Origin of the sequence: Gordonia aichiensis NBRC 108223 (assembly GCF_000332975.1) — a bacterium.
Lineage (GTDB): Bacteria > Actinomycetota > Actinomycetes > Mycobacteriales > Mycobacteriaceae > Gordonia > Gordonia aichiensis.
This window is the reverse complement of record NZ_BANR01000003.1, coordinates 115,343-230,685: the sequence shown is the minus strand read 5'-3', so window position 1 is coordinate 230,685 and position 115,343 is coordinate 115,343. Positions and strand designations below refer to the sequence as shown.

The window sequence follows — 115,343 nt, the reverse complement described above, 5'->3', positions numbered from 1 at the left end:
GTGCTGCGCGGCGCCGCGAGAGACCCCTGCCCGCTGGGCAACGGCTGCCACCGTCGCCGATGCCCATCCCTCGTGCGCCAGGACCTGTATGGCCGAGCGCAGCAGACGCTCACGTGTCTGTCGTGAACGTTCCTGCTGCGGCTCGCGATTGGCCGCCGCGCGCGAGGTGGTCATGCGTCGCGCGCCGCTGTCAGGTCCCACGGCGGACGGGTCTTGGACAGGAATGCAGCCATTCCGGCTTGCGCATCCGGCCCGGCGAACAGTGCTGCGGACTCCTGCGCTCGGCGTTGCGCAACACGATCGAACTCCTCGCGAATCCCCGCTGTGGTCAGTTCTTTCGATGCAGCAAGACCCACCGGTGACGCACGCCGGACACCGTCGAGTATGCCGTCGAGCGCCTTGCCCAGCTCGTCGGAATCGGCTGCCGCCTCGGTGATCACACCGATCGACGCGGCCACCGGCGCGTCGAAGGTCTCGCCGGAGACGAAATACCGACCGGCACTTCGCGCGGTCATCTTGGGCAGCAGGACCAGGGAGATCATCGACGGCGCCAGCCCGAGTCGCGATTCGGTCAACGCAAATGTGCTGTGGGGTCCCGCCAGTGCGATGTCGGCGGCTCCGATGAGTCCGAATCCTCCGGCCCTGACGTTGCCGTCGACCACGGCAATCACCGGCTTGGGCAGTTCGAGGATCGTGCGCATCAGGTCGAGCATCGACGCCGTCGCCTCGGCGGATGCCTCATCCGGTGAGGCACCGCGCTTGAGCGCCTCTCCGAGATCGGCACCCGCGCAGAAGGTTGTACCGGCGTGCGTCAACACCACCGCGCGTATACCGTCGTCTGCCGCGGCCTGCTGCAGACCCGACGTCAGTTGGCCGACGAGCGCCCTGCTGAGTGCGTTGCGGTTCCGGGGAGAATCGAGCGTCAGGGTCATCACGCCCGCGTCCACGGCAGAGTGGACGACCTCGGTGTCAGCAGGTGTACTCATCGAAGAATCTCCTTGCGGTGTCGCAGTGTTCGTCGAACGGATGGCATCGGGTGTTCGCTCAGTACGACTTCGGCAGACCAAGACTGGTCTGGGCGACGAAGTTGAGCACCATCTCGCGGCTCACCGGCGCGACGCGCGCGATCCGCGAAAGCGCCAGTAGCGGAGCCACGCCGTATTCGGTGGTCAGACCGTTGCCGCCGAGCGACTGGACTGCCTGATCGACGATCTTCACGCACGCCTCTGCCGCCGCATACTTGGCCATGTTGGCAGGCTCGGCAGCGCCCCAGTCGTCCCCCGCGTCGTAAAGGGTCGCGGCCTTCTGCATCATGAGTTTGGCCATCTCGAGTTCGATCTTGCCTTGCGCCAACGGATGCGCGATGGCCTGATGTGCACCGATCGGCGTCTTCCAGACCGTGCGCTCCTTCACGTAGTCGACGGCCTTGCCGAGTGCGAAACGTCCCATTCCCACCGCAGACGCCGCGGCCATGATGCGCTCGGGGTTGAGTCCAGCGAAGAGTTGGCTCAGCGCGGCGTCGGGCGAACCGACCAGAGCATCTGCGGGCAGGCGAACGTCGTCGAGGTAGAGTTGGAACTGCTTCTCCGGGTTGACCAGTTCCATCTCGATCATCTTGTACTCGAAGCCGGGTGTATCCGTGGGGACGATGAACAACGCCGGGCGCAACTTGCCGGTCTTCGCGTCCTCGGTACGTCCGACGATGAGCACGGCGTCGGCCTGGTCGACGCCGGAGATGTAGACCTTGCGGCCGTTGAGAACCCAGTCCGAGCCATCGCGCGCGGCCGTCGTCGTGATCTGGTGCGAGTTCGATCCGGCGTCGGGTTCGGTGATGCCGAAGGCCATGGTGATCGACCCGTCGGCCAGGCCCGGCAGCCAGCGATTCTTCTGCTCGTCGGTGCCGAACCGTGCGATGACGTTGCCACAGATGGCAGGCGAGACCACCAGCATCAGCAGCCCGGTACCGGCGGCGGCGATCTCCTCCATCACTATCGCGAGCTCGTACATGCCCGCTCCCCCGCCGCCGTACTCCTCGGGCAGGTTGACTCCGATGAATCCGAGTTTTCCTGCCTCGGTCCACAATTGGTCGGTCTTGCGGCCCTCTCGTGCGCATTCGCGGAAGTAGTCCTGCCCGTACTTCTCGGCGAGTGCGGCCACCGACGCGCGCAGGTCGGCCCGTTCGGCTGTTTCGACGAAGCTCATGCTGATGCCTCCTGAGGAGTTGCGGTATCGGTGTGTGCGTCGGATACGGCTGCGTCGTCCTCGGCGATGACGGCGAGTACGTCGCCGACGGCGAGTTGCTGTCCCGGTTCGACGGCCAGCATGCTCACCACGCCGTCGGCCGGGGCCGACACGGTGTGTTCCATCTTCATCGCTTCGAGCCAGATCAACGGTTGTCCGGCGGACACGCTGTCACCCTCGTTGACCGCCACGCGGATGACCGAGCCGGGCATCGGTGCGAGCAGCGAACCCGGTCTGGCGACAGCGCTGGGGTCGACGAAACGCGGTGGACGACGGAAGTGCACCGAAGCTCCGGCCGTGTCGACGTAGACGTCGTCGCCGTATCGAGCGACGTCGAACGTGCGTCGGATTTTTCTGTGGGCCAGCACAACGCACCCGGTACTCGCCGAGATCACCTCGGTGTCGGCGACATCGGGCAGCTCGACGCTTCCACTGCGGCCACACAGATACCGCACGACATGCTCCGTGTCATCGTCGGTCAGGAACGTCTTCTGCGCGTACTGAGAGGCCATGTTTCGCCACCCAGCGGGCAGGGTCCGCTGCACCCGGGCGCCGTCGCGGTTGACGGCCACCTCGGCCATCGTTGCGGCCACCGCCGCGAGCGTCACCGTCGCATCGTCGGCCAGAGGCGCCGACAACACGTCGAGACCGACCTGGTCGAGATAGCCGGTGTCGGTGTGTCCACTGCGGAATGTCTTCTCGCGCAGCGTGTTCACCAGCATGTCACGATTGGTGACGGGTCCGTGCAGCGCAGCATCGGCCAACGTCCTGGCGAGCATGGCTGCGGCACGCTCCCGCGTGGGCGCCCAGCTGATCACCTTCGCGAGCATCGGGTCGTAGAACGTCGAGATCTGCGAACCGGACTCGATGCCTGCGTCCACACGGACCCCGGGACGCTCGAGCGGCCCGAAGTGCGTCGCTGCGTCGACGTCGATGCGGTGCATGGTCCCCGACTGAGGCTGCCAGCCCGCAGCCGGATTCTCGGCGTAGAGCCGCACCTCGATGGAGTGTCCGGACGTCGACGGTTCGGCCACGTCGAGGTGTTCGCCCATGGCCACGCGCAATTGCCACGCGACGAGGTCGGTGCCGGTGGTCAGCTCGGTGACCGGATGCTCCACCTGCAGCCGCGTGTTGGTCTCGAGGAAGTAGAACCGGCCGGACTCGTCGGCGAGGAACTCGACGGTGCCCGCGCCGGTGTAGTCGATCGCCGACACCGCACGACGTGCGGCGTCGTACAGGCGCTCACGAAGGTCACCGCCGATGCGTTCGACGAGCGGCGCAGGCGCCTCCTCGATCACCTTCTGGTGACGGCGCTGGATGGAGCACTCGCGTTCTCCCACAGCCCACACCGCGCCGTGCTGGTCGGCCATCACCTGTACCTCGATGTGATGGCCGCGTTCGACATACGGCTCGCAGAACACCGTCGGATCGCCGAATGCCGATGCGGCCTCGCGTTCGGCCGCGGCGACCTGGTCGGCGAGTTCGTCGAGCGACCTGACGATCCGCATGCCGCGCCCGCCACCGCCTGCCGACGCTTTGATCAGCAGTGGAAGGTCGGTCTGGGTGACCGCTGCGGGGTCGATGTCGCCGAGCACCGGCACCCCGGCGTCGGCCATGAGCTTCTTGGCGTTGACCTTCGAGCCCATCGCATCGATGGCGGCGGGTGGCGGTCCGATCCAGGTGAGTCCGGCGTCGATGACCGCGCGCGCGAACTCCGCGTTCTCCGAGAGGAATCCGTAGCCGGGATGGATGGCGTCGGCGCCCGAACGCTGGGCCGCCGCGATGATGGCATCGCCGCGGAGATAGGTCTCCGCCGACGTCGAACCCGGCAGCGCTACCGCGACATCGGCTGCTGCAACGTGGGGCGCGTCGGCATCCGGGTCGGAGTACACGGCGACGGTCGCAAGACCCATGTCCCGACAGGTCGCGAACACGCGTCGGGCGATCTCACCGCGATTGGCGACGAGCACCGACGTGATCGCCTGTGTAGGGGTTTCGGTCATCTCACACCTCACATCCGGAAGACGCCGAAGCTCGACGTCCCCTCGACCGGTCCGTTATGAATCGCCGACAAGCAGAGCCCCAGAATGGTTCTCGTGTCCCGCGGGTCGATCACACCGTCGTCGTAGAGCATGCCCGACAGGAACGCCGGGACCGACTCGGCTTCGATCTGTGCTTCGATCATCTGCCGCATCCCGGCATCTGCCGCCTCGTCGACCGTTCCGCCGCGCGCCTCGGTGGCCGCACGCGACACGATCGAGATGACTCCCGCGAGCTGGGCCGCACCCATCACCGCCGACTTGGCGCTCGGCCACGCGAACAGGAAGCGGGGGTCGTAGGCGCGCCCGCACATGCCGTAGTGTCCGGCACCGTAACTGGCGCCGACGAGCACCGACAGGTGGGGCACCTTCGAGTTCGACACCGCATTGATCATCATCGCGCCGTGTTTGATGATGCCCTTCTGCTCGTACTCCTTACCGACCATGTAGCCGGTGGTGTTGTGCAGGAACAACAGTGGAGTATTCGATCGGTTGGCGAGTTCGATGAACTGTGTCGCCTTCTGCGCTTCCTGGCTGAAGAGCACGCCCTGCGCGTTGGCGAGGATACCGATCGGGTACCCGTGGATCTCGGCCCAGCCCGTGCACAGCGAGTTGCCGTACTCCGGTTTGAACTCGTCGAAGTCACTGTCGTCGACGACCCGCGCGATCACATCACGGGGGTTGAACGGGATCTTGAGGTCGGAGGGAACAATACCGAGCAGTTCTTCGGGGTCGTAGCGTGGTTCGCGCACCTGCGCGCGGGGCGCCCCGCCCTCCTTGCGCCAGTTCAACCGCGACACGATGCGCCGTCCGATACGGATGGCGTCCTGCTCGTCGGCGGCGTAGTAGTCAGCGAGACCCGATGTGCGCGCGTGCATCTGGGCTCCGCCGAGCGACTCGTCGTCACTCTCCTCGCCCGTGGCCATCTTCACCAGCGGCGGACCGCCGAGGAACACCTTGGAGCGTCCGTCGATCATGACCACGTGGTCGCTCATGCCGGGGATGTAGGCACCACCGGCAGTCGAGTTGCCGAATACCAGCGCGATGGTGGGAATGCCTGCTGCAGACAGTCGCGTCAGGTCACGGAACATGCGTCCGCCGGGTACGAACACCTCCTTCTGCGTGGGCAGGTCGGCACCGCCCGACTCGACGAGCGAGATCACCGGAAGTCGATTCTGCAGCGCGATGTCGTTGGCGCGCAGCGTCTTGCGCAACGTCCAGGGATTCGACGTCCCGCCCTTGACCGTGGGGTCACTCGCGACGACAAGGCACTCGACACCTTCGACCACACCGATGCCGACGACGACCGACGCCCCGACATGGAAGTCCGAGCCGTACGCTGCGAGCGGACACAGCTCGAGAAAGTCCGAATCCTCGTCGAGCAGCAGTTCGATGCGCTCGCGTGCGGTCATCTTGCCGCGCTTGCGGTGACGCTCGACGTACTTCTCGCCTCCGCCCGCGAGCGCCTTGTCGAGCTCGCCCTGCAGGTGGTCGAGCTTCTCCATCATCGAGTCGCGTGCTGCGGTGAACTCCTCGCTCGTCGGATCGATCGTCGATCGCAATGCCGTCATCGTGTGCTCCCCTGTGCGATGTAGCCGAGTCGTTTCGCCGCGAGACCGCTCAGGATCTCGGTGGTACCGCCACCGATCCCCAGGATGCGCATGTCGCGGTACTGTCGCTCGACCTCGGTGCCGGTCATGTAGCCGAGTCCGCCGAAGAGTTGAACAGCCTTGTCGGCCACCCACTCCCCGGTCTCGACGGCCGTGTTCTTGGCGAAGCACACCTCGGCGATGAGGTCGTCTCCGGAACTGACCTTCCTGGTGACGACGCCCCGCGCATAGGTCCGTGCCACGTCGATACGACGAGCCATGTCGGTCAGCGTGTCCTGCACCGATTGCCGGGCGGCCAACGGCTTGCCGAAGGTCTCTCGGTCGCGCGTCCAGGCGAGGGTGAGGTCGAGGCAGCGTTGCGCGCTGGCGTACGCCTGCACGGCCAGCCCGGATCGTTCCGTCACGAAAGCCGCTGCGATCTGGGCGAACCCTGAATTCTCGGCGCCCACGATGTTGCTCGCCGGTACTCGTACGTCGACGAACGACAGTTCAGCGGTGTCCGAGCTGCGCCACCCCATCTTGTCGAGCTTGCGTGCGACGGTGAATCCCGGTGTGTCCTTCTCGATCACGAGCAGCGAGACGCCCGACGCGCCCGGCCCGCCGGTACGCACGGCGGTGACCACGAAGTCGGCGCGCACCGCCGAGGTGATGTAGGTCTTGGCCCCGTTGACGACATACTCGTCGCCGTCACGCTCGGCGCGCGTCGTCAGATGTCCGACGTCACTGCCACCGCCGGGCTCGGTAATGGCGAGGCTGCCGATCTTCTCCCCGGCCAGGGTCGGCCGCACCCAGCGGTCGATCTGGTCTGGGTCGCCGGCGGCGATCAGGTGGGGCAGCGCGATCCCATGGGTGAACAGCGAGGCGAACACGCCTCCGGCACCGCCTGTGTAGTGGAACTCCTCGCCGAGGATCGACACGTCGATGAGGTCGCCTCCGCTACCACCGACCGCTTCGTCGACACCGAGCCCGAACAGGCCGAGTTTTGCTGCCTCACGGTGCAATTCGCGCGGGATGAGTCCTTCGCGTTCCCACTCGTCCTGGTAGGGCAGGACATGCCGTTCGACGAATCCACGGACGGTGTCACGCAGCGCACGACGCTCCGGGGTCTCCCATTGCGGGTCTACCAGCGGCACAGTTCAGTTCCTCTCTGACGAGTCGGTTGATCGGTCCGTCGCGGACCCGGACGACTGCTCGGCGACGAAGCTCACCGGGATGGGTATCGGCCGCGATCGCAGCCACTCCCCCATGCCCTTGGCCTGCGGATCGAAGCGCACATTGTCGGCCACACCACGACCGAGTACGCCCTCGATCACGAAGTTCAGCGCCGACAGGTTGGGGAGCCGGTACCGCTTGACCTCGAGGTCGGCGATCTCGGGAAGCAGCTTCTTGATCAGATCGACGTCGAGAGTCGCGTCGAGCCAGTCGAAGTGCTCCGGATTGCGCACCCACACACCGATGTTGGCGCTGCCGCCCTTGTCGCCGCTGCGTGCGCCGGCCACCAGGCCGAGCGGTGCCGAAGCGGTCGGACCGGGATCGGAGCTCTCGACGACACTGCGTTGTTCGGGTTGATCCGGCGTCACCGCGGCGCGAAGCGGACTCGGCTCGATGCGCTCGGTGACCCCGTCGGCGAAGGAGACGCGATGCTCTACGCGGGAGGCGTCGACGTAGCCGGGTTCGAAAACGCCGTAGGGCGAGCCGTTTCCGGGCGGCGCGAGCATGTGGAAGCCGGGGAACGTCGCCAATGCGAGTTCGACCGCGGTGTTGCTGAATGCGCGTCCGACCTTCTTCGGATCGGGATCGCGCGCCACGCACCGCAGCAGTGCCGTCGCCTGCTCTTCGGTCTCGGCGTCGACGCGCTCCATGCGCGAGAGTTCCCAGGTCATCTCCTGAGGTGTGGTGCGCAATTCGGCACGGAACTGTTCGCGGAAGAGTTCGGCCTTCTCCTCGATGTCGAGACCCGTGAGCGCGACCGTGATCTCGTTGCGGGTACCCGCGAGGTGGTTGAGCGAGACCTTCACGGTCTCGGGCGGAGCCTCGCCCTTGACACCGCTGATGGACACCCGGTCGTCGCCGTCGGCGCGCAGCGTGATGGTGTCCAGACGCGTGGTCACGTCTGGTCCGAGGTAGCGAGGACCGCCGACCTCGTAGAGCAGTTGTGCGGTCACCGTGCCGACCGTCACCGCTCCACCGGTGCCGGGGTGCTTGGTGATCACCGACGTGCCGTCGGATGCGACCTCGGCGATCGGGAATCCGAGGTGGCCCATGCGGGGCAGATCGGTGAAGAAGGCGTAGTTTCCGCCGGTTGCCTGGGCTCCGCATTCGATCACGTGGCCCGCGACGACCGCGCCCGCGAGAGCATCGAGATCGGTGTAGCCCCAATCGAATGCGCTCGCGGCGGGACCCACGGTCAGCGAGGCGTCGGTGATTCGTCCGGTCACGACGACGTCGGCACCGGAGTCGAGAGCCGACTTGATCCCGAAGGCACCGAGGTAGGCGTTCGCCGTCAGGGGTGTGCCGAGTCCGAGTTCGTCCGCCCGGTCGACGAGATCGTCACCGTCGACGAAGGCGACGGATGCGTCGATTCCGAGCTTGTCGGCGAGCTCTCGAAGCGCGACCGCGAGGCCGTGCGGGTTGAGTCCGCCCGCATTGCTGACGATGCGCACACCCTTGTCGATGGCGAGTCCGAGACAGTCCTCCATCTGGCGCAGGAAGGTCTTGGCGTAGCCGAGCGCCGGATCCTTCAGCCGGTCCCTGCCGAGGATGAGCATGGTGAGCTCGGCGAGGTAATCGCCGGTGAGGTAGTCGAGTTCACCCCCCTCGAGCATCTCCCGCATAGCGCTGAAGCGGTCACCGTAGAAGCCGGATGCGTTGCCGATGCGGACGGGTCGATCCGAACGTGCGGGTGTGGTGGGTGTCATCGCTGCTCCGATGGTCGGCGGTGGAAGGTGATCGCGTTCGCGCACACAGTCACAGGGCGCGGGTGCCCGTGCTTCTGGGCGCTCGCCCCGAGCCGGGTGGGCCGGCGAAACACTGTGCGATCGAGGCCCATTCGCGCACCGACTCGCCGTCGAGTTCGAGGTCGAGGTCGGCGAGGGCCCGACGCTGGGTGACAAGTCGGCAGAAGTCGACGGCCGAGCCGCGCACGGTTCCGTAGACCGCCTCCGGATCGTCGGGACCCCACGTCCACGTCGTCCCGGAGGGAGCGGTGAGCTCGATGCGGAAGGGGCGTTGCGGCGGAGTCATCCCGTTGACCACGTAGGCGAAGTCGCGCGTGCGCACGCCGATGTGGGCGACGTGCCGGATACGGTCGGTCGGCGTGACCTCGACGCCGAGCGCGTCCGCGATGTCGAGGCCGTGCGCCCAGGTCTCCATCATTCTTGCTGTGGCCATCGACGCCGCCGACATCGGCGGTCCGAACCACGGGAGCTTCGTCCCGTCGGGCACGTCGACCAACGCTGCGGCGAGTGCGGCACGCGCTGCGCGCCAGTCGGCGAGCAGCTCGTCCTTCGGACGTGCTGCCCCTTCTTCCGCCGTCACGTCGGTGAACCCGTCGATGTTGCGCATGGCCTCCGCGACGACCTCGGCGAATGCCTCGGGGTCGGTCGCGGAGAGGAGCGCAACCTTGTCCGTCCAGTACAGGTGGGCGATCTGGTGAGCGACGCTCCACCCCGCGGCGGGCGTTGCGGCGCGCCATCCACCCTCGTCGAGTGGGGCGACCAGCGCGTCGAGCTCTTCACCTTCGGCGGCCAGATCGGCCACGAGATCCGTCACGATCGACATGTCAGTAGCGTCACACACCGACGGATAAAAAGCAATCACGCTTGCTTGTTTTACCGTTCTGATGCAGACCGATCTCGTCGTGGCGTGCGCGTAGGCTCTCGGGCGATGACTATTCGCGCGCCCCGGATCAGCCCCATGCCGAAGTCCCCGCTTGATCCCTTCGACGCCGGATCGATTGCCGCGGGCGACGCGGTCGAATCGGCACTCATCGCCGACGCGGACCTGTCCGGCACCGATTTCGGCGACGTCTCCCTCACCGGATGCGAGCTGGTGCGTAGTTCCCTCGACGACGCCGACCTCAGCGGACTACGTGCCGTCGACACCCGCCTCGACGCCGTCAGCAGCGCGCGTGTGTTCGCCCCGCGGTCGACTCTGCACAACGTCCGTATCGAGAACAGCAGGATCGGCGCGCTCGACCTGTTCGGTGGACGCATGCGGTCGGTGGTCATCGAGAACTGCAAGCTCGGACTCGTCAATCTCAGCGGGAACGAGGCGCGCGACATGATCTTTCGATCGTGTGTCATCGACGAACTCGATGTCTCCGAGGCTCGTCTGACCCGGATATCGTTCGAGGAGAGTTCGGTGAAGGCCCTCGACGTCCACCGGGCGAACCTCACCGACGTGGACCTCCGTGATCTGCGGGTCAACGTGGTGCGCAACCTCGGCGGACTGTCGGGCGCAACCATCACCGCTGAACAGGCAGTCGCGCTGGCCGACCAGTTCGCCGCACACCTCGGCATTTCGGTCGCCTAGCGAGCTCTCATCGCCCTGGTTGGTGCACGTCAGCCGAAGTGGATGTCGGCCGCACCTTCGGCGAGCAGTGTTCCCTCGGCTCCGGTCATGCGTGCAGAGAACGAAGCGATTCGACGCCCCACCTTCACCGCCTCGACGTCGACGCTCACGCGGCTGCCGTCAACCGGCGGTGAGCGGAAGAACGCCACCGACAGGTCGCCGACGCGATAGTCCTGACCCGCCTGCGCTTGTCGCTGCCCGGCGAACGAGCACGCCACACCCACGATCGTGGCGATCACTCCGCCGTGCATCGTCCCGAACATGTTGCCCATCCAGGCCTGCGTGTCGACGACGAGGCGCAGTCGGGTTGTCGAGGCGCCCGCGGGGTCGATCCGAGCGTTGAGCAGGTCTGCGAGCGGCCCGCGTTCACGCTGTCCGCTCACGATCTGCGCGATGATCGTCTCGCCGTCGAGGTCGGAGGGAATCGCTTGTGCCAGCGGCACATCGAGCGTTTCGGCGGCCGGGATCTCATGGGCGAGCTCGGCGTCGTCGAAATCATCCGGTATCGCACGGCCGACAGCGACGTTGCGTGCAGTGCCGACGCAGTAGTCGGCGGTGCCATCACCGATGCGGATCTCCGTGACGCCGACCCTGGCGTCGTGCATCAGCAGTTGCGCTCTGCCGACGAGCCGTTCGGTCAGCGTCGGCCGCCCGACCGTCGAGAAGTTCAAGCGGGCCTGCATACTCGGCGACCGGGTTTCGCGGTGATATGGAATCCCACCGATGTGGTCGAGGAGAACTGCGTACGCGGGAAGGTCGATGAGGCCACGATGGTCTGCAAAGCGCGGTCCGAGTTGCTGCTCGGCGACGACGACGTCGTCCTCGAGTCGCAGGGCTCCCACACCGAACGCCTCGAGGGGATCGCGCAGTTCGGCAGCTGTCGACGCCGTCGTCGTGTCATCGCGGTTGTCGTCGTTCATACCTTCACTTCATCACCCCACGTCCCGGGGCGCGTGTCCGGCCCCGGAACGTAGCGAGTCCGATCACACTCAGATGACGCCGAGGGTCCGCAGTCCGCGCGCGTAGTTGGCGATCACCGGCGCGGTGATGTGCGGGACCTCGGAGTAGCAGGCAGTCGCTGTCCGCACCGTCGCCGAACGCACCGCCTCAAAGAAGCGAGGTGCGTTCACCACACCGTCGTTCACCGGCGGAATCGGCTGGGTGTAGTTGTGCAGCAACGGGATCAACGAATATCGCCGCTGCTTGTCGGGCAGATCGGCAAGCGAGTCGGAGAACATCCGGTACCACTTGTCGTAGTCGTCCACGGTGGCGATCTCCTCCCCGGAGTCGGCGAGCCATCCGACGAACGTGTCGAGATCGATGCCGTCGGAGTGCGGATTGACCGCGTTGTAGGTGACGTGACCGTCGGCGATGGCGAGCGTCGAGATCGCCGAGGCGAGGAAATCGACCGGCAGGGCGTCGTAGTGCGCGGGGGCGCGTCGGCGGTCGTCGTCGAGCTCGTAGAATGAGTGCGGTGCAAGCCCCGTCGCCAGGACACTCATGAGCAGACGGGTGAACATGTCGGGGAGATTGAGCTGACCCAGATCTGAGTCGTCGGCCACGATCATGTCGCACCGGAAGACGCTGACGGGCAGGCCGAAGCGTTCGTGCGCGTCTGCCAGGAGCACCTCACCGGCCCACTTGCTGTTCCCGTAGCCGTTGGCATACCCGTCGTGCACCTCACGCACGGGGCTGACCTGGCGAATGTCGGCGTCCTCGACGAGTTCCGCCGAACCCACCTGATCGGCGACTCCGACCGTCGAGATGTAGACGTAGGGTTTGCGCGTCGTAGTCAGCGCCAGTCGGATCAGCTCACCTGTGCCGGAGACGTTGGGCCCGAACAACTCCCGGTACGGCAACAGGTGGTTGACCAGCGCCGCCGGGTCGACGATGAGGTCGATGTCGGCTGCGAGCCCTCTCCACACATCGTCGTCGAGTCCCAGACCCGGCGAGTCCTTGTCACCGGCGAGCACCGTCAGATGGTCCGGGGCCAGCCGCAGGTAGTCGGCGCGCAGGGGGCCGTCGCCGACATCGAAGACCGCGTCGAGACGTCGGCGGGCGGTCGCGTCGTCGGAGGCACGCACCACACAGGTCACGCGGCCGTCGACGGCAGCAACTCGACGGAGCCATTCGACGGTGAGGTAGCGACCGAGGAATCCGGTCGCCCCGGTGACCAGCACCTGCCGAACTGTCGTGTCGGCTGGTCGTAACGACGTTGCGCCCGCCAGGGTCTCGGCGTCGACGAATGCGTCGACGGTGAGTTCGTCGGCGCGCAGGCGCCGCTGGTCGGCGTGCACGGATTCAGCCGTCGGACGTCCGTCTCCCGCCCGCCCGTCGATGTAGTCGGCGATCGCTGCGAGATCCGACGACGGGCTGGTGAGCACACCGACCGGAACCTGGGAGTCGAACACGTCGCGCAGCGTGTTGCCGAGTGTGACGGCAGTCAGCGAGTCACCCCCGAGGTCGGTGAACCTCGACTGTGGTGTCACCTCGTTCTCGGCGAGATCGAGAGTGGCCGAGACGATGTCGATCACGACGTCGAGCGTCGGTCGATCCGATGCCGATGCCCGCGCCTCGCGCAGGCGGTCGGCGCGTGCGCTCGCGAGTCGCTGATACAGCTCTTCGAGGGCGGGACCGTACTGGTCCTTGAGGCGGGGCCGCGCGAGTTTGCGAATCCCCGTCAGCAAGCCGTTCGCCTCCGAGAACGCGCTGCGTTCGACGACGACGTCGCGCGGAATCTCCACCGGCGCAAGCCCGCTGCGCTCACCGATGTCGCGCACGGCGCTGAGCATCGTCGCGTGCAGTTCCTCGTCGTCTGCCGCGGCCGCGATGGCCTCGTCGGTGGGAACGACCACCGCCAACAGGTACGGCCGGGAGCTGTTGCCGTACACGTAGATCTGGCTAATCGGCGGAGATGTCAGCGCGCTCTCCACTCGTGCCACAGTCACGAACTCACCCTGCGACAGCTTGAGCACGTTGTTGCGGCGGTCGACGTAGACGAGCTGGTCCGGTCCGGTCTCTGCCATGATGTCACCGGTCCGGTAGAAACCGTGGTCGTCGAACATCTCGGCGGTGAGTTCAGGCCGTCGATAGTAGCCTGCGAATATATCGGCCGTCTTGACCAGCAGTTCGCCTCGAGGGTGCGGCGTATCGGTTGTGCGATAACCGAGTTCGGGAACATCGACGAGCTTGTAGTCGATGATCGGGGGCCGGATCACCTTGCCGTCACGAATCACCCCGCCGGCCTCCGCCGACCCGTACCCCTCGATGAGCGGGGCGTCGAGCATGCTTTCGACGAAGTCGACGACCTCGGGCGAGATGGGCGCCGAACCGGTGAGTGCGAGTTGTGCGCGGCTGAAGTAGCGGCGTCGCATCTCGGCGAGCAGGTCGCGATGCGCCTCGCGGTCGACCTTGTCCGCGTCGGCCAGATACTGCTGATGCAACATCTCCCAGATGCGCGGCGCGAAATGGAGTTCGGTCGGGGCGACGGCGGCGAGGTCGTCGAGGAGTTCGGACAGGTCGGGTCGCGCGGTGAAGTAGGCGGTCCCGCCGTTGCCCAGCGTGCGGAAGAGCGTCGCCCTGCCCATCACGTGACTCATCGGAAGGAAGTTCAACGTGACCCAGGCGTGGTGTTCGACTGCGGCGGAATCGCTTTCGAGGCCGAATCCCTGCCGGATCAGTCGCAACACCGCCTCTTGGGTGTACATGGCACCCTTGGGCGCGCCGGTGCTGCCCGAGGTGTAGATCAGCAAAGCCAGATCGTCGGACGATCCCGGCGCCACCTGGGAGTCGACGCCATGACCGTCGTGCGTGGTGTCCAACTCGGCGTCGAATGTGAGTGTGTGCAGCCTGATTCCGCGTTCTTCCAGCGTGGTGCGGGCTTGCGTGACCGCAGCGCGCGAATCCTCGACGACGTCGAACACGACGATATGCTCGAGACTCGTGTCGTCCGCGACGAGCGCCAGCGCCTGAGGCAGCGACGATGCCGACACGGCAAGAACTTTCGCTTCGGTCTCGTCGAGGATGTCGGCGACCACGGACTCCGCTGCGCCCGACTGCAGCGGAACCTCCACCGCGCGCAGGTCTCCGAGCACCGCAAGACTCAGCGCGGTGTAGTCGGCGCTGGTGAAGCCCAGCGTCGCGACCCTATCGCCCGGCTGGACGCCTGCATCGTCACGCAGAACCGATACGATATGGGCGACATGGTCCTGCAATTCTGCGAAACTCCATGTGTTCCATCCCGATTCACTGTCGCGAAAGCCTAGGGCCTGCCGGTCCGGGTACCCCTCGTAGAGGACGCGCAAACCCTCCTGCACCGTCGACGCATCGCGGAGATGTGCGGCGACGTCGAGATCAGGAGCTAGCGCGGCCACTGCTGCGGCCGGGTCGGCGGATAGATGGGTGGACATCAACAACCTCCGAGCAATTGGATGTATTTAGGTATGCGAAGTAATACAGTTCCAGTGTTGTCTGCTGCATCGACGCTTCGCCAGGATCGGTGAGCCAACTCACGCGCAGATACGGCGAATCCGACACTTTTATTCCGCGTGAGCGTGATATTCCGCCGTCAGATGCTCCGAGTGCGCGATGCCCCGAGTGCGCGATGACCCGACGTGCGGACGACGCGCCGGCATTCTGCGCGAACCGCAGCAGCCCGCGCGAATGCAGATCCGGCCACCGGCCGCGGCACGGCGAGTGGGCAGGGGCGGCCCAGACTGCGGCGACGTCTGGAGCGCGATCCGACGTCGAACGCACGCTTCCCCTGGATTCGCCCGCGCCGCGCACCCTTCCCCCACTTTCACCGCTCGCCGCGCACTCTTCCCCCCACTTCCCGACACTTCCCCGCGAAGTTTCCGCGGAAACGCCCAGAACCCGCGGAAACGTCCCTTCCCCCACTTTCTGCCGTCAGCACCGAACACCGCCGCACAGCAGCGCACCCCCAACCCGCACCCGCGCCGCGCACCCTTCCCCCACTTCCCGACACTTCCCCGCGAAGTTTCCCGCCGAAACGCCCAGAACCCGCGGAAACGTCCCTTCCCCCACTTTCTGCCGCGCGCCCGCCGACGAAGCCACCGCAGGCCCGACCGCACCCCGACCCCCATGTCCAGCCCTGCCACGAACGTCCGCACGCTGGTACCGTTGTCTACAACTGTGACAGAAGGGGCTGGTGATACCAGTGGGACGAAAGCTCTATCGCGCCTTGACCGCGGCAGCAGTCGCCGGAGGGGCAACCGCGTCGACACTCCTGACCGCAGGCGGTGCAGCGCACGCTGCCCCCGCTCCCGACCCGAAGATCCCGGCGGCGTCGATCTCCCAGACCCCGAACGCAGGCGTCGCGACCAGCGGTGACATCCCGTTCGCGGCATACGTCGCCCCGATCGCCGCGGCGTCGCCCGACCCGGACACGCTTCGCGTGTGGCTGGAGCCGATGCCCGGCGACGCGTGCAGCAAGGCTCTCCGCGCGGCGGTCGTCGGCGTCGAGTGGCGTAACACCGTCACCAGGAAGTCCGGAACCGCCACGTTCCCGGCGTGCAAGCAGGGCAAGCCTGCCCTGAGCCCGCCGCTTCGAACCGGTCCGGGGCCGATCTCATTCACGACCAGTGTCGTCGGACGTGGCGGCGCAACGTTCACGCTGAGCCCGGGAAGCGGCACCATCTCGCGCTGAACGGCCACGTCGGGGCACGTAGGCGCACACGGTAGACAATTTCACGAATCTGTACACTCAAGCGTAGAACAGGTTCTAGATTTGGCTGCATGGCGCAGACCGTGACCGAACTCCTCCTCGATCGTGACGGCGACGACTCTCTCGCGATCCTGTACGAAAACGACCGTTGGACGTGGCGCCAGTACCTCGATGATGCGCGGCGGACCGCATCCGTCGTGCTCGGCCGCGCCGATCCGCGACGGCCGATGCATATCGGGGCACTACTCGACAACAGCCCTGCAATGCTGATCGCGCTTGCCGCAGGCGCGCTCGGCGGCTATGTGACGGTGGGCATCAACAACACTCGACGCGGGCCCGCCCTGGCCGACGACATCGCGCGGGGCGACTGTCAGATCCTCCTCACCGACACCGAGCACCTCCCCCTGCTAGAAGGGCTCGATCTGCCGGGTGTCGAGGTCATCAACGTGTCGTCGCCGGAATGGCAGCAGCTGCTCGCCGACGCAGGCGAACTCACTCCCTATTCGGTACCCACCGCGACCGACCCGTTCATGCTCATCTTCACCTCGGGCACAAGCGGTAATCCGAAGCCGGTGCAGTTGGCGCACATGCTCGTTCCGTTCGCCGGCCCTCCCCTGGCCGAGCGTTTCGGGATCACCTCCGAGGACATCTGCTATCTCTCGATGCCTCTCTTCCACTCGGCCGCGCTCCTCGGCGGTTACTGTGTCGCGGCGGTATCCGGTGCGGCGATGGTGCCCGCGCGATTCTCCGCGTCGCGATTCCTCGACGACATCCGACGCTACGGCGCCACCTACATGAACTACGTAGGCAAGCCGCTCGCCTACATCCTCGCAACTCCCGAGCGACCAGACGATGCCGACAATCCGCTGCGGGCGGCTTTCGGCAACGAGGCCACCGACCGCGACATCGACGATTTCGCACGACGTTTCGACTGCCAGGTCTGGGACGGCTTCGGCTCCACCGAGCTGGCGATCATCATCACGCGCGAGCCGGGTACACCGCACGGCTCGGTCGGCAAGGGCTTTCCCGGTGTCGCCGTCTACGATCCGGCAACCGGACTCGAGTGCCCCACAGCAGAATTCGACGACACCGGTGCACTCGTGAACGCCGACGCAGCGATCGGCGAGATCGTCAACACCTCGGGTGCAGGCATGTTCACCGGCTACTACAACGATCCCGCGACGACGTCGGAACGCCTTCGCGACGGCATGTACTGGTCGGGAGACCTGGCGTACAAGGACGCCGATGGGTGGCTCTACCTCGCAGGCCGAACCGGCGACTGGATGCGTGTCGACGGTGAGAACATGACGGCGGGTCCCATCGAGCGAATCCTGCTCCGCCTACCCGACATCAGTCAGGTCGCCGTCTACGCGGTACCCGATGACCAGGTGGGCGATGCGGTGATGGCAGCGGTCATCCTCACCGACGACAGTTCGCTGACCCCCGACCAGTTCTCGCAGTTCCTCTCAGCACAACCCGACCTGTCGCCCAAGGCGTGGCCCCGATACGTGCGAATCGCAGATGACCTGCCCACAACCGCAACCAACAAGATCGTGAAGCGACAGCTCAAACAACAGGGGATCAGCGCGGGCGACGATGCGCTGTGGGTACGCGAACCCCGCACAACCGAGTACCGATCGATCTCGCCCGCGGGCGTCTGAGCGATACAGGCCGTCGTCGACCATGCTCTGCGAACTCGGTTACTACGCACTCTCGCGACATCCGGTCGACCCCGGGCACCTCGTCGAGGAAGCGGCGGTCGCCGAGAGAATCGGTCTCGGCGCGGCGTTCGTCTCCGAGCGATTCAACATCAAGGATGCCGCCGTGCTCAGCGGTGCGCTCGGCGCTGCGACCTCCCGCATGGGAATCGCCACTGCAGCAACCAATCACAACACTCGCCACCCGATCGTCACGGCCACGATGGCCGCAACCCTTGCCGAACTGACACAGGACAGGTTTGCGCTGGGTCTCGGCAGGGGTATCACCGCACAGTGGCAGATCCTCGGAATCGAGGACGTCACGAGCGCGCAGTTGGCAGACGTGTCCGATGTTCTCCGACGCCTGTGGCGCGGCGAGATGATCGTCGGTCATGAGGGTCCCGCGGGATCGTATCCGCTGTTGAATCTCGGCGTTGTCGTGCCACGAGTACCCATTCTGCTCGTGACCATGAGCCGAAAGACACTGGAGTTGGCCGGACGCATAGCCGATGGCGTCGTCCTCCACACTTTTCTCGACGACGACGCGACGTCGAACGCGGTAGCCACCGTGCGTGACTCGGCAGAGCGCGCAGGCCGCGATCCCGAGGCGATCCGGATCTGGTCGGTGCTGGCAACGGTGGGCGACGAACTGACAGAAGAGGATCGTCTACGCAGGCTCTACGGCCGCCTCGCCACATACCTGCAGGGTTACCCCGATGCACTCATGCGAGCAAACCGTTGGGACACTGCTGATCTCGATCGCATCCGCGCAACCAGCGCGTTCACCGAGGCAACCGGTCCGATCGATGCCACCGCAACATACCGACAACTCGTTGAACTGGCACACGTCGTTCCACGCCACTGGGTTGCCGACAGCGCAGTCGGATCACCGACGACCTGTGCCTCTGCGCTCGCCACGCAGTTCGACCTCGGCGTCGACTCGGTCATCCTGCATGGTGCGACACCGTCCGAACTCGAGCCGGTGGTGACCGCATATCGCTCTGTGCGCTCGCCGACACGAGCAGAACTACCCGTGAACCCTGGGCTGATGACACCGATCGGAGTCGACCAGTGACCATACCCCTACCCGCCGAGATTCCCACCAATGCAGACGATCTCACACCGGAGTGGCTCTCCGGCCTGCTGCGCGCACACGGGTATGACGACGCCCGGGTCGTCGACGTCGGCGCCACTCCCGTCGGCACCGGTCAGATGGCGAGTTCCTACCGTCTCTCGCTTCGCTACGCATCGCCGTGCGGCCTGCCGGACACCATGGTGGCCAAGCTCGCGACCGGCCCTGTCGAGCAGCGGGAGTTCGCCTCCGGGGCATTCCGGAACGAGGTCCGCTTCTACCGTGGATTGGTCTCGACGTTCGACGTCCCGACTCCCGCAGTCTTCGCCACGGCCTGTTCCGAGTCTGGCAGCGAGTTCGTCCTTCTCCTCGAAGACATCGGCAACGGACATCAGGGCGACCAGATCGCAGCGTGCAGTCCCGACCAGGTCCGTGCCGTCGCGGTCGCCGCAGCGGGTTTACACGGACCACGCCTCGACGACGCGACACTGCTCGACGAGTTCCCGCTCCCCACCCCCGACGACTGCGCTGTCATGGACTCGTTGCTCGAACCGATGGCCGCGGTCTTTCGCGGGCGCTTCGACCTCACCGACCGTCAATCGGCCACGGTCGACTGGCTGGTACGCGATGCGGGGCACTGGTTGCGTACTCCGCCCGACCACGCTGCTCTCATCCACGGCGACCTGCGCGTCGACAATGTGATGTTCCGCGACGACGGTTCGCTGTCGATTCTCGACTGGCAGACCATCACCACCGGACATCCGCTGCGCGACGTGGCCTTTCTCCTCGCCACGAGCCTGCGTCCCGACGACCGCCGCACACACGAGCGCAGCATCGTCGCCGACTATCACCGGGCGTTACGTCAGTGGGGCGCGCAATCGCAGGCGGCAGCGGGCCTTCGGGAGTACACGCTCGAAGACTGCTGGCATGACTACATCGACAACCTCATCCAGGCCCCGCTGATCATCGTGTTCGGCACAGCAGCAGCTCAACCGACTGCGAGAGGCGATGCCATGTTCGCCGCCATGCTCGAACGTGCCGCCGACGCCGTGGCGGACCTGGCCCCGGAACGTCTGGAATGACCAGCCTGGTGATCGGGGCGAGTGGATTTCTGGGTTCGACGCTGACCCGCCGACTCGTCTCGTCGGGAGAAGACGTACGTATCCTCGTCCGATCCACCAGCGACACCCGCGCCATCGACGATCTCGACGTCGAGCGGCACGTCGGGTCGCTGGCTCATTCCGACGTCGTCGCCGACGCCATGGCGGGTTGCACCGACGTCTACCACTGCGCTGTCGACACCCGGGCCTGGCTACTGGATCCCGCCCCACTTTACGAGACCAACGTCGAGCTTCTCCGCTCCGTCCTGGAGGTCGCCGCACGTATTCGACTGCGCCGCTTTGTCTTCACCAGCACGATGGCGACGATCGGAGTGCCGAGCACGGGTCTGGCCGACGAAACAACCGAATTCAACTGGGAGAGGCGGGCAACCGATTACGTGCGGTCTCGGGTTGCAGCAGAACGACTCGCGCTCGGCTATGCCCACGACCACCACGTCCCGGTTGTCGCGATGTGCGTGTCGAACACCTACGGCGCAGGCGACGTGGTACCGACTCCGCATGGGGCGTTCGTCGCTGGTGCCGCATTGGGCACACTTCCCTTCGGCGTGCGCGGGATGCGTTGTGAATCGGTGGGAATCGAGGATGCCGCGGACGCACTCATCCTGGCCGCCGAGCACGGACGCAACGGTGAACGCTATATCGTCTCGAAACGGTCGATCGATCTCGGCGAGGTCATTCGCATCGCCGCCGCAACCGCTGGCCGGAAACCTCCGCGGCCGATACTCGGGCGCGCCGCACTGTACGCTGCGGGTGCGGTGGGTTCGGCGAGCTCGACGCTCACCAGACGCCCGGGCCGACTACGTATCGGGACAGTACGTCTCATGCATTGCATTCCGGAGATGAGCCACGACAAGGCGGTACGCGAGCTCGATTGGCACCCCCGACCCGTCGCCGAGGCGATCGCCGACGGCGCCCGGTACTGGGCGGGTCGCGCAGCGCGACGTCGCGCGCGTCGAGATCCCGCCCAGTGATCCGGTGTGCAGTTCGCAGGAGACCGGCCACGTCACATGCCTCGTGCGCAGCATTGCCGACCGACGCGGCCTCCGAGTGGCCGATCGCTCAGCTCAGCAGCAGAGCAGCCAATTCGGCCAAACTGTAGGGCTCGCAGTCCCTATGGTCGCGGTAGGCGACGAACGTCGGTTGGTGCGGATCGTATCGTCCGATGAAACCGCCTGCGGCAGTGAATATCTGACCAGTGATACCGGCAGCGGCGTCGCTGGCCAGGAACGTGTAGAGCACGGCGACATACTCCGGTGGTGCGGGATCGAGCGCGGCATCGCGCGTGAACTCGTCGAGGATTCCGCGCTCATGCAGGCTTTCGATGTGCCTGACATAGTCGGCGCCGGACGACAATCTCGACTTCGCGCCGGGCATCACGACGTTGACGCGCACACCGGAACCCCGCAGATCGCCCGCCGCCGCAAGAGCAAGTGCGTTGACCCCACCTTTCGCGGCCGGATAGCCACTGCCGCCGAAGGTGCCCAAGGACGCGGCTGACCCGGTCAACACGATCGAGCCCGACTGCTGCTCGACGAAAACCCGTGCAGCCGCGCGAGTCAGGAAGAACGCACTCATGAGATGCGCGTCGATCTGAGCACGGAACTCGGCGGTACTGATGGTCAGGATCGTCGACCCGGGCGGTTCGGCAATGCCCGCACAGTTGATTGCGACATCGAGTGCACCGAACTCGTCGAGCGCGGTCGTGACCATCTGCTCGGCGACGTTCTCGTCCCCTGCCGAACCGCAGACACCCACTGCGTAACCGCCGCCGCCCCTGATCTCGGCGACCGTGGCGTCGACAGCACTCGCCTCACGTCCGTTGACCACCAGCGAAACACCTCGTCCTGCAAGGGCGTACGCGACCTGCAGACCTATCCCACGCGTCGAGCCCGCGATGATCGCAACTCGGCCGGACAGGTGGGCGTCGATCGGGGCGTCGGCAGGCATCAGGTTCTGCGATCGGATCGGCACGTGAGCGACCACGACGTCGCATCGGACGGCATCAGACGGTGCTCCCGATGGGCGTGATCGGGAGCGACCGGCCCCTGTCGACGAACTCCCAGGCTGCGCCGGAACTGAACCGCGCGATGGCGACCTCACCGGACTCCGCATGCTCGTTGTCGGTGAGAGCGAACGTGACCTCGAGATCGTCGCCGGTGGAGGCGACGGTGTCGATGCTCCAGTACGGGCCGACGCCGGTCGCGATCGCCTGCAGCGGTTCGGTGTGGTCGACGTCGAACAGCGTGATCCACCCACCGTCGCGTCGTGCATCGGAGTCATGAGGGATGCGGAGCACGACGCCCTCTCCGACCACCTGCACACTCACCCCGGTGTACTGCACCGGGCCGAGGACCGGTATCAGCGAGAAGACGGTGGCCAACCCCTCAGCGTCTGCGGTGAGATCCAACGCGTTCCGCAGCCGGTCTGCCGCCAGGCCGGCTATGCCGGTCAACTGCTTACGATAGATCTCGTCGACCTGCTCCTGACTTTGCGCATACCGTCGCAACGACACGAGAAAACCGAGTGCGAGCAATTGGTGTTGCAGCGCCACCTCTTCCGCGATGCGTACGAGCGCCGTATGCGACCACTCCCGAAACTGGAGGTCATCGCACAGGTCTCCCCGGTAGTCGACGCGTCCGTCCGTCGCGCAGGGATCGATGGCGCTCAACTCGACCGAGGCCGCCCGGCGGGTGAACATCTCCTCCGCGTCCGGCGGCAGCGGCAACTCGTCGCGGTCGGGTTCGATCGTCACCCTCCACGCACAGTGCGGATGCTGGTCGGCGGGCCTGCGCGGTGGGCGGTGTATCGGCCGGATCCGCGCCCGACGATTGGTTGCGATGGCGGTCGCGTCGAACGTCGGGTCCTCGATGTCGTGACACATCGCGGTGACGTAATCATCGCCGAGGGGCTCGACATCCATCAGAGCACCACAGTGATCCAGCACGAAGGAGCCGTGGTACTCGTCGTCGATCTCGTAGCGGAAGTCCATGAACTGCGGCGGCGCCCCGATGTCGAGCTGCAGACACTTGAACATGTCGGCCACGCCGTCGCCGTCGACGCCCAACGCTTCACGCATACGATGCGTGTACACCGGGCTGGCGGCCATCCACTCCTCGATGGCGATCCGAGCCATGGTCTCTCGGCCGAAAGCACCGATGAGATGCGCCATTCCGCTGCGATCGATCAGCTGGCCCGACAGCAGAAGCTCCGGCACGATCGTCGCGAGTTGACGGCTGGTGAGATCCGAGTACGTCCGGACTGTGAGCGTCATGTCGTGACTCACCAGAACTCGACGGGCGCCTTGCCGAACGGGTACCAGCCCGGTTGGTCCCCGGTTGCCTTCTCGATCCGCTTGAGCATCCCGTCGCTCATCGCGTTGTCCTTGATCAACTCGATGAACAGTGCCGAGACGTTTCCGTAGTCGAAGAAGTCGCGCTGCCAACGGAATTGGAAGTTGCCGGCATACTTGAACCAACTCCCCTGGATACCTTCGAGAGCATACGGCGTCCCGTCCTCACGCGTGCGGTCGTAGACCTGCTTCCACAAGCCGATCATCGATCCGGTCCGGTCGTCGATCACCCATTCCTGATATGGATAGGTCCATCCCTCGAGTCCTTCCATCTCCTGGCCGAGTGCGATCTCGCGGATCTCGTCACGTCCGACTGCCATGAAGTCCTTGTCCGGACCGTAGTTCCACCCGTAGGTGGCGTCCTCGGTGTAGAAGTCGGCGAGCGGCCTCCAGTCTCCTGCGCGCTCGGCGACGATGTTCGCCTCGAGCCACCGTTCCTTCATCTCTTCGAGTTCTGCACGGTCGAATGCCATGACGTCACCTCTCGTTGCTGTCGTCTCACGCATCGTCGTCGACGATCCGTAGTGCCTGGGTAGGGCAGTACTGCACGGCGGCCTCCACCTCGGCCCGCTTGCTCTCGTCGGGTCGGGGATCGAGGATGTCGACGTGATCGACCTCGGCCTCGAACACGTCGGGCGCCTCCATCTGACACATACCGTGGCCCTGGCATATGTCGAGATCAACCTCGATACGCATGGTCACCGCCCCTACTTCTGCCGCCTGCGATAGCGCACGGTGCACGGCTGTTGGAGTTGTACGACCATCTTCGAGTGGTCGTTGCGATACGACTCAGACGGCTGCGACATCTCGAACTCATAGTTCTGGAACAGCACCGAGAAAATGGCCTTGAGTTGCATGATCGCGAACTGTGCTCCCACACAACGGTGTCGGCCCGCCCCGAAGGGGATCCACGTCCACCGGTTGGCGAGATCCTCCTGACGCGGCTTCACGTAGCGGTCCGGATCGAAGGCATCGGGTTCGGGGAAGTCGTCGGGCAATCGATTCGACACCGCAGGGGAGACCGCGATCGTCTGTCCTGCACGCACGTCGAAGTCCTCGATCTGGAAATCCTGCTGCACCAGGCGCATCAGAATGATCAGCGGTGGATGCAGGCGAAGTGCCTCCTTCAGCGCGTTCTCCAGCTGCGGCATCTGTCGGGTGTGGGCGAATGTGTACTCCGGTCGTTCGCCATCGGGTGTGTCACCGTAGATCTCGTCGAGTTCGGCGTACACCCGCTGCATGTAGTCGGGATTGCGCAGCAACTCGATCAACGTCCACGCGGCGGTGCCCTGCGTGGTGTGGTGGCCCGCGAACATCATCGAGATGAACATCCCCGTGATCGTGTTCGCATCGAACCCGACCCCGATGAGCACGTCCATGAGATCACGGTCGTCCTTGTTGTCATCCGGATGCGCTATGCGCTCGTTCATGATGCCCTGGATGAAGTCGACGAGTTCTGCCCGCGCGGAATCGCGTTTGCGGAAGCTCTCGATGTCGGCATACATGTCGACATAGGCGATCGGGTCGGTGCCCTTCTCGAGGTCGTGGAACAACTCCGAGACTCGCTTGTCGAGTTGCTCGCGGAATTTGCGACCGATCAGGCAGGCCGACGACGTGTACAGCGTCAGTTCACCGAAGAACTCCAGCAGGTCGATCTCACCCTCGTCGCCCCACCGGGCGATGATGCGCTCGACCTCGTTGGGAATCGTCACCGCGTGCTGCTTCATGTGCGGGCCCTTGAGCGCGGCGTTGTGGATCGCCTTGGAACGCTCCTCGGGGCTGGCGTCGAAGACGACTCCCTCGCCGAAGACCGGGGTCATGAAGGGATACGCGGCAGCCTGGTCGAGATCCTCCTCCGGCGCACGGAAGAAGTCCTCACTCGCCGCGGCGCCTGAGACCAGCACCACCTCACGGTCGGCGAGCTGGAACTGGCCGACGTCTCCGCATTCTTCGCGGACCCGCCAGAACAGACCGATCGGATCGGCCGCGAGCTCATCGAGATGGCCGTGCTCCCCGTCGCCCCCTGACACCCGTGTGGGCGTTGTCAGCGTGGTCATTTCGTCTCTCCTTCGCTGCTCTTGTCACGTGGGATGGCGCCCTCCGCCTCTACCTCGACGACGCGCATGTGCGCACCGCGCGGCATCCCGACGATGGCTGAGATCGCTTGCGCGATATGTTCTGGCGCAAGGAAATTGCCATGTCTGGCAAGACCGTGCGTGATCCACGAGTTGAGCATCTTCTCCATCACCTCGGGCGCGAGGTTGAATCCCATCCCCGTGATGGTCTGGCCGGGACGGATGATGCTCGCCCGCACGCCGGTCCCCTCGAGTTCGAGTTGTGCGGTCGCCACGAGCCCGTCGACTCCGGTTTTGGCCGCGACGTAGGCCGACGACCACGGGCGCGGCCGAACCGCGACATCCGAACCGATGAACACGAAATCCCCACGGCCACGCTCGATCATGCCGGGGACGATGCTGCGATAGATCCGGTGGGCGCCGACGAGGTGGATATCGATCTGCGACGCGAAGTCTGCTTCGCTCATCTCGTAGGACAGACCGACGTCGAGGTCGCCCGCCCCCGCGACCGCGATCTCGACGGGGCCGAGTGCCGCTTGCGCCTTGGCCACGCAGTCGCGTACCGACGCCTCGTCGGTGACGTCGAGCGGCACAGCGACCGCCTCGCCGCCGGCGGCGGCGATCTGATCGGCCAGTTCCTGGAGCTTCTCCACACGCCTGGCCGCCAGGGCGACGGGATAGCCTGCGGCAGCGAGATACTCGGCTGTTGCGGCTCCGATGCCCGACGACGCGCCGGCGACCAGTACCGGCCGCCGTTCCGGATGAGGGATGTAGGCCATCAGCGCACCGCCACCTTCACCGGGAGGGATGCGAACCCGCGGACGTTCACCGAGTGCACCCGCTCGGCATTCTCGATGTCGATGTCGACCCCGCGGATCGAACGGATGACCTCGGCGAGACCGATGTTGGCCTCGAGCCGCGCGAGATGCGCACCGAGACAGAAGTGCGCGCCCATACCGAAGCTCATCAGCGCCTGGCTGCAGTCGCGACCGATCTGATACGACGACGCGTCGTCGAAGACGGTCTCGTCACGGTTGGCCGAGCCGACGAGGAGTAACACGCGATGCCCCTCGGGGATCACGTGGTCACCGTAGGAGACGTCAGCGGCCACCTTGCGCAGCACCATCTGGGTCGAATTGTCGTAGCGCAGTGTCTCTTCGGTCCACTGCGGAGTCGCCTCGGGATCAGCGATCACCTTGGCGAGCTCATCCGGGTTGCGCCACCCCCAATACAGCGCATTGGCAAGCAATTTGGTGGTCGTCTCGTTGCCCGCAACCACCATCAACACCATGAATCCAACGATCTCGTCCTCGGTGAGGGTGGTCTTCTCCCCGGTCTCGTCGTCGTCGATCTCGGCGGTGATCAGCGCCGAGACGAGGTCGTCGCCGAGGTTGGTGCGCCGTTCGGCGATCAATGCCGAGTAGTACTTGTGCAACTCGAGATAGGCGTAGACAGCCGCTTCCGGGATGTCGAGAACGCCCTCCTCCCGGTGGAGCAGCAGATCCGACTGGGTTCGCAGGAACGCACGGTCGGATTCGGGTACGCCCAGCATCTCCGACACGACATCCATCGGGAGCAGCCCGGCGAAGTCGGCGACGTAGTCGAACTCCCCCTTGTCCAGACACGCGCTCCAGTGATGGTGTGTCAGTGCGCTGATCCGGCCGGCGAGGTCGTTGACCCGGCGCGGGGTGAACCCTTTCGAGACGAGCTTGCGGATGCGCATGTGCTTGGGGTCGTCCATCGCGAGAAACGACATGGACTTGTGGGCGTCGGGACCATACGACGACGGATCCATCGAGACGCCCCACGCGTTGGACAGATTCACACTGTCCCGGAAGGCATTTCGCACGTCACCGTGCGCGGCGAGTGCCCAGAAATCGAGATCCGAGTTGTAATACACCGGGGCCTGGGCACGCAGCCGCGCGTAGGTCGGATAAGGGTCCTCGTGAAACCCGTAGGCGTAGGGGTCGAAAGGAATCTGCTGCTGCATCCCCGCGACCGTTGCGGTCTCGGTCATCGATGAACCTCCGTTGACGGTTTGTGCATGTCGTGTACGTTCCGGGCCGCACGACGATCCCGGTTCGCGGCTAGGACTGCGCGCCGAGGATCAGGCGCGCAGCGGCGACGAGCCGCTCAGAAGTCTGCTCGTAGGTCAGATGCCCCATGCCCGCGTGAACCAGGCCACCCGCGTAGAGCATCTCGAGTGCATCGACCACCGGACCGGGATGCTCGACGTCGACCTCGAGCGCCTGCGCGAGCCGCGCCCGGATGAAGCCGCCGATCCGCAGTCGCAGATGTTCGACGTCGGGGTCGGTGCCGAGCAGCGCCACGGTGACCGCGCCGCCGAGTTGCCCCTCTCCTGCGACCACCAGCGACACGTTGCGCAGGATCTCGGCCACCCTGTCCTCACGGGACAAGGAGCTGTCGGCTTCGGGTACACCGTCTGCGAGCCGACGCCAGAAAACCTCTGCCACAAGGTGACTCTTCGACGAGAAGTAGGTGTACGCCGTCGCCGGGGCCACCCCCGCACGCTTGGCCACGACCCTGACGGTCAGGCCGTCGAAACCGTCCGCATTGAGCACGTCGACCGCGGCGTCGGTGAGCCGCGCGACCGTCTCGGCCTGCTGCGCCGTCAATCGACGACGGGTGGATTCCTGCGACACGGGGCTGGACATGTGACCGACGCTACACTAGGTTTGAACGCGAGTCCAGACACCTGTCCAGATAGCCTTCCAGTCAGTCATCGGAGTTCCGGTTCATGTCTCTTCGTCCAGCATCAGCGTCGGATCTACTCATCGACGGCAAGCTCACCCCCGGCACAGGCGGCGTCTTCGACGTCGTCAACCCTGCGACCGAGGAGGTCATCGGCCGGGCGGCAGACGCAACCCCCGACGACATGGACGCCGCGATCGCCGCGGCACGCCACGCCTTCGACACAACAACGTGGTCGCGCGACGCCGCCTTTCGCGCACAGTGCCTACGTCAACTGCGCGACGCACTGCTCGCCCACACCGACGAACTGCGCGAATCGACCGTCGCCGAGGTCGGCTGCCCGGTCTTCCTCACCCACGGCCCCCAGTTGGAGGGACCGATCAACGATCTCGGGTACTTCGCCGATCTAGCCGAGAGTTACGCGTGGAGCCGAGACCTCGGCGAGGCAAAACCCATGGGAATCAAGAACACACGCGAGATCCGCAAGGAGGCCGTCGGCGTCGTCGGCGCGATCACGCCGTGGAACTTCCCGCATCAGATCAACTTCGCCAAGATCGGGCCCGCGCTTGCGGCGGGCTGCACCGTGGTGCTCAAGCCCGCTCCCGACACTCCCTGGTGCGCTGCGCTCGTCGGCAAGGTGATCGCCGAGGAGACCGACTTCCCGCCCGGAGTTGTCAACATCGTGACGTCGAGTGATCACGCGCTCGGCGCACAACTCTCGACCGACCCGCGTGTCGACCTCGTCTCGTTCACCGGCTCCACAGCCACCGGAAAGAAGGTCATGGCCTCGGCCGCGGAGTCGCTCAAAAGAGTCTTCCTCGAGCTCGGGGGAAAATCGGCGTTCCTCGTGCTCGACGACGCCGACCTCGCATCTGCGGTCTCCATGGCGGCATTCGCCGTGGTGACCCATGCCGGCCAGGGCTGTGCGATCACCACCAGGCTCGTCGTCCCGCGCGAGAAGCTGGCGGAGGCAACAGCACTGGCACGCGACTCGATGGCCGGTTTCGCAGCAGCCGACCCCACAGATCCCGGGACGATCTGCGGACCGGTGATCTCCGCGAAGCAACGCGAACGCGTCGAGTCATACATCGAACTCGCACGCACCGAGGGCGGGACGATCGAGATCGGCGGCGATCGCCCCGCCGACAGAGACAAGGGCTTCTTCGTCTCGCCGACGCTGATCTCCGGACTCGACAATTCGTCGCGCACCGCACAGGAGGAGATCTTCGGGCCGGTTCTGGTGATACTGCCCCATGATGGCGACGACGATGCGATCCGGATCGCCAACGACTCCCCCTACGGACTGTCGGGCGCCGTATGGGGCACCGATCGCGAGCGCATCAACAAGGTGGTCGACGGTGTGCGCACCGGGACCATGTCGGTCAACGGCGGTATCTGGTATTCGGCCGACGTCCCATTCGGCGGCTACAAGCACTCGGGCATCGGGCGCGAGATGGGGGTCGCCGGATTCGAGGAGTACCTCGAGACCAAGGCCATCGCCGAACCCGTGTGATTCTCGACGATCCCGCGCGGCGCAAACAGCGCCGCGCGAACACCACACAGCATAACGAGACAGGAAGCAGCACAATGACATCCGAACGAAGTTCCGCACGATTCACCGACCGCACCTACATCGTCACCGGAGCGGCAGGCGGCATCGGCGAGGCGTACGCGCGTGGTCTGGCCGCCGAGGGCGCGAACGTCGTGATCGCCGACCTCAACGACGAGGCGGGCGAGAAGGTGGCTGCCGACATCGGTGGCCGGTACGTCCACACCGATGTCTCCGACCCCGACTCCGCGCAGGCCCTCGCCACCGCCACGGTCGACGCATACGGGAACATCGACGGACTCGTCAACAACGCCGCCATCTATGGCGGAATGAAGCTCGACTTCCTCATCACGGTCCCCTGGGATTATTACAAGAAGTTCATGAGCGTCAATCTCGACGGCGCACTCAACGTCACCCGCGCGGTCTACGGACAGATGCGCAACGGCGGCGCCATCGTCAACCAATCCTCCACCGCTGCATGGCTCTACAGCGGCTTCTACGGTCTGGCCAAGGTCGGGATCAACGGTCTCACGCAACAGTTGGCAACCGAGCTCGGCGGACAGAACATCCGGGTGAACGCCATCGCGCCGGGTCCGATCGATACCGAGGCGACCAGGGAGACCACCCCGAGGGAGATGGTTGCCGACATCGTGAACCGCTTGCCGCTCAAACGATTCGGTCAGCCCGAAGACCTGGTGGGCATGTGCCTGTTCCTGTTGTCCGACGAGGCCGGCTGGGTCACCGGACAGATCTTCAACGTCGACGGCGGGCAGGTCATCCGCTCATGAGTACGGACGCGTCATACGACGGGGCTGATCGTCTCGGTTACGTCGGGCTCGGCAACATCGGCGGGCCGATGGCGGGGCGACTTGCGAAATGGTCCGGCGGACTGACGGTGTTCGATCTCGAGCCCGAGGCTGTGGCAGCGGTTGTCGACCAGGGCGCGCACGCGGCGGCGTCCCTCACAGAGCTCGCCTCGTCGTCGGACATCATCGGCATCTGCGTGCGTGACGACGACCAGGTCCGCACGGTGGTGTCGGAGCTGCTCGACGGCGCGGCGGACGGGACGGTCCTCGCGGTCCATTCGACGATCAGTCCGCAGACCGCAGCCGACCTGTCCACCGTCTGCACCCAACACGGGGTGACACTTCTCGACGCCCCCATCTCCGGCGGGGCGCCAGGCGCCGAACAGGGCCGACTCGCCGTGATGGTCGGCGGTCCGCGAGAAGCCTACGTACGGCTGAAGGAGCCGTACGCGCTCACGGCGGACATGCTCGTGCACGCCGGTGACGACGTGGGAGCGGGAACCAAGATGAAACTCGCGCGCAATCTGCTGCACTTCATCTCCTTCGCCGCGACCGCCGAGGCATCGAGGCTGGCGGAGGCGGCAGGCATCGACATCGCAAAACTGGGCAAGGTGGTCCGCCACACCGACGCCATCACCGGCGGTGCGGGAGCAATCATGTTGCGCGACACCACTGCACCCGTCGAGCCTGACGACTTCTGGTACGGGGTATTCACACACGTTCGCGCGCTCGGAGAGAAAGATCTGTCCCTGGCGCTCGCGCTCGCGGACACGCTCGACGTCGAACTGCCTCTGGGAAGGCGATCGCTGGGCGACCTGGCCGCGGCTCTCGGCGTGCCACACGACGAGGGAGAGAAATGACCGACACCGATTCCACACGCGCCGCCGATACACCGCCGACCGAGCAGCGCCGACGAGGCCTGGATCTGATGTCGCAGGTCTACGGGTGGGAGATGTCGGACGGCCCCGGGCTGCACTTCGCCCATACCGCCGATCAGCTCTTCGCGGAGGTCTGGTCGCGACCCGCGCTGAGCATCCGTGACCGACGGCTCATCCTGCTCGGCGCACTGGCCGCGACCGGCCAGGTCGACGTGGCGGAAATCCAGGCGGGTGCCGCCCTCGGCAACGACGAACTGACGCCGGAGCAGCTCGAGGAGATCGCGCTGTTCCTCTGCTACTACGTGGGCTGGCCGTTGGGCACGAAGATGAACATGATGTTCGGCCAGGTGATCGGCAAGTACCGCACGTCACAGGGCTAGCCTCGAGGGATGACTGCGACGATCGCCTTTCGCGAGCTGACCGGCGGGGCGGGACGGACCAGCGTCATGTCCGCCACCGCCGGCCCCGACCTCGATCAGTACGGATACTCCGAACGCGAGTATGCGGCTAGCGGCATCGCGCATCGCTTTGTCGAGACGCCGGATGGCGGTCTCGACGGCGTCGACGCCGCGCAGTTCGCGACACGCATTCTCGTCCGCCGCCCAGCCGATACGCGGTTCAATGGCCACGTCGTCGTCGAGTGGTTCAACGTGAGCAGCGGCGCCGACTCCGCTCCCGAATACACCTACTTGGCTCAGGAACTGGTCCGATCGGGAACCGCCTACGTCGGGATCTCGGCGCAGTACACCGGCATCGCCGGTGGCCGTGACTCCGTCGATCTCGAGACGACCGGGGCGGGAACCGCAGGAGTCCAGGGCGATTCGTTGGCAGCCAAGGACCCGCAACGGTATCAAGGGCTGCATCATCCTGGCGACGGTTACAGCTATGACATCTTCGGTTCGATAGCGAAGGCGTTGCGCGACAGCGACTCCGAAGCGCATCCCCTGGCCGGTCTCGACGTGCGCAGGACCATCGCGGCTGGTGAGTCCCAATCGGCGATGGCACTGACGACCTACGTGAATCGGATTGCGCCGATGCACGATGCGATCGATGGAGCACTGATCCATTCGCGACCGCTCGGGCAGCTACCCCTGGGCGAGCCCGGAGCGCCGATCGACATCTCTCCCGCTTATCTACCTCCTGCCCGGACGATCCACCCTGGGACGAGGATCCCTGTGTTCGTCGTACAGACAGAAACGGATGTGCTCACGGATTTCCGTTACGCCGAAGCACGACAACCGGATTCGGATACCTTTCGGTCATGGGAGGTCGCGGGGACCTCGCACGCCGATCTCGTCCAGATCGGCGAGTTCGAGGAACTCCTCGGCTGCCCGCAACCGGTCAATCGGGGCCAGCAGGTATTCGTGCTGCGCTCGGCGCTCGCGCACCTGCGGGCGTGGGTCGGGGACGGGACCCCTCCACCCGCCAACGAGCCACTCGCCGTCGACTTCAGCTGTACACCGCCCCGATACGTCCTCGACGACGACGGCAACGTGGTGGGCGGTGTCCGTACGCCGTGCGTCGACGCGCCCACCGAGGTGCTCAGCGGGGTCGTGACCGGTGATGTACCGCGCATCTGCGTGCTTTTCGGCTCCACGACGCCATTGCCCGCCGATGTACTCACCACGCGCTACCCCACCCCCGCCGAGTACCTGCGCGCATACGAGGAGGCGACCGACGACGCCATCGCGCGGGGTGTGATCAGCCCGGCCGACCGTGACGAGGTTCTGGCCGACGCACGGCCAGGGCCGCTCTCGTCCTGATCCCCTGACCGTCCGCTGCAGACAAGGAGACCCGACCGTGGACTTCACTCTCGAAGACATCTCCGACGACGAGATGGCGCGGCGTCGAGCAGTTTTCGAGCCGTTGGTGGCGTCGGTGCGCGAACTCGTCGACGCCGTCATCCGTACCGAGGTCGGCGACGAGGTGATCGCCGAGGCGCAGCGGACGGTCGCCGGCGTCGTCGACTCGCTGCGCGCACACCAGATGGACGGCGCATACGGGGTGCGCTACACCAGCCGCATGGTCGGGATGGCCTGGGGCAATGCGGCAATGGGCATGCGCAACGCGCTCGCGCCGCCCGTGTATTCCGAACGCGAGGGTAACGCCGTGCGCGCCGAGTTCACGCTCGGTGCAGCCTACGAGGGTCCTCCTGGTCACGTCCATGGCGGAGTCTGCGCGTTGGTCCTCGACCAGGTTCTCGGTGAGGCCGCTGCCGCCGATACCGAGGCGAGCTACACCGGGACGATCGAGTTCCGTTACCGTCGGCCGACCCCGTTGGGGCAGCTGGTGGCCCGGGCCGAGATCGTCGAACGTAACGGCCGCAAGAAGACGGTGCGCGGCACATTGTCGGATGCCGGTGGCGTCACCGTGGAGGCGCAGGGACTGTTCATCGTGCCCAAAAGTCCACCGGCACTGTAGCGCCGAGAACATCGGGTGGGGGCGTACGGTGATTCTGTGACCGATCCAGCACAGTCGAACGCAGCTCACGACCACGACAGCTCTCCGGCACCGTTCACCGCCGCCGAAGCCGCTGCGGTGCGGCAGTTCTGGCTCGAGTTGGGTCTACCCGGCATCATCGACGTGCACACTCACTTCATGCCGCGTCGCGTGATGGACAAGGTGTGGGCCTACTTCGATTCTGTCGGGCCACTACTCGGGCGCGAATGGCCCATCACCTACCGCGCGGACGAGGATGTGCGCGTCTCGGCGCTACAGGCATTCGGGGTGCGCGCCTACTCGTCGATGATCTACCCGCACAAGCCCGATATGGCCGAGTGGCTCAACGGCTGGGCCACCGACTTTGCCGCGCACCATCCGGACTGCCTGCACACCTCGACGTTCTACCCGGAGCCCGACGCGGCGTCGTACGTCTCGACCGCGATCGAGCGCGGCACGCGAGTCTTCAAGTCGCACATCCAGGTCGGCGACTACTCGCCGCTTGATCCGAGTCTGACGAGCGTGTGGGCGCAGATCGCAGAGTCTGGCGTGCCCGTGGTGATCCACTGCGGTTCCGGCCCGACGCCGGGCCGGTTCACCGGGCCGGAGCCGGTCGCTGCCCTGTTGCGTCAATTCCCCTCGCTACCGCTGATCGTCGCGCACATGGGAACTCCCGAATACGGGGCGTTTCTCGATCTTGCGGACGCATACGAGAACGTCCGGCTCGACACGACGATGTCGTTCACCGGCTTCTCCGAACAGGACGCCCCGTTCCCGGCCGACCTGCGGCCCCGTCTGCTCGACCTCGGCGGCAAGATCCTGTTCGGCAGCGACTACCCCAACATCCCGTATCCCTACACCGAGGCACTCGACGCGCTGGTTCGACTCGATCTCGGCGACGACTGGCTACGCGCGGTGTTCTACGAGAACGCAGCCGCACTTTTCGGGGTCGGCACGCACGAGTGACCTGCCGCAACCACTCAGGGTGACGCAGACGCCTCGATGCGGGCCCTGACCTCTGGCCGCCGCAGCGGCGGTACCGTCCTGGGCGGTTGTCGACGTTGCGGAAGCGCGTCGAGCAGGGTCTCGGTGGCCGCCGTGACGGCGGCGACCGCGGCTTCGAATGCCTGTGAGTTCGCTGCAGACGGCTGCCGGATTCCGCTGACCTTGCGGATGTACTGCCGCGCCGCGGCCTCGATCTCCTCGTCGGTCGCAGGAGGCTCGAGTCCGCGCAGCTCGGTGATGTTGCGGCACATGGCGCATTCCTTCTCGAGTTGGTCTCGCTCGTCAGGCGGTCCCTGACGTCAAAGGGTCGTGACGTCTAAGGGTCGTGAACGTCAGTTGGTCTCTGACATCAGAGCGTCCCGGACCGGCAGGCGCAGTGCGACCATCGCGAGCAGCTCAGTCGGCGACGTGCACGACCGCCTTCCCCAGGATCCGCCCCTGGGCCAGATCCGTCAACGCCTGCGGAAGGTCGGCGAGCGCATACCGGACGCTCACCGGTGGTCGCATGCCCGCTCCGATCATCTCGGTGAGCTCGTCATGCAGCAGCGCAGGCACGTCGGGGTGGGTACGTACGTACTCTCCCCAGGCGGCGCCGACGACGGCGATGTTGCGGAACAGCACGCGGTTGAGCTTGACGGTGGGGATGCCGCCCGCGGCGAAGCCGATCACCACGTACCGGCCGTCAGGGGCCACCTGGCGCAGCGCTTCGTCGAACACGTCCCCGCCGACGGGATCGATCATCACGTCGACGCCGCCGGGCGCGAACTCCTTGAGCCTGTCTCCCCAGCCGTCGGACAATTGCACGACGTGGTCGGCACCCAGTTCACGCAGCATCTGCTCGGCCCCGGTGCGGTGCACGATCGCGACGACGGTGGCGCCCATGGCCTTCGCGACGAGGATCGAGGCGACACCGACGCCTCCCGCGGCCCCCAGCACCCCGACAACCTCGCCGGGAGCGGTCTGCGCGCGCAGCTTCAACGCGAACAGCGCGGTCTGGAAGTTGATACCCATGGCCGCGCCCTCGTCGAACGAGAGTTGGTCGGGCATCCGCAGCAGTTGCTCGGGCGCCGCGGTGACCTGCTCGGCGAAACCCCCGACGATCGATGCGACGAGTACCCGGTCCCCCGGGGTGAAACCGGAATCCGCCGGTGCCTCGCGGACCACACCTGCGACCTCGGTACCGGGCGTGAACGGCACGGGCATCCGCAACTGATACTTGCCCTGACTCATCAGCAGGTCGGGAAAACACACGCCACACGACTTGATGTCGACGAGTACCTGCCCGTCACCGGGTGTCGGATCGTCGACCTCGGTCAACTGCAAACCATCTGGGCCGGACTCTGCGGTGAGCATCTGTGCCTTCATGGTCCCAACCCTACGCGGAGCGAACGCTCGCACGGTTAGGATCTCAGACATGAGTGCACCATCGGCGTCTCAACCGACGTCAGCCCCCTCCGACGCACGACGCGCAGTCGCGCACGAGACACCCGGCTTCATGCCACTCGACGAAGCGCAGACGCTCTTCGAGATAGCCGGAGAGTATCTCGCCCAACCGGATTCGACGAAGCTCGGTATCGAGATCGGCACGTACTGCGGAAAGTCGACGGTGTTCTTGGGGGCCGCGGCCGAACCGCTCGGCGCAACCATCGTCACCGTCGACCACCATCGCGGTTCCGAAGAACACCAGCCCGGCTGGGAGTACCACGACCCCACCCTGGTCGATCCGCATACCGGCGCTCTCGACACCTCGGCGCGCTTCCGCCGCACCATGTTCGACGCCGACCTGGAGAAGACCGTGATCGGCGTGCTCGCACCGTCGACCGTCGCGTCACGCATCTGGGGTTCGCCCGCCGACTTCGTGTTCATCGACGGCGGTCACTCCATGGAGGCCGCACAGAACGATCTCGATGGTTGGGCGCCCTGGGTGCGGATCGGTGGTGCACTGCTGATCCACGATGTGTTCCCCGACCCCGCCGATGGCGGGAGGCCTCCCTACGAGATCTATTGTCAGGCCCTGGCCACGGGCGAGTTCACCGAGGTAGGCGCCGAGGGGTCGCTTCGGGTCCTGCGCCGTGATCGCGGCGACGTCGGAAAACCCCTCCCGCACTGATGCACATCGCTCCCCACACGCCGGTGGTCGTCGGCGTAGGTCAATCCTGCGACCGGATCGACACCCCCGAATACCAGGCGTCGTCGAGTATCGATCTCGGTGCGGCAGCCACGCGCGCCGCCCTCGCCGACACGGCTGCGGCAGGTGCGGTTCGCGACGCGGTCGACGTGATCGCGGCTGTTCGCGAGATGGAGAACATGCCGCACGTGCCCAGCCCACTCGGCCGGTCGAACAACTACCCTCGATCGGTCGCCCGCCGCGTCGGACTCACCCCTGGACACGTGCTCGTGGAGATTGTCGGCGGACAATCGCCGCAATCACTGCTCACCGAGCACGCGGAGATGATCGCGGCGGGCAGAGCCGATTGCGCACTCATCGTCGGAGCCGAAGCAACATCCACAGCAAGGTATTTCGCCGACCGCGATGACCGACCCGACTTCAGCGAAGAGATCGATGGGCAACTCGACGACCGGGGGCCGCACTTCGAGGACTTCATCGACATGACGATGGTCCGGCATCGACTCACGTCGATGCCGGTGGCGTATGCGCTCGCCGAGAACGCACGCCGACACAGGCTCGGTACGAGTGTGGACGACCATCGTCGGGCGATGGGCAGACTGTTCGCGCCGTTCACACAGGTGGCCGCGGCCAACCGGTTCGCAGCGTCGCCGGTGATCCGCAGCGTGGACGAACTCGCGACGGTCACCGACGCCAACCGCGTCATCGCGCAGCCGTATCCGCGCCAGGTGGTGGCGCGCGACATGGTGAACGTGGGTTCGGCGATCATCCTCACCTCGGTGGCGAACGCCGAGAGGATGGGGGTGCCGCGCGACAAGTGGGTCTTTCTGCACGGCCACACCGATCTGCACGAGCAGGCACTGTTGGCTCGCGCAGACATCGGACGTAGCCCCGCCGCGGCGCTCGCGACGACGGGTGCACTGGACATGGCCGGGGTTGGCGTCGCCGATCTCTCGACCGTCGATCTGTACAGCTGTTTTCCCATCCCCGTCTTCAATGTGTGCGACGCGCTGGGACTGGATGCCGACGCGTCGACCGGCCTCACTGTCACCGGTGGGCTACCGTTCTTCGGCGGCCCCGGCCACAACTATTCGAGTCACGCGATCGTCGAGACGGTCGAGCGGTTGCGGCGCCTGCCCGGCGCATACGGCCTGGTGGTGGCAAACGGCGGCATCATGAGCAAGACGTCGGTCGGCGTGTACTCGACGAATCCGGTCGAATACACGCCTCGCTCGGACCGCGCACTGCAGGCGCGTCTCGACGCTGCGCCGACCCGCCCTGTTGCCGAGTTCTTCAGCGGCTCAGCGACTCTCGACACCTTCACAGTCGATCACGGCAGGCACGGTCCGATGGGTGTGGTTGTCGCCACCGCCGACGACGGCCAGACCAGGGTCGCTGCGCTCACCTCCGACGACGCCCTCCTCGCAGCGCTCGACGCGGGCGAACCCTTCGGTGCCGAGCTGGTGATCGAGGCGACAGAGGGTGCCAACAGTGCGCGTCTGGCCTGACCGCTCACACCTCCTGGCGCGCCGCTGGTTCGACGTCGGCAGCGCGTGAGCATGATTCGGTCGCCAGATGCCGTGCGAGAAAGGCGATCTGGTGGTCGACGACGCGATCGAAGATCACCGGGTCGACCTCGGCGAAGATATCGAAGTGATCGCACGGGTAATGCCGCACCTCTGCCCGCGCCTTGAACGCGGTCCTGGCCGCCGCGTGCGGAGGGGCCCCGCGGTCGAAGTCGGCGATCTGCACGAGCGTCGGCGCGTGGATCCGATCGACTGATTTGTCGGCGCGGTACGAACCCAGTTCCAACGTGACCGACGCGTCGACCTCGTTGACCCAGGACGGACCCGCCACCGCCTTGTAGCTCTCGTAGAAGCCTGCGCTGGTCAACGCCGCCTGCTGGCCCGGACGGCCCACGATCGGCAGCATGCGTGGAGCACCACCGATTTTCGACGACGCCGTGCTGACGATGCCGTCGACGCTGCGTCGCAGCATCGGCAGCACGCCGACCTGCGGAAGATGATGACGCCCCGCGGCCGGCCCACTGACCATCGGCACCGCCGAGATCACCGCTGCCACATCGTGTCGTTCGCCGGCGACGTGCAGAACGTGACCGCCCGATTGCGACAGACCCCACAGCACCACCCGGTCGGCGTCGACGCCCGCCTGCCGACAGGCGGCCTCGACGGCGGCGTGATAGTCGGCGATCTGTCCCGCCATCGACACCCGCTGGCGAGGTGAGCCGCCGGACAGGCCGAAGCCGCGGTAGTCGAAGGCGAACACGGCCAGACCAGCGTCGGCCAGTCGTCGCGCGAACGGCTCGAGACCGGAGTCCTTGGTCCCGCCGAAACCGTGTGCCATCACGACGACGGGAACCCCCGCAGCTGTCTCGAACGCGGAAGGTTGTGCGGGTGGGAAGAACCAGGCGTGGCAGTCGGTTCCGTTGCTGTCGAAGGTGACGTCTTGTCGTCCGTGTCGGCTCATCGTGCTCCCCCGTCGAGTGCGGACGCCAGTTCCGTTGCGCCCTGATGCGTAGCGTTCTCGCCGAGTCCGACCCACCTCGGTGCGCCGACCTCGGCGGCGCGGCGTCGACCTGCAGGCAGTTCTCTTGTCCGCATGTCGTGTTCGTACAGGAAGTAGTCGAGTTGCTGGGTGTGGCGCGCACTGTGCAGCATGTGCCCGGTATAGAACTCCTGATCTTGGGCGATGACCCGTCGCATCTCGTCGATGGCGGGCGGCCGATACTCACCGACCGCGTACGCGCCGACCAACCGGGCCTGGCATTCCACGAACGGGAAGAGCGTTGGCGTCGCCTGAGCGAAGCCGACGAACAACAGGTCATCGATCCCCGGATAGATCATGCGCTTGTAGAGATCGATCTGATTGCCTGGGGCACTGATGAAGTCGGGGTCGAAGAACGGGAACGAGATGTTGTATCCGGTGGCATAGATGATCACGTCGAAGTCGGCCGACGAGCCATCGACGAAGTGGACGGTGTCGCCGTCGAGACGCTCGATGTCGCCCTTCGCGGTGACGTCGCCCGCGCCGAGACGGAATGGCAGTTCGACCGACTGCGTGGGATGTGCCTCGAAGAACTTGTGATTGGGCCTGGGTAGTCCGTAGCTCTCCGGACGTCCCGCGGTGAGGGGCTGGAAGATCTGCGCCACCTTGCGCTGCCACGCGAACGGAATGTACGGCGACGTCCGGTAGTACTTGTCGGCGGGCTTGCCCCCGAGGTACTTCGGGACGATCCACGCACTCGATCTCGTCGAGATGGTCACCGTCGTCTCGAGCGCGCGTGAGGACAACTCGACCGCGATGTCGGCGGCGCTGTTGCCCAGACCGACGACGAGGATGCGCGTGCCGTGGAAATCGAGGGGCGTGCGCGGATCGATGTAGGAGTGCGCGTGCATCTCGACGCCCGCGAACTCGCCGGGGAAATCGGGGAATCGTGGGTCCCAATGATGTCCGTTGGCGACGACCAGGAGGTCGGCATGGCGGGTTTCGCCCCGTTGCGTGGACAGTTCCCACCCGCCGCCGTCGAGTCGCTGCGCATGGGTGATCCCGTTGCCGAACTCGATCTTCTCGCGGATGCCGAAGGCATCGGCGTAGTCGTCGAGATACTGCTTGATCAGTGTGTGATGCGGGAAGTCCGGGTAGTCGTCGGGCATCGGGAAATCGCGAAACGACAACTGATGTTTCGACGTATCGATGTGCAGCGACCGGTACGCGCTGCTGTGGCCGTTCGGGTTGCCGAACGCCCAGTTGCCCCCGACGCGATCGGACGACTCGAACGTGGCGAACGGAACGCCGTAGTCGGCAAGCATCTTGCTTGCGGTCAGACCGCTGATGCCCGCACCGATCACAGCCGTCTGCGGTGGACGTGCGCTCATGTGTGCCTCTCGGTAGTGGTGCTGCGGCGACGGTGCCGATGACACGCTCGCGGCAGATGGTGCACTGTGGCTGCCAGACCGTGGTCCCGGACGATGAGGTCGGGTCTCAGTTGACAGATTCACAATTGTGTCTACTCCTTGCCGCGACCTCCGGTGAACACTTTCCGAAAAATGTCTACTTCCGCTGTTAGAGTTGGCCGCATACCGGTGCGCTTCGGCTCCATCACCGGCACCGATGTCGCGGTTTTCTGCGGCGCTGCCGCCGTGGCCGCAGCCAGTGGACGAGACGTAGGAGGCGCCGTGCAGACCGACACCACCGGGGCAATCCGGGTCGCCGCGGTCGCGTCTGCCACCGACAGGATGCTCGACGCCGCCGAAAGCCTGCTGGCGGACAAGGGAATACGTGCCACGACGATGCAGCAGGTAGCCGACATCGCAGGCGTGTCCCGCGCATGGCTGTATCGACACTTTCCCGACAAACAGACCATGGTGGGCGCGACGATCGTCCGACTCAACGAAGCGTTCTGGACCAATGCCCGCAGCGAACTCGACACCGTCGACGGTTTCGCAGAACAGCTCATCGCGGGCGTGCGCATCGGCAGGGGCGCCTACGACGATCCCGGAGCACTGCTCCTGCGACTGCGGACCACAGAACCCGACGAGTTCGCGGCATGCGCAGGAGTCGGCGTCGCGGGACTCGTCCCGGATCTCGCTGCCTTCTGGCGCCCCTACGTCGAGGCAGCGGTCGACCGCGGGGAGGTCGACGCCGGACACGACGTCGACACGACGTCGGAGTGGATCGCGCGGATCCTCATCAGCCTCGGCACCGTCGCGGGCGCGACCATCGACCCCGATGACCCGCGATCGGTCGCCGTCTACATCCACAACTTCGTGATGCCTGGTCTTCGCGCATCCCCCCGCGTGTGATTGTGTGATTGTGGGGCCGATACCGGTCACCGAGAAGTTGTGAGGAGCGTGTTCATGAGCAGCGGATCGTATTTCCCGGACGCAGAGGTCACCGAGTTGTCGCCGCAACTGCAGAAGTTATTCGGGAAGGCATCCGAACAGCTCGGCTTCGTGCCCAACGTGTTCAGCGCGTACGCCCACCGACCTGAGCGATTCTCCGCGTGGTTCAACCACTTTCGGCAAGTCACGGAACCCACGGAGACACTGTCGGGCGCCGACCGGGAAATGATCGCGGTGGTTGCCTCCGGAATCAATCGATGCACGTACTGCCTGGTCTCGCACGGACAGGCGCTACGGCACGAGATGCACGACGAAGCCAACGCCGACCGGATCACGTTCAACTGGCGTCACGCGGATCTCAGCAATCGGCAGCGCGCCATCTGCGCCTTCGTCGAAAAACTCACGAGTGCGCCCTCGACCGTCGAGCGCTCCGACGTCGACGCGCTCGCGGAAGCGGGTCTGGGCGCCGACGACATCTGGGACGTCGTCGAGTTGACCGCGATGTACAACTTCACCAACCGGATCTCCTCGGCGCTCGGGATCGTGCCGAATGCCGAGTACCACTCGCTCGACGGAGCACCTATCGACTGACACGAAGCAAGCGAGCGAGAATGCCCAGTGGGAGTCGGCCGAACAGGAACTCGTAGCCGATCGTCGGCGGCGGTTCTCAGTGCGCGACTGCGGGAGCGATCCCCAGCTTGCCGGCGAGCTTGGCCAGGTAGCCGGTTGCCCGCTCGACACTGTCGTCCGGCAGGCCGTACAGCACCGTGGTGACGCCGAGGTCGCGGAACTCATCGAGACGTTCTGGGACGGGTTTGACGTCGAGGACGACGATCTGCGGCTCACCTGCGCGGCCCGCGTCGGACCAGAGCCTCCGGAGGAGTGCGACCGACCCCGCGATGTCGGCCTCCCCTGGGGTCGTGATCCAGCCGTCGGCACTGCGCGCGATCCATCGAAAGTTTTTCTCGGTACCCGCTGCGCCGACCAGCGTCGGAATTGAGCCCTGCGGCGGCTTCGGCCAGGCCCAACTCGTGCCGAAATCGACGAATTCGCCGTGGTATTCGGCCTCGTCGGCTGTCCACAGCGCACGCATCGCCTCGAGGTACTCGCGCAACATCGTCCGACGGCGCTTCGACGGAACGCCGTGATCGGCGAGTTCGTCGAGATTCCATCCGAATCCGACACCGAGGGTCACTCGACCGTCTGAGATGTGATCAAGCGTGGCAAGGGTTTTCGCGAGCGTGATCGGGTCGGATTGAACCGGCAGTGCGACCGCGGTGGCGAGTCTGATGCGCGAGGTGACCGCCGCCGCCGCGGCGAGCGTGGTCCACGGGTCGAGTGTGCGCATGTACCGGTCATCCGGCAGTGACGAGTCGCCGGTCTGCGGGTGCGCGGCGTCGCGACGGGTGGGAATGTGGCCGTGCTCGGGGACGAAGTAGGAGGCGAAGCCCGCCTCCTCGATGAGCGGAGCGAGCACCTGGGGCCTGAGCCCGCGATCACTGGTGAACTGAACGATCCCGAAATCCATACCGCCAGGATAGGCAGATGACTGGACACCTGTCTAGAACATGTTCCTGTTCTGCGCCTGATATGTCCGCGACGGGGTGTCAGACCGCTCCGGCGTCGCGGAAGATCCCGTTGGCCTCGCTGCTTCTCGTGACCGCGTCGACCGCGAGGACCACGGCCGCCGATGTCCAGCAGCTCTTCTCCACCGGCCACCGCTTCCCGTCGTCGAAGACGAGTCCAGTCCAATAAGCACCATCCGGATCGCGCAGGTGTTGGATCGAGGCGATGAGCTCGACGGCGTCTGCGATGTCGCCGAGAGCATCGAGGGCGATGGCCAATTCGCAGGTCTCCGCTCCGGTGACCCACGGCCGGTGGTCGACGCACCGTGCCCCGAGTCCGGGGACGACGAACTCCTCCCACCGACGCGCGATCATCTCCTGGCCTGCCCTGCCCCGGATCGCACCGCCGAGGACCGGGTAGTACCAATCCATCGAGTGCTCGGACGGCCTCTCGAAAACGTCGGGGCGGCAGGTGAATGCGTCGCGCAACGCGGCACGCGCACGCACCCATTCGTCGTCGGGTTGATCGACCTCGGCCGCCATGTGAACAGCACAGTCGAGCGCATGGAAAATGCTGGCATTCCCCGTGATCAGCGCCTCGTCGAACATGGCGCCCGTCTCGTGATCGCCCGCCCAGCGGAAGGCTCCGTCGGGACGCTGGAAACGCAGGACGAGGTTGATCGCCGACCACACGACCGGCCACATGCGTTTCAAGAACTTGACGTCGCCGGTGATCTGATAGTGATGCCAGACACCGACAGCGATGTACGCGCAGAAATTGGAATCGGTGCCGTGATCGGTCACGACACCGGAGTCGAAGCGCAGCGGCCACGATCCATCCGCACGCTGGGTGCGCTGGCTCCAGCCGTATGCAGCCTCGGCTTCTGCGTGAAAACCGGTGACGCTCAACGCCATCGCGGACTCGATGTGATCCCAGGGGTCGGTGCGGCCGCCCGGAAACCACGGCAGGGCGCCGCTGTCCTCCTGCATGGCGGCTATGGCGGCTCCGGTGTCGCGCATCTGCTCACCTGTCACCACACCGGCGATGGCGAGCGCACCCACATGCGCCTGCGCGGTCATCGACCGGTGGTCGGGTCGACGATGCTCGACGTCACGGTCACGACGCCGCGAGCTCCGGCTTCCGCAGGTACAACGCGACCGACTTGCCGATCACCGGATTGAGCACCTGCTCACCGACCCGGGTCAGGGCCGGTGCCGACATCATGTCCCACACCAACAGCTTGTGGTACGCCTTCACCAACGGATTGTCGTTGTTCTCAACGCCCACGGCACATTTGAGCCACCAGTAGGGCGCGTGCAGTGCGTGCGCGTGGTCGGTGCCTGTCACCTCGAGACCGTTCGCGCGCAACTTGTCGGCCAACTCCGACGCCCTGTAGATCCGGACGTGGCCGCCCTCGACCTCGTGGTAGGCGTCCGACAGGGCCCAGCACACCTTCTCGGGCCAATAGCGCGGTACGGTCACCGCACCGACGCCGCCGGGCTTGAGAATGCGCGCCATCTCGGCGATGGCCTCTTCGTCGGAGGGGATGTGCTCGAGAATCTCCGACATCAGTACGACGTCGAAGCTGTTGTCGGCGTAGGGAAGTCGAAGAGCGTCTCCCACTTCCGCACGTGCCTTGGCGTCGGCGGGGACCTGCCCCTCGGCCATCATCGCGTCGAACATCTCCGCGACGTCGGCCATGTCGCTCTCGGACTGGTCGAACGCGATGACGTCTGCACCACGACGGAACATCTCGAACGAGTGCCTGCCCTGCCCCGCACCGATGTCGATCACCTTCGTGTGCGACCCGACACCCAAGCGGTCGAAATCAACTGTGAGCATGACTCCCCTTCTCCGAATTCATGGCTAGCCCTGTGGCACCGGGTCCGTCGCGACGGACCCGCGCGAGGACGGTCTCATAGTGTGCTGCGGTCGTGGCGGCCACCGCAGCCCAGCTGTACCGGTCTTCGACCCGCGCACGTGCCGCAGCACCGAGTGCGGCACGGGCGGTCTCGTCGTCGAGCAGAGCTCCGATGGCCTGCGCGAGTCGACCGGAATCGCGTGGCGGGACCAGCGTAGCCGTGCGACCATCCGTACCCACCACCTCGGGGATCGCACCTGCGTGCGTTGCGACGAGTGGCGTCCCACAGCTCATGGCCTCCACCGCGGGCAGCGAGAAGCCCTCGTAGAGCGACGGTACGCAGGCCACCTCAGCCGACGCGAGCAGCTCCGCCATCTCCGAATCCTCGAGACCGGAGACGACCCGCACCCGCGACGAGATGGCGAGTTCGTCGATCAGCTTCGCCGACGGCCCATGCGGGTCGAGCTTGGAGACAAGGGTGAGTTCGACGTCGCGCTCCGCGCTGAGTTTGGCGATCGCCTCCAGCAGGTACGACACCCCTTTGAGTGGTGCGTCGGCACTGGCGACACACACGACACGGCCGGGGACCCGCGCCGAGGCCGCCTCGGGGCGGAACACCGCGGTGTCGACGCCGAGGGGAATGGTGGTGATGCGACCCGCTTCGATATCGAACGCCTTACGAATGTCGACCTCGCTGCTGCGTGAGACGGTCAGAAGTTCGGGTATGCGACGCGAGACGCGACCCTGCATCCGCAGAAACGAATGCCAGCGCCACGCGCTGATCTTGCGCCACCCCGTGGCGGCCTTGACCGCCAGCGACCGGTCGCGGGTGATCGGATGATGGATTGTCGCGATCAGCGGGTAGCCCTGCTTCTGGATCTGAAGCAGCCCGTAGCCGAGGCACTGGTTGTCGTGCACGATGTCGAAGTCGTCACGACGATCTGCGAGCAGGCGCGCGACGCGAAGGCTGAATGTCAACGGCTCACCGAAGCTTGCCGTCCACATCGCCCCGACTTCGAGCGCGTCGATCCAGTCGCGGAATTCACTGGGTCGTGGCGTACGAAACGGATCCGGTTCGTCGTAGAGCCCGAGGCTCGGCACCTTGGTGAGGGTGACGCCCGCGTCGATCGCAGCCTGGTCCAGGTCGGGATAGGGCTGTCCCGAGAAGATCTCGACCTGATGCCCCAGCAGCGCCAACTCCCTGCTGAGATGGCGTACGTAGACGCCTTGTCCACCGCAATGCGGTTTGCTGCGATACGACAGTAATGCCACGCGCACGTTGTGGTTCCACCTCTCGTTTCACGGACCTGCGAGGGCCCGACGATGCTGCACGGTTCACCGCCGTCGGAATAGACGACGTGACCGAACCCGCCACCGCGTCACGACCTCGCGTCCGCCACTTCCCGTGACGCCGACTCGAGATCATCGATATGCACCAGTTTCACACGACGACGGCCAGCCGACTTCCCCGCGCTGCGTTCGGTGGCGTCGATGTTCTTCCATCCGGCGAGGTCGATGCGGTGGGCGCCGCGTTCAGCAACCAGGTCGGCCACGTCGTCCGCCGAGGTGGGAGCGTCGGGCAGCACGCCGGCGACGAAGTCGGCGATCACCGATTCGGCGGTCTCCTGACCGCACAGTCGATTGCGCCCGATCCCGCCGGTGGCGCCCCGCTTGATCCATCCGGTCACGTACAGACCCCGGACCGGGTCGCCGTCGACGCTCGTCTGCACCCTGCCCTCGACGTTGGGCACCACACAGTGCACCTCGTCGAACGGCACGTCGGTGATGGGTACCCCGCGATACCCGATCGCGCGCAGTACGAGTCCGGTGTCGAGGTCGACACCCTCGTCGGTCGGCACGATCGCGACGTTGTCTCCCGCTTCGGTGTAGACGTTGCGCACGGCGTGCAGTTTCTCGACCCTCCCGTCACCGGACAGTTCCGTTGGCGACGTGAGGAAGCGGAAGACGATCCGCTTGTTGCCCTCGACCGTCGGTCGGGCGGCGAACTCCTGTGCGATGCGCAGCTTGGTCGCGATCGTCGAGTCGAGTTCGCCGTCGGACTGCGCCGCCTTCGATTGCGGATCGAGCGTGAGGTCGGCCGGGTCGATGATCACGTCGACCCCGTCGACGTCGCCGAGTGCGAGGAACTCGCTGTTGGTGTAGGCGGCTTGTGCAATCCCGCGGCGCCCCAGTAGGACGACCTCCCGGATGTTCGACTCGCGCAGCGCGGCGAGGGCATGGTCGGCGATGTCGGTCTTCGCGAGTTCGTCGGGATCGGTCACCAGAATGCGTGCCACGTCGAGTGCGACGTTGCCGTTGCCCACGACCACCGCGCGCTCTGACGACAGATCGAAGATGCGGTCGGCGAAGTCGGGATGACCGTTGTACCAGGCGACGAACTCGGTCGCCGACACCGAACCCGCGAGGTCTTCACCGGGGATGCCCAACCGTTTGTCGGTGGGTGCCCCTACCGCGTAGATGACAGCGTTGTAGCGCTCGGTCAGTTCATCGTGGCTGATGTGCGTGCCGACCTCGACGTTGAGGAAGTACCGGAAGTTGCGCTTGGCCGAGGTCGCGGCGAACGTCGATTCGACGCCCTTTGTCGCCGCGTGGTCGGGGGCGACACCCGCGCGAACCAGGCCGTACGGCGTCGGCAGGCGGTCAAACATGTCGACGGCCACCTGGGGTTTGCGGACGAGTTCCTCTGCAGCGTAGAACGCGGCGGGACCGGCACCTACGATGGCTACCCGGATGTTCCCTTCCGGCAGTTTGGGGGCCTTCTTCGGGGGAACAAGGCCACCGTCGACATCGTGGTCTGTGTAGTAGTCGGCGTTGATCTGGAGGTACGGCTCATCACGCTCGTCGAGCTGGTCGTCGGGAATGATCGCCTCGACGGGACACTCGTCGATGCACGCTCCGCAGTCGATGCATGTGTCGGGGTCGATGTAGAGGCTCTCGGCGGTGAAGAAGGCGGGCTCGTCCGGAGTGGGATGGATACAGTTGACCGGGCACACCGCGACGCAGCTCGCATCGTTACAACAAGGGCGTGTGATCACATGGGCCATCTGCATCTGTCCTTCGAACACTCAGCACGTAGAACGTGTTCTAGTTTTGATGTGACTGTATCTTAACGATTGCCCTGTGAGCCACCCGATCGTAACCGACACGTGTGAGCCAACCGGCACAGCCGACGTCAACAGAGGACAGCTATTGACCCGCGACCACAGTCAGGCCACCGACTCCGCGCTCCCGGCCCGGAAAGAGGGCGCCCGATACTTCGAGGCGACCTACCGCGTACGCACCGGAGACGTCGACCAGGACATGCGGGTGCGTCTCGACGCCGCCGCACGGTATCTGCAGGACATCGCCAACGACAACATCGATGCGACAGACCTCGGCGACTCCGATCCGTTCTGGATCGTGCGTCGGACGGTCATCGACGTGATCTCGCCGATCTCGTGGCCCGCGACCGTTACGGCCCAGCGCTGGTGCGGCGCGTTGTCGACCCGCTGGACCAACATGCGCGTGCGGCTGACCGCAGAACACGAGACCAACCGGTTCAATCCCGAACCGCGCGAGCCCGGACTGATCGAGTCAGAGGCCTTCTGGATCAACGTCAACGACCAGGGCATGCCCTCGCGGATCTCCGACAACGCATTCGAGTTGCTGTCGTCGATGACCGACGAGCATCGACTTCGGTGGAAGTCGATGAACCCCGAGCAGGCTCCAGATGAGGAAGGAGCGTCGGCGCCTGATCGCGAGCACGTATTGCGCAGCACCGATTTCGACCCGTTCAAGCACCTCAACAATGCCGCCTACCTCGAGGCCGTCGAAGACGAGCTGGTTGATCACGGAGACCTGATCGAGGGACCACATCGCCTCGTGATCGAATATCTGCGTCCCATTGTTCCCGGTACACCCATCACGGTGCGGCGTGTCCGAGAGCCCCGGCGGCTCCTGTTGTGGATGCTCATCCCCGGCGACGACGCCGAGTATCAGGTTGCCGCCACCGCCTCGGTGACGAAGCGGTAGCAGCCGACCGGCCAGGGGCCACGATTGCGGGGACAGAGCGCTCCGACAGGCTAGTGACCCCCCGACACGCAGAACTCGTTTCCGGCGGGGTCGGCCAACGTGGTCCACGCGAAACCGCCGCCCGGGATCTCGCGGTCGCCGAGGTTGGTGGCACCGTTCGCGACGAGAGTGTCGACGATCGCCGGATACTCGGGCGACGACAGATCGAGGTGGATGCGATTCTTGCCAGGGGTCGGGTCGTCGACCTTCTGGAATCCGATCGCGGGTTGGCCGTCGCCCAACGCCACGATCACGAAGAATCCGTCGTTCTCCTCGACGATCCTGCCGCCGAGATTGGTGGCCCACCAGGTGGCGAGAGTGGTCGGGTCGTGTGCATCAACTGTGATCATGGCAACGGAGAGAGTCATGGACTCACCTTAACCACAATTCGACACGCAGTCGAACATATGTTTGACTACGCGCGGATCGCGATCACTGTCCGCCGTTGAGAAGCAGCTCCATGAGTTTCGTCGGAGCTACGCACGGGTCCGCGGCAGCGGCGCCACCGATTGGTTCGACCCAGAACGTGTAGACGCCGCGAGTGGGTGCCCGACTGGTCACACCGCACACCGCGGGACGCTTGGGATCTCGCTGAGTGAACGCCGCCTGGCTCACGATCCGGACGTTCTCGGTGGTGTAACCGAGACGTTTGGCCGCATCCTTCTCGACGCTGAAGTCGCCCCATTCGAACCAGTTGAATGTGACATTCGCGGCGACCGCACCGTCGACGATCCATCGGCAGATCGCTCCGTTGAAGGTGCCTCGCGCCGACGTCCCACCGACAGCCTTGGCGATCTGCGCGGTCGAGAGCACCTGGCACTCGAGAGTCAGCTTGTCGAATCTATCGGTGTCGACATTGCCGGACTGGTCGGCGTTGGCTTGTTCTGACGACACCGCCTGACCGTCGACGGTGCATCCCGTCAGCACGCCGATCAGCAGGAGAAAAGCTGTCAGAAGCGGCACGACGACTCGCGTGTGCTTTCTCATGACGCACGCTCGATCGACATCGTGGCGAGTTGCCGTGTGGCGTCGCAGATCTGCTCGGTGTCGGGCGCCTGCGTGCTCAGCGAGCTGACGCCCGCGCTCACCGACCACTCGAAGAAGTCGGCGCCGAAGCCGATTCCAATCTCGCAGATCCCCGTGTCGGACGCGATGAATCCCTTGTGCCCGTTGATCTCTATGTCCTTGGTCGACTCACGGGACAGTTGCTCGGTGGCACGCTCACGCCCGATCGGCGAACCGCGATACCAGTTGAACGAGGCCACCGGCCCGGTGCGGTCAGCACTCGACGACCACTCGCAGACCGACGAGTTGTTCACCGTGTTGGTCAGCGTTCCCAGCTTCGCCAGATCATTGACCTCTTCGGTGGTCACGCCTCCACATTGGCCGAAGAACGGACCCGACCCCGCCTTGCCCGGTGCAGTTGCGGCGTTGTCGTTGCGGGAGCCGCCTGCATCGTCGGAACCCGACGAGCATGCGCTGCCGATCAGCGCGATCAGCAACGCGACGGACACCAGGAAACCACCGCGCATCAACTTGTCGATCTCACGTCGCTCACGCTTGGTCGGTCGCCCCGCGCCACGATCGCGTCGCGGTTGACTGGCAAGGATCTCCCTCGACGGCGGGGGCGGGCTCTTGTCGATGTAGCAGGCCGACGCTGCCGCAGCGGATACACGTTTGGTGATCACCTGCGTGACCTCAACGATCCGCTCACGACCACCCAACCGCACACGCACCTCGTCGCCGATGCTGACGTGCTGTGCCGGCTTGGCAGTGGTCCCGTTGACGCGTACGTGCCCGCCACGACACGCGTCGCCCGCAGCCGAGCGCGTCTTCGTCAAGCGGATCGCCCAGATGTAGGCGTCAACGCGTGCGCTCACGGTTGATGCCTCGTCGCCAGCGCACGACAGTCAGCTGTCCGCAGTCGTACTCGCACCGGTTATGCCCTGCTCATTTCTGCCGGGTCAGCAGGTAGTAACCGCCTGCCAGCACGACCACGCCGAGCACGATGGCCAGAAACCAGTTGGTGAAAATACCGACCAGGAGAAAGACCACGATGCCCGGCGATATCGCCACAAGGCTCATCCCCGGATTCTCACGTACAACCTGCGAGACAGCTTTGCTCTTTGCAGGATCGATCGCCATGCATTCCTCCTAGCGCGCGCCGTCGCCGTCCACACCTGCTCCGACGAGCGCGTGGACGGCGACACCGTTGGGCGAATCTGCGTCGGTGGCTCCACTGTAGCCAACGGGACTGTAGCCAACGGGCTACCGACGGTCAGTCGTCGCGCCTCGGGGGTTCCTCTTCGTCGACGTCGAGTTGCTGGTCGACGTAGTCAGCACTCGGAACGTCGTCGGATTGCGGTGGTTCGACACCTGCAAGAGGATCGACGAACGCGTCGAGCGGAGCATCGTCAACACGTGACTCGCCCGGCTCGTCGTCGAGTGGCGCTTCGGGATCGACAACGCCCTCTGGCAGGTTGTCGCCAGAGATCGGTTCGCTCATCGTCATCTCCTCGTGTCGAGTGATCGGCCTCTTCCGTTCTAACAAACTCGACGGCGGCGACAACCCGGGCGGAACGTCGATGCGGCTACTCGGCGTTCGCGGAGGACGCTGAGGAACTCGTCTCGGCGTGGCTTACCGCACCGGCCTGACCTGCTGCACCAGTGTGACTTTCAGCGCCGGAGTGGCTCCCTGCTCTCTCCTGACTGCCTGTTCCGTCCTGGCTGCTGGCTCCGACCTGTCCTCCGGTGTCGGTCGAGCGGTGCTTGCCGACGTAATCGTCGGGTGAGCGGTGCTTGCCGACGTAGGCGGAAGCCCCGCCGTCGACCTGTGTCGTGTTCGGTGAATCTGCCCCGGCCTGTGACGCCGGGTCAGACGACACCTCGCGTTGCGCCTGCGGGCGCGACGCATCCTCGTCATGCGAATCCGCTTGCGCAGGGGCCGTTTGTGAGTCAGCCGAAGGTACAGAAACCGATACGTCATCGGTTTCTTGTGCAGCCGTGTTGTTTTCAGAAGCCGGTGTGGTCGAATTGTCGACGGCCGACGCCGCAGCCGCGCGTGTCGGAACAACGGCGTCGCCGCTGGTGGCGCGCAAGGCCGTGATCTGGCCAGCGGACCGCGCCGCACTGCCCGTTTCGCCGAAGGGGCCCACCGACGGCAGGCCGAACGGAAATGCGATCGCCGGGATGTCTACGGTCGGCAGGAGTTGCGCGGTGTCGACGTCGCCGAACGTGATGACCGGAATCCCCAGATGATTCGGCTTGGCCTTGCCGTTATCGTTGACGTTCACGAGCGGGTTGAACGTGATCGACGACCCTAGCCAATGCACCACGATGGGCGCTTGCGTGCCGTAATCACTTGTGAGCGTGAACAAGACAGGGAGACCGTACGCATCAGTCCGGTCACCGCCGACCGTCAGGCGGGTGAAGTCTTTGCTGAGCCAGGGTGTTTCGCCATTCAGAAGCGCCCTGAGCACATCCGTGAACACCCCGGCCGGGTCTGAGATGACGGCGGTCGGGTCGGTGAGCGCGAACTGCACTTCGGGTGTCGTCAACTTCGTCTTGTTGGCGGCGAGTTCGTTGTAGCGGAAGTCGAACGTGCCCGCGACGTTGGCGCACGCTCCCACTCCCTCGGCATAGGCGGCAGTCGCTCCGCCGTAACAGCCCACCGACTTGATTCCTGGAACGAGCGGCGCTCCGGGGCCGCCGTACCAAAGCGTCACGTCAGTGGTGTCCGTCGTCCACGCGTTGGCCATCCCCAGAACGGCGAACGACCACGCGGTGCGGCCGTCGGTGGCACCCGCAGTTGCAAGGCTTACCGGCAGGAACGCGATCGCGGTCGCTTTACCTTCACGTGCCGCGAGCGCGAACTCATACCCTGATCCCCTCACAACAGCCGAGCCGTGCGACTTGTTGTTGTCGCTCGGGACCACCGAGACCTCGTCGGGAAGGACGACCGCGATACCCAGCTTCGACGCATCGCTACAGTTCGCGTTTCCTCTCTTCTCGCCGTTCGCGCACACGTCGACGTTCCAGAAGGCGGCAATGTCACCGGCACCTGTGACGATTGCGTTGACCACATCGTCGGTCACACCAGCCTCCGCCTGCCCCGCCCCGACGGTCTGTCCGAAGCCGAGTGTCGCGACGGCAGCGACCGCAACGGCGCCTGCCGCGGTGCGCTCGGCAGCCTTGCGCTTGCGGCGTCGACCCTGCTTTTCTGCTCGACGCACTCCACTGCGCTGCGCATCGTTGACCGCCGACTGAGCCATGTGACTGTGATCCCCTCTGTGACATTCGCCCCGGTGTGAAGCACTCGGACCAGGAGAATTGAATCACCGCACATCGGACGAAACAGCCTGTTTGCTGAAAATCTGACATCGGTTCGCCCTGATCTCCTAGTTGACGATGAACGCAGCAAAGCAACACGGGGAGAGACGATTTCGGTCTACACCCGTACACAAATTCGCAACACGAACGAACCCTGCGCAGCCTGGAGCTCTACACCCTCGCAGCCCCTCAGTGCGGTGGATCAGCCGCCTCCATGAGGCGGTCGGCCGATGATGCCGACCGCCTCACGTCCGCTCGGCGCATCTATGGAGTTCTCAACGATCGAGCGCGGTCCGTGTGTGAACGGGCGCGCGGGTTCACGGTTGTGCTCGTGTTCGTCGTATCAGGCTGCGGTGGAGAGTCTTTCGATACTCATCGTACGTCGGTGGTATGACATGATCGGCTCGCGACGAGGTCGACAGTGGACGTCGAGCAGTGGCTTCGGCGACGGCGCCCATGAACGGCAGCGACGACGTAACCGGAGTGGCCGCCGGAATGGTGAGCGCCAACTGGGCGGGGACGGCCGGCCCGGTGAACAACGGCCCGATCCCGTTGTCGGCGTCCGTCTCCGACGACACTGCAGCTGCCGCGAGAGATCGCACACCAACGCGATCGCGTCCGCGAGTGTGGCGGTTATCCGGGACGATGTCGCCGAATTCGGTCATACCACCCACGGTACACGAATATACGTTCGATATAAGCGATGTTTTTGCTGGTAGAGCGCTTGTGGACAACCCACTTGGGACGCCCGATCCTGTCGGTGGCAGGTGCGATGGACGGACGGTCCTGGGCCCTGACTGCTCTGGACGTGCGGTTCTCCGCCTCGACGTCACCACCGCGTCCTATCGAGGGGCTCACCCTGCTCGCTCGATTCGACGTCGCATCCGAATCCGACCACCCAGCGACCGTCGGAGAGTTCGATCTTGCCCAGCATCATCGGCTGCGGGAGCGCGGCGAGGAACTCACCGAGCGCGGCGGGCGACAGCACCCAGCACTCCCCCTCGATGGACCGGCCATCGACGCTGTCGCGGACCAGGCCCGGCTTCGGCGGTGTCGTGTCCAGTGCCACAAGGCGATACGACGCTGCTGTCCGCACCTCACCGTTCCAGTGCGCGCCGCGATCACTGAGCTCGGGGGTCAACGGCCCACCCCGCATGTGCGCTCCGAACACGGCGAGCTCGACCGACGGCGCCACGTGTTCCGGCCATGCCGAGCCAGTCACCGCCGGGGAATCCCGTCCCACAGTCAATGTCGACATCTCCCATCGCCGAGCGAGGTCGACGAGAACCGCGTCCTCGTGTGCATTCGCGAGAAGAGTGATCCCGAATTGCGCCTGCGTCCCGTCGGCCTCGTCGACGACGCCCGCCGGAACGGCCAACGCACACAGGTCGAACAGATTGCAGAAGTTGGTGTAGGTACCCATCCGACTGTTGACACCGACCGGATCGTCGGCCACCTCGTCGATTCGCGGATGGCAGGGTGCTGTAGGCACCATGAGAGCCGTCGCGTCACCCCACGCCTCCATCGCCGTCGACCTCAGTCCGGCGAGTCGGCGTCGGAGGCGCAGCAGGTCGACCGCCGTGTAGCCGGATGCCTTCGTCACGATCTGCGCCACAACGGGATCAAGTCCGACGTCTGCGGAATCGGCTGCACCGTCGACGAACTCACCGACGGCATCGTATCGCTGGGCGACGAGCGCATCCTCGTACAGCAGTTTCGCTGCGGCGAGAAAGGGTGCGAGGTCGATCGTCTTGATCGTGAAGCCCGCAGCCTCGGCGGCGGCCACTGCCTCGCCGAACGCCGCGCGCCAGCGGTCGTCGAGTTCCGGCAGCTCCGCGGGAACCGCGATCGTGGGCGCCTCCGGTGCCGCGAACGGTGTTGCGCGCGAGAAGGGCCGCGGCCCCGTGGCCTCGGCCATCACGCCGGTCGCCAGGTCCGCGAGCTCGAGGCTCGCTGCAAAGATGGTCGGGACGTCGTACTCGGCGCACGCGGGAACGATGCCGTCGGTCGCGATCGCGCCGACAGTAGGTTTCACACCTACGATGCCCTGCAGCCCGGCGGGCACACGTCCCGATCCGGCGGTGTCGGTACCGATGGCTATATCGGCGAAGCCGAGCGCCACGGCGACGGCCGATCCTGAACTCGATCCTCCCGAGATCCGCTCGGGGCGTCGTGAATCACGCACCGCGCCATACGGACTACGCGTTCCGCCGAGACCGGTGGCGAACTGATCGAGGTTGGTCTTGCCGAGGACGATCGCTCCTGCCCGACGAAGTGCTGCGACGACAGGCGCGTCGACCTCAGGTGTGTACGCATATCCGGGGCATGCTGCCGTGGTAGGCATTCCGGCGACGTCGACGTTGTCCTTGACCGCGAGGATGATTCCGGCGAGCGGGCCGCCGTCGCGGAGCGAACGATCGTAGTCCACCGCGACGTCCTCCCGCGCGCGCAGCGAGATGAACACCTCGGGGCGGTCGGCTGCGGCGATCCGGGCGTAGATCTCGTCGACCTTGCTCATGCGACCTTGTCCTTCGGCTCGTCACCTTCGCTAGCGGCGGTCTGGCCCATCGCGGGCGACGTGAATTCACCTGCAAGAGACCACCTCTCGCGCTCCTCGGCGCGCGCCTGTTCCATCAGGACGCGGGATGACGCGATATCGTCCGCGTTGTCGGCGAGGAAGCGCTCGTGTTCGGCGAGCGAGAACGTGCCCTCGGTGATGCGGACGCTGTCACCGCGTCCTGCAGCGACATCGGCGCGCATGTCCAACAGTTCATCGGCACTCACCGGATACCACTTGATTCGGTCGAAGAAGCGGAGAAGCCACGGGTGCTCCGGTTCGAAGCCCGGGGCCTGCTGCGGGTATCGGTGATTCCACACCTGCGTTGTGCGGCCGACGAACTGGTAGCCGCCCGGCCCTTCCATGCCATAGATGCACAGGTAGGCGCCTCCGATCCCTACGGCGTTCTCCGGCGTCCAGGTTCGCGCGGGATTGTATTTCGTGGTGACGAGGCGATGCCGCGGGTCCAGCGGAACCGCAACCGGCGCTCCAAGATAGACATCGCCGAGACCGAGAACGAGGTAGTCGGCGTCGAACACGATGCGATGGACGTCGTCGACCGAGTCGAGCCCGTTCATACGGCGGATGAACTCGATGTTCCATGGGCACCACGGGGCGTCTCCCCGTACGCCGAGCATGTAGCGCTCGATCGCCTCGCGCGTCGCGGGGTCGTCCCACGACAACGGCAGGTGCACCGTGCGACTGGGTACCACGAGCTCCGAGGCGGCCGGCAGTTGACTTTCGCATTCGATCAGCCAGTCCCGCATGGGTCGTTGCGACCATATCGTCGGGTCCGCCTTCACCTGTAGCGATCTGATCCCTGGCGTCAGGTCGATCAGTCCCGCGGGGTTCTCCGCCTCGATGCGCTCGGCCAGTGCGTGCACGCGCGCACGGAGCGCGAGGTCCAGACGCATGTCGCCGTACTCGACGAGGATGTTGTCGTCACCGCTGCGGCGGTAGGTCACCGAGGTCGTGCCGTCGGCGGTGGTCGTGGTACCGAGGATTCCGCTGTCACTATCGCCCCCGCGGGAAAGGACGTCGACGAAGCATGCTCGGCGCGCAAGGCCCAGTTCGGCCGGCGATGCCGTCTCATCCGCCTTGACGGCAACAAAACGGAGTGTGTCGCCGGGTTTGAGCTGTCCCAGCTTCCACCGCTCAGCGGCGGTCACCGTCACGGGGCATACGAAGCCGCCAAGACTCGGACCGTCCGGACCGAGCAGAATCGGTGTGTCGCCGGTGAAGTCGAGCGCGCCGACGGAGTACGCGTTGTCGTGGATGTTGGACGGGTGCAACCCGGCTTCGCCACCGTCCGTGCGCGCCCACCGCGGTTTGGGACCCACCAGGCGGATACCCGTGCGGTCTGAGTTGAAGTGGACCTGGTAGTCGGTGCCCATGATCTCGTCGATGTCGGTGGGCGTGAAGAACTCGGGCGCCGAGTGCGGTCCGACGGTCACACCGAGTTGCCACGAGTTGGTGAATGCGGGCTGCTCCTCGGTGAGAATCCGGGTGGCGCTCACGGTCGGCATCCCCGCGCGCGCCAGACCGTCGCCGTCGGCGAGCACGCGGCCCTCGATCCCGCCGAACCTGCCCATCGTGAACGTGGATCTGCTGCCCAGGTAGCGCTGTGCCTCCACACCGCCCGAGATCGCGATGTACACGCGCAATCCGAGCGTACCGACAGCACCGACATCGAGCACGCTTCCGGCGGACACCGCGATCGGAACCCAGTGCGGCACAGCGCGCCCGTCGAGTGTGACCGGGGCGGGTGCCCCGGTGACCGCGACGGTCGCCGACGTCGCGAACCGCAGACGCGGTCCTATCATCGTCGCCTCGAGACCCGCTGCGCCGGCCGGGTTCCCGACGGCCATGTTCGCGAGCCGGAAGGAGAGGTCGTCCATCGGACCCGACGGCGGTACCCCGACCTTCCAGTAGCCGACTCGGCCGGGCCAGTCCTGGATGGTGGTCATCGGTCCGGCGCGGAGCACCTCGACGGCGTCTGGCTGAGTGGTGTTGCTGTTCATCTCGTCTCCTCGGACGCGGGCGTCGTCGACTCAGCTGCGCGGTCGCGTGACGATGACGCGGACGGCGCTCGGGTCGAATCCGTTGCAGGGGTTGTTGATCTGCGGGCAGTTGGAGACGAGCACAAGCGTGTCGACCTCAGCGCGAAGCGCCAGACGCTTGCCGGGAGCCGACAGACCGTCGACGATCCCGAGTGCGCCGTCGGGATCGACGGGGACGTTCATGAAGAAATTGACGTTGCCGACGAGATCCCGCTTGCCCAGACCGTGCCGCGAGCCGCCGATGAGAAAGTTCTCGACGCACGCGTGCTGATGTTTGGTGTGGTGGCCGTAGCGCAGGGTGTTGGACTCCTGCGAGCAGGCGCCGCCAAGGGTGTCGTGGTTGCCGACCTCGTCGGCGACGATCGTCATCATCGGCTGCGACTCCTGGTCGCGGATGACCGTTCCGGTCGTGAGGAAGATATTGCCCTGCGCGGCAATGGTCGTCTGCGCGGAGTAGCGGATCGAGTGATCGTGGCCGCCGTAGAAGAGTGTGTCGACGGCCTGATTGCCGTGCAGGTCGACGATCGTGAGGACGTCGCCCGCGGCAACGACTTCCGACCAGGGCGCGCGTTCCGCGACGACGCCGTCGTAGATCACGTCACCGCCTACGAGCGCGAGGTCGGCGGCGGGGGCTGTGGTGTGGTCGATCGTGGTGGTCATGCTTGGTCCTTGGGTGTGGGGTGGTGTTGACGCCGCTCGGGTGGGCGACTCAACCTGCGGTGGTCAGAAATGCGTTGCGCCGTATGCGTCTTCACTGTTCCTGACAGCGCGCTGGTACTCGGGATCACGGTCGGCGACATCGGCGAGCAGGGCGTCGAGATCGTCGGTTGCCTTCCAGGCGAGCACTTCGAGCGGCCCTGAGCGGAAGCTCGGTGCGGGGTCGAGGGGATGTGCGGTGTTGGCGAATGCGACGATGCACGGCAGATGCAGGAGCAGGTCGACACTGGTGTCGGCCCCGGCACTGCCCTGGAACTCGAACGATCCGTCGTCGCCGACTCTGACCCCCTCGAAGAATGAGAGCGACGGCGCGACATCGGTCGGAGTCAGGCCGTTCTTGGCAGCCGCGAGCTTGAGGAGTTCGCGGCCCGCGGGTGTTGCCGAATGTGGGTTGCCGTCACCATATTTCGCGACATTGTCGGCGAGGGTTGTCGTGCCGGTCAGCGCATCATGGCGCGCACTGCGGTCATGGACGACCGTGGCGAGCACCCGACCCTGATCGCTCAGCAGCGGATGCCCGGTGGTGAGGTAGGCCTGCCAGGGCACCTTGACGGTGTCGGCGATGTTCAGCCGCTCCCACGTCGCGTCGGCGCGCCACAGCAGCAGGTGGGCGCAGGCGTCGCCGGTGATGTCGCGCAACCGGATTCGCGTTCCGCGCGCGAGCACCTTGGTCGTGTACCTACCCCCGGGCACCGTTTCGGCCCAGACCAACGACTTCGGATCGACGTCGGCGGGCGGCGTGGGCCAGTCGGTCGCGGGCACCACGGGCATGGAGTCTGTGATGGCGCCGGCCTGCGATCGCGCGTGGGCTTTGGCGCCTGCGGTCGAGGCAGTGGAGGTAGTTGTCGAGTTGGTCATGATGACCCCTTTCGGGAATGTGTCGATGAATGTGTCGTCGCAAGAAGCGATCACACGGGTGCGGTAACCGGCTTGGGATGCGCTTTGCCGCGCGGGTAGCACGCGATACCCACCAGAACCGTGGCCGCGATGCAGATGGGGCCGGCCCACCGCAGGATCGGCATCTCCCCGGTCGGGTCGAAGACCTCGGCGCGCGGCCACGCCAGATTGATCACCATGAGCGACCCGTAGGCGACGGCGAGCAGGTTGACCACGATGCCGAACGGTCCGAGCCCGAACAGCTTCTTGCCCTCGGCGTCGACCTGCACGCCTCCGGAGGGCCAGCCCTTGAAGCGGCGGTAGAGCATCGGGGCGGTCACCGCGAGGTACGCGAGGTAGATCAGGATGATGCAGACACTCGCCAGCGTGGCGAAAATGGCCGAGTTGCCGACGTTGACGACCAGGATCGCGATGCACAGCACACCGATGAGAATCGACGGCAGAATCGGTGTTCCGGTTCGGCTGTTGACATGAGCGAGTCTGGCCGAGAACGGAAGTCGTCCGTCACGCGCCATCGAGAACATCAGCCGCGAGCACGCCGTCTGGATGGCAAGGGTGCAGATGAAGATGGCCACCGCGACGTCGCACAACAGCACCTTGCCCCAGAAACTGCCGAGGACCGAGTCGAGTACGTACGGCAGACCGCCCGTGGCGAGTTCGTCGTCGAGTGTCGGCGCGGCCATCAACGCACCGAGAAGCATGAGTCCGCCGCCGATCGCCGACATGGTCAGTGCCATCCGGATGGTGCGCGGCGCGACGCGGCGCGGGTTGCGGGTTTCCTCGGCAAGTTCGCCCGCCGAGCCGAATCCGACCATCACGTAGGCAGCCATGAGACCGGAAACGATGAACGCCCAGATGTAGCCCGGTTGCTGTCCCGGCGCGCCGGTGTCGAAGACGACCCCCGGCCCACGCTTGGCGTGAGTGAACAAGGCGAGCACCACCGCGACGACACCCACCAGCTCACAGGTGACACCGATGCTGTTGACCCGGCTCATCCACCTGACGCCGATGCAGTTGATCGCGGTCACGGCGATCAACAGGACCGAGCCGAGCAGGACGGCGTTCGCCGCGCCCGACGTGGAGGTGAGGGTGGGGTCGTCGCCGATGATCTGGAAGCCGCTCCACACACTGGGCAGCACCACCTGCAGCGCGATGGCCGCAGCCGAGGCGGTGACAATCTGAGCGATCATCATGAACCAGCCACCGAACCAGCCGATGACCTCGCCGCCCATCCTGCGCGACCACTGATAGATCGCCCCGGAGATCGGATACCGCGCAGCGATCTCAGCAAAGCAGAGCGCAACGAGGAACTGACCCGCGTAGACGATCGGCCAGGTCCAGAAGAAGGCGGGGCCGCCGAAACCGAAGCCGAGTCCGAAGAGCTGGAAGATCGTCGTCAGGATCGAGACGAAGGAGAACCCCGCCGCGAACGAGGCGAACTTGCCGAGCGAACGGTGCAGTTGTTGGTCGTAGCCGAACTCTGAGAGATCGTCGGCGTCGGCGCCTGATGTCGGGGTGGGAGCCACTGTGAATGTCGGATCCGCGGGCGGTTGTGCGGTGGAGGTCATCGATCCAGTCCTTTGCGGTGAGGCTCCACGGTGAGCGGTTTATCTGCCAGATGACAGATAACGCTCGTGCTTTTTCTATCGAGTGACAGATTTGTTGCCGACATGGAAACGCGCGCTACGAACGTGTTACGCGACGCAGATCCGCCTCACCCTCGGACCTGCGAGCCCTCCCTGTCCGCTCGACTAGACTCGACGCGTCCGATCTCGTCGGATGACCGCCTCAGAGAGAGTCGACGACACATCAGCAGGAAAGCGTGACATGAGTAGTGCCTCCCCGTCGGGCCGCGCGGCGGCCGGCCCCGGCAGGCCGCGACTCGTCGAACAGCGCAGGCGGGGTGCCACCGCACGCGAGGAGATTCTCGACGCCGCGGCCGAACTCTTCTGTCGGCACGGGTACACCGGGACGTCGACCCGCATGATCGCCGAAGCCGTCGGCATCCGCCAGGCGTCGATGTACCACTATTTCAAGACCAAGGACGACATCCTCGCCGCGCTGCTCGACGCGACCGTCGTCGGTTCCCTGGATCGGGCACGAGAGCTGCTGTCCGACGACCGCGCACCGCTCGACAGGCTCCTCGACCTCGCCCGATTCGACGTCGCCCAGCTCGTCGACGAACGCTGGAACCTGGGGTCGCTGTACCTGCTGCCGGAGGTCGGCGACGAGCGCTACGTCGAATTCCGTTCCGCACGAACAGAACTCGCCGCAGCATACGAAACTCTCGCGTCCGCGGTTCTCGACGACCCAGCCGACACCCGCAGCCTTCTACCCTTCCGGCTCGTCGAATCGGTCATCATGCTGCGATCCGACGAGCAGCGCGGCGACCTCGGCGACCGCACCGCCGCCCAACTCGCCGACACGATTGTCGGCGCGATCGAGATGCTGCTCACCCACGAGAAGCGCTGACCGTCAGCGCGACACTGGGCACCCGCCGCGCGCATCTGCGTTCTCGGCAAGCCTGCCCCTCGCCGTGGCGTGAGCGCCGTCTACCGGAATGGCGCCGAAGGCCCGCGCCAATCCCCAGGACGGCATCGCATAGCTGATCGACTCATGGTCGCCGATCACGTATGTCTCGTGCCAGATCCCGACATCGTCTCGCCCGCGAACATTGGCGTTGAACCAGCGCCATGCAGGTAGGTGAGGAGCCGCGGGGTCAGAGGCAAAATTCTGCAACGCTTCCGGCGATTTCCAATAGGACAGGACCATGGGTGAAGGCCCCAAATAAAGCCGATAAACCAGCATTCCCTTGTCACGATGCCGACGCAGATGCCACAGCATCCGTGGCATCGCAACGAACACGTAGAACCACGACCGCACCCTCAGCGGGCGGTTGATCCGCATCCCGATGAGAAACAATGCAGCACCGTCGGGAGGCGTCACATTGGTCATCCGTGGGATCTCGTCGACTTTGGACATGACGACCTCCAGAATTGGTAACACTGTTACAGAACGATGTTATGAAACAATGTACGTCATGGCAAGACCCAAGGTTCACACCGTCGAGTTGCGCGACCGACTGCTCGACCTGGCAGTAGACATCACGGCAAACGACGGCTTCGGCGCCTTGACTGTGCGAACCGTCGCCAGCGCCGCCGGGACGTCGACCACTGCCGTCTACTCCTTGTTCGGCAGCATGGCCGACCTCCAGGTGGGGGTGCTCGTCCGCGCATTCGACAGCTTCGCGTCGGCACAGGAATCGGTGGGCGCATCCGACGTCCCCGAGCGCGACATCGCAGGTCTCGGCATGACGTACGTGCAATGGGCACTGAACAATCCACGACTCTTCGCGGTCATGTTCTCGCCCACCGTCGCCGGGCTCACGCCGACAGCAGAACTCGACGAGGCTGCAGCGCGGGCAATCGCCCCTCTCGACGATGCGGTTCGCCGCGCGATCGAGTCCGGGGTGCTGCGACGTGTCGAGCCTTCGACGATCGTCGTCTCGCTGTGGTCGAGCGTGCACGGACTCTCGCAACTGCTCCTTGCGGGACTGGTGCCGGCAGAGGCCGATCCCGCGGCCGCGGCATTGGCCGTGATCGACGGATGGCGCGCCGAACCGGCAACAACGTCTGACGATCCACAGGCCGGATAGGCTGACGCCCATGGCTGGTCACAGTATGGAGTTCGACCCGATCGCCGAGGCGAAGGCCAATTGGACCTCGGCCGGGTGGGGCGACGTCGCCGAGGGGATGGTCGCGGTCACATCGGTGATGCGGGCCCACCAGATTCTGCTGGCCCGGGTCGAAACAGCTCTCCGCCCTTACGATCTGACGTTCTCACGCTTCGAACTGCTTCGGCTACTGGCCTTCTCACGCACCGGCTCCCTGCCGATCACCAAGGCGAGCGACCGTCTGCAGGTGCACGTCACGAGCGTCACCCACGCGATTCGACGACTCGAGGAGGCGCAGCTCGTGCGACGGCTCCCCCACCCCACCGACGGACGCACAACCCTTGTGGAGATCACCGAGCTGGGACGCTCGACGGTCGAGGATGCCACGACGACTCTCAACCGCGAGGTCTTCGCCGATGTCGGTATGGACGAGTCCGAGATCGGCGGACTGGTCTCGGCGATCCAGTCGCTGCGCCATCACGCGGGGGACTTCTGACTCGCGGTCGTCGCCGATCCGTATGACGGGCACCCCGGTTTCGCGGGCTGATTGTCATACTGCCGCAGAGCGTCGTCGATCCGTATGACGGGCACCCCGGATGTGCGGGCCTACCGTCATACGGATCACTCCGCTGGGCCGCTGGCTCGAGTTCGGAGCCCGAATCGTCGTCGTGAGTTCACGCCGCCGAGCGGTCGAGCGCGGCCGCGATCAGGTTGATCACGTGGTCGGGACGTTCTACCAGGTCGGCCCAGGTGAAGTTCAGCACCGTCCAGCCACGGGCGATCAGTGCATTGCGACGGGTGCGGTCATGCTGAAACGCCTTGGCGTCGCGGTGATACGCAAAACCGTCGACCTCGACGGCGAGCTTTGCTGCCGGAAAGGCGACGTCGATGACGTACCCGCCCTCTGGCAGGTTCGCGACCCACCCGGTGATGCCTGCCCCGTCCAGGATCGACGTCATGACCCGCTCGGCCGCTGACCGCGTACCGTCGGCGAGGAGGTCGAGGTAGCCGCGTACCAGCGGCGCACCGTGACGCCCCGGGTAGCGGGCGTGCGCGGCGTCGAGGGAGTCGAGCGTCACCCGCCCGGATAGCAGCGCCGAATCCATGAACGACAGCCCCAGTACTACCGCAGCCTCCAGCACGGTGAGGTCGGTCGACGTGGTCCGGAGTCCTTCGTGCACAACGATGTCGGCGTCGTCGAGCACCCGGTAGCGGCGCACCGCGGTCGCCGACGACCGTCGCGCCCGCCCGCGGGTGCGGGTGAAGACCAGGTGCTTGCGTGGTTCGTCGGGGCATAGGCCGAGCCACCAGGCCGCAGCGGCACCTCCGAGTACGGCGTCGCGGTGCACCGAGAGCACGGCGATCCGCGCCTGGGCCCGAGCTCCCCGCGCGTGCCCTGCGACGAGGTACACGCCCGGCGCCGCTTCGCGCCATGCACCGGAAACGACGCGGCGGCTGATTGCCGAGGTGCTCAGCCCGCAGGCGCGAGCCTCAGCTGCGCTGAACACTCCATCACGCCGCACCGACAACTCGTGTATGTCCATGCGGACTTGGACGCGCGCGACCCCGATCTGGTTCCGTTGCGCCGAACGCGAGGCGCCACCGCGACGCACCACACACAGCATCCGGATCCGTATGACGCACGGCCCGATTTTCCGGGCAGCGCGTCATACGGATCCGCGGCGTCTGGTGCCGCGGCTGCAGGTCAGCGCAGCGTCGTGATGATCGCCGAGAAGTCCAGGTCGGAATGCTGCTCGGCGAACGACTTGTACAGCGCGGCCGCGTGCTCGCCGAGCGGTGCGCGTGACCCGGTGTCGGCGATGGCGTCGAGCGCGAGGCCGAGGTCCTTGTTCATCAGAGCAGTCGCAAAGCCCGGCTTGAACTCGTTGTTCGCGGGCGATGTGGGCTGCGGCCCCGGGACCGGACAGTTCGTCTCGATCGCCCAACAGTTTCCGGTCGCTCCGGTCACCACGTCGTAGAGTGCGTCGTCCGACAGGCCCAGCTTCTCCGCGAGCACGAATGCCTCGCCGACCGCGATCTGCTGCACCGCAAGCAGCATGTTGTTGCACACCTTGGCAGCCTGGCCCGCGCCGGGCCCACCGCAGTGGATGATCTTGCCCGCCATGGCCTCCAGGGTGGGCCGTGCCGCAGCGAACGCCTCGTCGGTGCCTCCGACCATGAACGCCAACGTCCCTGCGACGGCACCTTTCACACCGCCCGAGACCGGGGCGTCGATCTGCGCGAACCCCTCTTCTGCTGCGCGCGAGTTGATCTCACGGGCATCGGCAACCGAGATCGTCGAGCTGTCGATGAGAAGCGCGCCCGTCAGTGTCGCGGGCAGGATCTCGTCGTACAGCTTCTTCACAATGGTCCCGTTAGGGAGCATCGTGATCACGACCTCGGCAACAGCGACGGCCTCGACAGCCGTCGGGAAGGTCGAGATTCCGTTGGCCTCTGCCGTCTTGACCGCCTCGGGCACGGGATCGAAGCCGTGCACCGTGTGGCCTGCCTTGACGAGGTTGGCGGCCATGGGTCCGCCCATGTTGCCGAGTCCGAGAAAGGCGATCGTCGTCATTGTCGATTCTCCTGAACTGAAGGTGGTTGTGCTGCTGGCTTGGTGGTCATGACTCGCGGAACCGTGTCGCCACCGACCGGCCGACCACGACGCGCATGATCTCGTTGGTTCCCTCGAGGATGCGGTGTACCCGTAGATCCCGGACGATCTTCTCGATGCCGTACTCGGTCAGGTAGCCGTATCCCCCGTGCAGTTGCAACGCCTGGTCGGCGACGGTGTAACAGGAGTCGGTGACGTACCGCTTGGCCATCGCGCACTGCTCCACCTTGTCGGGCGCATCTGCGTCGAGAGACGACGCCGCGTGCCACAGCATCAGCCGAGAGGTCTGCAGCGAGGTGGCCATGTCGGCAAGGGTGAAGCGGATCGTCGGCTCGTCGATCAGGTTGCTACCGAACGCCTTACGCGATGCGACGTAGGCCGCGGCCTTGTCGAAGGCGGCTTGGGCGCCACCGAGCGACGACGCCGCGATGTTCAGCCGACCTCCGTTGAGTCCGTTCATCGCGATACCGAAACCGATACCCTCCTGCCCACCGAGAAGGTTGGCTGCGGGCACGCGCACCTCGTCGAGGATGACCTGCGCTGTCGGCTGAGCGTGCCACCCCATCTTATGCTCCTGAGCCCCGAAGCTCAGTCCGTCAGAGCCGTTTTCGACGAGGAACGTCGAGATCCCCTTCGGCCCGTCGCCGCCGGTGCGCGCCATCACGACGTAGAGATCCGACGATCCGGCGCCGGAGATGAACTGCTTGACGCCGGTCAGCACGTACTGATCGCCGACCTTCTCCGCGCGTGTCGACAATGCTGCGGCATCGGAGCCCGCGCCCGGTTCGGTCAGGCAGTAGCTCGCGATGGTCTCCATGCCGGCCAATCGCGGGATCCACTGCGCACGTTGCTCGTCGGTGCCGTAGCTGTCGACCATCCAGGTGCACATGTTGTGGATGGAGAGGAATGCCGCGACCGCGGGGTCGGCGTAGGCGAGCTGCTCGAAGATCCGCACCCCGTCGAGCCGCCGTAGCCCGCTGCCGCCGACGTCTTCTGCGCAGTAGATGGCTCCCATGCCGAGTTCGGCGGCCTCACGCAGTTCGGCGACCGGGAAGTGATCGGTCGCATCCCATTCCAGTGCGTGCGGCGCAAGCTTTTTGGCGGCGAATGCCGCCGCGGTCTCGACGATGACACGCTCGTCGTCGTCGAGGCCGCCGGTCGGTATGGCGGATGTCGTGGTGGTCATCCCACTCAGTCCATCGTCGGGATCACGAACTCGGCACCGTCCTTGATACCCGACGGCCACCGCGACGTGACCGTCTTGGTCTTGGTGTAGAACTGGATCGAGCTGGGTCCGTGCTGGTTGAGGTCGCCGAATCCGGAGCGCTTCCAACCGCCAAAGGTGTAGTACGCCACCGGAACCGGGATGGGCACGTTGACTCCCACCATGCCGACGTCGACGCGCGCGGTGAAGTCGCGTGCGGCGTCGCCGTCCTGGGTGAAGATCGCGACACCGTTGCCGTACTGGTGATCCGAGGCGAGCGCCAGGGCTTCCTCGTAGTCTGCGGCGCGCACGATCGACAGCACCGGCCCGAAGATCTCGTCGGTGTAGATCGACATGTCCTTGGTGACGTGGTCGAACAGGGTCGGGCCGACGAAGAATCCGTTCGACAGGTCGTCGTCACCGTAGGTCTGTTCGTCGTTCGCACGCTCGCGACCGTCGATGACGAGTTCTGCCCCCTCTTCGACACCCTTGCCGATGTATCCCTTGACGCGCTCGAGTGCCGCCGCGGTCACCAACGGCCCGTAGTCGGCCTTGGGGTCGAGACTGTGTCCGACCCGCAGCGCGTTCACCTTGTCGATCAGCTTGGCGCGCAGGCGTTCTGCGGTCTGCTCCCCCACCGGCACCGCGACGCTGATGGCCATGCACCGCTCGCCCGCGCTGCCATAGCCTGCACCGATCAGTGCGTCGGCGGCCTGGTCGAGGTCGGCGTCGGGCAGGATGATCATGTGGTTCTTGGCGCCGCCGAAGCACTGCGAGCGCTTACCGTTTGCCGCCGCGGTCGAGTAGATGTACTGCGCGATGTCGGAGCTGCCGACGAACCCGAGCGCTTTGACGTCCGGATGGTTGAGAAGCGCGTCGACCGCCTCCTTGTCGCCGTTGACGACCTGGAAGACCCCGTCGGGAAGACCTGCCTCGCTGAACAATTCGGCCAGCCGTACCGGCACCGACGGGTCACGCTCACTCGGCTTGAGGATGAAGGCGTTGCCACATGCGAGCGCGGGTCCTGCCTTCCACAGCGGGATCATCGCGGGAAAGTTGAAGGGGGTGATCCCCGCGACCACGCCGAGCGGCTGGCGGATCGAGTGCACGTCGATACCCGATCCGGCACCCTCGGTGAACTCGCCCTTGATCAGGTGCGGGATGCCGATGGCGAATTCGATGACCTCGATGCCGCGCTGGATGTCGCCGAGGGCGTCGGCGTGGGTTTTTCCGTGCTCGAGAGAAAGGGTGGTGGCGATCTCGTCGGCATTCTGGTTGACCAGGTCGACGAACCGCATCAGGACGCGCGCCCGACGCTGCGGGTTCCACGCCGCCCAGGCTTTCTGTGCCTCGACGGCCGTCGCGACAGCCGCAGCGACCTCGTCGGTGCTCGCGAGCGGCACCGACGCCTGGACGGCTCCGGTGCTGGGGTTGAAGACGTCGGCGTGACGCCCCTCGGTCACCTCTACGCGGGCGCCGTTGAGGTAGTGCGGAATGGTGGGTACGGAAGCGGCAACGGTCACCGGTGATCACCTGTTCTGAATGTCGGGGAGTTCTGGCTCTGGAAGATGCTGCGCTGGGTAGTAGAAACCCTGTGTCCCCACATATACTAGGACATCCAAGTAATTCCGTAAATGGTCTGTGTCAAACTTTCCGCCGCCCGGAAGCGCGCGGTCGATCAGTTAGGGTAGCCTTCCTTGAGTTGGCGACGAGTTCGTCGCCAACCCCATTCCATCCGCCCGAGGAACACCCGAAGAACATCAGGAGCAGATCGTGTCCGTCGTCATCCTCTACGGCACCGAGACCGGCAACGCGGAACTCGTAGCCGACGCCATCGCCGACGTCCTGGCTGCCGAGCACGACCCGTCGATCTACGACATGAGCGAGTTCGCCGTCGACGATCTCGATCCCGACGACTTCCTCGTCATCGTCTGCTCGACCTACGGCGAGGGCGAACTACCGACGGGTGCAGAGCCGTTCGCCGAGGAGATCACCGAGACCGCCCCGGATCTGTCAGGTGTGCGATTCGGTGTCTTCGGACTCGGCGACACCATCTACGGCGAGACCTTCAACCGCGGCGGCGAGATCATGGCGGAACTCCTGACCCGCCACGGCGCGACGCAGGTCGGAGAACACTTCCGTCACGACAACTCGTCGACGATCAAGCCCGCGAAGGCCGCAGCCGAATGGGCGGGAGGCATTGCGACGGTGATCGAACGCGTCGACGCCTGAACGTCGTCGGCGGTCGTCAGGCAACCCTGCGGATAGGTGAGATCGTGGCATCACGTCGCTGCGCCTCACGCTCCTCGCCGCGCACAGCCGACGCCTTCGCGAGTTCGACGACGGCGCGGACCATCGCCGCGAGCACTATCCCGAGGAAGAGCGCCGTCGGGACCGACACCTTGAGGTTCTCACCGAGCAACACCACTCCGAGCGCCATCGAGACCGCGGGTTCCATGACATTCATCGCCGGGAACGACGTCTGCAGATCTCCGGCGCCGAATCCCTTCTGCTGCGCGACGACCGCACCGACCGCGACAAGCACCAGCAGGTAGATCTCCGGCTTGGTGAAGGTGAGCAGATACACGTGGGTCGCCTGGTAGACGACTGTTTTGATGAGCAGGGCAGACACACCGAACAGCGTGCCCGCGGCCAGTCCGTAGAAGAGGGCGCGGTAGTGCGGACTCGATCGTTCGGCGAACACCACGCACGCAGCGACCACCGCCACGACCGCCACGACCGCTCCCCACATCACCGCTTCGTTGGGGCGTCGGAGCGACGGCTCGGGTCGCGAGATCAACAGGAAGGTCGCGACACAGCCGACGAGGATCGCGCCCCACGCCCACTCCTTGGCCTTCGGATGCCGATGGTCGGCCCACGCCTCGAGCGGTAAGGCGAACAGCACCGCGAGCACCACCAGCGGCTGGACAAGCAGAATCGACCCCAACCCGAGTGCAGAGGCCTGCAGCACGAACCCGACGATCGCGATCGCTGCGCCGAGCCACCACCCCGGCGTGATGGCTCCCGACGCACGGGAGGCACGCTGCCGAAGCACCGTTCCGCCGGCGATCAGCAGCGCTGCGGATACAGCCAGCAGCGCGGGAAGCCAGGAATGCACGGAATCCAGGCTAGTGGTGTCGCAGCGGCTTCGCGTCGGTCTGCGGCACTAATCTGAGGAGATGCGGCGCACACAGCACAGCGATTCCGGACACGACGACGCGCGAGCCATCGCATGGTTCCGGACCGAGCTCGAGCAACTCGCCACCCTCGACTCCGACACCATCGCCCTGGTACTCGATGCCACACGAACCGATCACACGACCGTTCGCTCCATCATCGCCGACTGCCTCGACGAGGCCTATGAGTACGACACGCAGGCCGACGAGGCGTCGATGTCCGGCGACGACGACCACGCCCAGTTCTGCCGCCAGGAGTCCGCGGCGTGGCGCGCAACCGTCACGGTGCTGCGCATCGCCGACACCCGACAGCGCGGAGAACACCTCGCGGCCCGTTCGCGGAGAATTGCGTGAGCGCAGCGCCGCGCACGCTGGTGCTGATGCGGCACGGGAAGTCGGGATATCCGCCCGGGGTCACCGACCACGAACGCCCGCTTGCCGATCGGGGTCGCCGAGAGGCGGCACTCGCGGGCGACTGGATTCGTTCGGAGGACCTCCGGGTCGACGCCGTGCTCTGCTCGACGGCAACCCGGACGCGGGAGACCCTCGACCGCACCGGCATCACCGCGCCGACGACCTATCTCGACGAGATCTACGGCGGGACACCGACCGAGATCCTCGAGGCCGTCAGGGTGTACAGCCCAGCCGACGCGGCGACCGTGCTCGTCGTCGGACATGAACCGGGCATGCCACAGACAGCGCTCGCCCTCGACCCCGAGGGCTACATCGAGCGCTTTCCGACGTCGGCGTACGCCGTCGTCGCAGTGACCCTCGACTGGGACCGCCTCGGGCTCGACGCCGATCCCGACGCAGAACTCCTCGGCGTGCGCGTGCCGCGCGCGCAGGAGTGATCGCTCACACCTGACTCGACCATCGGGGTGGACTAGTGCTATCAATGGATTGCACGATTGCTCAATCCATTAAGTCACTATCCGTTCGACTGCACCAAGGAGGTCGGCACATGCCCAGCAGCTGGCCGCAACCGCTCTACGAGATCAAGGCCAATCTGTTCAAGGGGCTCGCACACCCCGTCCGCATTCGCGTGCTGGAAGTGCTCAGCTCCAACGGCGGCCCGACGCCGGTGAGTGAACTGCTCACGATCACCGGACTCGAACCGACCACGATGTCGCAGCACCTCGCCGTTCTCAAACGCCATCGCGTGGTGCGCAGCGAACGCGTCGGCAACGCCGTGTTCTACGAACTGGCCAACCCCAAGGTCGCAGATCTTCTCGTCACCGCGCGCGGCTTCCTCGCCGACACCCTCGGTGCAGAGCGCGACCAACTCGATTCGATGGCTGCGCTGCCACCCGTCGTCGCGCAGTGAGTGCCGCGTCCACAAGGTCGGGAGATCGTCACAGCCCGGCCTGGCTGCGTGCTGTTCACCCGCAGCGGCTGCTGCACCTGCTACCGAACCGCAGCGACTATCGCGACCTTCGACGCTCCTGGAAGTCGGACATCCTCGCGGGAGTCACCGTGGGCGTTGTGGCACTCCCGTTGGCACTCGCATTCGGGATCAGCTCAGGCGTCGGGGCTGCCGCCGGGCTGATCACCGCTGTCGTCGCAGGACTCGTTGCGGCGATCTTCGGCGGATCACACGTATAGGTGTCCGGGCCCACTGGCGCGATGGCGGTGATCCTCGCACCCATCGTTGCGGCGCACGGACTCTCCTCGATCGCCTTGGTCACGGTGATGGCAGGTCTGATCGTGCTCATCGCCGGAGCCGTGGGCCTCGGTCGGGCGGTGACGTTCATTCCGTGGCCGGTGATCGAGGGCTTCACGCTCGGCATCGCCATCATCATCTTCCTGCAGCAGGTACCCGCCGCGTTCGGCACCGACGCCCCGAAGGGCGAACGCACGCTGCCCGCAGCGATTCATGTCGTCGCGCACGCGGACTGGAGCGTCGCCGCGAAGACTCTCGGTGTCGTGGCGGTCATCGCCGTGCTGATGATCGGTCTGCCCAGGATTCACCGCGCGATACCCGAGTCCCTCACCGCCGTCATCGTTGTCACGCTCATCGTCCAGTTCGCGCATGTCGGGGTCCGCCGGATCGGCGAACTGCCCTCGCACCTGCCTGCACCGACGTTTCCGCACCTCGACCTCGACACGATGCAGTCGCTCGGCGGAGCCGCGGTCGCGATAGCCGCACTCGCTGCCATCGAGTCGCTGCTCTCGGCCCGCGTGGCGGCGACCATGTCACCGACCGGCCCCTACGATCCCGACCGCGAGCTCACCGGCCAGGGACTGGCATCGGTGGCATCCGGACTGTTCGGCGGTATGCCCGCGACTGGCGCGATCGCACGGACGGCAGTGAACGTGCGTTCCGGTGCGCGCACGCGTGTGTCGGCCATCGTGCACTCACTGTTCCTCCTCGGCGTGGTGTATCTGGCCACCGGACCTGTCTCGCAGATCCCGCTCGCGGCGTTGTCCGGTGTGTTGATGGTGACCTGCTTCCGGATGATCTCGTCGTCGACGGTGCGGAAGATCATGCGTTCCACTCGATCGGATGCGTTGATCTTCGCGGTCACGGCAGTCATCACCGTCTGTTTCGATCTCATCGAAGCGGTACAGATCGGTATCGTCGTCGCCGCGTTCTTCGCGCTCCGACAGGTGGCGAAGCGCTCGAGCGTCACCCGAGAAGAACTACCGGGTCCCGCTGTGCCCGGCGACGAGTCGATCGCACTGCTGCGACTCGACGGCGCAATGTTCTTCGGTGCGGCAGAACGTATCTCGACGGCCATAGCCTCGGGCGCCGACTCCGACACCACCGTGCGTGTGGTGATCATCCGGATGTCCCATCTCGGGATGCTGGACGCGACGGGAGCGCACACGCTCGCCGAGATCGTCTCCGAACTCGAGAATCGCGGCATCACCGTGATCATCAAGGGCGTACAGGACGAACACCTCAAACTACTCGAGGGCGTCGGCGTCATCGACGAACTCCGACACGAGAACCACCTGCTGACCAACCTCGACGATGCGATTGCCCACGCCCGTGACCATGTGTCGCGGGAGCGGGTCGCGCATGCGGGCCGCTAACCGCCTGTGACCGGTGGCACGAATGCGCACGGCACCGGACGCGGATGCGCGGGGTCGAGTGCGTTGAGGACGTACGCAACTGCTCGACGGTCGGACACTATCGAGAGGTGATCGGCGAAGTCGCGGTCGCAGCCGTCCTGTAATTCGATGTTTCGCACCGAGGTTCGCGGTCCACCCGGCAGGATGCCGACCCAGTAGGGGGTGACGATATCGTCGAACCTGGTGACGATGTTCGTGTAGCGCACGCCCTCCAGATAGGGAGTCGGCTGCCGGACGGCATGGTTGAAATCCAGCTGTCGCGGCGGCGCGACACAGTCCGGGCACGCGGGGCGTGTCGGCGCCGGGATACCTAGTGCGCGCCGGAATTCTGCGATCGACTCACCGCGCGCATCGTCGTCGTCGGGTCCCTGTCGCCAGTACGGGGCAAGCGAGATGTAGTGCGCCACATGACCGCGGCCGCCGAGGTACTTCATCCAGTACGTGGGGATCTCAGTGCCAAGCGAATGCCCGACGATGTCGATCTGGTCGGTGTGCGTCGCCGTCATGACCTTCGACATGAAGGCTTTGAGTTGCCATGCGCTGTCGTCCTTGGGGCCGAGTCCGCCGAGCGCCGACGCAGGCCACTGCGTCGAGAGCGTGCCGTACGTCGGGGCGAACACGCAGTAGCCCTCATTGGCGAGGGCGGGCGCCATTGTTGCCCAGTTCGTCTGCCGTCCACCGCCACTGCCGTGCACGAGGACCACCGGCCGGGGATGGCGCGGCGCCGGACTGCAGGAGAAGTCGTTGGTACCGGGCAGCGAACCGCCCGGATGCGCGAGCTCTGCGCGCGCGCCGTCGAGGAAGTTGTAGGTCACCGGGAGCCTGGGCGCGGCGTCGGCCGATGGCTCGCCGAGTACGAGGGCGGTCACAACCACCGTGATCGCTGTGATCGCCGACCACAGTGCGCGAATTCTCTTCTGCTGCATCAGGTCTCCTCGAGGTCGAGATCGGTGTCGGCGACGGGTTGAGCGTCAAGGGGCACGAGATCCATGCGTACTCCGAGTAGGCGCACGGGGCGGTCGGCGTCGAAGCGATCGAGAAGCTCGAGGACTACCGGTGTGAGTTCGGAGATGTCGACCGTAGGCGCCTGGAGTTTGCGTGACTTCGTCCTCGTATAGAAGGTCGATGTCCGCACGGTGACCGCAACCCGGAACGGTACCCGCCCTTCAGCGATCACCTGGTCGAGCAGTTCACGCACCAGTTGCTCTGCGGCGGTGCGCTTCTCGGTGGCGGAAACGAGGTCGGCGGCGAACGTCCGCGACTTGGAATGCGAGCGCGCTTCCCACGGCTCGGGAGTGATCGTGGAGTCACCATGGCCCCGGCACAGTACGTAGAGCCAATTGCCCTGGTGTGCGCCGAAGATCGCGATCAGGTCGTCGCGCGGCGTCGCGATCAGGTCGTCGACGGTGTCGATGTGGTGAGCGGCGAGCTTCTCGGCGGTCTTGGGACCCACACTCCACAACTCCCTGGGCCGACGGTGCCCCATGAGTTCGAGCCAGTTGCGGTCGTCGAGCACGAACACCTTGTCGGGCAGAGGTTGCACGGGCATAAAAGTCGCGGACTCTGCCGAGTCGTGCGGGGGCAGACGATCCGGCTTCTTGGCGAATTCGGTTGCCATCTTGGCGCGCTGCTTGTTGTCGCTGATTCCCACTGATGAATCCAGACCGGTGGCTTCGAGGACCGCAGTGCGCATACGGGTGGCGAACTCGATGATCGTGGCGTCGCCGACGGACTCGGCACCGCCGCGTGCCGAATCGGTCAGTGGTTCGATCCCGACGTATGCCTCGTCCCATCCCCAGACCTCGACGGGATGGCCGAGTCCGCGGATCGCGTCCATCACCTCCGCGGACGCGGCGTCGTATGCCTCGGTGTCGAGGGGGACGAACACGGCGTCGGGGAGTTTTCGGTGGGCGGCGCGCAGCGGCATGCCCGCGCGGACTCCGTGCGCCCGAGCCTCGTAGGAGGCACACGTCACGACCTTGCGGGCTTCCGTCGGGTCGCCGTTTCCGCCAACGACGATCGGGACGTCGGCGAGTTCGGGGCTCCGCAGCCGCTCGACCGAGACCTGGAACTGATCGAGATCGATATGCAGGAGCCATCGGAATCGTTGCGGGCGATCCGTACTCACACCTCAGAGCCTACGGCCGGTCGCCGCGCCGCGCCGCCGGCATCGCAGAAACCGCTGACTGCACCGTGTTTCGCGGCGCAGTGAGCGACCTAGCTCAGTCCCGCGACGCGGACCGCACTCGGCCCCAACCCGATGTGCTCGCAGCTCGTGCGCAGGGCGTGCGGGTTGTAGCGAACGATCGCGAGGTCGGTGACGGCGTCGTCATCGTGCGTCGTCGGTACCGGTGCGGGAACGGCAAAGAAGGCGCTCGCCTTGCTGACGAAAACGGCGAACAGGTCGCGGTCCCGTGTGGTGAACGTCGGCAGCGCATGGGCCATCACCCTGCCGAGGATCGCGCGGTCCCGATGCAGCGGCGGCGGTACCAGATTGAGGTTGCGCGACGCAGTTGCACAGTTGGTGGGATCGGTGAGCGCGTGCACGGCCACGAACAAAAACGCCAGCCGAACCATGTCGACCTTCGCGACGTCGTTGGTGTCGCGGTAGTCGTCGACGATGCTCTGCAGCGCGCGAACCGGCAACACCGCGGGTGCGTTGTTGAGTTGTTCTGCGGCACTGTGGTCGTCACCGATGGAGTCGATGAGCATACCGATCAGTGCATCGACGGCGTTCTCGTGCCGGTTGACTGCCTGACGCAGCGCTGCCGAGGTCCCCTCGATCAACCCGAAACGCTCGGCTTCGGCGAGCAGGACGTCCAATCCCGGGATCACAATGAGCTTCTCGACCTCGATCGCCTCGATCAATACCGAGGGTCGCAGAAAAGCCCGTGGGCGTTGTTGTCGCCGCGCGGCTCTCCCCTGCCGCTCGACCCCGGACGAGCGCGCACCCCTCGCACGCACTTGTCCTGCATGTGTGGATCGCCCGATATCCATTGCCGTCTCGGCCATGAGTCCGCCCCCTTCATCGACACTCGATCGGATGGGATCAACACGAAAAGGGGGCACTGACGCCGATGGGAGCGCACGCTTGCGCGAACACCATCGTGGTGAAAGTGACCCCAAAAGCATGGCTACCGGTCGGTAGCTTACTGACCCGTAAGAAAAGGTAGAACACTGCTGCGCGTCGTGTCTACAGCGGAACGTGATCGTCGACACATTCGTCAATGCGTCTCACGAAAAGGCTTGGACCAGTACCGATGCACTTGATTTAACGCACCAAGCCAAACTCCGCGTTGACGTCAGCGGATGATGCTCCGCGCCACGGAGCACTTCGTCACGACAGTGAATCCGGTCGACGATCGGCGAGATAGGTGAACCGTTCACGCGAGTCGTCGAGGACCCTTCGCTCGACGTCGACGATCAGCAGCTCCGGGTCGCGGCCGGCCCTCGCACGGATGCTGCCGTCGGGATCGATGGCTTCGCTGAGTCCGCCGTAGGCCAGGTCACCCTCGCGACCGCAGTAGTTCGCGTAGACCACAAAGACGGTGTTCTCGAGTGCGCGAGCGGGCAGCAAGACCGTTTGAACGGCGTCGTACTCGGGCATGTTGGCGGTCGGAACGCAGATCACCTCCGCACCCCGAACCGCGAGATCGCGCACCATTTCCGGGAATTCGACCTCGTAGCAGATCAGCAGCCCCAGACTCCACCCGCCGAGGCCGATCACGGGAGCCGTGGCCGAGCCGGGCGCGACCGCTTGGCGGTCGACCTCTCCGAAAAGATGCGTCTTCCGGTGTGAGGCAAGGGAAATACCGTTGGGATCGACGAGCCTGACCGTGTTGTACACAGCCGAACCGTCGAGTTCGGCACAGCCGTAGAGGACCGCGATCCCGGCGCGGCGCGCGATGGCACCGACGGCGTCACCGAGTGGGCCGCCGACGGGTCGGCGAGGCGTCGGGCGGTGCCCGGTCCGATGTTGTACCCGGATAGATACATCTCCGGAGTGACCATCAGGTCCGCCCCGCGCGCGGCAGCATCGCCGGTGGCCCGTTCGAGTCGTTCGAGGTTCTCCTCGACGTCGTCCGCCACGGATACGCACTGCCACAGCGCAATTCGCAATCGATCCGCAGTCATCACGTCGCCCTTCCACCGTAGACGGGCATGGTCATGGTCCGATGTCTATGGGTCCGAGTTCGGCGAACACGTCGCCGGGACCCGGGTTCTGGGGATTCGACGCTCCGCCGAAGTGCGCGATGACTCCCCACACCGCATTGAGCCCGGTCTGTACCGCACCCTCGACCCAGGCAGGTGTGAACGAGACGTCGTCGCCCGCGATGAAGATGCCACGCTCGGCGTCGGGAAGACGCTCCTGGGCGTGAAAGTGGTTGTACATCCGGGTGTTGTAGCGATAGTGCCCGGGCAGTGCACCTTTGAACGCCCCGAGGAAGTGGGGGTCGTCCTCCCACGAGACGGTGATCGGTCGGCCGACGATGTGTGAGGCTATATCGAGGTCGGGATAGATCTTCTTCAGTGCCGCCAGCGCGAGCTCGACTCGACGGTCTACGGGGTGCGGCAACACTTTCAGGGCGTCGCTCATCCACGTGTAGGACAGGCAGATGACTCCGGGCCGCTCGGGTCCGTTGTCGAACAGATAGGTGCCGCGCGTGAGGCGGTCGGTGAGGGTCATGCTCATGACGTCGCGGCCCGTCGTCGGATCGGTGTCGGTCCAGAAGGGCCGGTCGACCATGACGAACGTCTTCGACGACTGCATGTACCTGGTGCGATCGAGTGCCATCCAGAGATCCTGGCTGAACAGCGATTCGTCGCATTCGATCTCGGTCGACAGCAGCCACGCCTGACACGTGGCGACCACCGCGGAGAACACGCGCGAATCGCCCCAGCGATCGGTCACCTCGATGCGGTCGGGTCCCAGTCGTCGGATCGACGCGACGCCGGCCCGCGGTGCGCCACTGTGCAACGACGACAGACTCGTTCCGACCGGCCAGTGAGCGATCCGATGCGGTGTGGCCGACCACAGGCGGCGCGGAACCTGTTCTGCCCCACCGACGATCAGTCGCTGATCGGTGTCGCAGTTGGTGACGACGACGCGCAGGATCTCGAGCATCGAGTTGCCGAAGTCCGAATCCCAGCCACCGGTGCCGAATCCGACCTGCCCGAACAGCTCCCGATGGCGGAACGTCGCAGTGCCGAACTCTTCCGACGTCGCGAGGAAGTCGTAGAAGCTCCGGTCGTCCCATTCCCGGACCAGCTGGTTCCACATCGACTTGAGCGCTGCGGTGTCGCGAGCACGAATCGCCTCCTGCAGCGCCGAGAAGCCTGCGATGCGTTCGAGCGCGGAATCCCAGGCGTCGGAGATCTCGCGGTAGATGGGCGGCAGGTCGTCGAGCGTCCTGGCGTAGAACGTCTCGCCACCGAGATCGATCACCGTGCTGCCCGCGGCCTCGGTCAGCGGATTGGGAAACGGCCGCGAGCACAACCCGAGGGCGTCGACGTAGTGGAAAAACGCGCTCGACGACACGGGAAACCGCATGCCGCCGAGTTCGGCGACCTCCGGCTCACCCGGCACGAACTGCTCGGACCGCAGCCGACCACCGATGCGGTCGGGCTCGTACACCACCGGACGCAGGCCGACCCGCATGAGCTCATACGCCGCGACCATCCCCGCCATTCCGGCGCCGATGATTGCGACCTCCTGCCCGAGCGCGTCGTCGGGCACGGTGCCCAGACCGACCGGATGGGCGACCCAGTCGTCGTAGGCGAACGGGAAGTCGGGGCCGAAGATGGTGACCGGTGCGTCGGGCTGCACTCATCAACCCTATGGGGTGATGCGCCCCCGTGCGGGGGATCGCGGCGGAGGGCGCGCACGGTCGACGGCTGGGAGCGCACAGTCGACGGCTGGGTGCGCACGGTCGACGTGATCGGGGACACTTTCGAGCGTCGGGAACCGCGGGCGGTCGGTGTGCGACTACTCCTCACAGTGCTGTCGTGCCCAGGCGACGGCGTCAGCCCGCCCCGACGAAGGAAGTCCCGAAACCGTGGTCAGTTCCGATTCCGCCGGCCCAACGCACGTCAGCTCACCAGAGACCGACCCACAGGAAGCCGACACGGCACGAGCCGACTCCTCGCCTCTGGACACGGAATTTCCTGTTGACACTGCGAGGTTTCCTGTTGACACTGCGAGCGGTCGGTTTCGCGCACCGTCGGCCGCTCGGCGCTGGCGCCCGCTGCTGCTGCGGTGGCACTTCTACGCGGGCATCCTGATCGGCCCGTTTCTCCTCGTTGCAGCTGTCACGGGCACCCTCTACGCCTTGATCCCGCAGGTCGACCGTGCCGTCTACAGCCACGAACTGACCGTCGACCACGTCGGCACCGCGCGGCTGTCGCTCGGCGATCAGGTCACCGCCGCGCGCAGGGCACACCCGGAGGGCACCATCGTCTCCGTGACCCCCGCGCCCAACGCGGACGCGACAACTCGCGTCAGTCTCGCCGTCGACGACGTCCCGGCCGATCGCACCCGCACCGTGTTCGTCGACCCCTACACCGGCGAGGTTCGCGGCGCCCTCACGACATCCGGCGAGTGGCTGCCGGTGCGGGCCTGGTTCGACGACCTGCACCGCAACCTGCATCTCGGCGTCGTCGGCCGCAACTACAGCGAGATCGCGGCGAGCTGGCTGTGGGTCACCGCGCTCGGCGGACTCATTCTGTGGATCGGCCATCGCCGACGGACCCGCAAGCTCAATCGGCTGCTGGTCCCCGACCGCGACGCCCCGAAACGACGCCGAACGCTGACCTGGCACGGTGCTGTCGGCACCTGGATCATCATCGGGTTGGTGGCGCTCTCGGCGTCGGGTCTGAGCTGGTCGCGGTATGCGGGCGAGAGCATCGGCAACCTACGCACCGAAATGTCGTGGACCACGCCGGGAGTTTCCACCGCTCTGCACTCCGACACCTCGGGTCACGCGGGACATTCCGGTCACGGCGGCGGCACCGACGCCGCGCCGCCTGAGATCGCGCCATCGGACTTCACCGCGGTCGACCGCGCCGCCCAGAACGCGGGCATGCGGGCACCGATGGTCATTACCCCGCCGTCGGAGGCGGGTACGGCGTGGTCGGTGAACGAGAACAACCGCGGCTTCCCCACCCGCTACGACGCGATTGCCGTCGACCCGCACAATTTCTCGGTTACCGACCGCGTCGACTTCGCACAGTGGCCGTTCATGGCCAAAATGACCGACTGGGCGATCAGCGCGCACATGGGCCTCTACGGGATCGTCAACCAGATCATCCTGGCGCTGCTCGGCATCGGACTCATCAGCGTGGTCGTGCGCGGCTATCTGATGTGGTGGCGTCGACGTCCGACGAGAGGCGGTCTTCCCAAGGCGCCCGGTCGAGGATCGTTGAGTTCACTACATCCCGGCGAGGCAGTCGCCCTGGTCATCATCGTTGCGGTACTCGGCTGGTTCGTGCCGTGGTTCGGAATCCCGCTGGCGCTGTTCGTGATCGTCGACGGCGTGTGGGGCATCGTCTCCACGCGTCGTGGCTCGGGTGGAGGTGGCCACGTCCACGGCACGGCCGAAGACGCACACCGCGAGGCGGACTCCGACGACGTCGTCGGCTCGGCGGCAACCGATCTGGAGTCCAGCCGATGATCGACAACCTCGCACTGCGATGGGTCGTCACCATCCTGTTCGCCATCGCAGCCGCACTGACCGTGTATGCCATGGTGCGCCAGCGGCTGCACTGGCCGGCATACGTCGGCCACGTACTGCACCTGATCATGTCCGTCGCGATGATCGTGATGGCATGGCCGTTCTCGATGAGCTGGCCGACGACCGGGCCGATGATCTTCTTCATCGTCGCGGCCGTGTGGTTCCTCGCAACTCTCGCATTCCCGAGTTCAGTTCTTGCAGAACCGGAGTGCGGGTGCGGTGACGTGTGTACCTGTGGCGCGAACTGCGGCTGCGTGCCCGCCACCGATTCCGTGTTCGGGCGCTCCGTCGCGGTGTATCACGCGGTCATGATGGGTGCGATGGCGTGGATGTACGCGGTGATGAACGGCAGTCTGTTGCCCGGCAGCGAACCGGCGATGGCATCGGGGAGCGTCGAATACACCTCGGCACTCGGGCAACTCGTGCTCGCCCACGACCACGGCGGTTCCGGCGGCATGGACATGCCGGGGATGGACATGGGCCACTCGACGCAACCGGGCTACGTCACCCCGATCAACGCGATTCTGACGATCGGTTTCGCCGTCGCCGCCGTCGTATGGCTGTATCGGTACTTCGATCGTCGACGGCGGGCGGGCACCCCGTCGGATCTGCTGGCGTTCGCAGGCGACATCTCGCAGATCTGTATGGCCGCCGGTATGGCGATCATGTTCGGCGTGATGCTCTGAGGTCAGATCATTGCGGACCGGAGCTGTCCGCGATATGCGGCATCGTCGGAACTCATCGGGTGAAAGGCACCCGAACCGATTCGAGAGGCCGCACATCATGGACTGGACCCTGGAAGTCGCATTCCTACCCGTCGCGGACGTCGACCGTGCAAAAGCGTTCTACACACGCATCGGCTTCCATCCCGATCACGACTCGTCGCCCACCGATGACATCCGGTTCGTCCAGATGACACCGGCAGGCTCGTCGTGCTCGATCGCCTTCGGCAAGGGCATCGTCGACACTCCACCGCCGAACGCAGGCACACTGATGCTCTGTGTCTCCGACATCGACGTCGCACGGGCCGAACTCGCCGCTGCCGGAGTCGATGTCAGCGACGTTGACGTGCAGGCGTGGGGTCACTTCGTCTACTTCGACGACCCGGACGGAAATCACTGGAACGTGCAGTACCTGCCGTATCGACACGAGTAGCGAGATCAGGCGTGACGTCGGTTGATGCCCTCGTCGACGACGCAGCGCGCGGCACCAACATCACCCCGACAATGCACGCGATCACCAGGCAGCACAGCGTGATCCACGGCCACACGGCGACCTCGACGGTGTCGGAGCGCACATCGACCGCCCCGCCGAGAGTCCCGAGTTGCTGGTCGGAATCCAGAAGGAACCACACCACCGCCGCGATGCCGACCGCACAGGTGCCGATCACCGCGTACCCGGCGCGCGCGCGGCGATAGGTGGGGCTCACCGACCACAGCGACACCGCTGCAAGGAGACAGGCCGCGACCAGTACGACGGCTCCCGCCACACCCGCCACACCGCTGGCCGTCAGTTCCTCCGGTGCACCGGCACTGGCCGCCGCCCGCTGCGTGAGGTCTGTGGACGTCGGGATCGTCGAACCCTGGGCCCGCACCCATATCGCCAGCACACTCACGCCCGCGGCCGTCGCCGCGACCAGCAGGACAGCCGACCAGGTCGCCGCCGGTCGGTCGGGTCCGGTCACGGTGTCGGCTGCGCGGGAACCGCTCCCCCGCCGGTGTTCTCGCCCCCGCCGCCGGTGCCGGAGGCGCCGTTGCCCGCACCGTTCTGCGGTGCACCGTTGGCCCCATCGCCCGGCGTGAGGTTGGGTGTGCCGTTCCCCGACGACCCGTCCTGTGCGGCGCCCGCGATTCCCGCGACATCGGTGATGAGCCAGTTGCTGTCACGGTCGAGCGTGATGGTGTACGGAGTGACGGTGTTGAGCCCCTTCGGGTTCTGGGTACTGGTCATGTGCGTCGACACGAAGACCTGCACGACGAACTGACGATCTGCACGGATGTCAACGGTTTTCGCGGCGATCAGCTTCGCCGTCTGCACCCATTGGACCTCTTGGATCAGCGGGGTGAGAGTGTTCACCGCGACATCGAACCGCGAATTGAGTTCTGCGGCAGTACCCTTCTTCAACGCGGCAGACCAGGGCTTGAGGTCGTTGAAGTCGAACGTCGCTGCGCCGACGGCGTAGTTGCCCGCTACCGTCTCCGCAGTCTGCTTGTCGGCCGCGAGTCCGCGCTCGGCAGTCAGGTCAGCCGACCGCTGCGCGAACAACGCCGCGAGTACCGCGACCGCGATCAACGCAGCGACACAGACCACACTCAGTGCGGTCACGACCGGATGCCGACGCGGGTGAAGATACTCGACGACCTGCGCTCGCGCAGAGGGCTTTTCGACGACCCTCGACTCGCCGCCCGACTTCTCGACACCTGGGTTCTCGGCACCTGACTCCTCCGCACCTGGCTTCTCGGTATTCGACTTCTCGGTGTCCGCCTTCTCGGTGCTCGTGACCGCCACGTTGTCGGCCCCTGCGTCACGAGCGTCCTCGGTGGTATCGGGTGAGTCGTCGATGTGTGCGTCAGTGGTCATTGGCTGACTCCTCATTGCTTGTGGATGTGACAGCTGGTCGTGAGTGGGACAGTTGCTGGTGGATGTGACGGCCGCGTGTGGATGTCTTGCGCTGGCCGTCGAGGGCGTCATCTGGGTGGTCCCAGGTTGAGCGCGACACTGTCGCCGGGGAGGACTGTCATCGCCTGCTGCAGGAGGGTCGCGAAGTCGATCTGGGACAGTACCGAGCCCGATTGCCGTGCCGTCGGCAGCAGCGTGTCGGCGATGCTGCCGAGCGGCGGCGCGATCTTGTTCACGAGCACAGCGGACCGGTTCAGCGACGGCTTCCACCGTTCGCGGATCTTCACACCGCCATCGGTGTAGGTGGCGAACGGCTTCACCGCCGTGACGACGTCGCGAATGCTGGTGCCTGCGTAGACAAGTTGGGGTGCGGTGGGGCGCAGGGAGGGGCCGATCCAGGCGCCGTCCTGCAGCATCGTGGTGGCATTCCCGATGACCTTCTTGATCGCCGGCTGCGAGTAGATCATCGTCGCCGCCAGCACCTGCGCGGCGGGGGTGAGCCGTTCGACGTCGCCCTCGGTGCCGGCCAGTGCGGTCGCAAGGGTGTCGACGAGGTCGTTGACGAGCGTCGGGTCGACCTGATCGAGCAGTGTCTGGGTCGACCCGAGCAGTTCCGGCACGGACGCGGGAACCTCGACGACGGAGGCGGTCAGGGCCTGTCCGCCCCTGATCGGTTCGGCCTGCCCGTCGGATGGCGGAATGAGGAACAACCCGGACTCGCCGATCATTGACTGGTTTTCGATCACGAGTTTGCTGTTCGACGGAATCCGGTGCGAGGCGTCGTAGGCGATCTGGAACTCGATGTCGTTACTGCACGTATAGGACACCGACGTCACACTGCCGATGGACACGCCTCGGAGCAACACTGCCGAACCGGCGTGCAGTCCATTGGATTTGGGGGCGGTGATGGTGACGGTGGTCTGGTCGGAGAAGACCTGCATCTTCAGGACGCCCATCGACAGGTAGGCGACCGCGATGATGAGCACCGCGATGGTCGCGATGATGGAGAACGCGTAACGCGCCTTCATCGGAGTGCGCCGATCATGCGGAGCACCGCCGCAACCGATTGGGTGACCTCGCGGTGGTCTGCGCCGACCGTGACCTTGTCGACGGAGATCCCGCCGTTGCGGGCAAACGGAACCAGCTTCGTCTTTGTCACGTCGATGACCTTGCCGATGTTGCCGTTGAACTGTGTCGAGGTCGCCGAATAGCTGCGCAGCAGTGGGATGATCTTCTCCAGGAACGGATTCAGCTCCGCCAGTCGCGGGGTGAGCCAGCTCAGCCCGATGGCCAGCGCGCTCGAGCCTGCCACGAGTTTGAATCCCTCGCTGATCGCGTCGAAGACCGCGCCCACGGCGAACTGGCCCTGCGGGCCCATCGACAACGCGAGCAACTGTGGATCGGAGGCGATCTCACGACTCGCCGAATCGAGCGTGTCGATCATCGAACTCAGGTGATCGGTGCCGCGAGCGAGATCGCTGATGTCCTGCGCGCCGACGCGCGATGCCGCGGGAAGGTCCCCATCCTTGATGTCGACGGACTCGTTGACCTTCCGGATCGACTCCTGCACCCGCATCAGCGAGCCCCCTGCCATGAAGTCGGCCAGGTTGGTGATGATGTCCTCGATCTGTGGGCCGGGGTCGGTGTCGTGGAGTCCGATGGTGTCGCCGTCGTGCATCACGGCGGCGTCGGCGGTGGTGGGCGGGATCAGCGCTACGTAGATGTCGCCGAGCATCGTCGACTGTCGCAGTTCGGCTTTCGAGCCGACGGGCACCTGGGCCTGGGGCTTGATCCCGAGGGTCAGGCGGGCCGCATTGGGGACCAGTGCGATGGACTCGAGTGTGCCGATCTGCGTGCCACGCGAGAGCACCCGCGCACCGAGCGGCAGGTTCACCACGGATGAGAAGTCGACGTAGATGGTCTTCGAGTCCGACGACGAAGACGTCAGTCTGGGAAGAAGATTGGCAGGGTTGGTACCACGCCCGATTGCGACCACCGCGAGGGCAGCGACCACCGCCAGCACACACAACCCGAGAGACATTCCGCGGCGCATCATCGGACGAGACCTCCCTGTACCGCACTGCTCACCACGTCGGTCAGGTCGACCACGGCCGTCTGGCCGGTGCGCGGGTCGCAACTCCCCGCGCGAGTTCTGTTGAGCAGTCCGCATAGTGCCGCACTACTCGGGGTTCTGGTCAGGACCCGGGGTCCGGACACCGACACCGGCATTCCTCGTGCGGAGCGGCCCAGTGTCGTCGACAACGTGGTGGTGATCGCCGGTATCTCGCGCAGGATGGCCAACAGGTCAGGGGTTTTCGCGATGCCCAGATCGATCAGCGGCGATGCGATGTCGGCGGTGTCGAGCAGCGGCGGGAGCAGGTCACCGAGCAGATCGTCGATGCCGGGCGCAGCCTCCGAGAGTCCGTGGAAGATGTAGACGAAGTCTTCGATGAGCCTGCCCATCATGAACGTCAGCGACGCCGAGTTGACGCCGATGTCGCGGAGATCGTCCCAGTTCTCGGTGGTGACGTCGGTGAGGGTGGCGAGGTTGTCGAACACCGAACGCATCGACGCGAGGAACTCGTCGGGCTGCGCCATGAGCCCCGACATGTTCTTGATGATCCGGTTGATGTCGCCGCCGGTTCCGCTGATCTGTTTCGATGCGGTCGAGATGAGGTCTCCCACAGGCTTCTTCGTATCGGTTCCGGCTCCACCGACCTCGTTGAACATCGTGGTGAATGACTGGAATGCGGCGCTGACCGAGATGGGTGTGAAGGTTCGCGACAGCGGTACGCAGGCATCGGACGCGAGTTGCGCACCTCCGTGAGAGTCGGCGCCTACCAGCTCGAGCCTGCGGTCGGCGAGAACCGAGTTGTTGATCGCGACCACCTTGAGGTCCGACGCCAACGGCCGGTCGTCGACCTTCATGTGCACTGCCACGTAACCGTTCTCGGGCGAGAGCGACGTGATCCTGCCGATGGTGACGCCTCTGATGTTGACCGAGTTGCCCGCGTAGAGTCCTGCCGAATCGGGTAGCCGGGCACAGAGCGCACGGGCGTTGTTCGACGTCGAGCGCAGGTAGAACACCACTGCGCCCGCGAGCAACGCCACCACGAGTACGGCGACGACAACGGCTGCCAGGCGACCGCGCAGTGCGGCGACGGAGGTCCTCAGCATCGGCGGCCCGCCAACGGGATGCAGATCGACGTGTCGTCGATCACCTGATCACCGAAATCGAGTGCGACACCGTCGGGATGGAGAGTGCGGGTCAACTTGTCGGCGATACCGCGCAACTGTGTGATCGCCACGCTCATCTTCGCGGCGATGTCCCTGGTCTCACCCGCCGACGCGATGATCTTCTGCAGTGGGGGCTTGATACGCGCCTGGTAGGGCTCACCGAGAATGTCACCGACGTAGAGCACCAACTGCGCGAGAGCGTCGTAGGTGATGATGCCGCGGTCCTTGTACCCGATGATCAGGGGTAGCACCGAGTGAATGCGGCCGATCATCTCGGTGAGTGTCTGCCGCTGGGCGGCCATGGCCGTGGTGTACTCGCTGCCGATGGCGGCAACGCTTCTCAGCTGGTTCTGTTGCTTGTCGAACAGAGCGGTCAGGGTATCGACGTCGGACATGATGCCGTGAATCGCACCCGGCGCGGCGTCGAGGCTGTTGGTCAGTGCCACTGCGGTTCCGCGCATGGTGGGTGCGTCGATACCCCACGTCGTCTTCGCGGCGGCGTCGAGAACCTCGGAGATCGAGTAGGGCACCGAGGTTCTCGATTCGGGGATCACGTTGTCTCCCAGTGGTGTGTTCCCGGATGGCAGCAACGCGACGTAGGCCCCGCCGACCACGGTGAGCATCCGGACGTCGAGGGAGGTTTGATCACCGAGGAAGGCGGTTCGGTCGACGGAGAGCGTGACGTCGACCTTGTCGTCGGACAACGCGACATCGGTCACCTTGCCGACGGTGACACCGGCGATCCTGACCTCGGTGCCGCTCTTGATGCCGCCACTCTCCGACATCACCGCGCGTACCGTCTCACGCCCCGGAGGCGAGAGGTAGAGGACACCACACACGGCCACGAGCACCGCGATGACGACGACGATCCCGACGGCCCACAGTATTTCGGCGCGGTGCGACACCTGGTCGCGGACGGCGAAGTCGGAGATCCTGCTCATGCTCGGCACAACGTCACCTTCCCCCCGCCGAGAAGAATCTGGCCCATATCGGGCAGCGACACCTGGCCGTGCGAACACGTCGCGTCGAATCCCAACTGGCTCATCGAGGCGTTCACGGTCGCCAGGAATGTGGGCAGAGCGCCGAGCACCCGTGCGAACTCATTGGTGTCGGGTACGAGTTGCATGATGCGCGCCGACACGTTGTCGTGACCGCCGAGCGACAGGTCGAACAGGTTCGACAAGAGGTCGACGATCGGCGGAAAGACCTTGGCGCCGTTTCCGAACGCCGATTTGAGGAGGTCGAGTTTGGTCTCGAGCGTGTCGAACAGCACGCCCAGTCCGTCCATCATGGTCTTGATGATCTGCGACTTGCCGTGCAACTCGTTCGAGATCACGCCGAGATTGTCGACGATCGTCGAGATCAGTACGCGCCTGTCCGTCGCGAAGTGCGTGAGCCGCTCGACGTCAGCGAGGACGTCACCGAGTCCGACGTTCCCCTCCCCCTGTAGGAGATCGAGCATGTTGCTGGCGAAGGTGTTGAACACCTCGGGATCGGCTCCCTGCAGCAGTGGCCGTAACCCGTTGAACAGCTTGGTGATGTCGAAGGAGCCCATCGTCTTCGCGGCGGGGATGACCCGACTCGGATCGAGAGGCGCGGAGTCGTTCGGCTCGGTGGAGTTCACCGTCGGCGTCACCTCCGCCTTGGTGATAGCGAGATACCGTTGGCCGACGAGATTCTGGAACCGGATCGCGAGCTGATCGCGACCGACCAGTCGATTCTCCTGCCGCACCGTGAATGTCACGACGGCGACGCCCGTGCGCTGCAGATCGATGTCGAGCACCTTGCCCACCTGTACACCCCGAACGCGAACATCTGCGTTCTTGTGGAGCCCGAACACATCGGTGAACTCGGCGCGATAGGTCTCGACGTCGCCGCCGACGGGCCGGTTGATCGCCTGCACGATCGCGTACAGCGCGAGGATCACGACGGCCGCCACGAGCAGCAGGCGTTTCGTCGCCGACGATGCGCTCCTCATGACCCGCCTCCTGCTCGTGTCAGAAGTTGGCTCAGCGGGGTCGCGACGGCGGGGACGACGTCGAGATTCGCGCTGACCGACAGGGTCGTGCGGCCGGTCCCCGGGTCGGTGTGGAACGCGCCGCCGAACCTGTCGACGAGCGCGCCGACCTGCGCGGGCGTCACCCCCTGCAGTGACTGGCCCAGTGGTGTGGTGAAGGCGTTCGTCAGATCCATGAACGCACCGAAGGGGGCGAGCCCGTTGAACAGTGATCCCATGCCGCCGAACAGATCTCCGATGTCTCCGATCATCTGCGCCACCTGGCGCACGTACGCGTGGTCGAGCAGTAGCGGATTCGAATTGAGGACCTCGAGTGCCTTGACGCCACCGGCACCTGCCGCACCGACACCGCTGAACGCATCGGCGGCGGTGGGCAGTAGTGCACTCAGACGTGTGCGCTGTCCCTGCTGCACGGTCTGCAGCGTGACCGTCGCGGCGGTCAGGAACGGCGACAACCGGACCGTCGTGTCGCTGAGCTGGTTGAGAAGATCCGAGAGCTGCGGCGAGAGCACAGGGAGGGTGAACGATCCCGCGCTGCGCACCGTCGCGGTCACGGTGTAGTCCGACGGCGCCTGGGCGAGCGCGATGACGCTGCCGCCGGTCACCGCAGGCCCCGAGCCCGTGGGGTTCAGGCGTACGGCGTCGGAGCCGAACAGGTTGCGCGACACGAAGCTGACCTTCGTGTTCTCGGTCAGCTCACCGATCGCGCTCTTGTCGACGCACACCTCCATCCGGGTGACGTCGCGTCGCGAGATGTCGAGTCCGCACACCTTTCCGACGGTTTCCCCACGGATGTCGACGGGTACGCCCTCCTGCACACCGTCGGGCAGCGACGGCGCGTCGATGGCGAAGCGGACCGTGTCGTCACCCCCGCCGAACGGGTTCACGACGAACAGCACCACGACCGCGACGACGATGAGAACGGCGACGACGCCGCGCTTGCGCAGCGACGCGGGAGACAGTTCGCGTGCTCTGCTCATGCGAAGTTCAGCCCCGAGTTGAGTCCCCAGAACATCAGCGACATGGCCATGTCGGCAGCGACGATCAGCACCAGGCTCGCACGGATGGCCCGACCGGATGCGATGCCGACGCCTTCCGGACCGCCGTGCGCGAAGAAGCCGTAGTAGGTGTGCGCGATGATCACCAGGACAGCGAAGACGACGACCTTGATCGTCGAGTACACGACGTCGACCGGACTCACGAAGGCCTCGACGTAGCGATCGTAGGCACCGGCCGAATTGCCGTAGACGACGCTGACGACGATGCGTGACGAGAGGTAGGCCAGGCACAGCGAGATCAGGTAGAACGGCACGATCGCGAGGACACCGGCGATCACGCGGGTGCCGACCACGAACGGGATCGGCCGGATCGCCTGTGCCTCGAGGGCGTCGATCTCCTCCGAGATCCGCATCGATCCGATTTCTGCGGTCATGCGGCAGCCGGCCTGGGCCGCGAATCCGACGGCGGCCACGATCGGGGCCATCTCGCGGGTCGCGGCATACCCGGTGATCAGGCCTGCCATCGGTGACAGGTTCAGCGACGACAACGAGGTGACGCCGAGGATCCCGATCATGCCACCGACCGAGACGCCGAGAATGGCGAGCACACTCGCGATGCCTCCGCCGACGAGGATCGAGCCGTTCCCCCAGGTGGTTTCGGCGAACGCCGCGAGTGTCTGATTACGGTAGGCGCGCACCGTGTGCGGCAGACCCGCGATGATGTCACCGACGAATGTCGCCTGGCGACCGATGTGTTCGAACGGCCGACCGGCCTCGTCGGCGACCTTCTCCAGCCGCGCGAACTTGGTGCTGGGAACGAACCCACCAGTGCGTTGTGCCATCTCAGCTCACCACCACTGTCAGATCACCTGCGGCGGAATGAAGAGGGTCGTGATCTGGGTGATGATCACGTTGATGACCATCGAAGCGACGATGCCGAGCACGACCGCGGCGTTGACCGCGTCGGCAACTCCGCGCGCCCCGCCTGCCGCTTCGAGTCCGCGACGGCTGGCGATCACAACGACCACGAAGCCGAAGACGACCGCTTTACCCAGGCAGATCCACAGATCGGTGGTCGATGCGTAGCTGCCGAACGACTGCCAGTACGAACCGGCGATCACACCCTGGCCGACGATCGCCACGATGAAGCTGGCAGCCACAGCGATCACGATGATGAGCACCGACAGCACCGGAGCGACCAGGACCATCGCCACCATTCGCGGCGCAACGAGGCGTCGGGTCGGATCGATGCCGAGCACCCGCATCGCGTCGATCTCCTCGCGCACAGTCCGTGCCCCGAGGTCTGCCGTGATCGCCGACGCGCCCGCTCCCCCGAGGAGCAGCGCGGCTGCCATGGGGGCGCCCTGCTGGATCACGCCCATGCCGCCGACTGCACCTGCCATCGACGTCGCGCCGAGGTTGCTTGTGAGGCCACCGATCTGTACGGCGATGATGACTCCGAACGGAACAGCCATGAGCAGCGCGGGCAGCACCGTGATGCTGAGCAGGAACCACGCCTGCACCGTCGCCTCCCGGATCGGAAACCTGCCGCCCACGATGTCGGTCGCCGCGATGACAGAGGTGCGTACGCCGAGCCTCACCGTGCGGCCGAAGCCCTGCACACTCTGCGCCACCGGCACGCGCAACCCCCAGCATCCAATCAAGCATTTGTTTGGTTTTGAGACATATGAAGTGCCCCGGTTCCATTTTCGATCAGTGGTGAGTATCACACATGAGCATGCCCGGTGTCACACCTCTGTGAAAGAACTCAGGATCACGTGCACAAACACGGCTGGATTCGACTCACCCGGCTCCATACCGACGGTGTCGAGTATTCGCCTCAGTGAAACAGTGCTGTGGGATATGGTTCACCCATGTCCGAACCAGTCGCAGGCGGCCGAGCGGTGCACATCCGATGACCACGCTCAGTTCCACACACCGACGGCGCACTGCGGATCAGCAGCGGCAGGAACGTCGCATCGTAGAGGCGGCGTCGGCAGAGTTCGTGCGTACGGGTGTGCGTCGCGCCAGTATCGATCGGATCGCCCGCGACGCAGGCGTCAGCCGCAGCACACTGTACCGACGCTTCCCCAGCAAGGAAGCGCTGCTCACCGAGGTCGTCCTACAGTTCCAGCGGGACTTCTTCGTCGCGATGGAGGACGCCGTCGGCCATCTCGACCCGCGGCAGTCGGTGATCGAGGGCTTCCAGGTCGCCATCGCACGTGCTCGCAGCAGCGACCTGGTCAAGCGGATCATCGCCGACGAGCCGGGCATCGTCGACCTGATCATCGGACTCGACGAGCCGAGTGTGGTCACGTTGGTCGATCAGTTCAGCGCCAGCATCGTCGACTCCCTGCGCGCCGCCGGCGCCAACATGCCGGACGCCGATCTGAAACTCGCAGGCGAGACGATGTTCCGGCTGATCATGTCGTTCGCGCTCACGAGTTCGCATGCCATCGACATCGACGACCCCGGCGCGCTACGTGCCTACGCGGCGAAGTTCCTCGCGCCGATGATCTGGTGACAGAGGCCCTGAACAGCACTCGGCCCCCGCACTCATGAGAAGTGCGGGGGCCGAGTCGGTGTCGATCAGCAGGTGATCAGCGGTAGTCGCTGCCGAACCCGTAGTCGTCGAGCGGAACCGCAGCGCCGGCGGGAGCACCGAAGGTGCCGTCCGGGCTGTAGTAGGTGTCGTCGTAGGACGGCACCGCGTAGGCGGCCGCGCGGGCCTCCTCGGTCGGCTGGACCTCGATGTTGCGGTACCGGTTGATACCCGTACCGGCCGGGATCAACTTACCGATGATCACGTTCTCCTTCAGACCGATCAGCTTGTCGCTGCGGCTGTTGATGGCCGCATCGGTCAGGACACGCGTGGTCTCCTGGAACGACGCCGCCGACAGCCAGGACTCGGTCGCCAGCGAGGCCTTGGTGATACCCATCAGCACCGGACGTCCGGCAGCGGGCTCGCCGCCCTCGGACACGACCTGACGGTTCGCGGCCTCGAACTCGGCGCGCTCGGTGAGCGAGCCGGGCAGGAACTCCGTCGAACCCGAGTCGATGATCGTCACGCGACGCAGCATCTGACGCACGATGGTCTCGATGTGCTTGTCGTGGATCGACACACCCTGGCTGCGGTAGACCTCCTGGACCTCGTTGACCAGGTGCACCTGCACCTGACGCGGACCCATCACACGCAGCACCTCGTGCGGGTTCGCCGAACCCTCCATGAGCTGCTGGCCCACCTCGACGTGGTCGCCGTCGGCGAGAAGACGCTCGGAGCCGTCGTCGTGCTTGAAGACACGCAGACGCTGACGCTTCGAGATCTTGTCGTAGACAACCTCTTCCGATCCGTCATCGGGGATGATCGTGATCTTGTAGAAGCGGTCGTCGTCCTCGAGACGAATCCGTCCGGAGACCTCGGCGATCGGCGCGACACCCTTGGGTACGCGCGCCTCGAAGAGCTCCTGGACACGCGGCAGACCACCGGTGATGTCGTCACCGACACCACCCTGGTGGAACGTACGCATCGTCAGCTGGGTACCGGGCTCGCCGATCGACTGCGCCGCGATGATACCGACGGCCTCGCCGATGTCGACGAGCTTGCCGGTGGCCATCGAACGGCCGTAGCACATCGCGCACACACCGGTTCCGGTCGCGCAGGTCAGCACCGAACACACCTTCACCTTGTCGATGCCCGCGTTGAGCAGGGCCTCGATGGCCGGATCGCCGAGGTCGTGACCGCGCTCGACGATGACGTTGCCGTTCTCGTCGACCGCGTCCGATGCCAGGGTGCGGGCGTACGCCGATGTCTCGACGTGCGCGTCGCGGATGATCGTGCCGTCAGGCTGCTTCTCACCCAGCGGCACGGTGATGCCGCGCTCGGTGCCGCAGTCGGTCTCGCGGACGATGACGTCCTGGCTGACGTCGACCAGACGACGGGTCAGGTAACCCGAGTCGGCAGTACGAAGTGCCGTGTCCGCCAGACCCTTACGAGCGCCGTGCGTGTTGATGAAGTACTCGGCGACGGTCAGACCCTCACGGAACGAGGACTTGATCGGACGCGGGATGAACTCACCCTTCGGGTTCGTCACCAGCCCCTTCATGCCCGACAGGTTGCGCACCTGCGTCATGTTTCCGGTCGCGCCGGACTTCGGGATCATGGTGATCGGGTTGTCGTCCGGGTAGTAGTCCTCCATGGCCTTACCGACTTCCTCGGTGGCCTGCTTCCAGATCTCGACAAGGGCGTCGCGACGCTCGTCCGGGGTGAGGGCACCACGCTGGAACTTGCGCTCCAGGCCGTCGGCCCGCTCCTCGTAACGCTCGAGGATCTCCGCCTTCGCCGGCGGCACCAGCACGTCGGCCATCGACACGGTCACACCCGAACGCGTGGCCCAGTAGAAGCCGACGTCCTTGAGCTTGTCGACGGTCTGCGCGACGACGATCATCGGGTAGCGCTCGGCGAGATCGTTGATGATCGCCGCCTGACGCTTCTTCGGCATCTGCTCGTCGACGAACGGGTACTCGACGGGGAGCAGTTCGTTGAAGAGCACCCGACCCAGTGTCGTCACGACATCCCACGGCTGACCGAACTTCCACCCATCCGGGAACTGCTCGGCCTCGACGTCGGCGGGCGGACGCTGATCGGTCAGACGCACCTTGATGCGCGACTGCACGGTGAGCGCACCGCGGTCGACGGCCATGATGGCCTCGGCCGGGCTCGAGTAGACACCGCGCTCGATGTCGTCGTCGGTCGCCGGGGTGTACTCGCCTGCCGCGCCCTCCTTGAGGGTGGTCAGGTAGTACAGACCGGTCACCATGTCCAGACGCGGCATGGCCAGCGGACGACCCGACGCGGGCGACAGGATGTTGTTGCTCGACAGCATCAGGATGCGTGCCTCCGCCTGCGCCTCGGCGCTCAGCGGGAGGTGCACGGCCATCTGGTCACCGTCGAAGTCGGCGTTGAACGCCTCACACACGAGCGGGTGCAACTGGATGGCCTTGCCCTCGACGAGCTGCGGCTCGAACGCCTGGATGCCCAGACGGTGCAGGGTGGGCGCACGGTTGAGCAGCACCGGGTGCTCGGCGATGACCTCTTCGAGCACGTCCCACACGGCCGGGCGCTGCCGCTCGACCATGCGCTTGGCGCTCTTGATGTTCTGTGCCTGGTTCAGGTCGACGAGACGCTTCATCACGAACGGCTTGAACAGCTCGAGTGCCATCAGCTTCGGCAGACCGCACTGATGCAGCTTGAGCTGCGGACCGACGACGATGACCGAACGGCCCGAGTAGTCGACGCGCTTGCCGAGCAGGTTCTGACGGAAACGACCCTGCTTGCCCTTGAGCAGATCCGACAGCGACTTGAGCGGGCGGTTGCCCGGTCCCGTGACCGGACGGCCGCGGCGGCCATTGTCGAACAGAGCGTCGACCGACTCCTGCAGCATCCGCTTCTCGTTGTTGACGATGATCTCGGGTGCACCGAGGTCGATCAGTCGCTTGAGGCGGTTGTTGCGGTTGATGACGCGGCGGTACAGGTCGTTGAGGTCGGAGGTCGCGAAGCGGCCACCGTCGAGCTGCACCATCGGACGGAGCTCCGGCGGGATCACCGGCACGGCGTCGAGCACCATGCCCAGCGGCGAGTTGCCGGACTGCTGGAACGCCGCGACGACCTTCAGTCGCTTGAGCGCACGCAGCTTCTTCTGTCCCTTGCCGCTGCGGATGGTCTCGCGCAGGGACTCGGCCTCGGCGTCGATGTCGAAGTTCTCGAGGAGCTTCTTGATCGCCTCGGCGCCCATCGCACCGGTGAAGTACTCCCCGTAGCGGTCCTGCAGCTGGTGGTAGAGCTTCTCGTCGATGATCAGATCGCCTGGGGAGAGCTTCACGAACTTGTCCCACAGCTCCTCGAGAGCATCGAGCTCACGCTGTGCTGCGTCGCGCATCCGCTTCATCTCGCGGTCGCCGCCGTCGCGCACCTTGCGACGCACGTCGGCCTTGGCACCCTCGGCCTCGAGCTCGGCGAGATCGGCCTCGAGCTTCTGCTGACGCTCGTTGAGGTCGGCGTCGCGCTGATCGGCGACAGCCTTCTTCTCGACCTCCATCTCGGCCTCGAGGGTCGAGAGCTCGTTGTGGCGCAACTCGTCGTCGACCGAGGTGATGACATATGCGGCGAAGTAGATGATCTTCTCGAGATCCTTCGGCGCGAGATCGAGCAGGTAGCCCAGGCGGCTCGGCACACCCTTGAAGTACCAGATGTGCGTGACCGGCGCGGCCAGCTCGATGTGGCCCATCCGCTCACGACGCACCTTGGCCTTGGTGACCTCGACGCCGCAGCGCTCGCAGATGATGCCCTTGAAGCGCACTCGCTTGTACTTGCCGCAGTAGCACTCCCAGTCGCGAGTCGGTCCGAAGATCTTCTCGCAGAACAGGCCGTCCTTCTCGGGCTTGAGCGTGCGGTAGTTGATGGTCTCCGGCTTCTTGACCTCGCCGTACGACCAGTTGTGGATGTCGTCGGCCGTTGCAAGGCCGATCTTCAGTTCGTCGAAAAAGTTGACGTCGAGCACTTGTTACCTTTCCAGAGCTCTGTCAATAAAGGGCCGTAGGCCGCCGGTCACGAATACCCGTGACCGGCGGCAGCGAGTGTCAGTTCGCGAGGTCGTCGACAGTGGCCGACTCGTTGCGCGACAGGTTGATGCCGAGGTTGGCGGCAGCGCGCTCGAGATCCTCGTCATCGGTGTCGTGCATCTGAATCGCCGCACCGTCGGAACTCAGCACCTCGACGTTCAAGCAGAGGGACTGCAGCTCCTTGAGAAGCACCTTGAACGACTCGGGGATGCCCGGCTCGGGGATGTTCTCGCCCTTGACGATGGCCTCGTAGACCTTGACGCGGCCGACCACGTCGTCGGACTTGATCGTCAGCAGCTCCTGCAGGGTGTAGGCAGCGCCGTACGCCTGCATCGCCCAGCACTCCATCTCACCGAAGCGCTGGCCACCGAACTGGGCCTTACCGCCGAGCGGCTGCTGGGTGATCATCGAGTACGGACCGGTGGAGCGAGCGTGGATCTTGTCGTCGACCAGGTGGTGCAGCTTGATGATGTACATGTAGCCGACAGACACCGGGTACGGGAACGGCTCGCCGGAACGACCGTCGAACAGCGTCGCCTTGCCGTCGCCGTTAACCATGACCTCACCGTCGCGGTTCGGCAGCGTCGAGGACAGCAGTCCGGTCAGCTCCTCCTCGCGGGCTCCGTCGAACACCGGGGTCGCGGTGTTGGTGTCGGGCTCGGCCGAGTACATGTCCTCGGGCAGCTTCGACGCCCAGTCGGGCACACCACTGGCGACGTTGATGTTCCAGCCGGTCTTGGCGATCCACCCGAGGTGGGTCTCCAGGATCTGACCGATGTTCATACGACGCGGAACACCGTGGGTGTTCAGGATGATGTCGACCGGGGTGCCGTCGGGCAGGAACGGCATGTCCTCCTGCGGGAGGATCTTGCCGATGACGCCCTTGTTGCCGTGGCGGCCCGCGAGCTTGTCGCCGTCCTGGATCTTGCGCTTCTGTGCCACGTAGACACGGACCAGTTCGTTGACACCGGGAGCGAGATCGTCGTCGTCGTCGCGGCTGAAGACGCGGACGCCGATGACCTTGCCGGTCTCGCCGTGGGGAACCTTGAGCGACGTGTCGCGAACCTCGCGGGCCTTCTCGCCGAAGATGGCACGCAGCAGACGCTCTTCCGGGGTCAGCTCGGTCTCGCCCTTCGGGGTGACCTTGCCGACCAGGATGTCGCCATCGCGGACCTCGGCACCGATACGCACGATGCCGCGCTCGTCGAGATCGGCGAGGACCTCGTCGGAGACGTTCGGGATGTCGCGCGTGATCTCCTCGGCACCCAGCTTGGTGTCGCGGGCATCGATCTCGTGCTCCTCGATGTGGATCGACGTGAGAACGTCCTCCTCCACGAGCCGCTGGCTCAGGATGATGGCGTCCTCGTAGTTGTGACCCTCCCACGGCATGATCGCCACGAGCAGGTTCTTGCCCAGGGCCATCTCACCGTTCTCGGTGCATGGGCCGTCGGCGAGGACCTGGCCCGCCTCGACACGCTGCCCCTCGTCGACGATCGGGCGCTGGTTGGCGCATGTGCCGTGGTTGGAGCGGGCGAACTTGCGCATGCGGTAGGTGTCGCGGGTGCCGTCGTCTGCCATCACGGTGATGTAGTCGGCGGAGACCTCTTCGATGACACCGGTCTTGGACGAGACGATGACGTCGCCCGCGTCGACCGCTGCACGCAACTCCATACCGGTGCCGACCAGCGGCGACTCGTTACGGACCAGCGGCACGGCCTGACGCTGCATGTTGGCACCCATCAGGGCACGGTTGGCGTCGTCGTGCTCGAGGAACGGGATCATCGCGGTCGCGACCGAGACCATCTGCCGCGGCGACACGTCGAGATACTGGACCTCGCCCGCGCCGACGAACTCGACCTCCGAACCCTTCTTACGGACCAGCACGCGATCGTCGGTGATGGTGCCGTTGAGGTCGAAGTTGGTGTTCGCCTGACCGATGAGGTAGCGGTCTTCCTCGTCGGCGGTCAGGTACTCGATGTCGTCGGTGACGACGCCGTCGATGACCTTGCGGTACGGCGTCTCGATGAAGCCGAACGGGTTGACCCGCGCGTACACCGAGAGCGAACCGATCAGACCGATGTTCGGACCCTCAGGGGTCTCGATCGGGCACATGCGGCCGTAGTGCGACGGGTGGACGTCACGAACCTCGAGGCCTGCGCGCTCGCGGCTCAGACCACCGGGACCCAGCGCCGACAGACGACGCTTGTGCGTGAGGCCCGACAGCGGGTTGTTCTGGTCCATGAACTGCGAGAGCTGCGACGTTCCGAAGAACTCCTTGATCGCCGCCACGACGGGACGGATGTTGATCAGGGTCTGCGGGGTGATCGCCTCGACGTCCTGGGTGGTCATGCGCTCACGCACGACGCGCTCCATACGCGAGAGACCGACGCGGATCTGGTTCTGGATCAGCTCGCCGACGGTGCGCAGGCGACGGTTGCCGAAGTGGTCGATGTCGTCGACCTCGATCGGAACCTCGAGGCTGTCCGGTCCGGCGACCTGCGCGAAGGACACCGTGTGCGGGTCGGCCTCGTGCAGACGCACGAGGTACTCGACGGTCGCCGCAATGTCTTCGCGGGTCAGGACCGACTCACCGGTCATCGGGTTGTCGGTGAGACCGAGCTTCTTGTTGATCTTGTAGCGACCCACGCGGGCGAGGTCGTACCGCTTCTCCTTGAAGAACAGGTTCTCGAGGAGGTTCTCCGCCGACTCGCGCGTCGGGGGCTCGCCCGGACGCAGCTTGCGGTAGACCTCGAGCAGGGCCTCGTCCTGGTTGGCCGTGTTGTCCTTCTCGAGGGTGGACATCATGATCTCGGAGAACCCGAAGCGCTCGGTGATCTCCTCGTTGGTCCACCCGAGAGCCTTCAGCAGCACGGTGACCGGCTGACGACGCTTGCGGTCGATGCGCACACCGACGGTGTCGCGCTTGTCGACGTCGAACTCCAGCCACGCGCCACGGCCCGGGATGACCTTCACGGTGTGGAGGGTCTTCTCGGTGGCCTTGTCGATGGCCGCGTCGAAGTAGACGCCGGGGCTGCGGACGAGCTGCGACACGACGACACGCTCGGTGCCGTTGATGATGAAGCTGCCCTTGTCGGTCATGATCGGGAAGTCGCCCATGAAGACGGTCTGCGACTTGATCTCACCGGTGTTGTTGTTGATGAACTCCGCGGTGACGAAGAGTGGCGCCGCGTAGGTCATGTCCTTGTCCTTGCACTCCTCGACGGAGGCCTTGACCTCGTCGAAGTGAGGGTCGGAGAAGGAGAGCGACATCGACCCCGAGAAGTCCTCGATCGGGGAGAGCTCGTGGAGGATGTCCTCCAGGCCGCCGACGGGATTCTCCTCGCCTCGGCTGATGGCCTTGGCGCGCCACTCGGGCGAGCCGACGAGCCACTCGAAGGAATCGAGCTGGAGATCAAGGAGGCCCGGTACCTCCAAAGGCTCGCTGATCTTTGCGAACGATGCGCGATGCGGCGCATTCGGGATGGTGGTTGAGGTGGACTGGCGATCGACTGCCAAGGTGCGTCCTTCCAACACGAGGTTTCTGCCTAGCGGTGTGTTCAACAAGCACTAATCGGCTTGATGGGCCGTTCGCTGGTGACAACCTTCGATCGGCGATCACCATGCACACACCAGGCGAGAATGTGGCCAGAAGGAGGATCGACAGACGGACAGGAGGCAGCCAGCGCAACGTCCAACTGTAGCAGAAAATAGACGCACTTTGTCAAGTAGCGTCTGGAAACGATCTCGCACTGGTGGCTGCCCGCGCTGCAATCGCTGGACACAGATTGGCCCGACAACGGCGCCACGTCAAGCGGTACGCGCCAATTTGTGTCAGAAAATTGGCGCCTCACCAGCGTGAGCGCATGCCTTCGGGTGCCGCACGGACCCGTACGCAGCGTGTTACCGCCACAACCGCGGGTCGTCGAGCATTCGTCGGAAACACACTTCGGAGACCGCGGCGTCACCGATCTCAACGGTCCTACGTCGCCCGTCCGCGCGCCAACCGTCGGCTTCGTAGAACGACGACGCCTTGGTGTTGCCCTCCAACACCCAGAGCACCGCAGCGTCGAATCCGGCTGCGGCAAGAGCGCTACTCCCCGCGCGTAGCAGCGCGCGCCCGGTACCGGAGCGCCAGTGGCCGGGATCAACGTATAGCGACCACACCTCCCCCAGTGACGGGTCCTCCGAGGATCGCCCGACGGTGACGTGAGCCAAGACCGTGCCTGCCGCCTCGGCGATCAGCGTGTACGGGCCATCGGGCAGCGAGCGGTCGAAGACGTAACGAGCTGCTCTCTCCTGCGGGTCGAGCGCATCGAGCACCTCCTGCGCGATCAGACCGCGATATGCAGACCGCCACGAGCGAACATGCGCGACGGCGATCGCCAGTGCATCGTCGGCGCCTGCGGCGCGGATAGTCGGCTCGCCGGGCGCCACAGACGTCAGACTTCGTCGACCTTCGCGATGAGCCAGGAGTCGCCGTGCTTTTCCATGTTCACCTGGTAACGCGGGGTGAGGCTCTGTGTGGGTACGCCGTTCTGGGTGCCGGACAAGACCATGTTGACCAGGATGACCGCTCGTGCGCCGTCGCCGCCGCCGGTGAGGTTGCGGACGCCGATCGCGTCGATCTGACAGTCAGTCGTGGCCTTGGCCTGTTCCATGACCTGCTTGAGCGGGGCGACCTGCTTGTTGAACTGTTCCAGCGCTTCACCGGTGAGCCCTGCGCGCGCCTTGTTCGACCACTCGTCGAACTTGACACCGGTGGCGGAGTTGGCGTTGCAGACCTTGGTCTGGGCCTGCGACACCAGTTCGCTGGTGGCCGCCTGGTCGACGAACGCCTTGTTGGACCCGATCGTCGCGCCTGGATGTAAACCGAGCACCACCGCGATGATCGCGAGCACGGCGGTCACCGCGCCGAGCACGATGAGCGTGGAGCGACGGAACCGTAAGAACGACGACGGCGAAGCGTGTCCCCGCGGAAGAGCGCCGTAGCCGGGCTGGCCAGGCATAACCGGACGATTCGACGGATTCGACGCCGCGCCCGCGTTGGGCTTGATCGTCGACACCCGGGCGACGGGTCGAGTTCTCGCGGCCGGACGCGGTTCCTCGCTGTCGGCGTCAGGCTTCGTGAGCGAGGCCTCGGTGCCGTCGGCAGTGTGTGCGGTCGGCTCGACCGGTTCCGCGGATTCCGCTGTGCCGTCGGCGGTGTCCGCCGTGGGCTCGGCGTCCGCGCTGCCGTCGGCGGGCTGTGATGTGCCGACGGCGGGTTCTGCCGGTTCCGCGGGTTCCATGATGTCCTCGGCGGGATCCGCGTCTGCCTTGGCATCCTCGGCCGATTCCGCGGTGACCTGACCCGCCGGTTCCGCGATGCCGTCTGCCGGTTCGATCGGGGTCTCGGTCGCCTGCGTCTCCGGGGCTTCCTGCGTCTCCGGGGCTTCCGCCGGCACCGAGGTCTCGGGTGACTGCGGTTCCGCCGACGCCGAGGAGCGTCCACGGCCCGCGACACGGGGCCGGTACGCGGAGGTCCTGCGCTGCGGGCGATAACCGGGCTTACGCGGTGGGCGTGCCATCAGTTACCCCCTCCCTGCTGCTGGCCGGACTGCTGACTGCCGGATTGCCCGTTGCCGGACTGCTGATTCGCCGACTGCCCCGGATCGTCGATGTCGATGCCGTCCAGCGGGGAGATGTTCGACGCCTTCCAGGTGCCGTCCGTCTTGGTCATGCTGACCGAGAAGCCCATCGTCTGGGTGACGCCCGCCTCGTTCTCGCGCTTGGCCGTGGCGTCGACGTAGATCAGCACCTTGGCGGTGCCTGCGTCGGCATTGACCTCGGTCGGAGCCGAGCGCTTGAGCCGCGACGTCAGAGTCGCCGCCTGCGGCCCGGCCTGCGTGATCTGCTGGTTGAGCGTCGACACGTCCTGAGCGGTGATCTGCTCCTTGGCCTTTCCGGTCAACGAACTGTCGACGCGGCGCTTCCAGTCGGCCGTGTTCTTCGGATCAACGGTCGTCACGTTGATGATCGCCTGCTCGGCGCTCGACACCGCCTCGTCGCGTGCGCTCTGTATCGGCTTGTCGACGAAGTACACCTCGTACGCGCGGTACCCGAAGTAGGCGACACATGCGGCGGCGACAACCACCGCCACCATTGCAAGAATGCTGACGAGCGGGTGACTGCGGCACGTGCCGTTGTGCGGGTCCGTCGGCTTCGACGCCGTCGTCGGGTCAGTCATGGTGGTCATCGCGCGTCACTGTATCGAGCACACCTGAGAGAGAGCCAAATCGATCGACACCCCTGGTCGACGACGCGGCACTCGCCGGGGTCACCCACCGAATCCATCGGTGCCGAACCCGCCCGGCTTCACCGGGCGCACACCCATGAGCGTCGCCAACTGTGTCGCCAACGGGGTCAGATTGAGCTTGTCCGGGTCCTTCTTGGGGGTCGAATCCCAGGGCTGAGGTGTGTTCGGGTTCGCGTACTCGACGCGTTTGGCGCTGCGCACACCGGTCGGATTGCCGAACGGAACGTCGCACGACGCCTGCGTGTTGAACGGGAACTCGTCGTAACGGATATCGAATGTCGGGTCCTTCTTCTTGATCTGGTCGATCATCGCGTCGGTCGACCCGTAACCACGCGTACACGCCGGCGGGTTGTTGGTCTCGAGCACGATGCCGAAGTGGATCTGCCCGTCGCCGGGCGCAGGCGAATGGCTTCCGGCCGACAGTGCCGACAGCATCGCGAACGTTCCGTTCGTCAGGTAGCCGGCCGGCTGGACCGTGCGGGCCACCTCGGACAGCTGACCGACGACCTTGCCGATGTCGCCACCGTTCTTCTGGATCAGATTCGAGATCTGCGTCGCCGACGTGGTTCCGGTCGTGAGCAGTCGACGCAGATCCGGATCGGAAGCCGCGAGGGTCGCGGTGACGAGGTCGAGACTGCGCGACCAGGCGAGGATCTGGTCGGACTGATCGGCCTGGGTCGCGAGCACCACGTTGGCGTTGTTGATCAACGAGATCGTCTGGTCGAGGTTGTCGACTCCGGCCCGCGACAGCTTGCCGAGTGAATCGACGAGCCGCGTCAGGTTTTCCGACTGACCGTTGAACGCCTTGCCCAGTTCGGTGATCACCGTGTGGAGATCGTCGATCGGGATCGACTGGGTGAAGTCGATCGCCGACGACACGACGTCCTCGAGCGGAGGCGGCACCGACGACCGGGTGATCGTCGAGTTGTCGGCGAGGTACGGAGACCCCGTCGACTGCGGCTGGAGGTCGACGTACTGCTCGCCGATCGCCGACCGATTCGCGATCACCGCGACGGAATCCGCCGGGATCTTCGGTGAGTTCGAGTCGATCACGAGCGCGACGTTCACGCCCTCCTTGGTCAACTCGAGCTTGCCGACGCGGCCCACCGGGATGCCCATGTAGGTCACCTCGGCGTTGGTGAAGATGCCGCCGGATTCCTTCAGCGCAGCAGTCACCGTGTAGGTGCCGATACCCACCGTCTTGTCCAGACGTGCGTACTTGGCACCGACAAACGCGATCGCGACCAGTCCGACGACCACGAACACGATGAGCTGGATCTTCGCGAGTCTGCTGATCATCTATCCGACCCCCAGGAGTTTCAGCGGACCGTCGATGAACCGTTGGTCGCTCGACGCGGGCGTCGGGAAGTCCGCGGGCTTCGCCGCCGATGCCCCGCTACCACGCGGAACCGTCGACGATGCCGGATACCTTCCACCCGACGGCGGCGTGTTCGGACCGGGAGTCGCGTTCCGCGCAGGCGGCAACAGGGTGATCGTCGGCCATCCGTAGCGCGGACCATTGCCGTTGATGTACGGGTTGCTCTGATTCACCGGGACGTCGTGTCGCTGTGGCGGCGAGTACTTCGGGGTCCCCTGCCCGACGCCCAACGCCTCGAGCTGGTTCAACAGCCTCAGGTCGAGTGTCATGAACAGGTTCGTCGAATCGCCCTGGACAGCGGGCAGCAACGAATCCGGGAACGGGTGCGTGAGCATCAACGGAGCCGCGGTGATGAGGTCGGGCGCAGCCTTGGTGAGCTCGGTGAGCACCGGACGCAGCGCCTTCAGATCGGTGATCAACGCGTCATGCGACCGACCGAGAACGTCGGTGCCGACCTGCCCGAGCTTGTCGAGCTTGGTCAGGAGGTCGACGAACTGCGGCCGCTGCTCCTCCAGTACGGCGACACCAGCGGGCAGTTCCTTCAGGATCCGGTCGATCTGCGTCGTCTGCGCCGCAGCCCTGTCCGACAGCTTGTCGAGGCCGTCGATCGCCGCGAGAATCGAGTCACGCTGACGGTTGAGGCCTGCCACGAGCGAACTGGCATTCTCGATCAGATCGTGGACCTTGTCGGCCCGGCCGTCGAGAGCTTTGTTGAGCTCTGTGACGATCGGCTCGAGCTGGTTGATCCCACCGCCGTTGAGCAGCATCGACAGCGCGCCGAGGACCTGCTCGATATCGGTCGCCGTACGCGTTCGGTCCAGCGGAATCGGCATCGACTCACTCTGACGCGGCAATGACGCACTGTTGGACGGTTCGGTCAACGCGACGAACTTCTCGCCGAGCAGTGAGGTCTGTTGGACCGCTGCGCCCGCCTGATCGGACAGGTTGATGTCGTTCTTGACCTTCACGGTCACCAGCGCGAACCATTCGTTCTTCGGAATCTCGACGCTGGTGACACGGCCGACAGGGATACCGTCGCGCTTGACCACCGACTGCGGAACCAGGTCGAGGATGTTGGAGAACTGAATCTTGTAGGTGCGCGGGTTATCTCCGACATCGGCGCCGCCGGGAAGCGGAATCGACTGCACCCCGTTCGCGCCGCACCCCGCGACCATCAGCACAGCGGTCAGGGCGACGACCCCAGCGATGACACCGCGCCACGCGCGCGGAATGAACCCACCAAGACGCAGAGCCATCAGTTACCTCCCGACCGTGGCTTGGCCGACGGCGTCGCCGATGCCGGCGTCTTGGTCGCTGGACCGGGGTTGGCCTGCGGATCCGGCGTTCCGGGAACCGTTCCCGGCACCGGATACTTCTGCAACTTGTTGTTGCTCATGATCCCGAAGGGCAACACCGGCAGGATCGGTGTCAGCACGTTGTTGGTGATCTGCTTACCGATCGCCGAGCACTGGTTGATGAACGGCTTGAGACTGTCACTGATCTGGTCGGCTGCGGGGTTACCCGGGAGCAGCGCCCCGAGATCGAACAGACGACACGTCGTCTGGGTCGGGTCCTGCAGGTCGGGAATCGTCAGGCGCATAGCGATGGTGCCCGACTCCGCGTCGTAGGCGTTGATCAGATTGTTGATCGTCAGCGGCAGCACGGTCAGCGTCTCCTTGAGGCTCTGCTGCGTGTTGACGAGTGCCTGGGTCGTCGGCTTGAGGTCGTTGACCGTCTCGCCGATCTGCTCACGGTTGTCGGCGACGAAGGTCGCGACGTCGCCGAGGGCGATCGAGAGCTTGTTCAACGCGGCCGACAGCTGCTGCCGTTCCCCTGCGAGGAACGTGTTGAACGACGCCATCTGGTTGTTGAACTGGCGCACCTGCGAATCGTTTTCCTTCAACGCTCCGACGAAGACGTCCAGATTGTTGACGGTGTCGACGATGTTGCCGCGCGAGTCCGACAGCGTCGTGGTCGCCTTCGACAGATTCTCGATCGCATCGCCGAGCTTGGCGCCGTTGCCCTCGAGGTTCTGGGCGCCGACCGCGACGAGGTCGCTGACCGCGCCGTCCTTGTTGGCCCCGTTTGGCCCCAATGCCTTCGACAGCTTTTCGACGCTCTCGTAGATCTTGTCGACCTCGACCGGGACCATCGTCTGCTTCTCGGTCAAGGTGATGTTGCGCGGTGCCTTCGGTCCGCCCGAATAGGCGGGGGTCAACTGCACGTAGCGGTCGGCAACCACCGAAGGAATCACCTGAACGGCACGCACATCGGCAGGGAGGTCGGTGCCGCGATCGACGGTCATGGTCACCTTGACGGTCTGGCCGTCGGGCGTCACCGAGTCGACCTTGCCGACGGGTACGCCGAGGATGCGGACGTCGGAACCCTTGTAGATGCCGACCGTCCGCGCGAATGTCGCGGTGATCTTCGTGCTCCCCATCGAGCTGAACACCCACCACAGGGCGCCTGCGACGATCAGCGCGAGAATCAGGCCGAGCACGATGATCACGATGTGTCGGGGCGTGAACCAACGTCCTGGTCCGGAGGTCGTGGACAGATCCGGGGCGGTCATCCGGTTGCCTCCGTTCCACCGTTGTTCTGGTTCGCCTGCTTGTTGGGCAGGCGCGTCGTGTTCTGTTGCGGTAGCGCCGGCGGCAGGAGGTTGGTCACCACCGACTCGAACCACCGCCCGTTGCCGAGCACGTTCGCGTAGAGCCGATAGAAGGGCGCCATGTAGGTGATCGTGTCCTGCAGGTTCTTGTTCTGCTCCTTGAGCAGGTCGTTGACACCCTTCAGCGAGTCGAGCGCCGGGCCGATCTGGGCCTGGTTGTCCTTGACGATCCCGCTCAGCGAATCGCTCAGTGCGGTCGTGGTCTTCAGCAACGCCGAGATGTTCTTCTGGCGGTTGTTGAGCTCGTCGAGCAACTGACCTGCGCCCGCGATGAGCTTGACGAACTCCTGGTTGCGGTCGGCGAGGATCTTCGACGTGCTCTTGGTGGCCGCCAGCAGTTTCTGCACCTCCTGGTCGCGGCTGGCAATCGTCTGTGACAGACGTGTGATGCCGTCGAGCGCCGGTCCCACATCTCCCGACGTTCCGGAGAACGTGTCGGAGATCGCCTTCATCGACGTCGCGAGCTGATCGGTATCGAGGGTCTCGACCGAATCGGCCGCGTCGGAGAACGCCTCGATCACGTCGTACGGCGACACCGTGTCGGTGAGCGCGACACTCGGATCGGCGATCTTGCTGCCGCGCGGATTGAGCTCTAGGTACTTCTGTCCGAGGACTGTCTTGATCTGAATCGACGCCTGGGTCTGGTCACCGATCCACGTGTTGTTCACCCGGAACTTCACGTTGACGCGATTGCCGTCGAGCGAGACGTCGTTGACCTCGCCGACCTTCACGCCCGCGACACGCACTTCCGAACCGGCACGCAGGCCGGCTGCTTCGGTGAACTTCGCCGTGTACTGAGCTCCCGCGCCGACGAGCGGCAGCGAGTTCAGGTAGAACGCCGACACTGCCATCATGAGCAGGATCAGGATGCCGATCGCACCGATACTGACGGGGCTGCGATGTCCACCGAATCGCTTGTGCCCCGGCTTCTTCTGGGCTGTTCCGTCTGCCATGCTCACCCCCCTGGCTTGTTGTCTTTCCAGCAACGGCTCGCCGCGCTGGTGTAAAGGACGTGGTTGATGTCGGGAAGCGGGACGACCGGCTTCGTCAGAAGCGTGGACTTGCCGTTACCCGCGACGACGTCGATGCCGCATAGATAGAACTGGAACCAGGAGCCGAATGTCGCCGCACGACCGATCTTCTGCAGCTTGATCGGCAGGTTGGTCAGCACCTGCGCCACGTCGTCGCGACGCTTGTTGACCTGGTCGGCCAGGCTCTTGAGACCCGCGATGTCGCCCTGGATCGCCGGCCGCGTCGACGTCAGGATCGACGCCGTGACCGCCGTGAGGTTCGACACCGACGTGATCGCCGAGCCCACCGAACCACGTTGCGCCGCAAGGCCTGTCACCAGCTGCTCGGTGTTGTCGAGCAGCGAGGTGAACTGTTCGTCGTTGCGGTTGACCGTGTCGAGCACCTTGGTCAGGTTGGTGATCAGATCGCCGATCACGGCGTCCTTGTCGGCGATCGAGTTGGTCAGGTCTGCCGTATCGCTGATCAGACTCGACACGTTGCTCGACTCACCCTGGAAGACCTTGATGATCTCGTCGGCGAGCTTGTTCACATCCTCGGGCTGCAACTGCCGGAACAGTGGCTTGAACCCGTTGAACAACTGCGTCAGGTTGACCGCGGGATGCGTGTTGTTCTCGTCGGGATTCGCGCCGAAGGTGTGACCGGGGTTCACCGTCTGCGACGCTTCGCCCGCGCCCTTCTCGACCGACAGGTAGCGCAGTCCGGTCAGGTTGCGGTACTTGATGTAGATCTGCGCGCCCTCGGGCAACTGACGGTCGACGTTGAACGAGACCTCGGCCCGGTTCTTGTCGTATACCGACACATTGCTGACCTGGCCCACACGCACACCCGCGATCCGCACGTCGTCGCCCTTGTTGAGCATCGACGCATCGGAGAACACGGCCTTGTAGTCGTTGTCGGCTCCGCCACCGATGTTGGCGATGGTCAGCGCGAGCAACGCCGTCGCGACCACGGTGATCACCGCGAAGACGATCAACTTGGTCAACGGCCCCACGATGGACTTCATTTGATGTGCACCTGCGCTCCCTGCAGCGGCGCAGCACCGATCATGGTGGTCCACGTGGGCACGTCGTCCGGCTCGGTTCCGCTGGCCGCGCCGTAGATCACCTTCAGCTGCGCCCGGTAGGTCGGGTCGTCGAACGAGTTCTCCCGGATGGTGCCGACCGGTGTCTTGGTGAACTGCGGCTGTGGCAGCTTCTTCACCGTCGTCGGTCCGGGGTTACGCGAAGGAGGCTGGTACGAGCCGTCGGCCAGGCCGCCTCCCGGGTACTGAGGGAAGGGTCGGCCGTTGGTCGGTGGGTCATAGCAGACCGCGGGCGCGTCCTTGTCGAAGAAGCGCGGCTCGTCCTGATTGGGGAGATACCTACCGCGCGGGTTGACGAACTGGAGATTCACTCGCACACCGGGATTCTTCGTGCCCTTTCCGACGATCTTCTCCGATTCGGGGATCAGCGTCGCGAAGTTGTGGAACGCGCACACGAACGTCGGCGACTGCTTCGCGAGTCCGGTCAGGAAGGGCTCGGAGTCGGTGACCAGGTCGACGAGGTTGTTGCCATTGCGCTGCAACCAGTTGGTGGTATCTGTCGACGCCGTTCCGAGGGTCGCGATCAGGGTGCGCAGGTCGCCCTGACGATCGACGATCGTCTTGTTGGTCGTACGGAAGTTGTCGAGTGCGTCGATGACGTCGGGCAACGCCGTCGAGTAGGTCTTCGAGAACGATGCGAGGCCACGCAGGGTGCCCTCGAGCGAGTTCAGGTTCTTCGGCGTCGACAGCCGGCCGAAGATCGTGTTGAGCTCTTCGAACGTCGTGCCGATCTGCTCACCGCGCCCCGAGAGCGCCTGCGACAACGCGGTCAGGGTGACGTTGAGGTCCTGCGGCGGGATCGCGTCGAGCACCGGGAGCAGACGGTCGAGAAGGTCTTGGACCTCCTTGGCGTTGCCGCTGGTGTCGGTCTGGATCGTCATCCCGTTGGCCAGCGTGGGACCCGACGTCTGCTCGGGAACCTGTAGCGCGACGTAGCGCTCCCCGAACAGCGTCTTGGGAAGGATGCGGGCCGTGGTGTCGGCCGGCAGCTGTGCGGCCATCTCGGGTTTGAGGCCGAGGGTCACGTTGACCGTGCCGTTGCCCGAGGGTTCGACGTCGCGCACCTCGCCGACGATGACGCCACGTGCCTTCACGTCGGCGTTCGTGGGCAGTGCGTTGCCCACCGAGTCGGTCTTGAGCGTCACGTCGGTGAATGTCGTGAAGTCCTTGTTGAACTTCATGATCGTGACCGCGAAGAACAACGCGACAACCACGAAGAACACCAGTCCGAGTAACCGGCGACGAATCACTGTCATCGCCTAGCCCCCCACTCTCACAGTCGTCGTCGTACCCCAGATGGCAAGGCCGAGAAAGAAGTCGAGGACGGCGATGAGCACCAACGCCGCTCGCACCGCATGCCCCACGGCCACACCCACACCCGCGGGACCGCCGCTGGCGTAGTAACCGTAGTAGCAGTGGACAAGGATGATCACGAACGCGAAGACCAGCACCTTACCGAACGACCACAGCACGTCTTCCGGAGGTAGGAACAGGTTGAAGTAGTGATCGTATGAGCCTCCCGACTGCCCGTTGAAGACAGTCGTCACCACTCTGGAGGCGAAGTACGCAGACAACAGGCCGAGCACGTACAGCGGGATGACCGCGATGAAGCCTGCGATGACTCGTGTCGACACCAGGAACGGGATGGAGGGAACCGCCATCGACTCGAGTGCGTCGATCTCCTCGGATATCCGCATCGCGCCGAGCTGAGCGGTGAAGCCGCAGCCAACCGTGGCCGAGAGCGCGAGGCCCGCGACCAGGGGTGCGACCTCACGGGTGTTGACATAGGCGGACAAGAAGCCGGTGAGGACCTGTGAGCCGATCTGGTCGAGCGCTGCATAGCCCTGCAGGCCAACGACGACGCCGGTGAACCCCGACATCAACACCATGACTCCGACGGTGCCGCCGATGACGGCGAGTCCACCGGAACCGAAGGCGACCTCCGCGAGGATCCGCAGAACCTCGCGTGTGTAGTGAATGAGCGTGCGCGGAATCCACGCGAGGGTGCGTCCGTAGAAGGACATCTGCTCGCCGGCACCGTCGAGCAGCTTGAGTGGTTTACCGAGCTGTTTGCGCGCCTCGTACAGGTAGTACTCGGGGCGGCTCTTGGCGATAGTCACTCCACCGGCCATGTCAGCTCCCCTTCGGCGGAACGATCTGCAGGTAGACCGCAGTGATGATCAGGTTGGCCAGGAACAGCAGCAGGAAGGTGATGACAACGCTCTGGTTGACCGCGTCACCGACGCCCTTCGGACCGCCCTTCGGGGTGAGCCCCTTGTACGACGCGACGACGCCGGCGAGCACACCGAAGATGGCGGCCTTGAGCAGCGACACCCAGAGGTCGGGGAGCTGGGCCAACGCGCCGAACGACGCAAGGTAGGCACCGGGGGTACCGCCCTGCACGATCACGTTGAAGAAGTAGCCTCCGCCGATACCGACCACCGCGACCAGCCCGTTCAGCAGCACGGCCACCAGCACCATCGCGAGTACGCGCGGAACGACGAGACGCTGGATCGGGTTGATACCCAGAACCTCCATCGCATCGATCTCTTCACGAATCGTGCGCGAACCGAGATCGGCGGCGACGGCCGAACCGGCAGCACCCGCAATCAACAGCGACGTGACCAGCGGGGAGCCCTGCTGGATGACGACGAGCACCGATGCGGCACCGGTGTACGACTCCGCGCCGAGCTGCTTGATGAGCGATCCGGTCTGCAACGACACGATGGCGCCGAACGGGATGGCGATGAGCGCCGTCGGCAGGATCGTCACACTCGCGATGAACCATGCCTGCTGGATGAACTCGCGCCATTGGAATGGGCGCACAAAGGTCTGGCGTGCTACGTCGACGAAGAGCTGGACGATGTTGCCTGTCTGGGCGAGTGCGCCTTCACCGGCCCGTGCAACTCTGTCGACGCCACGCGTGGTGGCATTTGCCATACCTACGAGCCCCCGCCGTAGTGACGCCCACCCTCGGGACGTTCGGACTCCATCTGCTGAGTCTTCGCTCCCTCTGGCACAGCCCACTGCTGGGTCTGCGCATCGTCTCCGGCGTAGTCGTTGCCGTAGCCGCCCTGATTCGGATCACCGTGGTCGATGACGTCGGTGGAGGTGTCGACCATGACGTTCTCGCTGCCGGCCTGCAAACCGCCCTCGGTGTCGGACCACTCGACGCCCTGGGTGTTGGCGGCGTGGGCGCGGGACTCGGCACGGATCTGGTCTTCCTGATCCATCGACTCCCGGATCGCACGCTGCGCATTCTCCGGCAGCGTCCGCAACAACTCCAGCACCCGCTCACGATGCCGGGCGACCGCTTTACGCTCGGGCATACCCGGATTGGGCTGCACCTGCGGAATGATCTCCGAGAAATCATCCTTGGTACCACCACCACCGATACCGGCGGCCTGCATCGCCTCTTCCTGCTTCTGCACAGCCTCGTCCTTCTCCTCCGACATACCGATCGGACCGAACCGATCACCGGAGAGGAACTGCTTGACCACCGGCTGCTCCGAGGTCAGCAACTGCTCACGCGGACCGAACATCACCAACTCCTTCCGGAACAACATGCCGATGTTGTCCGGAATCGTGCGGGCAATGTTGATGTTGTGCGTCACGATCAGAATCGTCGCATCGATCTGGGCGTTGATATCGATCAACAACTGCGAGATATAGGCGGTACGCACCGGATCCAGACCCGAGTCCGGCTCATCACACAAAATGATCTGCGGATCGAGCACCAACGCCCGCGCCAACCCGGCACGTTTGCGCATACCACCGGAGATCTCACCGGGCAGCTTGTCCTCCGCGCCGGCCAAACCCACCAGATCGATCTTCTCCATCACGATCCGCCGGACTTCGTCTTCCTTCTTCTTCGTGTGCTCACGAAGCGGGAACGCGATGTTGTCATACAAACTCATCGACCCGAACAGCGCGCCGTCCTGGAACAACACACCGAACAACTTGCGGATCTCATACAACTCTTTGGCCGAACACTGCGTGATATCGGTGCCATCGATGATCACCGACCCCTGCTCAGGATGCAGCAACCCGATCAACGTCTTCAAAAACACCGACTTACCCGTACCCGACGGACCCAGCAACGCCGACACCTCACCCGACGGCAACGTCAACGACACATCACGCCAAATATTCTGAGAACCAAAAGATTTGGTGAGCCCCTCGACGCTGACCTCAACACCCACTACATCCTCCAAGAAACTCGGGTCCAGTAGCGCGGCTGCCCGATGGCTAAGACTCGGACGCAGGCGGCGCAAACGCAGTCGGACTCAACTGTGGTTGGGGTCACTCTAGCGGACAGTTCCCCCGTATCCACACCGCCTCTCGGCGGTTCTCAGGTTCGGCCAATTACCGGCCGGTAACCTGACTGACCAAGAGAGTATCCCATGCCACCGACAGAACAAAAGTGGGTCGACGGTCACATCGCACGACGATTGTCGGACCCGTTGCAGACAGCAATGAGCCCGGGGCAGTTCTGCCCCGGGCTCATTGAAATAAAGCCTCGAACCGTCTTACTTGACGGAGACCTTGGCGCCGGCCTCTTCGAGCTTGGCCTTGGCGGCGTCGGCGGCTTCCTTGTCGACCTTCTCCAGGATCGGCTTGGGAGCACCCTCGACGAGGTCCTTCGCCTCCTTCAGGCCGAGGCCGGAAACGACCTCACGCACAACCTTGATGACCTGGATCTTCTTGTCGCCGGCACCCTCGAGGATGACGTCGAACTCGTCCTGCTCGGCAGCAGCCTCGGCGCCGGCGGCAGCCGGAGCGCCTGCGGCGGCAACGGCGACCGGAGCGGCCGCGGTGACCTCGAAGACCTCTTCGAACTTCTTCACGAAATCGCTGAGCTCCAGCAGGGTCAGTTCCTTGAACTGATCGATGAGCTCGTCAGCGGTGAGCTTCGCCATGGTGGCGTCCTTCCTGTAAGTCCCCACGCGGGGCGTCTGATGTTCTCTTCCCCGCGCGGGGGAATGCTTGTGTGCTGGCGATGAGTACCGGAGTACTTACTCGCCTGCGGATTCCTTCTTCTCCTGCAGGGCGGCAGCGAGTCGTGCCACCTGCGACGCCGGCTGATTGAACAGTCCGGCGGCCTTTGCCAAGTTGCCCTTCATGGCACCGGCGAGCTTGGCCAGCAAGACCTCACGGGTCTCAAGGTCGGCGATCGTTTCGATCTCGGCCACGGACAGCGGCTTGCCGTCCATGTACCCGCCCTTGATGACCAGAGCCTTGTTGTCCTTGGCGAAGTTCTTGATCGCCTTCGCGGCCATCACCGGCTCGCCTTCAATGAAGGCGATCGCGGTCGGGCCGGTGAACAGCTCGTCGAGTCCCTCGACGCCCGCCTCAGCAGCGGCACGCTTCACAAGGGTGTTCTTGGCGACGGAGTAGGTTGCGCCCTCGCCGAGGGAACGTCGCAGATCGGTGATCTGGGTAACGGACAATCCACGGTATTCCGTGACGACCGTTGCCGTTGAGCCCTTGAACTGCTCGGCGATCTCAGCGACTGCTGCGATCTTTTCGGACCTGGCCATACTTCGCCTCCTTCCTCATCACTCGAGTTGGTCAGAGTTCAAACCAGATACCCGCAAGGAGGGGCGAAACAAATGAACGCCCCGGCACGCAGATGGCACGGGGCGTAGTTTCTCGGCACGGCGCGTTGGCGCCTCACCACTATTCCTCGTTCTCCCTGCGCGGGCCGCCGACCTCGCGCCTCGCGACGCTGCAGTCGTCCTTCGATCAGGATCTCTCCCGATGACCGACGGTCTCTGGTTGAACCGATACGACGCACATGTGCACGTCACACCGAAGTAATAGGCTACCCGACCATGGGGAACCCAACCAAATCGTCCGCCCGCGACGTCTCCGAACCCAACGCGCGCGCGGCGATCGCAGCCGATGCGTTGCTCGGCAGACACCTCCGGCACGCGTGGTGGGTGCCCGGCACCCGGCTGGCGACGATCGCGTGGCCGCTCGGGCGGCTACCGCTCGACGTCGTGCGCAGCCGCTTCGGATTCTGGCAC

The 115,343-nt window shown here is 65.3% G+C and carries 106 protein-coding genes and 2 pseudogenes (2 of these 108 running past the window's edge); 31 read left to right on the top strand and 77 right to left on the bottom strand.

Annotated elements, in window-relative coordinates:
• The 8 genes in view from GOACH_RS02595 to GOACH_RS02560 are tightly spaced (at most 58 nt apart) and all read right to left on the bottom strand, a layout consistent with a single transcriptional unit that may run on beyond the window.
• A protein-coding gene (locus GOACH_RS02595) for a TetR/AcrR family transcriptional regulator (protein WP_005170045.1) crosses the window boundary here: on the bottom strand, positions 1-174 show its start. It extends 456 nt beyond the left edge of the window; only the first 174 of its 630 coding nucleotides appear in the window; its start codon is at positions 172-174; its stop codon lies off the left edge, out of view.
• Positions 171-986 (bottom strand): enoyl-CoA hydratase family protein, encoded by an 816-nt coding sequence (locus tag GOACH_RS02590; RefSeq protein WP_005170042.1) that lies wholly within the window; start codon positions 984-986, stop codon positions 171-173. Before GOACH_RS02590 ends, GOACH_RS02595 begins: the two co-directional genes overlap by 4 nt.
• Positions 987-1,044: 58 nt before the next feature.
• Positions 1,045-2,202: an acyl-CoA dehydrogenase family protein gene (locus tag GOACH_RS02585; protein ID WP_005170039.1), complete on the bottom strand. Its 1,158-nt coding sequence runs from the start codon at positions 2,200-2,202 to the stop codon at positions 1,045-1,047.
• Positions 2,199-4,244: an acetyl/propionyl/methylcrotonyl-CoA carboxylase subunit alpha gene (locus GOACH_RS02580; protein WP_005170034.1), complete on the bottom strand. Its 2,046-nt coding sequence runs from the start codon at positions 4,242-4,244 to the stop codon at positions 2,199-2,201. Before GOACH_RS02580 ends, GOACH_RS02585 begins: the two co-directional genes overlap by 4 nt.
• An 8-nt stretch (positions 4,245-4,252) precedes the next feature.
• Complete coding sequence (locus GOACH_RS02575) at positions 4,253-5,851, bottom strand: acyl-CoA carboxylase subunit beta (protein WP_005170033.1); 1,599 nt, start codon at positions 5,849-5,851, stop codon at positions 4,253-4,255.
• The gene (locus GOACH_RS02570; RefSeq protein WP_005170031.1) at positions 5,848-7,023 is read right to left on the bottom strand and encodes an acyl-CoA dehydrogenase family protein; all 1,176 of its coding nucleotides are present in this window, start codon (positions 7,021-7,023) and stop codon (positions 5,848-5,850) included. Before GOACH_RS02570 ends, GOACH_RS02575 begins: the two co-directional genes overlap by 4 nt.
• Before the next feature lie 3 nt (positions 7,024-7,026).
• On the bottom strand, positions 7,027-8,808 hold the full coding sequence (locus GOACH_RS02565) for an acyclic terpene utilization AtuA family protein (RefSeq protein WP_005170029.1): 1,782 nt from the start codon (positions 8,806-8,808) through the stop codon (positions 7,027-7,029).
• A gap of 49 nt (positions 8,809-8,857) precedes the next feature.
• Positions 8,858-9,670, bottom strand: coding sequence for a TIGR03084 family metal-binding protein (locus tag GOACH_RS02560; RefSeq protein ID WP_040517487.1), 813 nt, complete (start codon positions 9,668-9,670; stop codon positions 8,858-8,860).
• Positions 9,671-9,775: 105 nt separating this feature from the next.
• On the opposite strand from GOACH_RS02560, the gene GOACH_RS02555 reads away from it, so the two are divergent.
• Complete coding sequence (locus tag GOACH_RS02555; protein WP_040517485.1) at positions 9,776-10,423, top strand: pentapeptide repeat-containing protein; 648 nt, start codon at positions 9,776-9,778, stop codon at positions 10,421-10,423.
• Between the two features lie 29 nt (positions 10,424-10,452).
• Here GOACH_RS02555 and GOACH_RS02550 read toward each other — a convergent pair whose 3' ends face one another.
• Together GOACH_RS02550 and car are read right to left on the bottom strand one after the other, a co-directional pair.
• Entirely contained in the window at positions 10,453-11,382 is a 930-nt protein-coding gene (locus GOACH_RS02550) for a PaaI family thioesterase (protein ID WP_005170021.1), read from the bottom strand.
• 69 nt (positions 11,383-11,451) lie between these two features.
• Complete coding sequence (gene car / locus GOACH_RS02545) at positions 11,452-14,871, bottom strand: carboxylic acid reductase (RefSeq protein WP_005170018.1); 3,420 nt, start codon at positions 14,869-14,871, stop codon at positions 11,452-11,454.
• A 767-nt stretch (positions 14,872-15,638) separates the two neighbouring features.
• Between car and GOACH_RS02540 the strand changes: the two genes are divergently transcribed.
• The 5 genes from GOACH_RS02540 to GOACH_RS02520 all read left to right on the top strand — a co-directional run bounded on the left by GOACH_RS02540 (position 15,639) and on the right by GOACH_RS02520 (position 21,006).
• On the top strand, positions 15,639-16,127 hold the full coding sequence (locus GOACH_RS02540) for a hypothetical protein (protein ID WP_245551792.1): 489 nt from the start codon (positions 15,639-15,641) through the stop codon (positions 16,125-16,127).
• 89 nt (positions 16,128-16,216) lie between these two features.
• Positions 16,217-17,806, top strand: a complete 1,590-nt coding sequence (gene fadD1, locus GOACH_RS02535) for a fatty-acid--CoA ligase FadD1 (RefSeq protein ID WP_005170013.1) — start codon at positions 16,217-16,219, stop codon at positions 17,804-17,806.
• Positions 17,807-17,828: 22 nt separating this feature from the next.
• On the top strand, positions 17,829-18,917 hold the full coding sequence (locus GOACH_RS02530; protein ID WP_005170007.1) for a TIGR03857 family LLM class F420-dependent oxidoreductase: 1,089 nt from the start codon (positions 17,829-17,831) through the stop codon (positions 18,915-18,917).
• Positions 18,914-19,996: a phosphotransferase family protein gene (locus GOACH_RS02525; RefSeq protein WP_005170004.1), complete on the top strand. Its 1,083-nt coding sequence runs from the start codon at positions 18,914-18,916 to the stop codon at positions 19,994-19,996. Before GOACH_RS02530 ends, GOACH_RS02525 begins: the two co-directional genes overlap by 4 nt.
• Positions 19,993-21,006 (top strand): NAD-dependent epimerase/dehydratase family protein, encoded by a 1,014-nt coding sequence (locus GOACH_RS02520; RefSeq protein WP_005170001.1) that lies wholly within the window; start codon positions 19,993-19,995, stop codon positions 21,004-21,006. Before GOACH_RS02525 ends, GOACH_RS02520 begins: the two co-directional genes overlap by 4 nt.
• Before the next feature lie 88 nt (positions 21,007-21,094).
• On the opposite strand, the gene GOACH_RS02515 is transcribed toward GOACH_RS02520, so the two are convergent.
• The 8 genes from GOACH_RS02515 to GOACH_RS02480 all read right to left on the bottom strand — a co-directional run bounded on the left by GOACH_RS02515 (position 21,095) and on the right by GOACH_RS02480 (position 28,134).
• Complete coding sequence (locus tag GOACH_RS02515; protein ID WP_040517640.1) at positions 21,095-21,982, bottom strand: SDR family NAD(P)-dependent oxidoreductase; 888 nt, start codon at positions 21,980-21,982, stop codon at positions 21,095-21,097.
• A 55-nt stretch (positions 21,983-22,037) separates the two neighbouring features.
• Complete coding sequence (locus GOACH_RS02510) at positions 22,038-23,306, bottom strand: hypothetical protein (protein ID WP_040517482.1); 1,269 nt, start codon at positions 23,304-23,306, stop codon at positions 22,038-22,040.
• Between the two features lie 8 nt (positions 23,307-23,314).
• Positions 23,315-23,857 carry a Cif family virulence factor gene (locus GOACH_RS02505; protein ID WP_005169995.1) on the bottom strand — a complete coding sequence of 181 codons (543 nt, stop codon included), beginning with the start codon at positions 23,855-23,857 and terminating at the stop codon, positions 23,315-23,317.
• 25 nt (positions 23,858-23,882) lie between these two features.
• Positions 23,883-24,080 carry a ferredoxin gene (locus tag GOACH_RS02500; protein ID WP_005169979.1) on the bottom strand — a complete coding sequence of 66 codons (198 nt, stop codon included), beginning with the start codon at positions 24,078-24,080 and terminating at the stop codon, positions 23,883-23,885.
• An 11-nt stretch (positions 24,081-24,091) separates the two neighbouring features.
• Complete coding sequence (locus GOACH_RS02495) at positions 24,092-25,441, bottom strand: cytochrome P450 (RefSeq protein ID WP_005169978.1); 1,350 nt, start codon at positions 25,439-25,441, stop codon at positions 24,092-24,094.
• Positions 25,438-26,238, bottom strand: a complete 801-nt coding sequence (locus GOACH_RS02490) for an SDR family oxidoreductase (protein WP_005169976.1) — start codon at positions 26,236-26,238, stop codon at positions 25,438-25,440. The genes GOACH_RS02495 and GOACH_RS02490 overlap by 4 nt, the downstream gene beginning before the upstream one ends.
• The gene (locus GOACH_RS02485) at positions 26,238-27,476 is read right to left on the bottom strand and encodes a cytochrome P450 (protein ID WP_005169974.1); all 1,239 of its coding nucleotides are present in this window, start codon (positions 27,474-27,476) and stop codon (positions 26,238-26,240) included. The genes GOACH_RS02490 and GOACH_RS02485 overlap by 1 nt, the downstream gene beginning before the upstream one ends.
• 70 nt (positions 27,477-27,546) lie before the next feature.
• Positions 27,547-28,134, bottom strand: coding sequence for a TetR/AcrR family transcriptional regulator (locus tag GOACH_RS02480; protein WP_005169973.1), 588 nt, complete (start codon positions 28,132-28,134; stop codon positions 27,547-27,549).
• 83 nt (positions 28,135-28,217) lie between these two features.
• Here GOACH_RS02480 and GOACH_RS02475 point away from each other — a divergent pair, with 83 nt between their 5' ends.
• From GOACH_RS02475 to GOACH_RS02445, 7 genes are all read left to right on the top strand, one after another.
• Positions 28,218-29,684: an aldehyde dehydrogenase gene (locus GOACH_RS02475; RefSeq protein WP_005169971.1), complete on the top strand. Its 1,467-nt coding sequence runs from the start codon at positions 28,218-28,220 to the stop codon at positions 29,682-29,684.
• Positions 29,685-29,758: 74 nt separating this feature from the next.
• Positions 29,759-30,508, top strand: a complete 750-nt coding sequence (locus GOACH_RS02470) for an SDR family oxidoreductase (RefSeq protein WP_005169970.1) — start codon at positions 29,759-29,761, stop codon at positions 30,506-30,508.
• Positions 30,505-31,386 carry an NAD(P)-dependent oxidoreductase gene (locus GOACH_RS02465; protein ID WP_005169969.1) on the top strand — a complete coding sequence of 294 codons (882 nt, stop codon included), beginning with the start codon at positions 30,505-30,507 and terminating at the stop codon, positions 31,384-31,386. Before GOACH_RS02470 ends, GOACH_RS02465 begins: the two co-directional genes overlap by 4 nt.
• Entirely contained in the window at positions 31,383-31,784 is a 402-nt protein-coding gene (locus GOACH_RS02460; protein WP_005169968.1) for a carboxymuconolactone decarboxylase family protein, read from the top strand. Before GOACH_RS02465 ends, GOACH_RS02460 begins: the two co-directional genes overlap by 4 nt.
• 9 nt (positions 31,785-31,793) lie before the next feature.
• Positions 31,794-33,167, top strand: a complete 1,374-nt coding sequence (locus GOACH_RS02455; RefSeq protein ID WP_005169967.1) for an alpha/beta hydrolase domain-containing protein — start codon at positions 31,794-31,796, stop codon at positions 33,165-33,167.
• 37 nt (positions 33,168-33,204) lie between these two features.
• Positions 33,205-33,825 carry a PaaI family thioesterase gene (locus GOACH_RS02450; protein ID WP_005169966.1) on the top strand — a complete coding sequence of 207 codons (621 nt, stop codon included), beginning with the start codon at positions 33,205-33,207 and terminating at the stop codon, positions 33,823-33,825.
• A gap of 36 nt (positions 33,826-33,861) precedes the next feature.
• Positions 33,862-34,809, top strand: coding sequence for an amidohydrolase family protein (locus tag GOACH_RS02445; RefSeq protein ID WP_052003881.1), 948 nt, complete (start codon positions 33,862-33,864; stop codon positions 34,807-34,809).
• 14 nt (positions 34,810-34,823) lie between these two features.
• Here the strand turns inward: GOACH_RS02445 and GOACH_RS02440 are convergent, their stop codons facing one another.
• Both GOACH_RS02440 and GOACH_RS02435 read right to left on the bottom strand, forming a co-directional pair.
• Positions 34,824-35,099, bottom strand: a complete 276-nt coding sequence (locus GOACH_RS02440) for a DUF2277 domain-containing protein (protein WP_005169964.1) — start codon at positions 35,097-35,099, stop codon at positions 34,824-34,826.
• Positions 35,100-35,244: 145 nt separating this feature from the next.
• Positions 35,245-36,213: an NADPH:quinone oxidoreductase family protein gene (locus GOACH_RS02435; protein WP_040517479.1), complete on the bottom strand. Its 969-nt coding sequence runs from the start codon at positions 36,211-36,213 to the stop codon at positions 35,245-35,247.
• A 49-nt stretch (positions 36,214-36,262) separates the two neighbouring features.
• Here GOACH_RS02435 and GOACH_RS02430 point away from each other — a divergent pair, with 49 nt between their 5' ends.
• Entirely contained in the window at positions 36,263-36,958 is a 696-nt protein-coding gene (locus GOACH_RS02430) for a class I SAM-dependent methyltransferase (RefSeq protein ID WP_005169954.1), read from the top strand.
• Positions 36,958-38,484 carry a TLP1 C-terminal extension domain-containing protein gene (locus tag GOACH_RS02425; RefSeq protein WP_005169952.1) on the top strand — a complete coding sequence of 509 codons (1,527 nt, stop codon included), beginning with the start codon at positions 36,958-36,960 and terminating at the stop codon, positions 38,482-38,484. Before GOACH_RS02430 ends, GOACH_RS02425 begins: the two co-directional genes overlap by 1 nt.
• A 4-nt stretch (positions 38,485-38,488) precedes the next feature.
• Here GOACH_RS02425 and GOACH_RS02420 read toward each other — a convergent pair whose 3' ends face one another.
• Together GOACH_RS02420 and GOACH_RS02415 are read right to left on the bottom strand one after the other, a co-directional pair.
• Positions 38,489-39,463 (bottom strand): alpha/beta hydrolase, encoded by a 975-nt coding sequence (locus GOACH_RS02420; protein ID WP_005169949.1) that lies wholly within the window; start codon positions 39,461-39,463, stop codon positions 38,489-38,491.
• Positions 39,460-40,872 carry a flavin-containing monooxygenase gene (locus GOACH_RS02415; protein ID WP_005169947.1) on the bottom strand — a complete coding sequence of 471 codons (1,413 nt, stop codon included), beginning with the start codon at positions 40,870-40,872 and terminating at the stop codon, positions 39,460-39,462. Before GOACH_RS02415 ends, GOACH_RS02420 begins: the two co-directional genes overlap by 4 nt.
• 360 nt (positions 40,873-41,232) lie before the next feature.
• Between GOACH_RS02415 and GOACH_RS02410 the strand changes: the two genes are divergently transcribed.
• Positions 41,233-41,799, top strand: coding sequence for a TetR/AcrR family transcriptional regulator (locus GOACH_RS02410; RefSeq protein ID WP_052003891.1), 567 nt, complete (start codon positions 41,233-41,235; stop codon positions 41,797-41,799).
• Positions 41,800-41,853: 54 nt separating this feature from the next.
• A complete protein-coding gene (locus tag GOACH_RS02405; protein ID WP_005169941.1) occupies positions 41,854-42,429 on the top strand; it encodes a peroxidase-related enzyme in 576 nt (191 codons plus the stop codon).
• A gap of 76 nt (positions 42,430-42,505) precedes the next feature.
• Here GOACH_RS02405 and GOACH_RS02400 read toward each other — a convergent pair whose 3' ends face one another.
• The 5 genes from GOACH_RS02400 to GOACH_RS02380 all read right to left on the bottom strand — a co-directional run bounded on the left by GOACH_RS02400 (position 42,506) and on the right by GOACH_RS02380 (position 48,330).
• Positions 42,506-43,366 carry an LLM class F420-dependent oxidoreductase gene (locus GOACH_RS02400; RefSeq protein ID WP_005169940.1) on the bottom strand — a complete coding sequence of 287 codons (861 nt, stop codon included), beginning with the start codon at positions 43,364-43,366 and terminating at the stop codon, positions 42,506-42,508.
• Positions 43,367-43,445: 79 nt separating this feature from the next.
• Entirely contained in the window at positions 43,446-44,483 is a 1,038-nt protein-coding gene (locus GOACH_RS02395) for a glycoside hydrolase family 15 protein (RefSeq protein ID WP_005169939.1), read from the bottom strand.
• 37 nt (positions 44,484-44,520) lie between these two features.
• Positions 44,521-45,246 (bottom strand): class I SAM-dependent methyltransferase, encoded by a 726-nt coding sequence (locus tag GOACH_RS02390; RefSeq protein WP_005169937.1) that lies wholly within the window; start codon positions 45,244-45,246, stop codon positions 44,521-44,523.
• Entirely contained in the window at positions 45,233-46,543 is a 1,311-nt protein-coding gene (locus GOACH_RS02385) for a glycosyltransferase family 4 protein (protein WP_005169935.1), read from the bottom strand. Before GOACH_RS02385 ends, GOACH_RS02390 begins: the two co-directional genes overlap by 14 nt.
• A 101-nt stretch (positions 46,544-46,644) precedes the next feature.
• Positions 46,645-48,330 carry an FAD-dependent oxidoreductase gene (locus GOACH_RS02380; protein WP_040517635.1) on the bottom strand — a complete coding sequence of 562 codons (1,686 nt, stop codon included), beginning with the start codon at positions 48,328-48,330 and terminating at the stop codon, positions 46,645-46,647.
• 145 nt (positions 48,331-48,475) lie between these two features.
• On the opposite strand from GOACH_RS02380, the gene GOACH_RS02375 reads away from it, so the two are divergent.
• Entirely contained in the window at positions 48,476-49,297 is an 822-nt protein-coding gene (locus tag GOACH_RS02375) for an acyl-[acyl-carrier-protein] thioesterase (RefSeq protein ID WP_040517633.1), read from the top strand.
• A 50-nt stretch (positions 49,298-49,347) separates the two neighbouring features.
• Here GOACH_RS02375 and GOACH_RS02370 read toward each other — a convergent pair whose 3' ends face one another.
• The 12 genes from GOACH_RS02370 to GOACH_RS02315 form a co-directional block, all read right to left on the bottom strand.
• Complete coding sequence (locus tag GOACH_RS02370) at positions 49,348-49,704, bottom strand: VOC family protein (protein WP_005169919.1); 357 nt, start codon at positions 49,702-49,704, stop codon at positions 49,348-49,350.
• A 64-nt stretch (positions 49,705-49,768) separates the two neighbouring features.
• Entirely contained in the window at positions 49,769-50,323 is a 555-nt protein-coding gene (locus GOACH_RS02365) for a DUF3558 domain-containing protein (RefSeq protein ID WP_005169917.1), read from the bottom strand.
• On the bottom strand, positions 50,320-51,216 hold the full coding sequence (locus GOACH_RS02360; protein ID WP_005169914.1) for a DUF3558 family protein: 897 nt from the start codon (positions 51,214-51,216) through the stop codon (positions 50,320-50,322). Before GOACH_RS02360 ends, GOACH_RS02365 begins: the two co-directional genes overlap by 4 nt.
• Before the next feature lie 70 nt (positions 51,217-51,286).
• Positions 51,287-51,481: a hypothetical protein gene (locus GOACH_RS02355; RefSeq protein WP_005169912.1), complete on the bottom strand. Its 195-nt coding sequence runs from the start codon at positions 51,479-51,481 to the stop codon at positions 51,287-51,289.
• 133 nt (positions 51,482-51,614) lie between these two features.
• A complete protein-coding gene (locus tag GOACH_RS02350; RefSeq protein WP_005169905.1) occupies positions 51,615-51,842 on the bottom strand; it encodes a hypothetical protein in 228 nt (75 codons plus the stop codon).
• Positions 51,843-51,927: 85 nt separating this feature from the next.
• Positions 51,928-53,607, bottom strand: a complete 1,680-nt coding sequence (locus GOACH_RS02345; RefSeq protein ID WP_005169902.1) for a hypothetical protein — start codon at positions 53,605-53,607, stop codon at positions 51,928-51,930.
• Between the two features lie 375 nt (positions 53,608-53,982).
• A complete protein-coding gene (locus GOACH_RS02340) occupies positions 53,983-54,330 on the bottom strand; it encodes a hypothetical protein (RefSeq protein WP_040517476.1) in 348 nt (115 codons plus the stop codon).
• 164 nt (positions 54,331-54,494) lie between these two features.
• Positions 54,495-56,183 (bottom strand): allophanate hydrolase, encoded by a 1,689-nt coding sequence (gene atzF / locus GOACH_RS02335; protein ID WP_005169899.1) that lies wholly within the window; start codon positions 56,181-56,183, stop codon positions 54,495-54,497.
• Positions 56,180-58,243 (bottom strand): 5-oxoprolinase/urea amidolyase family protein, encoded by a 2,064-nt coding sequence (locus GOACH_RS02330; RefSeq protein ID WP_005169897.1) that lies wholly within the window; start codon positions 58,241-58,243, stop codon positions 56,180-56,182. Before GOACH_RS02330 ends, atzF begins: the two co-directional genes overlap by 4 nt.
• Before the next feature lie 30 nt (positions 58,244-58,273).
• Positions 58,274-58,942 carry an urea amidolyase associated protein UAAP2 gene (locus GOACH_RS02325; protein ID WP_005169894.1) on the bottom strand — a complete coding sequence of 223 codons (669 nt, stop codon included), beginning with the start codon at positions 58,940-58,942 and terminating at the stop codon, positions 58,274-58,276.
• 63 nt (positions 58,943-59,005) lie between these two features.
• Complete coding sequence (locus GOACH_RS02320) at positions 59,006-59,857, bottom strand: urea amidolyase associated protein UAAP1 (protein ID WP_005169891.1); 852 nt, start codon at positions 59,855-59,857, stop codon at positions 59,006-59,008.
• Between the two features lie 50 nt (positions 59,858-59,907).
• Positions 59,908-61,464 (bottom strand): amino acid permease, encoded by a 1,557-nt coding sequence (locus GOACH_RS02315; RefSeq protein ID WP_005169881.1) that lies wholly within the window; start codon positions 61,462-61,464, stop codon positions 59,908-59,910.
• Between the two features lie 259 nt (positions 61,465-61,723).
• Between GOACH_RS02315 and GOACH_RS02310 the strand changes: the two genes are divergently transcribed.
• Positions 61,724-62,368, top strand: coding sequence for a TetR/AcrR family transcriptional regulator (locus GOACH_RS02310; protein ID WP_005169880.1), 645 nt, complete (start codon positions 61,724-61,726; stop codon positions 62,366-62,368).
• Positions 62,369-62,371: 3 nt separating this feature from the next.
• Here GOACH_RS02310 and GOACH_RS02305 read toward each other — a convergent pair whose 3' ends face one another.
• Positions 62,372-62,878 (bottom strand): DUF4188 domain-containing protein, encoded by a 507-nt coding sequence (locus GOACH_RS02305; RefSeq protein WP_005169879.1) that lies wholly within the window; start codon positions 62,876-62,878, stop codon positions 62,372-62,374.
• Positions 62,879-62,927: 49 nt separating this feature from the next.
• On the opposite strand from GOACH_RS02305, the gene GOACH_RS02300 reads away from it, so the two are divergent.
• The gene (locus GOACH_RS02300; protein WP_005169871.1) at positions 62,928-63,551 is read left to right on the top strand and encodes a TetR/AcrR family transcriptional regulator; all 624 of its coding nucleotides are present in this window, start codon (positions 62,928-62,930) and stop codon (positions 63,549-63,551) included.
• Between the two features lie 10 nt (positions 63,552-63,561).
• Positions 63,562-64,065, top strand: a complete 504-nt coding sequence (locus tag GOACH_RS02295) for a MarR family transcriptional regulator (RefSeq protein WP_005169857.1) — start codon at positions 63,562-63,564, stop codon at positions 64,063-64,065.
• Positions 64,066-64,243: 178 nt separating this feature from the next.
• On the opposite strand, the gene GOACH_RS02290 is transcribed toward GOACH_RS02295, so the two are convergent.
• The 4 genes from GOACH_RS02290 to GOACH_RS02275 form a co-directional block, all read right to left on the bottom strand.
• Positions 64,244-65,113, bottom strand: a complete 870-nt coding sequence (locus GOACH_RS02290; protein ID WP_040517631.1) for a type IV toxin-antitoxin system AbiEi family antitoxin domain-containing protein — start codon at positions 65,111-65,113, stop codon at positions 64,244-64,246.
• A gap of 161 nt (positions 65,114-65,274) precedes the next feature.
• Positions 65,275-66,144 carry a 3-hydroxyisobutyrate dehydrogenase gene (gene mmsB / locus GOACH_RS02285; RefSeq protein ID WP_005169855.1) on the bottom strand — a complete coding sequence of 290 codons (870 nt, stop codon included), beginning with the start codon at positions 66,142-66,144 and terminating at the stop codon, positions 65,275-65,277.
• A gap of 46 nt (positions 66,145-66,190) precedes the next feature.
• On the bottom strand, positions 66,191-67,369 hold the full coding sequence (locus GOACH_RS02280; protein ID WP_005169854.1) for an acyl-CoA dehydrogenase family protein: 1,179 nt from the start codon (positions 67,367-67,369) through the stop codon (positions 66,191-66,193).
• Between the two features lie 5 nt (positions 67,370-67,374).
• Positions 67,375-68,910, bottom strand: coding sequence for a CoA-acylating methylmalonate-semialdehyde dehydrogenase (locus GOACH_RS02275; protein ID WP_005169852.1), 1,536 nt, complete (start codon positions 68,908-68,910; stop codon positions 67,375-67,377).
• Positions 68,911-69,160: 250 nt separating this feature from the next.
• Between GOACH_RS02275 and GOACH_RS02270 the strand changes: the two genes are divergently transcribed.
• On the top strand, positions 69,161-69,619 hold the full coding sequence (locus tag GOACH_RS02270; protein WP_005169851.1) for a flavodoxin domain-containing protein: 459 nt from the start codon (positions 69,161-69,163) through the stop codon (positions 69,617-69,619).
• 16 nt (positions 69,620-69,635) lie between these two features.
• On the opposite strand, the gene GOACH_RS02265 is transcribed toward GOACH_RS02270, so the two are convergent.
• Positions 69,636-70,505: a DMT family transporter gene (locus tag GOACH_RS02265; RefSeq protein WP_005169850.1), complete on the bottom strand. Its 870-nt coding sequence runs from the start codon at positions 70,503-70,505 to the stop codon at positions 69,636-69,638.
• 61 nt (positions 70,506-70,566) lie between these two features.
• Here GOACH_RS02265 and GOACH_RS02260 point away from each other — a divergent pair, with 61 nt between their 5' ends.
• The 4 genes and pseudogenes from GOACH_RS02260 to GOACH_RS02240 all read left to right on the top strand — a co-directional run bounded on the left by GOACH_RS02260 (position 70,567) and on the right by GOACH_RS02240 (position 73,599).
• On the top strand, positions 70,567-70,917 hold the full coding sequence (locus tag GOACH_RS02260; RefSeq protein ID WP_005169849.1) for a hypothetical protein: 351 nt from the start codon (positions 70,567-70,569) through the stop codon (positions 70,915-70,917).
• A 26-nt stretch (positions 70,918-70,943) separates the two neighbouring features.
• The gene (locus GOACH_RS02255; RefSeq protein WP_052003890.1) at positions 70,944-71,414 is read left to right on the top strand and encodes a SixA phosphatase family protein; all 471 of its coding nucleotides are present in this window, start codon (positions 70,944-70,946) and stop codon (positions 71,412-71,414) included.
• A gap of 110 nt (positions 71,415-71,524) precedes the next feature.
• On the top strand, positions 71,525-71,887 hold the full coding sequence (locus tag GOACH_RS02250; protein WP_005169845.1) for an ArsR/SmtB family transcription factor: 363 nt from the start codon (positions 71,525-71,527) through the stop codon (positions 71,885-71,887).
• Between the two features lie 44 nt (positions 71,888-71,931).
• Positions 71,932-73,599 (top strand): annotated as a pseudogene (locus GOACH_RS02240) (SulP family inorganic anion transporter).
• On the opposite strand, the gene GOACH_RS02235 reads toward GOACH_RS02240, so the two are convergent.
• The 6 genes and pseudogenes from GOACH_RS02235 to GOACH_RS02215 all read right to left on the bottom strand — a co-directional run bounded on the left by GOACH_RS02235 (position 73,596) and on the right by GOACH_RS02215 (position 79,465).
• Entirely contained in the window at positions 73,596-74,564 is a 969-nt protein-coding gene (locus tag GOACH_RS02235; protein WP_005169833.1) for an esterase/lipase family protein, read from the bottom strand. The pseudogene GOACH_RS02240 and the gene GOACH_RS02235 sit on opposite strands and share 4 nt — an antisense overlap.
• Positions 74,564-75,766, bottom strand: coding sequence for a DNA polymerase IV (locus tag GOACH_RS02230; RefSeq protein ID WP_005169831.1), 1,203 nt, complete (start codon positions 75,764-75,766; stop codon positions 74,564-74,566). The genes GOACH_RS02235 and GOACH_RS02230 overlap by 1 nt, the downstream gene beginning before the upstream one ends.
• A gap of 89 nt (positions 75,767-75,855) precedes the next feature.
• The gene (locus tag GOACH_RS02225) at positions 75,856-76,650 is read right to left on the bottom strand and encodes a hypothetical protein (RefSeq protein WP_245551791.1); all 795 of its coding nucleotides are present in this window, start codon (positions 76,648-76,650) and stop codon (positions 75,856-75,858) included.
• Positions 76,651-76,975: 325 nt separating this feature from the next.
• Positions 76,976-77,527, bottom strand: coding sequence for a nitrilase-related carbon-nitrogen hydrolase (locus tag GOACH_RS02220; protein WP_281168882.1), 552 nt, complete (start codon positions 77,525-77,527; stop codon positions 76,976-76,978).
• Positions 77,528-77,637: 110 nt separating this feature from the next.
• Positions 77,638-77,772 (bottom strand): annotated as a pseudogene (locus GOACH_RS24470) (carbon-nitrogen hydrolase); the annotation flags it as partial.
• A 31-nt stretch (positions 77,773-77,803) separates the two neighbouring features.
• On the bottom strand, positions 77,804-79,465 hold the full coding sequence (locus GOACH_RS02215) for a flavin monoamine oxidase family protein (RefSeq protein ID WP_005169822.1): 1,662 nt from the start codon (positions 79,463-79,465) through the stop codon (positions 77,804-77,806).
• A gap of 229 nt (positions 79,466-79,694) precedes the next feature.
• On the opposite strand from GOACH_RS02215, the gene GOACH_RS02210 reads away from it, so the two are divergent.
• From GOACH_RS02210 to GOACH_RS02200, 3 genes are all read left to right on the top strand, one after another.
• Positions 79,695-81,308 (top strand): PepSY-associated TM helix domain-containing protein, encoded by a 1,614-nt coding sequence (locus GOACH_RS02210; protein ID WP_005169819.1) that lies wholly within the window; start codon positions 79,695-79,697, stop codon positions 81,306-81,308.
• Positions 81,305-82,054: a DUF5134 domain-containing protein gene (locus tag GOACH_RS02205; protein ID WP_005169815.1), complete on the top strand. Its 750-nt coding sequence runs from the start codon at positions 81,305-81,307 to the stop codon at positions 82,052-82,054. The genes GOACH_RS02210 and GOACH_RS02205 overlap by 4 nt, the downstream gene beginning before the upstream one ends.
• 97 nt (positions 82,055-82,151) lie before the next feature.
• Entirely contained in the window at positions 82,152-82,523 is a 372-nt protein-coding gene (locus GOACH_RS02200) for a VOC family protein (RefSeq protein ID WP_005169812.1), read from the top strand.
• On the opposite strand, the gene GOACH_RS23250 is transcribed toward GOACH_RS02200, so the two are convergent.
• The 10 genes from GOACH_RS23250 to GOACH_RS02150 all read right to left on the bottom strand — a co-directional run bounded on the left by GOACH_RS23250 (position 82,423) and on the right by GOACH_RS02150 (position 91,879).
• Positions 82,423-83,052, bottom strand: a complete 630-nt coding sequence (locus GOACH_RS23250; RefSeq protein ID WP_005169811.1) for a hypothetical protein — start codon at positions 83,050-83,052, stop codon at positions 82,423-82,425. The two genes, GOACH_RS02200 and GOACH_RS23250, sit on opposite strands and share 101 nt — an antisense overlap.
• On the bottom strand, positions 83,049-83,948 hold the full coding sequence (locus GOACH_RS23085) for a hypothetical protein (RefSeq protein ID WP_005169808.1): 900 nt from the start codon (positions 83,946-83,948) through the stop codon (positions 83,049-83,051). The genes GOACH_RS23250 and GOACH_RS23085 overlap by 4 nt, the downstream gene beginning before the upstream one ends.
• Positions 83,949-84,055: 107 nt before the next feature.
• Positions 84,056-85,015, bottom strand: a complete 960-nt coding sequence (locus GOACH_RS02185; protein WP_005169806.1) for an MlaD family protein — start codon at positions 85,013-85,015, stop codon at positions 84,056-84,058.
• The gene (locus GOACH_RS02180) at positions 85,012-86,043 is read right to left on the bottom strand and encodes an MlaD family protein (protein ID WP_005169804.1); all 1,032 of its coding nucleotides are present in this window, start codon (positions 86,041-86,043) and stop codon (positions 85,012-85,014) included. The genes GOACH_RS02185 and GOACH_RS02180 overlap by 4 nt, the downstream gene beginning before the upstream one ends.
• Entirely contained in the window at positions 86,040-87,164 is a 1,125-nt protein-coding gene (locus GOACH_RS02175) for an MlaD family protein (protein WP_005169801.1), read from the bottom strand. The genes GOACH_RS02180 and GOACH_RS02175 overlap by 4 nt, the downstream gene beginning before the upstream one ends.
• Positions 87,158-88,165, bottom strand: a complete 1,008-nt coding sequence (locus GOACH_RS02170) for an MlaD family protein (RefSeq protein ID WP_005169796.1) — start codon at positions 88,163-88,165, stop codon at positions 87,158-87,160. The genes GOACH_RS02175 and GOACH_RS02170 overlap by 7 nt, the downstream gene beginning before the upstream one ends.
• Entirely contained in the window at positions 88,162-89,202 is a 1,041-nt protein-coding gene (locus GOACH_RS02165; protein WP_005169793.1) for an MlaD family protein, read from the bottom strand. Before GOACH_RS02165 ends, GOACH_RS02170 begins: the two co-directional genes overlap by 4 nt.
• Positions 89,199-90,221: an MlaD family protein gene (locus tag GOACH_RS02160; protein ID WP_005169790.1), complete on the bottom strand. Its 1,023-nt coding sequence runs from the start codon at positions 90,219-90,221 to the stop codon at positions 89,199-89,201. The genes GOACH_RS02165 and GOACH_RS02160 overlap by 4 nt, the downstream gene beginning before the upstream one ends.
• Positions 90,218-91,081: an MlaE family ABC transporter permease gene (locus GOACH_RS02155; protein WP_005169789.1), complete on the bottom strand. Its 864-nt coding sequence runs from the start codon at positions 91,079-91,081 to the stop codon at positions 90,218-90,220. Before GOACH_RS02155 ends, GOACH_RS02160 begins: the two co-directional genes overlap by 4 nt.
• An 18-nt stretch (positions 91,082-91,099) precedes the next feature.
• Complete coding sequence (locus tag GOACH_RS02150; protein WP_005169786.1) at positions 91,100-91,879, bottom strand: ABC transporter permease; 780 nt, start codon at positions 91,877-91,879, stop codon at positions 91,100-91,102.
• Positions 91,880-92,154: 275 nt separating this feature from the next.
• Between GOACH_RS02150 and GOACH_RS02145 the strand changes: the two genes are divergently transcribed.
• A complete protein-coding gene (locus GOACH_RS02145) occupies positions 92,155-92,763 on the top strand; it encodes a TetR/AcrR family transcriptional regulator (protein ID WP_005169784.1) in 609 nt (202 codons plus the stop codon).
• A 76-nt stretch (positions 92,764-92,839) separates the two neighbouring features.
• On the opposite strand, the gene GOACH_RS02140 is transcribed toward GOACH_RS02145, so the two are convergent.
• The 16 genes from GOACH_RS02140 to rplJ form a co-directional block, all read right to left on the bottom strand.
• On the bottom strand, positions 92,840-96,796 hold the full coding sequence (locus GOACH_RS02140) for a DNA-directed RNA polymerase subunit beta' (protein ID WP_005169780.1): 3,957 nt from the start codon (positions 96,794-96,796) through the stop codon (positions 92,840-92,842).
• A 79-nt stretch (positions 96,797-96,875) separates the two neighbouring features.
• Positions 96,876-100,373: a DNA-directed RNA polymerase subunit beta gene (gene rpoB, locus GOACH_RS02135; RefSeq protein ID WP_005169779.1), complete on the bottom strand. Its 3,498-nt coding sequence runs from the start codon at positions 100,371-100,373 to the stop codon at positions 96,876-96,878.
• A gap of 384 nt (positions 100,374-100,757) precedes the next feature.
• A complete protein-coding gene (locus GOACH_RS02130; protein WP_005169776.1) occupies positions 100,758-101,291 on the bottom strand; it encodes a GNAT family N-acetyltransferase in 534 nt (177 codons plus the stop codon).
• A gap of 5 nt (positions 101,292-101,296) precedes the next feature.
• Positions 101,297-102,424 carry a hypothetical protein gene (locus GOACH_RS02125; RefSeq protein ID WP_005169774.1) on the bottom strand — a complete coding sequence of 376 codons (1,128 nt, stop codon included), beginning with the start codon at positions 102,422-102,424 and terminating at the stop codon, positions 101,297-101,299.
• Complete coding sequence (locus GOACH_RS02120) at positions 102,424-103,092, bottom strand: hypothetical protein (protein ID WP_005169771.1); 669 nt, start codon at positions 103,090-103,092, stop codon at positions 102,424-102,426. Before GOACH_RS02120 ends, GOACH_RS02125 begins: the two co-directional genes overlap by 1 nt.
• An 81-nt stretch (positions 103,093-103,173) precedes the next feature.
• Positions 103,174-104,451 (bottom strand): MCE family protein, encoded by a 1,278-nt coding sequence (locus GOACH_RS02115; protein WP_005169768.1) that lies wholly within the window; start codon positions 104,449-104,451, stop codon positions 103,174-103,176.
• Positions 104,452-105,786 (bottom strand): MCE family protein, encoded by a 1,335-nt coding sequence (locus GOACH_RS02110; protein WP_005169765.1) that lies wholly within the window; start codon positions 105,784-105,786, stop codon positions 104,452-104,454.
• Complete coding sequence (locus tag GOACH_RS02105; protein ID WP_005169763.1) at positions 105,786-107,102, bottom strand: MCE family protein; 1,317 nt, start codon at positions 107,100-107,102, stop codon at positions 105,786-105,788. The genes GOACH_RS02110 and GOACH_RS02105 overlap by 1 nt, the downstream gene beginning before the upstream one ends.
• Positions 107,099-108,154, bottom strand: a complete 1,056-nt coding sequence (locus GOACH_RS02100) for an MlaD family protein (RefSeq protein ID WP_005169760.1) — start codon at positions 108,152-108,154, stop codon at positions 107,099-107,101. Before GOACH_RS02100 ends, GOACH_RS02105 begins: the two co-directional genes overlap by 4 nt.
• 2 nt (positions 108,155-108,156) lie before the next feature.
• Positions 108,157-109,236 (bottom strand): MCE family protein, encoded by a 1,080-nt coding sequence (locus GOACH_RS02095; RefSeq protein ID WP_005169759.1) that lies wholly within the window; start codon positions 109,234-109,236, stop codon positions 108,157-108,159.
• On the bottom strand, positions 109,233-110,570 hold the full coding sequence (locus GOACH_RS02090) for an MCE family protein (RefSeq protein ID WP_005169757.1): 1,338 nt from the start codon (positions 110,568-110,570) through the stop codon (positions 109,233-109,235). The genes GOACH_RS02095 and GOACH_RS02090 overlap by 4 nt, the downstream gene beginning before the upstream one ends.
• A gap of 3 nt (positions 110,571-110,573) precedes the next feature.
• Positions 110,574-111,446 carry an MlaE family ABC transporter permease gene (locus tag GOACH_RS02085; protein WP_005169754.1) on the bottom strand — a complete coding sequence of 291 codons (873 nt, stop codon included), beginning with the start codon at positions 111,444-111,446 and terminating at the stop codon, positions 110,574-110,576.
• Between the two features lies 1 nt (position 111,447).
• The gene (locus GOACH_RS02080; RefSeq protein WP_005169752.1) at positions 111,448-112,254 is read right to left on the bottom strand and encodes an MlaE family ABC transporter permease; all 807 of its coding nucleotides are present in this window, start codon (positions 112,252-112,254) and stop codon (positions 111,448-111,450) included.
• A 2-nt stretch (positions 112,255-112,256) separates the two neighbouring features.
• Positions 112,257-113,516, bottom strand: coding sequence for an ABC transporter ATP-binding protein (locus tag GOACH_RS02075; protein ID WP_005169749.1), 1,260 nt, complete (start codon positions 113,514-113,516; stop codon positions 112,257-112,259).
• Between the two features lie 327 nt (positions 113,517-113,843).
• Positions 113,844-114,233 carry a 50S ribosomal protein L7/L12 gene (gene rplL / locus GOACH_RS02070; RefSeq protein WP_005169747.1) on the bottom strand — a complete coding sequence of 130 codons (390 nt, stop codon included), beginning with the start codon at positions 114,231-114,233 and terminating at the stop codon, positions 113,844-113,846.
• A 96-nt stretch (positions 114,234-114,329) separates the two neighbouring features.
• On the bottom strand, positions 114,330-114,854 hold the full coding sequence (rplJ, locus tag GOACH_RS02065) for a 50S ribosomal protein L10 (RefSeq protein WP_005169745.1): 525 nt from the start codon (positions 114,852-114,854) through the stop codon (positions 114,330-114,332).
• 294 nt (positions 114,855-115,148) lie between these two features.
• On the opposite strand from rplJ, the gene GOACH_RS02060 reads away from it, so the two are divergent.
• A protein-coding gene (locus GOACH_RS02060; protein ID WP_005169742.1) for a glycoside hydrolase family 76 protein crosses the window boundary here: on the top strand, positions 115,149-115,343 show its beginning. Its footprint extends 1,005 nt past the window's final position; only the first 195 of its 1,200 coding nucleotides appear in the window; its start codon is at positions 115,149-115,151; its stop codon lies beyond the right edge, outside the window.

Bases quoted from the DNA above. Each gene is read 5' to 3' on its own strand.
- GOACH_RS02590 (WP_005170042.1), bottom strand. From the start codon at position 986: ATGAGTACACCTGCTGACACCGAGGTCGTCCACTCTGCCGTGGACGCG.
- GOACH_RS02585 (WP_005170039.1), bottom strand. From the start codon at position 2,202: ATGAGCTTCGTCGAAACAGCCGAACGGGCCGACCTGCGCGCGTCGGTG.
- GOACH_RS02580 (WP_005170034.1), bottom strand. From the start codon at position 4,244: ATGACCGAAACCCCTACACAGGCGATCACGTCGGTGCTCGTCGCCAAT.
- GOACH_RS02575 (WP_005170033.1), bottom strand. From the start codon at position 5,851: ATGACGGCATTGCGATCGACGATCGATCCGACGAGCGAGGAGTTCACC.
- GOACH_RS02565 (WP_005170029.1), bottom strand. From the start codon at position 8,808: ATGACACCCACCACACCCGCACGTTCGGATCGACCCGTCCGCATCGGC.
- GOACH_RS02560 (WP_040517487.1), bottom strand. From the start codon at position 9,670: ATGTCGATCGTGACGGATCTCGTGGCCGATCTGGCCGCCGAAGGTGAA.
- GOACH_RS02555 (WP_040517485.1), top strand. From the start codon at position 9,776: ATGACTATTCGCGCGCCCCGGATCAGCCCCATGCCGAAGTCCCCGCTT.
- GOACH_RS02550 (WP_005170021.1), bottom strand. From the start codon at position 11,382: ATGAACGACGACAACCGCGATGACACGACGACGGCGTCGACAGCTGCC.
- car (WP_005170018.1), bottom strand. From the start codon at position 14,871: ATGTCCACCCATCTATCCGCCGACCCGGCCGCAGCAGTGGCCGCGCTA.
- fadD1 (WP_005170013.1), top strand. From the start codon at position 16,217: ATGGCGCAGACCGTGACCGAACTCCTCCTCGATCGTGACGGCGACGAC.
- GOACH_RS02530 (WP_005170007.1), top strand. From the start codon at position 17,829: ATGCTCTGCGAACTCGGTTACTACGCACTCTCGCGACATCCGGTCGAC.
- GOACH_RS02520 (WP_005170001.1), top strand. From the start codon at position 19,993: ATGACCAGCCTGGTGATCGGGGCGAGTGGATTTCTGGGTTCGACGCTG.
- GOACH_RS02515 (WP_040517640.1), bottom strand. From the start codon at position 21,982: ATGCCTGCCGACGCCCCGATCGACGCCCACCTGTCCGGCCGAGTTGCG.
- GOACH_RS02510 (WP_040517482.1), bottom strand. From the start codon at position 23,306: ATGACGCTCACAGTCCGGACGTACTCGGATCTCACCAGCCGTCAACTC.
- GOACH_RS02505 (WP_005169995.1), bottom strand. From the start codon at position 23,857: ATGGCATTCGACCGTGCAGAACTCGAAGAGATGAAGGAACGGTGGCTC.
- GOACH_RS02500 (WP_005169979.1), bottom strand. From the start codon at position 24,080: ATGCGTATCGAGGTTGATCTCGACATATGCCAGGGCCACGGTATGTGT.
- GOACH_RS02495 (WP_005169978.1), bottom strand. From the start codon at position 25,441: ATGACCACGCTGACAACGCCCACACGGGTGTCAGGGGGCGACGGGGAG.
- GOACH_RS02490 (WP_005169976.1), bottom strand. From the start codon at position 26,238: ATGGCCTACATCCCTCATCCGGAACGGCGGCCGGTACTGGTCGCCGGC.
- GOACH_RS02485 (WP_005169974.1), bottom strand. From the start codon at position 27,476: ATGACCGAGACCGCAACGGTCGCGGGGATGCAGCAGCAGATTCCTTTC.
- GOACH_RS02480 (WP_005169973.1), bottom strand. From the start codon at position 28,134: ATGTCCAGCCCCGTGTCGCAGGAATCCACCCGTCGTCGATTGACGGCG.
- GOACH_RS02475 (WP_005169971.1), top strand. From the start codon at position 28,218: ATGTCTCTTCGTCCAGCATCAGCGTCGGATCTACTCATCGACGGCAAG.
- GOACH_RS02470 (WP_005169970.1), top strand. From the start codon at position 29,759: ATGACATCCGAACGAAGTTCCGCACGATTCACCGACCGCACCTACATC.
- GOACH_RS02465 (WP_005169969.1), top strand. From the start codon at position 30,505: ATGAGTACGGACGCGTCATACGACGGGGCTGATCGTCTCGGTTACGTC.
- GOACH_RS02460 (WP_005169968.1), top strand. From the start codon at position 31,383: ATGACCGACACCGATTCCACACGCGCCGCCGATACACCGCCGACCGAG.
- GOACH_RS02455 (WP_005169967.1), top strand. From the start codon at position 31,794: ATGACTGCGACGATCGCCTTTCGCGAGCTGACCGGCGGGGCGGGACGG.
- GOACH_RS02440 (WP_005169964.1), bottom strand. From the start codon at position 35,099: ATGTGCCGCAACATCACCGAGCTGCGCGGACTCGAGCCTCCTGCGACC.
- GOACH_RS02435 (WP_040517479.1), bottom strand. From the start codon at position 36,213: ATGAAGGCACAGATGCTCACCGCAGAGTCCGGCCCAGATGGTTTGCAG.
- GOACH_RS02430 (WP_005169954.1), top strand. From the start codon at position 36,263: ATGAGTGCACCATCGGCGTCTCAACCGACGTCAGCCCCCTCCGACGCA.
- GOACH_RS02425 (WP_005169952.1), top strand. From the start codon at position 36,958: ATGCACATCGCTCCCCACACGCCGGTGGTCGTCGGCGTAGGTCAATCC.
- GOACH_RS02420 (WP_005169949.1), bottom strand. From the start codon at position 39,463: ATGAGCCGACACGGACGACAAGACGTCACCTTCGACAGCAACGGAACC.
- GOACH_RS02415 (WP_005169947.1), bottom strand. From the start codon at position 40,872: ATGAGCGCACGTCCACCGCAGACGGCTGTGATCGGTGCGGGCATCAGC.
- GOACH_RS02410 (WP_052003891.1), top strand. From the start codon at position 41,233: ATGCTCGACGCCGCCGAAAGCCTGCTGGCGGACAAGGGAATACGTGCC.
- GOACH_RS02405 (WP_005169941.1), top strand. From the start codon at position 41,854: ATGAGCAGCGGATCGTATTTCCCGGACGCAGAGGTCACCGAGTTGTCG.
- GOACH_RS02400 (WP_005169940.1), bottom strand. From the start codon at position 43,366: ATGGATTTCGGGATCGTTCAGTTCACCAGTGATCGCGGGCTCAGGCCC.
- GOACH_RS02395 (WP_005169939.1), bottom strand. From the start codon at position 44,483: ATGACCGCGCAGGCGCATGTGGGTGCGCTCGCCATCGCCGGTGTGGTG.
- GOACH_RS02390 (WP_005169937.1), bottom strand. From the start codon at position 45,246: ATGCTCACAGTTGATTTCGACCGCTTGGGTGTCGGGTCGCACACGAAG.
- GOACH_RS02380 (WP_040517635.1), bottom strand. From the start codon at position 48,330: ATGGCCCATGTGATCACACGCCCTTGTTGTAACGATGCGAGCTGCGTC.
- GOACH_RS02370 (WP_005169919.1), bottom strand. From the start codon at position 49,704: ATGACTCTCTCCGTTGCCATGATCACAGTTGATGCACACGACCCGACC.
- GOACH_RS02365 (WP_005169917.1), bottom strand. From the start codon at position 50,323: ATGAGAAAGCACACGCGAGTCGTCGTGCCGCTTCTGACAGCTTTTCTC.
- GOACH_RS02355 (WP_005169912.1), bottom strand. From the start codon at position 51,481: ATGGCGATCGATCCTGCAAAGAGCAAAGCTGTCTCGCAGGTTGTACGT.
- GOACH_RS02350 (WP_005169905.1), bottom strand. From the start codon at position 51,842: ATGAGCGAACCGATCTCTGGCGACAACCTGCCAGAGGGCGTTGTCGAT.
- GOACH_RS02345 (WP_005169902.1), bottom strand. From the start codon at position 53,607: ATGGCTCAGTCGGCGGTCAACGATGCGCAGCGCAGTGGAGTGCGTCGA.
- GOACH_RS02340 (WP_040517476.1), bottom strand. From the start codon at position 54,330: ATGACCGAATTCGGCGACATCGTCCCGGATAACCGCCACACTCGCGGA.
- atzF (WP_005169899.1), bottom strand. From the start codon at position 56,183: ATGAGCAAGGTCGACGAGATCTACGCCCGGATCGCCGCAGCCGACCGC.
- GOACH_RS02330 (WP_005169897.1), bottom strand. From the start codon at position 58,243: ATGAACAGCAACACCACTCAGCCAGACGCCGTCGAGGTGCTCCGCGCC.
- GOACH_RS02325 (WP_005169894.1), bottom strand. From the start codon at position 58,942: ATGACCACCACGATCGACCACACCACAGCCCCCGCCGCCGACCTCGCG.
- GOACH_RS02320 (WP_005169891.1), bottom strand. From the start codon at position 59,857: ATGACCAACTCGACAACTACCTCCACTGCCTCGACCGCAGGCGCCAAA.
- GOACH_RS02315 (WP_005169881.1), bottom strand. From the start codon at position 61,464: ATGACCTCCACCGCACAACCGCCCGCGGATCCGACATTCACAGTGGCT.
- GOACH_RS02310 (WP_005169880.1), top strand. From the start codon at position 61,724: ATGAGTAGTGCCTCCCCGTCGGGCCGCGCGGCGGCCGGCCCCGGCAGG.
- GOACH_RS02305 (WP_005169879.1), bottom strand. From the start codon at position 62,878: ATGTCCAAAGTCGACGAGATCCCACGGATGACCAATGTGACGCCTCCC.
- GOACH_RS02300 (WP_005169871.1), top strand. From the start codon at position 62,928: ATGTACGTCATGGCAAGACCCAAGGTTCACACCGTCGAGTTGCGCGAC.
- GOACH_RS02295 (WP_005169857.1), top strand. From the start codon at position 63,562: ATGGCTGGTCACAGTATGGAGTTCGACCCGATCGCCGAGGCGAAGGCC.
- GOACH_RS02290 (WP_040517631.1), bottom strand. From the start codon at position 65,113: ATGGACATACACGAGTTGTCGGTGCGGCGTGATGGAGTGTTCAGCGCA.
- mmsB (WP_005169855.1), bottom strand. From the start codon at position 66,144: ATGACGACGATCGCCTTTCTCGGACTCGGCAACATGGGCGGACCCATG.
- GOACH_RS02280 (WP_005169854.1), bottom strand. From the start codon at position 67,369: ATGACCACCACGACATCCGCCATACCGACCGGCGGCCTCGACGACGAC.
- GOACH_RS02260 (WP_005169849.1), top strand. From the start codon at position 70,567: ATGCGGCGCACACAGCACAGCGATTCCGGACACGACGACGCGCGAGCC.
- GOACH_RS02255 (WP_052003890.1), top strand. From the start codon at position 70,944: ATGCGGCACGGGAAGTCGGGATATCCGCCCGGGGTCACCGACCACGAA.
- GOACH_RS02250 (WP_005169845.1), top strand. From the start codon at position 71,525: ATGCCCAGCAGCTGGCCGCAACCGCTCTACGAGATCAAGGCCAATCTG.
- GOACH_RS02235 (WP_005169833.1), bottom strand. From the start codon at position 74,564: ATGCAGCAGAAGAGAATTCGCGCACTGTGGTCGGCGATCACAGCGATC.
- GOACH_RS02225 (WP_245551791.1), bottom strand. From the start codon at position 76,650: ATGGCCGAGACGGCAATGGATATCGGGCGATCCACACATGCAGGACAA.
- GOACH_RS02205 (WP_005169815.1), top strand. From the start codon at position 81,305: ATGATCGACAACCTCGCACTGCGATGGGTCGTCACCATCCTGTTCGCC.
- GOACH_RS02200 (WP_005169812.1), top strand. From the start codon at position 82,152: ATGGACTGGACCCTGGAAGTCGCATTCCTACCCGTCGCGGACGTCGAC.
- GOACH_RS23085 (WP_005169808.1), bottom strand. From the start codon at position 83,948: ATGACCACTGACGCACACATCGACGACTCACCCGATACCACCGAGGAC.
- GOACH_RS02185 (WP_005169806.1), bottom strand. From the start codon at position 85,015: ATGAAGGCGCGTTACGCGTTCTCCATCATCGCGACCATCGCGGTGCTC.
- GOACH_RS02180 (WP_005169804.1), bottom strand. From the start codon at position 86,043: ATGATGCGCCGCGGAATGTCTCTCGGGTTGTGTGTGCTGGCGGTGGTC.
- GOACH_RS02175 (WP_005169801.1), bottom strand. From the start codon at position 87,164: ATGCTGAGGACCTCCGTCGCCGCACTGCGCGGTCGCCTGGCAGCCGTT.
- GOACH_RS02170 (WP_005169796.1), bottom strand. From the start codon at position 88,165: ATGAGCAGGATCTCCGACTTCGCCGTCCGCGACCAGGTGTCGCACCGC.
- GOACH_RS02165 (WP_005169793.1), bottom strand. From the start codon at position 89,202: ATGAGGAGCGCATCGTCGGCGACGAAACGCCTGCTGCTCGTGGCGGCC.
- GOACH_RS02160 (WP_005169790.1), bottom strand. From the start codon at position 90,221: ATGAGCAGAGCACGCGAACTGTCTCCCGCGTCGCTGCGCAAGCGCGGC.
- GOACH_RS02155 (WP_005169789.1), bottom strand. From the start codon at position 91,081: ATGGCACAACGCACTGGTGGGTTCGTTCCCAGCACCAAGTTCGCGCGG.
- GOACH_RS02145 (WP_005169784.1), top strand. From the start codon at position 92,155: ATGACCACGCTCAGTTCCACACACCGACGGCGCACTGCGGATCAGCAG.
- GOACH_RS02125 (WP_005169774.1), bottom strand. From the start codon at position 102,424: ATGGCACGCCCACCGCGTAAGCCCGGTTATCGCCCGCAGCGCAGGACC.
- GOACH_RS02120 (WP_005169771.1), bottom strand. From the start codon at position 103,092: ATGACCACCATGACTGACCCGACGACGGCGTCGAAGCCGACGGACCCG.
- GOACH_RS02115 (WP_005169768.1), bottom strand. From the start codon at position 104,451: ATGATCAGCAGACTCGCGAAGATCCAGCTCATCGTGTTCGTGGTCGTC.
- GOACH_RS02110 (WP_005169765.1), bottom strand. From the start codon at position 105,786: ATGGCTCTGCGTCTTGGTGGGTTCATTCCGCGCGCGTGGCGCGGTGTC.
- GOACH_RS02105 (WP_005169763.1), bottom strand. From the start codon at position 107,102: ATGACCGCCCCGGATCTGTCCACGACCTCCGGACCAGGACGTTGGTTC.
- GOACH_RS02100 (WP_005169760.1), bottom strand. From the start codon at position 108,154: ATGGCAGACGGAACAGCCCAGAAGAAGCCGGGGCACAAGCGATTCGGT.
- GOACH_RS02095 (WP_005169759.1), bottom strand. From the start codon at position 109,236: ATGAAGTCCATCGTGGGGCCGTTGACCAAGTTGATCGTCTTCGCGGTG.
- GOACH_RS02090 (WP_005169757.1), bottom strand. From the start codon at position 110,570: ATGACAGTGATTCGTCGCCGGTTACTCGGACTGGTGTTCTTCGTGGTT.
- GOACH_RS02085 (WP_005169754.1), bottom strand. From the start codon at position 111,446: ATGGCCGGTGGAGTGACTATCGCCAAGAGCCGCCCCGAGTACTACCTG.
- GOACH_RS02080 (WP_005169752.1), bottom strand. From the start codon at position 112,254: ATGGCAAATGCCACCACGCGTGGCGTCGACAGAGTTGCACGGGCCGGT.
- rplL (WP_005169747.1), bottom strand. From the start codon at position 114,233: ATGGCGAAGCTCACCGCTGACGAGCTCATCGATCAGTTCAAGGAACTG.
- rplJ (WP_005169745.1), bottom strand. From the start codon at position 114,854: ATGGCCAGGTCCGAAAAGATCGCAGCAGTCGCTGAGATCGCCGAGCAG.